Consider the following 115,343-nt stretch of genomic DNA (forward strand, 5'->3'; position numbering starts at 1 on the left):
TGACCAGCATGTTCGCCGGGTTGGATGACGATCCGGAAACGCGCAAGATGGTGGGGGCCAATATTGCGATGGATATGGTGAAAATCCTCAGCCGCGAAGGAGTAAAAGATTTCCACTTCTATACCCTGAACCGCGCCGAGATGAGCTATGCGATTTGCCATACGCTGGGCGTGCGGCCAATAGCGGCGGCCTGATAGATAGATGAACGATGCAAAAAAGCGCTGTATAAACAGCGCTTTTTTTATCTCGGAAGGAAAGACGAGGAAAGGAGGTGCCATCGCACCTCCTGCTTGCCAACTTAGCCGGTATTGCGCATCCCGGCGGCGACGCCGGCGATGGTGACCATTAATGCCTGCTCGACGCGTGCGTCTTGCTGGCCGTTTTCCTCTTGCTGACGTGAGCGGTGCAGCAGCTCCGCCTGCAGAACGTTCAGCGGATCGGTATAGACGTTGCGCAGTGCGATGGATTCGGCGATCCACGGCAGGTCTTCCATCAGGTTGTCATCGTTGGCGATGGCCAATACCACTTTGATGTCGCTTTCCAACTGCTCACGCAGCTGTTTGCCCAGCGGCCACAGTGACTCATCCACCAGGCGCTGATCGTAGTATTCCGCCAGCCACAGGTCGGCCTTGGCGAACACCATTTCCAGCATGGCGATGCGGGTGGAGAAGAACGGCCAGTCGCGGCACATCGTTGCCAGCTGCTCCTGCTTGCCGGCCTTCACCGCTTCCTGCAGACCGGCGCCGGCGCCCAGCCAGGCTGGCAGCATCAGGCGGTTCTGCGTCCAGGCGAAGATCCACGGAATGGCGCGCAGGCTTTCCACGCCGCCGTTCGGCCGGCGTTTGGCCGGGCGCGAGCCCAGCGGCAGTTTACCCAGCTCCAGTTCCGGCGTGGCAGCGCGGAAGTAGGGCACAAACTCCGGGTTTTCGCGCACGTAGCCGCGATACATCTGGCATGAAGTGTCGGATAGCTCGTCCATCAGGGTGCGCCACTCTTTCTTCGGTTCCGGCGGCGGCAGCAGGTTGGCTTCCAGAATGGCGCCGGTATACAGCGCCAGGCTGCTGATGGTGACTTCCGGCAGGCCGAACTTGAAGCGGATCATCTCCCCCTGTTCGGTGACGCGCAGCCCGCCTTTCAGGCTGCCGGGCGGCTGTGACAGCAGCGCCGCATGGGCCGGCGCGCCACCGCGGCCGATTGAGCCGCCGCGGCCGTGGAACAGCGTCAGCGCGACGCCGGCTTTTTCGCAGGTTTTGATCAGCGCATCCTGCGCACGGTACTGCGCCCAGGAGGCGGCCATCACGCCGGCGTCTTTCGCCGAATCGGAATAGCCAATCATCACCATTTGCTTGCCCTGGATAAAGCCGCGGTACCAGTCGATATTCAGCAACTGGGTCATCACGTCGTCGGCGTTGTTCAGATCGTCCAGGGTTTCGAACAGCGGCGCCACCGGCAGAGCGAACGGGCAGCCGGCCTCTTTGAGCAGCAGGTGCACCGCCAGCACGTCAGACGGCGTACGCGCCATGGAGATCACATAGGCGGCGATGGATCCCTGCGGCGCTTCGGCGATCACCCGGCAGGTTTCCAGCACTTCCTGCGTATTTTCACTCGGTTGCCACTGCAGCGGCACCAGCGGACGCTTGGAGTTCAGCTCGCGGATCAGGAACGCCTGTTTATCCGCTTCTGACCAGCTCTCATAATCGCCCAGGCCCAGATAGCGCGTCAGTTCGGCGATGGCTTCGGTGTGGCGGGTGCTCTCCTGACGTACGTCGATGCGCACCAGCGGCACGCCGAAGCAGCGCACGCGGCGCAGGGTATCGAGCAGCTGGCCGTTGGCGATGATGCCCATGCCGCAGGCGACCAACGACTGATAGCAGGCGAACAGCGGTTCCCACAGCTGCTCGTTACTTACCAGCAGGTCGTGTGGCTTCAGCATGCGTTCGCCTTTCAGGCGGCCTTCCAGATAGGTCTGCGAACCGATCAACTGGCTGCGCAGGCGCTTCATGATCTCACGGTATGGCTCCTGCACCGACTCGCCGCCGGCCAGCTCGCGCAGTTCCGGCGTACATTCGGTCATCGACAGTTCCGAGACCAGCACCTGAATATCGCGGGTGAACAGGTCGCAGGCTTTCCAGCGGCTCAACAGCAGCACGTGGCGGGTGATTTCTGCGGTGACGTTCGGGTTGCCGTCACGGTCGCCGCCCATCCAGGAGGTAAAGCGTACCGGTACGGCCTCCACCGGCAGACGGTAGTCGATGGCGTTTTCCAGCTGTTCGTTAAATTCGCGCAGGAAGGCCGGCACGCCTTCCCACAGGCTGTTCTCCACCACCGCAAAACCCCACTTGGCTTCATCGATCGGCGAAGGGCGGTTTTTACGGATTTCATCGGTGTGCCATGACTGCGCCACCAGCTGACGCAGACGGCGCATGATTTTGTTGCGCTCGTAGTCGGCCAGATCGTTGTGGTCCAGCTGGCTGAGGCAGGTATTCACTTCGACCAGTTTGTGGATCAGGGTGCGGCGGGTGATTTCCGTCGGGTGGGCGGTGAGCACCAGCTCGATGGAGAGTTGATCCACGGCATCGCACAGCTCTTTGTTACTGAGTTTTTTGCCTTTCAGGCGGCTGAACAGCTGCGCCATTGCTTCCGGATTGCTGGCGGCCTCGCCGTGCGGCGAAATGCTGTGATACTGCTCGGCCACGTTGGTTAAATTGAGGAATTGGCTGAAAGCGCGCGCTACGGGCAGCAGCTCATCGTTGGACAGGTTTTGCAGCGTAGTGAGCAGTTCCTGACGATGCGCCTCATTGCCTGCGCGTGAAGATTTGGAAAGTTTACGGATGGTTTCAACACGATCGAGAATATGCTCGCCCAGCGCTTCTTTAATGGTTTCGCCGAGCAATTTGCCGAGCATACTGACATTACTTCGCATTGCCGAATATTGTTCGTTCATATAACCCCTGACCCAATCTGTACGTATTTGCATACCTTTCATGTGCGGGATGTATCTGTTTTGGCTGTTGTCCCTGATGCCTGGATACCACCCCGGGTGCATTTAGGTATCTGTTGTAAGTAAATTTCACGTGTCAGGCAAAGGAAGCCTGTTTTATCGCACCACGTGTCTGTCCAATGGTTAATTGACACTATTTTCAGCAAAAAAACATCAAAATCATCGTTTTTTCTGAAATTTAATTACAGCCTGCGGCTTATCAGTCTGGCTAATTACGCACGGGCTTACGCCTTTCAGCAAGGGGCATGATAGGTCATTGCCCCTATGATTTCGTTGGTTTATTGATGGCAGAAGTGATCGACCAGCTGGCCGATCAGCGTGCGGGTTGGTTCAATAAAGGCGGTATCAATGTATTCATCCGGCTGGTGCGCCTGGTTGATGGAGCCGGGGCCCAGCACCAGCGTCGGGCACACTTCCTGGACGAACGGCGCTTCGGTGCAGTAGTTAACCACCTCAGTGCGTGAGCCCAGCAGCTGCTCGATCACTGCCACCAGATGGTGATCGGTCGGGCACTCGTAGCCGGGGATCGGCGGATGCAGTTCATCAATGCTCAGCCGGCCCGGCCAGCGTTCGCTGACCGGCGCCAGCGCGCTGTGCATCAGCTCATTAATATTCTCCAGCGTCATGCCCGGCAGCGGACGGATATCCAGATGCAGTTCACAACAGGCGCAAATACGGTTTGCCGCATCGCCGCCATGAATATGCCCGAAGTTCATCGTCGGATACGGCACGGCAAACGCCGGATTGTTATAGCGTTCCTGCAGGGTGTTACGCAGTTCCATCAGATGGCCGATCGATTCATGCATCAGATCGATGGCGTTAACACCGCGCGCCGGATCGCTCGAGTGGCCGGACTGGCCGGTGATGCGGATGGCGTTGGAGAGGTGGCCTTTATGCGCGCGCACCGGGCGTAACGACGTCGGTTCGCCGATGATGGCGAAATCCGGGCGGATGGCGGTTGAGGCGGCAAAATAGCGTGCGCCGGCCATCGTCGTTTCTTCATCCGCCGTGGCCAGGATATACAGCGGCTTGGTCAGTTTGCTGGCGTCGATATCGCGCACCGCATCCAGAATAAATGCAAAGAAACCTTTCATATCCGCCGTGCCGAGACCGTACAGCTTATTGTCATGTTCGGTCAGAGTGAACGGATCGCGCGTCCAGCGTCCTTCATCATAAGGTACGGTGTCGGTGTGGCCGGCAAGCAGCAGGCCGCCGCTGCCTTCACCGATGCTGGCCAGCAGGTTGAATTTGTTGCGGGTGTCCGGCACCGGTTGTACGTCGACGCGGAAGCCTAAATCGCTAAACCAGCCGGCCAGAAAATTGATTAACGCTTCATTACTCTGATCGAGAGCGCCATCGGTGGCGCTGATCGACGGGGTGGCGATCAGCGCCCGGTACAGCTCAATAAATGGAGGTAATTTCATCTTCACTGTTGACAGCCTTTGGTTAGGGTAGTATCAATATTCATGCATTTATTTTGAATAAAAATACAGTAAACTAAAGCGTAACGGAACCCGAGGACCGGATGTTTATAAAAACATCAACGCTCAATCACGTGGGTGAACGACGCAACAACGCGGTCGAGCCCTGTTACCGGGGTCGCAAGCGACCACTTGGCAAGTTTAGAAGGTGAAAGGCCACATGTTGAACACGCTGATCGTTGGTGCCAGCGGCTATGCCGGAGCGGAGCTCACGGCGTACCTGAATCGCCACCCACATATGAACATAACCGCTTTAGCGGTTTCAGCGCAAAGTGCAGATGCAGGAAAATTGCTTTCCGACCTGCATCCTCAGTTGAAAGGCATCGTTGATTTACCGCTGCAGCCGCTGACGGACGTGGCGCAAGCGGCGCAGGGCATCGACGTGGTGTTCCTCGCCACCGCCCATGAAGTCAGCCATGACATTGCGCCGGCGTTTCTGGACGCCGGCTGTGTGGTGTTTGATCTATCCGGCGCCTTCCGGGTGCAGGATGCGGCGTTTTATCAGCAGTATTACGGGTTTGAGCATCAGCATGCCGGCTGGCTGGAGCAGGTGGTGTACGGGCTGGCCGAGTGGCAGAGCGAAAAAATCAAAACGGCGCAGCTGATCGCGGTGCCGGGCTGCTACCCGACCGCCGCTCAGCTGGCGCTAAAACCGCTGATCGACGGCCAGTTGCTGAACCTGACGCAGTGGCCGGTGATTAACGCCACCAGCGGCGTCAGCGGCGCCGGACGCAAGGCCAGCGTCACCACCAGCTTTTGCGAAGTGAGCCTGCAGCCGTATGGCATTTTCACCCACCGGCATCAGCCGGAAATCGCCGCGCATCTCGGCGCACCGGTGATCTTCACCCCGCATTTGGGCAACTTCCCGCGCGGCATTCTGGAAACCATCACCTGTCGGCTGCAGCCCGGCGTGAGCGCTGAGGATATCGCCGCCGCCTATCATGCCGCCTATGACGACAAGCCGCTGGTGCGGCTGTACGAACAGGGCGTGCCAGCGCTGAAGGCGGTGGTGGGGCTGCCGTTCTGCGATATCGGCTTTGCCGTGCAGGGTGAGCACCTGATCGTCGTAGCGGTGGAAGATAACCTGTTAAAAGGCGCGGCCGCTCAGGCGGTGCAGTGCCTGAATATTCGCTTTGGGTTCCCTGAAACCCAATCATTACTTTAAGTCCGCGTGAGTAAATAACGATGAATCCGTTAATTATCAAGTTAGGTGGCGTGTTATTAGACAGTGAAGAAGCGCTGGAGCGTCTGTTTACCGCGCTGGACAGCTATCGCGCCCAGTATCAGCGTCCGCTGGTGATCGTGCACGGCGGCGGCTGCGTGGTGGATGAGCTGATGAAGCAGCTGTCTTTGCCGGTGGTGAAGAAAAACGGCCTGCGGGTCACGCCCGCTGAACAGATCGACATTATTACCGGCGCGCTGGCGGGCACGGCCAATAAAACCCTGCTGGCCTGGGCGGTTAAGCACCAAATCAACGCGGTCGGCCTGAGCCTGGCGGACGGCAACAGCGTTGCGGTTACGCAGCTCGATCCGGAGCTGGGCCACGTGGGCAACGCGCAGCCGGGGTCGCCGGCACTGCTGCAAACCCTGCTGGGCGCGGGTTATCTGCCGGTTGTCAGCTCCATCGGCATTACCGCCGGCGGCGAGCTGATGAATGTCAATGCCGACCAGGCCGCGACGGCGCTGGCCGCCACGCTGGGCGCCGACCTGATCCTGCTGTCGGACGTCAGCGGCATTCTGGACGGCAAGGGCCAGCGCATTGCCGAAATGACGGCGCAAAAAGCGGAGCAGCTTATCGAACAGGGCATCATCACCGATGGTATGGTGGTGAAGGTTAACGCGGCGTTGGACGCTGCCCGCACCCTTGGCCGCCCGGTCGATATCGCCAGCTGGCGCAATGCGGAAAAATTACCGGCGCTGTTCAACGGTGAATCAATCGGCACCCGGATTCTTGCTTAACTTCAGATTTGAAATAGGAATAAGACAATGCAAAACCAAAATATCAAAAAAATCGTGCTGGCTTACTCCGGCGGCCTGGATACTTCTGCCATCATTCCGTGGCTGAAAGAGAACTACGGCGGCTGTGAAGTGGTGGCGTTTGTGGCGGATATCGGCCAGGATCGCAGCGATCTGGAAGGGGTGGAGAAAAAGGCGCTGCAGTCCGGCGCCTCCGAGTGTCACGTGGTCGACCTGCGTGAAGAGTTCATCCGTGATTATGTCTATCCGGTGCTGCAGACCGGCGCATTGTATGAAGGCACCTACCTGCTCGGCACCTCCATGGCGCGTCCGATTATCGCCAAGGCGCAGGTTGAGCTGGCGCTGAAGGTTGGCGCCGACGCGCTGTGCCACGGCGCAACCGGTAAAGGCAACGATCAGGTGCGTTTCGAAACCACCTACACGGCGCTGGCGCCGCAGCTGAAAGTGGTGGCGCCTTGGCGTGAGTGGAACCTGCGTTCCCGTGAAGCGCTGCTGGACTACCTGAAAGAGCGTAATATTCCGACTACCGCGTCGCTGGAAAAAATCTACAGCCGTGATGAAAACGCCTGGCATATTTCCACCGAAGGCGGCGTGCTGGAAAGCCCGTGGAATGCGCCTAACAAAGATTGCTGGGTATGGACCGTCGATCCGCTGGAAGCGCCGGATCGGCCGGAGCAGGTCACCATCCGCGTAGAAAAAGGCCGGGTGGTGGCGGTGAACGGTGAAACACTGACGCCGTACCAGTGCCTGGAAAAACTGAACGAACTGGGCGCCAAGCACGGCGTGGGGCGGATCGATATCGTCGAGAACCGTCTGGTCGGCATCAAATCCCGCGGCTGCTATGAAACACCGGGAGGCACCATCATGGTTGCGGCGCTGCGCGGCGTCGAGCAGCTGGTGCTGGATCGCGACAGCTTCAAATGGCGCGAGCAGTTAGGGCTGGAAATGTCCTACGTGGTTTATGACGGCCGCTGGTTCGCACCGCTGCGTCGTTCGATCCAGGCTTCTGCCGAAGCGCTGGCGGAAGAGGTGAACGGTGAAGTGGTGCTGCAGCTGTATAAAGGCCAGGTGACGGCGGTTCAGAAAAAATCGGCCAACAGCCTGTATTCAGAAGAGTTCGCCACCTTTGGCGAAGACGAAGTTTACGACCACAGCCATGCCGGCGGCTTTATCCGCCTGTTCTCTCTGTCTTCACGTATCCGTGCGTTGAACGAACAGAAGTAAGGTCAGCGGTTGTGAGTTTGTCGGGGCGCAGCAGCATGCTGCGCCCCTGATGTTCTGAGCGAATGCATAAAAAAATTCAGGAGCAGATTATGGCACTTTGGGGCGGGCGGTTCAGTCAGGCGGCGGATCAGCGGTTCAAACACTTAAACGACTCACTGCGTTTCGATTACCGTCTGGCGGAGCAGGATATTGTCGGCTCTGTCGCCTGGTCGAAAGCGCTGGCGACCGTCAATGTACTGACGGCGCAGGAGCAGCAGCAGCTGGAACAGGCGTTGAACGCCTTGTTGACGGAAGTTCAGGCCGATCCGCTGGCGATCGTGCAGAGCGATGCGGAAGATATCCACAGTTGGGTGGAGCAAAAGCTGATTGAGAAAGTCGGCGATCTGGGTAAAAAGCTGCACACCGGGCGGAGCCGTAACGATCAGGTGGCGACCGATCTGAAGCTATGGTGCAAACAGCAGGTCGGCGATCTGCTGACGGCGATCGTCCAGCTGCAGCAGGCGCTGGTGGAAACTGCCGAAGCCAACCAGGATGCGGTGATGCCGGGGTATACCCACCTGCAGCGCGCACAGCCGGTGACATTCGCTCACTGGTGCCTGGCGTATGTAGAAATGCTGGCCCGTGACGAGAGCCGCCTGCAGGATACGCTGAAACGGCTGGATGTCAGCCCGCTTGGCTGCGGCGCACTGGCGGGGACCGCCTATCCTATCGATCGCGAACAGCTGGCCGGCTGGCTGGGTTTTGCTTCCGCCACCCGCAACAGCCTGGACAGCGTTTCCGACCGTGACCACGTGCTGGAACTGCTGTCCAACGCTTCAATCAGCATGGTGCACCTGTCGCGCTTTGCCGAAGACCTGATCTTCTTTAACAGCGGCGAAGCGGACTTTATTGAGCTTTCCGACCGTGTGACGTCCGGTTCGTCGCTGATGCCGCAGAAGAAAAACCCGGACGCGCTGGAGCTGATCCGCGGTAAATGCGGCCGTGTGCAGGGCGCATTGACCGGCATGATGATGACGTTAAAAGGCCTGCCGTTGGCGTATAACAAAGACATGCAGGAAGACAAAGAAGGGCTGTTCGACGCGCTCGACACCTGGATGGACTGCCTGCAGATGGCGGCGCTGGTGCTGGACGGTATTCAGGTGAAACGTCCGCGCTGTCAGGAAGCGGCGGAGCAGGGCTATGCCAATGCCACCGAACTGGCGGATTACCTGGTTGCCAAAGGCGTGCCTTTCCGTGAGGCGCACCATATCGTCGGTGAGGCGGTGGTCGAGGCCATTCGTCAGGGCAAGGCGCTGGAAGCGTTGCCGCTGGCCGATTTGCAGCAGTTCAGCAGCGTGATTGGCGATGACGTCTATCCGGTGCTGTCGCTGCAGTCCTGCCTTGATAAACGCGCGGCGAAAGGCGGCGTATCGCCGCAGCAGGTCGCCAGCGCCATTGCCGCCGCCAAGCAACGGCTGGCATAACGCTCAGGGCCAGTGAACAACGTAAAGGCGCGGCATGATGCTGCGCCTTTTGCGTTTTTCAGCCGGCGAGCCGGGCGCACAGGTAGCGATTCAGGCTGACGCAAATGCGTCCAGGCCCCGCAGAATAAAAAAGGCGGGCCACTTTACCGGCCCGCCCAATGTTTACCTGGGTTTGTTATTAATCGTTAATCAGACTGACAGGAATTTTTCCAGATCGTCGCTGCCGCCGATATGACGGCCGCCGATAAATACCTGCGGCACGGTGGCGCGGCCGCTGACGGCGCGCAGGCTGACGGTGGTCGCGTCCTGGCCCAGAACGATCTCTTCATACTGCATGCCGCGCTCTTGCAGCATCTGTTTGGCTTTGGCGCAGAACGGACAGCCCGGCTTGGTGAACACGGTGATGGACTCCTGCACTTTGAACTCCGGCGCCAGGTATTTCAGCATGGTGTCGGCGTCAGACACTTCAAACGGGTCGCCCGGTTTGTTGGGTTCCACGAACATTTTTTCGACCACGCCGTTGCGCACCAGCATGGAGTAGCGCCATGAACGCGGGCCGAAGCCGAGCTCGGCTTTCTCAACCAGCATATTCATGCCTTTGGTGAATTCGCCGTTGCCGTCCGGCACGAAGGTAATATTTTCGGCGTGCTGGTCCGCCTTCCAGGCGTTCATCACGAAGGTGTCGTTGACGGAAACGCACAGGATGCTGTCGACACCGTGCTGCTTAAACACGCTGAACAGCTCGTTATAGCGTGGCAGATGGCTGGAAGAGCAGGTCGGGGTAAAGGCGCCCGGCAGGGAAAACACGACCACGGTCTTGTCTTTAAACAGATCGCTGGTGGTGACGTCGACCCATTGGTCGCCTTGGCGGGTGTGGAACGTAACCTGAGGGACTTTTTTGCCTTCTTGGCTGGTAAACATAGAGTAACCCCTTCATAAGATAAAATAATTTTTCTTTGCTGACGTAATGTCGCTTCGTTGATGAACATTATTCACGTCGGGGCTTGATAGTTCTAATCACTCATTGCTATCTTATCTATCGCCACGGTCTATCGTGGCATGGAGGGAAACAATGAATATTCGTGATTTAGAGTACCTGGTCGCCTTGGCCGAGCACCGCCACTTCCGGCGCGCTGCCGATTCATGCCATGTCAGCCAGCCCACGCTTAGCGGCCAGATCCGCAAACTGGAAGATGAACTGGGCGTGATGCTGCTGGAACGCACCAGCCGCAAAGTGCTGTTTACTCAGGCGGGTTTGCTGCTGGTGGAACAGGCGCGAACCGTACTGCGTGAAGTCAAGGTGTTAAAGGAAATGGCCAGCCAGCAGGGGGAAACCATGTCCGGGCCGCTGCATATCGGTCTGATCCCGACGGTGGGGCCTTACCTGCTGCCGCAGATTATCCCGACGCTGCATAAGTCCTTCCCGAAGCTGGAAATGTATCTGCACGAAGCACAAACTCAGCAGTTGTTGGCCCAGCTCGACAGCGGCAAGCTGGACTGCGCGATTCTGGCGTTGGTCAAAGAGACCGAGGCCTTTATTGAAGTGCCGCTGTTTGACGAACCGATGAAGCTGGCGGTCTATTCCGATCATCCGTGGGCGCAGCGTGATCGCGTCGCGATGCCGGATCTGTCAGGGGAAAAGTTGCTGATGCTGGAAGACGGCCACTGCCTGCGCGATCAGGCGATGGGCTTCTGCTTCCAGGCCGGTGCGGATGAGGATACCCATTTCCGCGCCACCAGTCTGGAGACGTTGCGCAATATGGTGGCCGCCGGCAGCGGGATTACGCTGCTGCCTTCACTGGCGGTGCCGCCGGAACGCGAGCGTGACGGCGTGTGCTATCTGGATTGCTATAAACCGGAGCCGAAACGCACCATTGCGCTGGTGTATCGCCCCGGCTCCCCGCTGCGCAGTCGTTATGAACAGCTGGCCGAGGCGATTCGCGAGCATATGCAAGGTTACATCGGCTCGACGTTAAAACAGGCGGTTTAAGCCGTTGAGCGCCGCCACCCGGTAGGCTTCGGCCATGGTCGGATAGTTGAAGGTAGTATTAACGAAATACTCGATGCTATTACCTCCATTTTTCTGTTCCATGATCGCCTGACCGATGTGAATGATCTCGGCGGCGCGCTCGCCAAAGCAGTGGATCCCCAGGATCTCCAGCGTATCGCGGTGGAACAGGATCTTCAGGCTGCCGACGTTCATGCCGGCAATCTGCGCCCGCGCCAGGTGTTTGAACTGGGCGCGGCCCACTTCATACGGCACTTTCATCGCCGTCAGTTCCTGCTCGGTTTTGCCGACGGAGCTGATTTCCGGAATGGTGTAAATCCCGGTCGGGATATCGTCGACCAGATGCCCGCCCACTTCACCGCTGGAGATCGCCTGCGCGGCGATGCGCCCCTGATCGTAAGCGGCAGAAGCCAGGCTCGGATAGCCGATGACGTCGCCCACGGCATAGATATGCGGCACCGCGGTTTGGTACATGCTGTTGACTTTCAGCAGCCCGCGGCTGTCTGAATCCAGGCCGACATTCTCCAGCCCCAGCGAGTCGGTGTTACCGGTACGGCCGTTGGCGTACAGCAGGCAGTCCGCTTTCACTTTCTTGCCGGACTTCAGGTGTACGATAACCCCGTCATCCACCCCTTCGATTTTCTCGTACTCTTCGTTATGGCGGATCACTACGCCGTTGTTCCAGAAGTGGTAGGAGAGTGAATCCGACATTTCCTGATCGAGGAACGCCAGCAGACGATCGCGGGTGTTGATCAGATCGACCTTGACGTTCAGGCCGCGGAAGATCGAGGCGTACTCGCAGCCAATCACCCCGGCGCCATAAATAATGACGTGGCGCGGTTCGTGGTTCAGCTCAAGGATGGAATCGCTGTCGTAAATGCGCGAGTGGTTAAAGTCGACGCCGGCCGGATGATAAGGGCGTGAGCCGCAGGCGATGACGATATGCGTCGCGCTGACCGTGTCCTGCGTGCCGTCCGGGTAAGTGACGCTGACGGTATTAGCGTCGATAAAGTGGGCGTCGCCGGCAAACAGTTTGCACTGGTTGCGCTCATAGAACCCCTGGCGCATACGCGTTTGCTGATTGATAACGTTGTCGGCGTGGCGGAGGATGTCAGGGAAAGTGGCGCTGAGCGTACGGGAATTATTGTAGAGCGGGTTTTGGTTGAATTCGATAATGCGGCTGACGGCGTGGCGGAGGGCTTTCGAGGGGATGGTGCCCCAGTGGGTACAACCACCGCCGACGTTATTGAACCGCTCAATCACGGCCACACGGGCGCCTTGTTTCACCAATCCCATAGCGGCACCTTCGCCGCCAGGGCCCGAGCCAATAATAATGGCGTCAAATTGATAGTGCTGTTGCATGTAGGAGGGACCTATTCTTATACAAAATTACAACGGTATCTTAACATCATAGCGCTGCACACCCAATCACCATTAGGCTTTTTGAGGCAAAGTGCGACAGAGAGCGACTATCATCGCCGCTGGGCGCGTTTGTATAAATGCTGTTGCAATAAAATTTGCTATATTGCCACCCTTACGGCGTTAGACTGAGAGAATGGAAGTTATCTGGATATGCATATGGGCGTCAGAGCACAACAGAAAGAACGGACGCGTCGTTCCCTGATTGAGGCGGCTTTTAGCCAACTCAGCGCCGAACGCAGTTTCGCCAGCCTGAGCCTGCGGGAAGTTTCCCGCGAGGCAGGGATTGCGCCGACCTCGTTTTATCGTCATTTCCGCGATGTGGATGAGCTGGGGCTGACGATGGTCGATGAAAGCGGCCTGATGCTGCGCCAGCTGATGCGGCAGGCGCGTCAGCGCATCGCCAAGGGCGGCAGCGTGATCCGCACGTCGGTGTCCACCTTTATGGAATTTATCGGCAATAACCCTAATGCGTTTCGCCTGTTGCTGCGTGAACGTTCCGGCACCTCTGCGGCATTTCGCGCCGCGGTGGCGCGTGAAATCCAGCATTTTATTGCCGAACTGGCGGATTACCTCGAACTGGAAAACCATATGCCGCGCAGCTTTACCGAAGCGCAGGCCGAGGCGATGGTGACCATCGTGTTCAGCGCCGGCGCCGAAGCGCTGGATATTGATATTGAGCAGCGCTGCCAGCTGGAAGAGCGGCTGGTGCTGCAACTACGCATGATCTCTAAAGGCGCTTACTACTGGTATCGCCGCGAGCAAGAAAAAACGTCTGTGTCCCACGTATAAAAAAGAAGGTGAAAAGTAATGGAAAAACCAGGCCGTGAGAATGGCACCTTACTGCTGGCATTGGTTGCCGGCCTTTCTGTTAATGGTTCTTTTGCCGCACTGTTTAGTTCGGTCGTGCCGTTTTCGGTCTTCCCGCTGATTGCTTTGGTGCTGGCGGTGTACTGCCTGCATCAGCGTTATCTTAACCATGCGATGCCGGACGGTATGCCAAAGCTGGCGGCGGGCTGCTTTTTACTGGGGCTGCTGCTGTATAGCGCCATTGTGCGCGCGGAATATCCGCAGATCGGCTCCAACTTCCTGCCGTCGATTCTGTGCGTAGCGCTGGTGTTGTGGCTGGGCGTGAAGTTGAAGGCGCGCAAAGCGCTTAACGTTGAGAACGGCCCGCAGTCATAAGCGTGGCTGATGTCGGGCGCCGCTGAGCGCCCGACAATATAACGATCAGGCGCGTTTTTCCAACAGTACGCCGCACTCCATGTGGTGGGTATACGGGAACTGATCGAACAGCGCCAGACGTGTAACCTGATGCGTTTCCTGTAGGGTCGCCAGATTGGCGCACAGCGTTTCCGGATTGCAGGAAATATACAGAATGCGCGGGTAGGCCTGCACCATCTTCACCGTCTCGTCATCCAGCCCGCTGCGCGGCGGATCGACGAAAATCGTCTCGCAGTTATAGTCACTTAATTCAATGCCCTGCAGACGGTTGAAGCTGCGCACGCCGTTCATTGCCTGAGTAAACTCTTCCGCCGACATCCGAATGATCTGCACGTTATCGATCTGATTGGCGGCGATATTGTATTGCGCCGCCGCAACCGAAGGCTTGGCGATCTCGGTGGCCAGTACGCGCTCGAAGTTGCGCGCCAGCGCCAGCGAGAAATTGCCGTTCCCGCAGTACAGCTCCAGCAGATCGCCTTTGGCGCCGGCGGTCACGTCCAGCGCCCACTCCAGCATTTGCACATTCATCGCCGCGTTGGGCTGGGTAAAGCTGTTTTCCACCTGGCGGTAGATCATGTCGCGGCCGGCGACCGGCAGCACTTCATCGACATAATCCTGATCCAGCATCATCTTCATTTTTGACGCACGGCCGATCAGGTGCAGGTCGAAGCCTTGCGCGCGCAGCGCGTCACGCAGTTGCTCCGCATGCTGCCGCCACTCTTCGTCCAGTTTGCGGTGATACAGCAGTGAGGCGATGATTTTGCCGCTTTGGGTGGAGAGATAATCAATCTGGAACAGCTTACGCCGCAGGATGGGTTCCGGTTTGATGGCGGCGATCAGCGCTTGCATCAGGCGGTTAATCAGCTCGCTGGCGGCCGGGAAACGATCGATGCGGATGCGCTGCTTGGTCTGCTGATCGAACATGATGTGGTACATCTCGTCTTCATCATGCCAGATGCGAAACTCGGCGCGCATGCGGTAGTGCTGGACTGGCGAGCGGTACACTTCCGGTTTGGGCGCCCCGAACGGCGACATCATGGTTTTCAGGCGGCTGGTTTTTTCCGCCAGCTGCTCGTCGTAGCGTTCAATCGGCAAATTCTCGGGGGTCATGGTCTTCTCGTCAGTCAAATTGGATCAGCGGGGATTGTAGGGAATTGGGCTGTGAAGTCCAGTTTTGTCCGCTGTCATGTTGTTGCCCAGATTGGCAGTCTAGACATCCATTTACATTGATCGTAGCATTGCCGTCCGGCCTCAAGCAGCGAGTTAAAAGGGAATCCGGTGAGAATCCGGAGCTGGCGCGCAGCGGTATGGGGAAGTCACGGCGATAGCGTATTCACGCAGACACTGTCCATCTGCAGGACGGGAAGTCATCGCCCGGTGTCGGCGGTTTTCTGCCACCGGCAAATCCCAAGCCCGAAGACCTGCCGGTATTACGTCGCAACTACCCTGAACGGCGCGAATCTCGGTCAGGGATCTGCGGCATCCGCCAATTAAGTTTGGATGCTTTTCTCATGATAACGATAAAAAATACGCTGCTGGCGGTGGCTTCCTCCGTCACGGCTTTTTCCGTCTGGGCGCAAGACAACGCGGCAATCAATAACAACGGCGAGAATCTGGTGGTGTCGGCCAACCGCTTCCCGCAACCTGTTTCTTCCGTATTGGCGCCGACCTCGGTGGTCACCCGCAATGATATCGATCGCTGGCAGGCCAAAAGCCTGACCGACGTGATGCGTCGTCTGCCGGGGGTAGATATCGCGCAGAACGGCGGTATGGGGCAGAACAGTTCACTGTTTATCCGCGGCACCAACTCCAGCCATGTACTGCTGCTGATCGACGGTATTCGCCTGAACCAGGCCGGCGTCAGCGGTTCTTCCGATCTGAGCCAAATTCCTCTCTCGTTGGTGCAGAAGGTGGAATATATTCGTGGCCCGCGTTCGGCGGTGTACGGTTCCGACGCTATCGGCGGCGTGGTCAACATTATCACCACCCGCGAAAAGAACGGCACCACGCTGTCTGCCGGCGTTGGCAGCAACGGCTATCAGGCCTATGACGCTGCGACTCAGCAGCCACTGGGGGAGAATACCGTCGCCACCCTGGCCGGCAACTATACCTATACCAAAGGGTATGACGTTGTCGCCTACGGCAGTACCGGCCTGCAAAGCCAACAGGACCGCGATGGCTTTATGAGCAAGTCGCTGTATGGCTCGGTTCAGCACCAGTTTAACGAACGGCTCAGCGGCTTCTTCCGTGGCTATGGTTATGACAACCGCACGGCGTATGACGGCTATTATTCCCCCGGCGCGGCGCTGGTGGACACGCGTAAATTGTACAGCCAGACCTGGGACAGCGGTGTGCGCTATCAGCAGGGTATTTACGCCACCCAACTGGTAGGCAGTTACAGCCACAGCAAAGATTACAACTACGATCCGCGTCTTGGGCAATATGCAAGTTCAGCGCGGCTGGATGATGTTGAGCAATACAATCTGCAGTGGGGAAATACATGGCAGGTGGGGCAGGGTACGCTGAGCGCCGGCGCTGACTGGCAGAATCAAAAAATCAAACCGAACACCGCCTCGGTGACGGAAGAAAAAAGCCAGCGTAATACCGGACTGTACCTGACCGGCCAGCAGCTGCTTGGCCCGGTAACGCTGGAAGCGGCGGTACGCGGCGACGACAACAGCGAGTTTGGCTGGCATGGTACCTGGCAGACCAGTGCAGCGTGGGAGTTTGTGGAAGGCTACCGGTTTATCGCCTCTTACGGCACCGCATTTAAAGCGCCGAATATGGGGCAGCTGTACAGCGACTTTTATGGCAACGGCTCCCTGAAGCCGGAAGAGAGTAAACAGTGGGAAGGCGGCTTTGAAGGGGTGAGCGGGCCGGTGAGCTGGCATGTATCTGCTTACCGTAATGACGTTGATAACCTGATTGACAGCGATCCGGTGACTTACCGTTATTACAACATCGGCAAGGCGAGAATTAAGGGCGTTGAGGCTACCGCATCGTTTGATACCGGTCCGTTAACCCATCAGTTGGGTTACGACTATGTGGATGCGCGCAATGCCAAAACCAATGAGTTGCTGCCGCGTCGTGCCAAACAGCAGGTAAAGTATGAGCTGGACTGGCAGATATACGATTTGGACTGGGCGGTGACCTATCATTACCTGGGACAACGTTACGATAAAGACTACAGCGGTTACCCGGCGCGCAGCGTGAAGCTCGGCGGCGTCAGCCTGTGGGATCTCGCGGTGTCGTATCCGGTCACATCACATCTGACAGTTCGTGGTAGAATTGCCAACCTGTTTGATAAAGATTATGAGACGGCATATGGCTACGCTACTCCAGGGAGAGAGTACTACCTCACCGGAAGCTATACCTTCTAATTCCACCGCTGCGCCGCGCCCGACGGTGCTGGTATTTGATTCCGGCGTCGGCGGGTTGTCGGTGTATCAGGAGGTTCGGCAGCTGTTGCCGGATCTCCACTATATATACGCTTTCGATAATGTGGCCTTTCCTTATGGTGAGAAGTCCGAGGAATTTATCGTTGAACGCGTGCTGGAGATTGTCGGCGCAATACAGCAGCGACACCCTCTGGCTATTGTGATTATTGCCTGTAACACCGCCAGTACCGTTTCCTTACCCGCTTTACGTGAACGCTTCGAGTTTCCGGTGGTGGGCGTTGTTCCCGCTATCAAGCCCGCCGCCCGTTTGACGGTTAATGGCAGCGTCGGGCTGCTGGCAACGCGCGGCACCGTGCAGCGCGCCTATACCCGTGAATTGATCGCCCGCTTTGCCACCGACTGCCAAATTGAGTTGCTGGGCTCGTCCGAGTTGGTAGAGCTGGCGGAGGCGAAACTGCATGGCGAAGAGGTGCCGCTGCCGGCGCTGAAGAAAATTCTGCAGCCTTGGCTGAGCATGCGCGAACCGCCGGACACGGTGGTGTTGGGTTGCACCCACTTCCCGCTATTAGCGGACGAACTGATGCAGGTGCTGCCGGAAGGGACGCGGCTGGTGGATTCCGGTGCGGCGATTGCCCGTCGTACCGCCTGGTTGATCTCAACGCAGGAAAATTTGGTATCGACGCAGGATGACAATCTTGCCTACTGTCTGGCGCTAAATGAAGATACTGATGCTTTATTGCCCGTTTTACAGGGTTACGGCCTCAAATCGCTGAAAAAACTGCCGCTTTAACGCCATTTTGATTAAATGTTCAACGGTTGAAAAGTTTTTTGAAATTAGGGGTTGCGGCGTTCTGAGAACTCCCTATAATGCGCCTCCACTGACCGGGAACAACGACTGACAAGCCGCCGGGTCAGCGAGAAGAAAGCGAAATAAACGCTTGACTCTCCGGGCGAAAAGCGTAGTATACGCAGCCCGCGCCGATGAGAATTATCTCCGGCGATGCTCTTTAACAATTTATCAGACAATCTGTGTGGGCACTCACAAGACGATATCCAGCATCTTCGGATGCAAAAAAATATCAAGTCTTGAAGAGTGACTAACTGAAGTAAAATTCATGCAGTAAATCTTTGAGCAACAGCTATTAACTTAGCGAATCAAGCTTTTAATTGAAGAGTTTGATCATGGCTCAGATTGAACGCTGGCGGCAGGCCTAACACATGCAAGTCGAGCGGCAGCGGAAAGTAGCTTGCTACTTTGCCGGCGAGCGGCGGACGGGTGAGTAATGTCTGGGAAACTGCCCGATGGAGGGGGATAACCACTGGAAACGGTGGCTAATACCGCATAACGTCTTCGGACCAAAGTGGGGGACCTTCGGGCCTCACACCATCGGATGTGCCCAGATGGGATTAGCTAGTAGGTGGGGTAATGGCTCACCTAGGCGACGATCCCTAGCTGGTCTGAGAGGATGACCAGCCACACTGGAACTGAGACACGGTCCAGACTCCTACGGGAGGCAGCAGTGGGGAATATTGCACAATGGGCGCAAGCCTGATGCAGCCATGCCGCGTGTGTGAAGAAGGCCTTCGGGTTGTAAAGCACTTTCAGCGAGGAGGAAGGGTAGTGTCTTAATACGGCATTACATTGACGTTACTCGCAGAAGAAGCACCGGCTAACTCCGTGCCAGCAGCCGCGGTAATACGGAGGGTGCAAGCGTTAATCGGAATTACTGGGCGTAAAGCGCACGCAGGCGGTTTGTTAAGTCAGATGTGAAATCCCCGAGCTTAACTTGGGAACTGCATTTGAAACTGGCAGACTAGAGTCTCGTAGAGGGGGGTAGAATTCCAGGTGTAGCGGTGAAATGCGTAGAGATCTGGAGGAATACCGGTGGCGAAGGCGGCCCCCTGGACGAAGACTGACGCTCAGGTGCGAAAGCGTGGGGAGCAAACAGGATTAGATACCCTGGTAGTCCACGCCGTAAACGATGTCGATTTGGAGGCTGTGCCCTTGAGGCGTGGCTTCCGGAGCTAACGCGTTAAATCGACCGCCTGGGGAGTACGGCCGCAAGGTTAAAACTCAAATGAATTGACGGGGGCCCGCACAAGCGGTGGAGCATGTGGTTTAATTCGATGCAACGCGAAGAACCTTACCTACTCTTGACATCCAGAGAACTTAGCAGAGATGCTTTGGTGCCTTCGGGAACTCTGAGACAGGTGCTGCATGGCTGTCGTCAGCTCGTGTTGTGAAATGTTGGGTTAAGTCCCGCAACGAGCGCAACCCTTATCCTTTGTTGCCAGCGGTTCGGCCGGGAACTCAAAGGAGACTGCCAGTGATAAACTGGAGGAAGGTGGGGATGACGTCAAGTCATCATGGCCCTTACGAGTAGGGCTACACACGTGCTACAATGGCGTATACAAAGAGAAGCGAACCTGCGAAGGCAAGCGGACCTCATAAAGTACGTCGTAGTCCGGATTGGAGTCTGCAACTCGACTCCATGAAGTCGGAATCGCTAGTAATCGTAGATCAGAATGCTACGGTGAATACGTTCCCGGGCCTTGTACACACCGCCCGTCACACCATGGGAGTGGGTTGCAAAAGAAGTAGGTAGCTTAACCTTCGGGAGGGCGCTTACCACTTTGTGATTCATGACTGGGGTGAAGTCGTAACAAGGTAACCGTAGGGGAACCTGCGGTTGGATCACCTCCTTACCTAAAGATATCCTGACTGTGCAGTGTCCACACAGATTGTCTGATGAAAAAGTAACGAGCAGAAATACCTTTATAGGCTTGTAGCTCAGGTGGTTAGAGCGCACCCCTGATAAGGGTGAGGTCGGTGGTTCAAGTCCACTCAGGCCTACCACTTCTCTCCTATGCTGCGTTATGGCGCCGCTCGCATATTTCAATATGCGTCGCGACACCACGCCTTGCCTAGAAGAGAAGTAGTAAACCGAAGGTCTCTGTCAGTGACTGTATGGGGCTATAGCTCAGCTGGGAGAGCGCCTGCCTTGCACGCAGGAGGTCAGCGGTTCGATCCCGCTTAGCTCCACCATATAAGTCCGAAAAACACTACTTCAGAGTATATTGGCAACAGTATGCTGCGAAGTATTTTGCTCTTTAACAATCTGGAACAAGCTGAAAATTGAAACATGGCAGCTGAAACTTGTCCCCCGTAGAAGTTCGGGATGAGGAGTAACCTGTCATAGAGTCTCTCAAATGTAGCAATGCGACGATGTCGAAAGACACCTTCGGGTTGTGAGGTTAAGTGACTAAGCGTACACGGTGGATGCCTAGGCAGTCAGAGGCGATGAAGGGCGTGCTAATCTGCGAAAAGCGTCGGTAAGGTGATATGAACCGTTACAACCGACGATACCCGAATGGGGAAACCCAGTGTGTTTCGACACACTATCGTTAAGTGAATACATAGCTTAACGAGGCGAACCGGGGGAACTGAAACATCTAAGTACCCCGAGGAAAAGAAATCAACCGAGATTCCCCCAGTAGCGGCGAGCGAACGGGGAAGAGCCCAGAACCTGAATCGGCTTGTGTGTCAGTGGAAGCGTCTGGAAAGTCGCACAGTAAAGGGTGATAGTCCCGTACACGAAGATGCACAGGTCGTGAGTTCGATGAGTAGGGCGGGACACGTGTTATCCTGTCTGAATATGGGGGGACCATCCTCCAAGGCTAAATACTCCTGACTGACCGATAGTGAACCAGTACCGTGAGGGAAAGGCGAAAAGAACCCCGGCGAGGGGAGTGAAATAGAACCTGAAACCGTGTACGTACAAGCAGTGGGAGCACCTTCGTGGTGTGACTGCGTACCTTTTGTATAATGGGTCAGCGACTTATATTTTGTAGCAAGGTTAACCGAATAGGGGAGCCGTAGGGAAACCGAGTCTTAACTGGGCGTCTAGTTGCAAGGTATAGACCCGAAACCCGGTGATCTAGCCATGGGCAGGTTGAAGGTTGGGTAACACTAACTGGAGGACCGAACCGACTAATGTTGAAAAATTAGCGGATGACTTGTGGCTGGGGGTGAAAGGCCAATCAAACCGGGAGATAGCTGGTTCTCCCCGAAAGCTATTTAGGTAGCGCCTCGTGAACTCATCTTCGGGGGTAGAGCACTGTTTCGGCTAGGGGGCCATCCCGGCTTACCAAACCGATGCAAACTCCGAATACCGAAGAATGTTATCACGGGAGACACACGGCGGGTGCTAACGTCCGTCGTGAAGAGGGAAACAACCCAGACCGCCAGCTAAGGTCCCAAAGTCATGGTTAAGTGGGAAACGATGTGGGAAGGCACAGACAGCCAGGATGTTGGCTTAGAAGCAGCCATCATTTAAAGAAAGCGTAATAGCTCACTGGTCGAGTCGGCCTGCGCGGAAGATGTAACGGGGCTAAACCATGCACCGAAGCTGCGGCAGCGACGCTTATGCGTTGTTGGGTAGGGGAGCGTTCTGTAAGCCGTTGAAGGTGTGCTGCGAGGCATGCTGGAGGTATCAGAAGTGCGAATGCTGACATAAGTAACGATAATGCGGGTGAAAAACCCGCACGCCGGAAGACCAAGGGTTCCTGTCCAACGTTAATCGGGGCAGGGTGAGTCGACCCCTAAGGCGAGGCTGAAAAGCGTAGTCGATGGGAAACAGGTTAATATTCCTGTACTTGGTGTTACTGCGAAGGGGGGACGGAGAAGGCTAGGCTAGCCGAGCGACGGTTGTCTCGGTTTAAGCGTGTAGGGGGAGTGACCTGGTAAATCCGGTTACTTGTTAACCCTGAGGCGTGATGACGATGCACTACGGTGCAGAAGTAGTTGATGCCAAGCTTCCAGGAAAAGCCTCTAAGCTCCAGGTAACACGAAATCGTACCCCAAACCGACACAGGTGGTCAGGTAGAGAATACCCAGGCGCTTGAGAGAACTCGGGTGAAGGAACTAGGCAAAATGGTGCCGTAACTTCGGGAGAAGGCACGCTGGCGCGTAGGTGAAGTCCCTCGCGGATGGAGCTGAAGCCAGTCGCAGATACCAGCTGGCTGCAACTGTTTAATAAAAACACAGCACTGTGCAAACACGAAAGTGGACGTATACGGTGTGACGCCTGCCCGGTGCCGGAAGGTTAATTGATGGGGTTATGGGTAACCAGAAGCTCTTGATCGAAGCCCCGGTAAACGGCGGCCGTAACTATAACGGTCCTAAGGTAGCGAAATTCCTTGTCGGGTAAGTTCCGACCTGCACGAATGGCGTAATGATGGCCAGGCTGTCTCCACCCGAGACTCAGTGAAATTGAACTCGCTGTGAAGATGCAGTGTACCCGCGGCAAGACGGAAAGACCCCGTGAACCTTTACTATAGCTTGACACTGAACATTGAGCCTTGATGTGTAGGATAGGTGGGAGGCTTTGAAGTGTGGACGCCAGTCTGCATGGAGCCAACCTTGAAATACCACCCTTTAATGTTTGATGTTCTAACTCGGCCCCCTAATCGGGGGTGAGGACAGTGTCTGGTGGGTAGTTTGACTGGGGCGGTCTCCTCCCAAAGAGTAACGGAGGAGCACGAAGGTTAGCTAATCACGGTCGGACATCGTGAGGTTAGTGCAAAGGCATAAGCTAGCTTGACTGCGAGAGTGACGGCTCGAGCAGGTGCGAAAGCAGGTCTTAGTGATCCGGTGGTTCTGAATGGAAGGGCCATCGCTCAACGGATAAAAGGTACTCCGGGGATAACAGGCTGATACCGCCCAAGAGTTCATATCGACGGCGGTGTTTGGCACCTCGATGTCGGCTCATCACATCCTGGGGCTGAAGTAGGTCCCAAGGGTATGGCTGTTCGCCATTTAAAGTGGTACGCGAGCTGGGTTTAGAACGTCGTGAGACAGTTCGGTCCCTATCTGCCGTGGGCGTTGGAAGATTGAGAGGGGTTGCTCCTAGTACGAGAGGACCGGAGTGAACGCACCACTGGTGTTCGGGTTGTCATGCCAATGGCATTGCCCGGTAGCTAAGTGCGGAAAAGATAAGCGCTGAAAGCATCTAAGCGCGAAACTTGCCTCAAGATGAGTCTTCCCTGGGCCTTTAAGGCCCCTGAAGGAACGTTTAAGACTAAGACGTTGATAGGCTGGGTGTGTAAGTGCAGCGATGCATTGAGCTAACCAGTACTAATGAACCGTGAGGCTTAACCTTACAACACCGAAGGTGTTTTAGAGACGGATGACAAAATCGTCGGGAACGATTTTGAACAACGCGGAGCGTTGGCCCCGAAGGGGTGAGTATCAGGATGATACGAATAATTTTCAGCGAAGTTCCGAGATTGGATTGACTGGCGGCGTGAATGCGCTGCGGGTTGATTGAAACAGAATTTGCCTGGCGGCAATAGCGCGGTGGTCCCACCTGACCCCATGCCGAACTCAGAAGTGAAACGCCGTAGCGCCGATGGTAGTGTGGGGTCTCCCCATGCGAGAGTAGGACACTGCCAGGCATCAAATAAACGTTATCAGAGTGACGCCTGATAATTGCAAGGTTCAGAAGAAGCCTTGCTGCTTTGAAAAAAGCAACGTAACAGAATCGGTGGAGCGGTAGTTCAGTTGGTTAGAATACCTGCCTGTCACGCAGGGGGTCGCGGGTTCGAGCCCCGTCCGTTCCGCCACTTATTTAGATTATGCCTGCTGACAAGCGGGCATAATGGTAAGCACGATTTAGGGGCGTAGCTCAGTTGGTAGAGCACCGGTCTCCAAAACCGGGTGTCGCGAGTTCGAGTCTCTCCGCCCCTGCCATATAAAAAACCCTTTGCGCAAGCGAAGGGTTTTTTGCTTTTTACTCCCGCCATTTTTCCTTCACGTTAAATATTTCTGCGCTGATGATGCGTCTATAAATTGGCGAGTGGCTTTATTGCCGCTTAAAAGGCCATAGAGGCCTTTTTGATTGGTGCAGAGTCCACCCCTACCATTGAAAAATTAAAACGGCTGTGGCGCCTCATGCTGCGGCATTTAAAGGTATTTTTAGTAGTTGACGGATAAGCGGCTGCTGATCGCTATTTTGCAGCCAAACGGCATATAGCGGGCGCGTAATACTTGGCGCTTCTGCGTTGGCGATCAGGTTCGGATACTCCTTTTCCCATTGGCTTGGCAAAAAGGCGCAGCCGCCGGTGGTTTCCAGCAACTGGCGCGTCAGATGCGCAGATGTGGTAGTCAGAACCGGTACGGTCTCCGCGTCCAACATTCGGCTTTCCTGCTGATGGAAATCCGCACCCCATTCCAGTTTGATATAGGGCATTGGCACCTGTCGATCGCGTAGCGATGAGGAAAAGAGTCGTAACGAAAAGTTGCCCAGTAGCTGGCTGGTTAATTCATCCATTTTGGGCGGCTCGGTGGTAATCAGTAAATCGAGCTGTCTTTCGTGCAGCTGTTTTACCAGCGAATGCCGTAATGCGATGCGTGCTTCCAGCTGTAATGTCTCACGCTGTTGGTAAAGCGACTGCAGCCACGGAGTTAGATAGGCTTCCCATAATGATGCGCTAGCGCCGATCGACAGTTCGCTATGCTGAGGCGATCGTACCACCTCTTTTTTAGCCAGCTGCCAGGTGTTCATCAGGCTTTCTGCGTAGGGCAGCAGACGTTCTCCGGCCGGCGTCAGACGAATATTATTGCGGTGGCGGGTGAATAAATTCGCACCTAATTGATTTTCCAGCTGACGAATACGAAAGCTGACTGCCGACTGCGTTAAATACAGAGATTCTGCGGCTCGGCCAAAGTGACGCGTTCTACTGACCTCCAAAAAGGTTTTCAGTAATTCGGTATCCACGCCTTTCTCCAAAATTTTTTTGTCGTTAAGATTTAAATGTTTTGTTTTACACGCTGTCAAGCCTATCTAATACTCCGCGCCATAAACAGCACGGCCATAAGAGAATTAGGAGCGTGTCAGATGGCGGATAGTTTCACCACGACTAATCGTTTTTTTGATAATAAACACTACCCTCGCGGGTTCTCCCGTCACGGCGATTTCACCATTAAAGAAGCGCAATTGCTAGAGCGTTTCGGCTATGCGTTCAATGAGTTGGATGCAGGGAAACGCCAGCCAGCCACTGAAGAAGAACAGCTGTTCGTCGCAGTGTGCCGCGGTGAACGCGAGCCGGTTACCGAGCAGGAAAAAGTATGGACCAAGTATCTGGCACGCACGCGTCGCCCGAAAAAATTCCATACCCTGTCCGGCGGTAAGCCACAGGCTGACGCGGTGGAAGATTACACCGACAGCGATGATTAAAAAGAATGGGGCTTTGGCCCCATTTTTTATTCCAGGCTGCGATGTAGCTGGATCAGCAGGCGCTCCATCCTCCGGTAGCCTAACGCTTCGCTGAGATGGTGACGGGCGATATGTTTCTCTCCTGCTAAATCGGCCAGCGTACGTGCGACCTTCAGAATGCGGTGCCAGGCACGTACGGATAGCCCCAGTTTAAGCAACGTCGTTTCCAGATAGTGCGCGTCTGCATCACTCAGTGAGCAATCGCGATCCACCTCGGGCTTATCGAGAATGGCGTTAATCTTGCCGGCACGCTGTAATTGCCGCTCCCGCGCCGCCATGACCCGCTGGCGCACCTGCTGGCTGCTTTCCCCTATCTGTTGTTGTTTACTCAGCGTGCCGGGTGGCAGTAAGGGGACTTCGATCGATAAGTCGAACCGGTCGAGAAACGGCCCGGAAAGCCGCCCCAGGTAACGCAGTATCTGCTGCGGCGGGGTCCGGTTATGCATGCCCTGATAGTGGCCTGTCGGGCTGGGATTCATGGCGGCTATCAACTGAATCCGCGCCGGGAAGCAGACTTTGGCGCTGGCGCGTGAGATCACGATCTCCCCGGACTCCAGCGGTTCGCGCAGGGCGTCCAGCGTGCGTCGTTCAAACTCTGGCAGCTCGTCAAGGAACAGCACGCCGTTGTGCGCCATGGATATTTCCCCCGGGCGCGGCAGAGAACCGCCGCCGACCAGCGCAGCCATGGATGCGCTGTGATGCGGTGCCCTGAATGGCCGCTGGCGCCACGGCAGCTTGCCGGCAGACTGATGCTGCAGACTGGCCACCGCAACGCTCTCCAGCGCTTCCTGGTCGGTTAACGGCGGTAATAACCCCGGTAGGCGGCTTGCCAGCATGGTTTTGCCGGTGCCCGGCGGGCCGAGCAGCAGCAGGTTATGCCCGCCGGCGGCGGCGATCTCCAGCGCCCGCTTGGCCTGTTCCTGGCCGATAATATCCTGCAGGTCGCCCTGGCAGGCGTTGAACAGAGCGGCAGGAGGCTGGGCAAGCGCCAGCTCGCCCTGGCCCTGCAGAAAGGCGCAGACGGCCAGCAGGTGTGCCGCAACGCGTGTTCCCTCATCCGGCAGCAGACCAACTTCGCCCTCGTTTTCTTCGGGCAATATAAGCCCTCTGCCGTCTTGCTGCGCTGCAACCGCCGCAGGAATGGCGCCGCTGACGGCGCGCAGTGCGCCAGACAGCGCCAACTCGCCGAGAAATTCGTGTTTTGCCAACCGATCGGTTGGGATCTGTTCTGAAGCGGCAAGGATCGCCAGGGCGATTGGCAGATCGTAGCGCCCGCCTTCCTTGGGCAAGTCCGCCGGCGCCAGATTGACGGTAATGCGTTTTGCAGGAAAGGTAAAACCGTTGTTGAGCAACGCGCTGCGTACCCGATCTCTTGCTTCCTTGACCGTGGTTTCCGGCAGGCCGACCAACGTTAATCCGGGCAATCCGTTGCTGATATGAACTTCAACCGTCACCGACGGTGCCTGAACGCCCAGCGTAGCCCGAGTGAAAATAACCGCCAATGACATAGAGCCTCCTTACTCAGGTGGGCAGCATGCGCTTCCCTGGCCGCGAATGCAGGGCATGATTGGCGAAATTGCGTCGTTAATTCAGATTAATGTTAATTATTTCATTGAGATACATATTTTCTGCGAGTTGTGCGGCAATACTGGCTAACAATTCCATGAATGATGCAACAAATTAGCAGGCTAACCAAGTTGCAACCAGAGAGTTAATGGGTGTATTTAACAATTGATTAAAATAAAAAACACTTAATCAACACAATCCCCGACCGTCACCCGCTCCGCGGCGACTGCCGTTGAATCCCATTCACTTTGTACTCTATGGTAGGAATAACGTTATGTTTGGTTGGACGTCGTTGCAACGCAATGCAGCCATCGCCAGCTTTGCCAGCTGGACGCTAGATGCTTTTGATTTCTTTGTTCTGGTTTTTCTGCTCAGCGATATTGCCGAGGCTTTCCACGTCGGTATGGAGGAGGTCACGCTGGCGATTCTGCTGACGCTGGCCGTACGGCCGATCGGTGCGCTGCTGTTTGGCCGAGCGGCGGAAAAGTATGGACGCAAGCCAATCCTGATGCTGAACATTGTGTTCTTCTCCGTGTTTGAGCTGCTGTCTGCCGCCGCGCCTTCGCTGACCATCTTCCTGCTGCTGCGCGTGCTGTACGGCGTTGCCATGGGCGGCATCTGGGGCGTCGCCTCCTCGCTGGCGATGGAAAGCATTCCTGACCGTTCACGCGGCCTGATGTCCGGTATTTTCCAGGCGGGTTACCCGTTCGGTTATTTGCTGGCGGCGGTGGTGTACGGCACGCTGTTCGAGCTGTTGGGCTGGCGTGGTATGTTTGTGATCGGCGCGGCGCCGATCTTGCTGCTGCCGTTTATTTACTATTGCGTGCAGGAGTCGCCGGTGTGGCTGGCAGCGCGTCAGCGCAAAGAAAGCACCGCGCTGCTGCCGGTGCTGAAGCAGCATTGGAAACTGTGTATTTATCTGGTCGCGCTGATGGCGGCGTTTAATTTCTTCTCTCACGGCACGCAGGATCTGTATCCGGCGTTCTTGAAAGTTCAGCACGGTTTCGATCCAAAAACCGTCAGTATCATCGCGATTACCTACAATATCGCCTCAATTATCGGCGGCGTATTTTTCGGCGTGCTGTCGGAAAAGATCGGCCGTAAAAAAGCCATTGTCATCGCCGCATTGTTGGCATTGCCGGTGATCCCGCTGTGGGCGTTTGCCAGCGGTTCGCTGATGTTAGGCATCGGTGCGTTTCTGATGCAGTTTATGGTGCAGGGCGCCTGGGGCGTGGTGCCGACTTACCTGAATGAGCTGGTGCCTGCCAACACGCGTGCGGTACTGCCGGGGTTTGTTTATCAACTGGGTAATTTGATTGCCTCGGTGAATGCGACGCTGCAGGCGAGCATCGCGGAAAGCCATGGCCATAACTACGGTTTAGCGATGGCGATCATCGCCGGTACGGTGGCCATCGTGATTACTCTGCTGGTGATGTTTGGTAAAGACACGCGCGGCAAAGCGCTGTCCGGCGCGGCCAAATCGCCGGCTGTACATGTTAACGTTTGAAAATACAGCACTTTGTTCGAGGTATGACCAGATTGCGTAGAATAATAACGCAAAAAAAGTATTGTCATATCGAGTATGACTATGGTAACTCTGTAGACATTAGTTCGAAACGAGCACAGTGAACATACCTATTATGAAAGCGTTTGCCCAAGTGATTAGCCTAGTCGTGATTAGCGTGGTGGTGATTATTATCCCACCGTGCGGGGCTGCACTTGGACGAAGAATGGCTTAAAAAACAAGCCGGAATCGCAAGAGAACCCCCGCACCGTCAGGTCCGGGGGTTTTTTATTGGCAAGAGAAAAGTGAAGTGAGGGGCAGAGAGTGAACAACAGAACAAAATCCTGCAATTCTCGAAGTAAGGCGGGGAAATAACTATGAATGGTGCTCAGTGGGTGGTTCAAGCGTTGCGCGCACAGGGGGTTGATACTGTATTCGGCTATCCGGGCGGCGCAATCATGCCGGTGTACGATGCGTTGTATGACGGCGGGGTGGAACACCTGCTGTGCCGTCATGAACAAGGGGCGGCGATGGCGGCGATCGGCTATGCGCGCGCCACCGGTAAAACTGGCGTCTGCATCGCCACCTCCGGCCCCGGCGCCACCAACCTGATCACCGGCCTGGCGGATGCGTTGCTGGATTCCGTGCCCGTGGTGGCTATCACCGGGCAGGTCGGTTCTGCGTTGATCGGTACCGATGCCTTTCAGGAGATCGATGTTCTGGGCCTGTCGCTGGCCTGCACCAAGCACAGCTTCCTGGTGGAATCGCTGGATGCGCTGCCGGGCATCATGGCCGAGGCGTTTGCCATCGCCGCCAGCGGCCGTCCCGGCCCGGTGCTGATTGATATCCCGAAAGACATCCAACTGGCGCAGGCGGATTTACCGCCGCACCTGATGCCGGTCAACGACGAATTCGACCTGCCGATGGATGGCATCGAACAGGCCAGCGCCCTGTTGGCGCAGGCGCAAAAGCCGGTGCTGTACGTCGGCGGCGGCGTCGGTATGGCGCAGGCGGTGCCGGCGCTGCGCGCATTTATCGCCGCCACCCAGATGCCGACGGTCGCCACCCTGAAAGGGCTGGGCGCGCCGGACGCCGCACACCCGTATTATCTCGGCATGCTGGGCATGCACGGCACCAAGGCGGCGAACCTGGCGGTGCAGGAGTGTGATTTGCTGATTGCGGTCGGGGCACGTTTTGACGATCGCGTGACCGGCAAGCTGAACGCCTTTGCGCCGCACGCCAACGTTATCCATATGGATATCGACCCCGTTGAGTTGAACAAACTGCGTCAGGCGCACGTTGCGCTGCAGGGCGATCTGAAGGCGCTGCTGCCGGCGCTGCAGCAACCGCTGACGATCGGCGAGTGGCAGCAGCGCGTCGGCGAACTGAAAGCGATGCACGCCTGGCGCTACGATCACCCGGGCCAGCCGATTTACGCGCCGTTATTGCTGAAACAGCTGTCGGAGCGCATGCCGGCCGATGCGGTGGTGACCACCGATGTCGGGCAGCACCAGATGTGGAGCGCCCAGCACATGACATTCAACCGGCCGGAAAACTTCATCACCTCCAGCGGGCTGGGCACCATGGGCTTTGGCGTGCCTGCCGCGGTCGGCGCACAGATCGCCCGGCCGGAAGATACGGTGATCTGCGTGTCTGGCGACGGCTCTTTCATGATGAACGTCCAGGAGCTGGGCACTATTAAGCGTAAGCAACTGCCGGTGAAGATCGTTTTGCTGGATAACCAGCGTCTGGGCATGGTGCGCCAGTGGCAGCAGCTGTTTTTTGACGGCCGTTACAGTGAGACCAACCTGTCCGATAACCCCGACTTCCTGACGCTGGCCAGCGCGTTCGGTATCCCCGGCCAGCGCATTACCCGTAAAGACCAGGTGGCGGAGGCGCTCGACGCGCTGTTAAACAGCGACGGGCCGTATCTGCTGCAGGTGGCGATTGATGAACTCGAAAACGTCTGGCCGCTGGTGCCGCCGGGCGCCGGCAACGAAACCATGTTGGAGAAAGTATCATGATGCAGCATCAACTCTCGATCCAGGCCCGTTTTCGCCCTGAAATGTTAGAACGCGTATTGCGTGTCGTGCGTCATCGCGGCTTCCAGGTTTGTGCTATGAATATGGCGTCGGGCCTGAACAGCGACCGGGTCAATATCGAATTGACCGTTGCCAGCCAGCGTTCGGTAGATTTACTGTCATCCCAGTTAAATAAATTGATGGATGTCTCCTGCGTAGAAATCCAGCAACACAACAACACATCACAACAAATACGCGCCTAAGACGCGAGAAGGAAAGAACAATGACGAAGAAAGCCGATTATATCTGGTTCAATGGTGAGATGGTTCCTTGGGCCGAGGCTAAAGTACACGTGATGTCACATGCTTTGCATTACGGCACGTCGGTGTTTGAAGGGGTACGTTGCTATGACTCCCACAAAGGCCCGGTGGTGTTCCGCCACCGCGAGCATATGCAGCGCCTGCATGACTCGGCAAAAATCTACCGCATGCCGGTTTCCCAGAGCGTGGATGAGCTGATGGAAGCCTGCCGCGCCACGCTGCGTAAAAATAATCTGGTCAGCGCCTATATCCGTCCGCTGGTCTTCGTCGGTGATGTCGGGATGGGCGTTAACCCACCGGACGGCTACAAGACAGACGTGATTATCGCGGCGTTTCCTTGGGGCGCGTATCTGGGTGAAGAGGCGCTGGACCAAGGTATCGATGCGATGGTTTCTTCCTGGCAGCGCGTGGCGCCAAATACTATCCCGACTGCGGCCAAAGCGGGCGGCAACTACCTCTCTTCCCTGCTGGTGGGCAGCGAAGCGCGCCGTCACGGTTATCAGGAAGGCATCGCGCTGGATGTGCATGGCTACATCTCGGAAGGTGCCGGTGAAAACCTGTTTGAAGTAAAAGATGGTGTGCTGTTCACGCCGCCGTTCACCTCCTCGGCGCTGCCGGGCATTACCCGCGACGCCATTATCAAACTGGCGAAAGATCTGGGTATTGAGGTGCGTGAGCAGGTGCTGTCGCGTGAATCGCTGTACCTGGCCGACGAAGTGTTTATGTCCGGCACCGCGGCGGAAATTACGCCGGTGCGCAGCGTTGACGGCATTCAGGTCGGCATCGGCAAGTGTGGCCCGGTCACCAAGCAGATTCAGCAGGCGTTCTTCGGCCTGTTTACCGGCGCCACCGAAGACAAATACGGCTGGCTGGATCCGATCAACCCATAACAAACCACGCCAGACAGACAACACCACAGCCCCGCGCTTTGCTGTATCCGGGGAATAAACGGGCGGTTCGTTCGCCGCCCGTATAAAAACAGTATTTATTGGAGTGAAAAGAGCATGCCTAAGTTACGTTCCGCCACCACCACCCACGGCCGCAATATGGCCGGCGCCCGCGCACTGTGGCGCGCAACCGGGATGACCGAGGCCGATTTCGGCAAGCCGATTATCGCGGTGGTCAACTCCTTTACCCAGTTTGTGCCGGGCCACGTGCATCTGCGCGACCTGGGTAAACTGGTTGCCGAACAGATCGAAGCCTCCGGCGGCGTGGCGAAAGAGTTCAATACCATTGCGGTGGACGACGGCATCGCCATGGGGCACGGCGGCATGCTTTACTCTCTGCCTTCGCGCGAGCTGATCGCCGACTCGGTGGAGTATATGGTCAATGCTCACTGCGCCGACGCCATGGTGTGCATCTCCAACTGCGACAAAATCACGCCGGGCATGATGATGGCGGCGTTGCGCCTCAATATTCCGGTGATCTTCGTCTCCGGCGGGCCGATGGAGGCCGGTAAAACCAAGCTGTCCGACCAGATCATCAAACTGGATCTGGTGGACGCGATGATTCAGGGCGCGAACCCCAACGTCAGCGACGCCGAGAGCGAGCAGATTGAACGCTCCGCCTGCCCGACCTGCGGCTCCTGCTCCGGTATGTTCACCGCCAACTCGATGAACTGTCTGACCGAAGCGCTGGGGCTGTCGCAGCCGGGCAACGGCTCACTGCTGGCGACGCACGCCGATCGCAAGCAGCTGTTCCTCAATGCGGGCAAACGCATCGTCGAGCTGACCAAGCGTTACTATCAGCAGGATGACGAAAGCGCGCTGCCGCGCAATATCGCCAATAAGGCGGCATTTGAGAACGCCATGACGCTGGATATCGCCATGGGCGGCTCGACCAATACCGTCCTGCACCTGCTGGCGGCGGCGCAGGAAGGCGAGGTGGACTTCACCATGGAGGACATCGATCGCCTGTCGCGCAAGGTGCCTCACCTGTGCAAGGTGGCGCCGAGCACGCAGAAATACCATATGGAAGACGTACACCGCGCCGGCGGGGTGATCGGCATCCTCGGCGAGCTGGATCGCGCCGGTTTGCTGAACCGCGACGTCAGCAACGTCCTGGGGCTGACGCTGCCGCAAACGCTGGAAGCCTATGATGTGATGCTGACCCAGGATGAAGACGTGAAGAACATGTACGCCGCCGGGCCGGCGGGGATTCGCACCACGCAGGCATTCTCGCAGGATTGCCGTTGGGACTCGCTGGACACCGATCGCCAGGAGGGCTGTATCCGCACCCGTGAGCATGCCTACAGTCAGGACGGCGGGCTGGCGGTGCTGTACGGCAATCTGGCGGAAGACGGCTGTATCGTTAAAACCGCCGGCGTCGACAAGGAAATTCTGGTATTCAGCGGCCCGGCCAAAGTGTATGAGAGCCAGGAGGACGCGGTGGAGGCAATCCTCGGCGGTAAAGTCGAGGCCGGCGACGTGGTGGTCATCCGCTACGAAGGGCCGAAAGGCGGGCCGGGCATGCAGGAAATGCTCTATCCGACCACCTATCTGAAGTCGATGGGGCTGGGCAAGGCCTGCGCGCTGATTACCGACGGGCGCTTCTCCGGCGGCACCTCCGGTTTGTCCATCGGTCACGCCTCGCCGGAGGCGGCCAACGGCGGCCTGATCGCGCTGGTGCAGGACGGCGATACGATCGCCATTGATATCCCGAACCGCGGCATCAAACTGGACGTGGCGGACAGTGAACTGGCGGCGCGGCGCGAAGCCGAACTGGCGCGCGGCGATGCGGCCTGGACGCCGAAGTCCCGTGAACGTCAGGTGTCTTATGCGCTGCGTGCCTACGCAACGCTGGCCACCAGCGCCGACAAAGGCGCAGTACGCGATAAGAGCAAGCTGGGAGGCTAAGCGGCATGGCGGTATCACAACCCCTATCAGAGGCCCCCTGCGGGGCGGAATATTTGCGGGCGGTGCTTCGCTCGCCGGTTTACGAGGTGGCGCAGGTCACCCCGTTGCAAACCATGGAGAAACTTTCCTCGCGACTGGGCAACGTAGTGCTGGTCAAGCGTGAGGATCGCCAGCCGGTACACAGCTTCAAGCTGCGCGGCGCTTACGCGATGATCGCCGGCCTGAACGAAGAGCAGAAGGCGCGCGGCGTGATCACCGCCTCCGCCGGCAACCACGCGCAGGGCGTGGCGCTGTCCGGCAGCCGTCTGGGGATTAAAACCCTGATCGTGATGCCGGTCGCCACCGCAGATATCAAGGTGGATGCGGTGCGCGGCTTCGGCGGCGAGGTGTTGCTGCACGGCGCTAATTTTGATGAAGCGAAGGCGAAAGCGGTGGAGTTGTCCCGCCAGCAGGGCATGACCTTCGTGCCGCCGTTCGACCATCCGGCGGTGATCGCCGGTCAGGGCACGCTGGCGATGGAACTGTTGCAGCAGGACGCGCATCTGGATCGGGTATTTGTCCCGGTCGGCGGCGGCGGCCTGGCAGCCGGCGTGGCGGTGCTGATCAAACAGCTGATGCCGCAAATCAAGGTGATCGGCGTGGAAGCGGAAGATTCGGCCTGTCTGCGGGCGGCGCTGGATGCCGGTCAGCCGGTGGATTTGGCCCGCGTCGGGCTGTTTGCCGAAGGCGTGGCGGTCAAACGCATCGGCGATGAAACCTTCCGCCTGTGCCGTGAATATCTGGACGACGTGATCACCGTCGACAGCGACGCCATCTGCGCCGCGGTAAAAGACCTGTTTGAGGACGTGCGTGCGATTGCCGAACCGTCGGGCGCGCTGGCGCTGGCGGGGCTGAAAAAATACGTGCAGCAGCACGATATTCAGGGCGAACGGCTGGCGCACGTGCTGTCAGGCGCCAACCTGAATTTCCACGGGCTGCGCTACGTGTCTGAACGCTGTGAGCTGGGCGAACAGCGCGAAGCCTTACTGGCGGTGACGATCCCCGAACAGCAGGGCAGCTTCCTCAAGTTCTGCCAGCTGCTGGGCGGCCGCTCGGTCACCGAGTTCAACTATCGCTATGCCGATGCCGACAACGCCTGCATCTTCGTCGGCGTGCGCTTAACGCGCGGCCATGCGGAACGGCGGGAAATCATCAGCGAACTGACGGCCGGCGGCTATCAGGTGGTGGATCTGTCCGACGATGAAATGGCCAAGCTGCACGTGCGCTATATGGTGGGCGGCCGCCCTTCCAAGCCGCTGCGCGAACGGCTGTACAGCTTTGAGTTCCCGGAATCCCCCGGCGCGCTGCTGAAGTTCCTGAATACGCTCGGCACCCACTGGAATATTTCCCTGTTCCATTACCGCAGCCACGGCACCGACTTCGGCCGCGTGCTGGCGGCCTTCGAGCTGGCGCAAAGCGAGCCGGAGTTTGAACAGCATCTGACGGCGCTGGGCTACGACTGCCATGATGAAACGGATAACCCGGCGTTTCGTTTCTTCCTACAGGGCTAGGGCGATCGTTACCCGTCTGATTGCCCAGGGACGCGAGATGGAGCGGCAGATCGCAGCGCGCGATCCTGCCGTGTTTGCCGACATTGAACCTGAACTGGAGCAGCTTTTTCTGACGCCTGGCCAACGGCTAGCCCCGCCGGGCATTGGTAATACCATGGGGCTGATGATGGCTCTGGCATCGGGCGTAGCGGGCGTAATGGGCCTGATGGCGGATATGGCGTTTGCCCTCACGGACGTGTCGCCGGCGGCGGCGCTGTTGGGCAGCGGGGCCATATTGGCGGTGTGGATGACGTTAATCCTGCTGCAGCTGACGCAGGGTAAAAACAGCGGCGTGCTATTGCTGAAATATGATCTGCTGCTACTGCCGGTTGCGCTGCTGGCCGCGTTGTTTGCCTGGGGAATGGGTGTATCTGGTTTCTTCAGCGTGGTGTTGCTATTGGCGGGCACCGCAGGCGGTTTTATTTTCAGCCATCGAACGATTTTTTATCTGTATGTGGCTTACTTTCGCAGTCGGCGCCGGGTGTTTGTCAAACGGCGTTGGCAGATGGCGGAGATTCGTCGCGGCAGATAGTGCAAACAACAGGAGAAGCCATGACGCAGTCGTTTGCCGGATTTAGTCAGCAGGGATTGGACTTTCTGCAGCAGGTGCGGATTGAAAACGACAAAGCGTGGTTTGAGGCGCACCGTGCGCTGTACGAACAAACGCTGTTAACGCCGTTCCGCCGGCTGGTGGAGCAGCTGGCGCCGGCGATGCTGGCGATCGACCCGCAGTTTGAGACCCGGCCGGCGATCGGCAAAACGCTGTCGCGCATTCACCGCGATACGCGTTTTTCCCACGATAAATCCCGTTATCGCAGCCGCATGTGGCTGACCTTCAAACGGCCGAGCAAAGACTGGAAAGACGCGCCGGTATATTTCTTTGAGCTGGGGCCGGACATGCTGTGCTACGGGTTGGGTTACTACAGCGCCAACAAGCCGACGATGGATCTGTTCCGCCATACGCTGCAGCGGCAGCCGCAGCAGTTTCTGGCGGCGGCTACCTGCTGCCGGCCGCCGTTCGAGCTGGTGGGGGAGAGTTACAAGCGTCCGTTGGTCAAAGGCCAGGCGGCGGAGATTGCCCACTGGTATCAGCGCAAATCCTTCGCGGTGATGGCCTCGGACCATCAGGTGGAAAAGCTGTTCAGCGCCGATTTGGCGCCGATGCTGACGCAGGCTTTTCATCAGCTGGAGCCGCTCTACCACTGGCTGATGAAAGTCGAGGCGATGAAGCAGATCGATCCGGCCGACTTATAAACGTCGCGTGGCGCTACAGCAGGCGCCAGAACGCTTCGATCAGCGGGTCGCCAAGGCGTTTGCGCTGTACGCAGACCCCCAGTTCAAACGGCTCCACCATCGAGACATTGTCCAGCTGCGAGATACGGTTGCGCACCGGCTCCGGGCTGTTGTCCACCACCACGCCGGGGATCAGCGCGATGCCGCAGCCGAGCGCCACCATCGAGACGATAGCCTCGTGGCCGCCGACGGTGGCGTAAATCAGCGGGTTGCTGATGCGCTGCCGGCGGAACCACAGTTCGATGCGTTTCCGCGACGGGCCGTGTTCCGGCAGGATAAAGGGAATATTGGCCCAGTCGGGCTGCTCGGCAAAGGCCTGGGCGCGCACCGCGCACGGCAGCGCCGGCGCGATCAGCACCAGCGGAATTTCGCCGATCTTGGTGAAATCGACGCTGCCCGGCAGGCTTTCCGGCCGGCCGGCAATGCCGAGGTCCGCCTCATTGGACTGGATTTTATCCACCGCGTCGGCGGCATCGCCGGTGGTGAGTTTGATTTCAACCAGCGGATGCTGGGCGCGAAAGCGGTCAAGGATCGGCGGCAAATGGCTGTAGGCGGCGGTCACCGAGCAAAACAGGCGCAGCTCGCCGCTGAGCGACGGGCCGTGCTGGCCGAGCGCGTGCTTAAGCTGCTGGTACTGCAGCAGCGTCTGCTGGGCGAATACCTTCAGCAATTCGCCGGCGTCGGTCAGCTGTACGGTGCGGTTGTCGCGCAGAAACAGTGGTTTGCCGATGCCCTCTTCCAGCCGCTGTATCTGGCGGGAAAGGGTAGAGGGGCTGACGTGCATCGCCTTGGCGGTGCGGCCGAAATGGCGGCTCTCCGCCAGATGCAAAAACAGCTTTAAATCGCGTAAGTCCATATCAGTATGCTCGCAGCGCTGGTGTTGCATAAATTGCAACGTGATGTTCTTAATATATCAATTTAAGCAACGCAAATCCTGTTATACATTGAGTTTAACGAATCTCCGCACAGACAGGGCGGGGAATGAAAATAACATGTAATACACAACATCTAACTGGAGTAGCACCATGGCTAACTATTTCAACACATTGAACCTGCGTCAGCAGCTGGCGCAATTGGGTAAGTGTCGTTTTATGGCGCGCGACGAATTTGCCGATGAGGCGGGCTACCTGAAAGGGAAAAAAGTGGTGATTGTCGGCTGTGGCGCTCAGGGCCTGAACCAGGGTCTGAACATGCGTGACTCCGGCCTGGACGTGGCGTATGCGCTGCGTCAGGAAGCGATCGACGAAAAGCGCGCGTCATGGCGTAAAGCGACCGAGAACGGCTTTAAAGTGGGTACTTATGAAGAACTGATCCCGCAGGCCGATCTGGTGGTTAACCTGACGCCGGACAAACAGCACTCAGCCGTGGTGCGCGCGGTGCAGCCGCTGATGAAAGACGGTGCGGCGCTGGGCTACTCGCACGGTTTCAACATCGTTGAAGTGGGCGAGCAGGTGCGTAAAGACATCACCGTCGTGATGGTGGCGCCGAAGTGCCCGGGCACCGAAGTGCGTGAAGAGTACAAACGCGGTTTCGGCGTGCCGACGCTGATCGCCGTACACCCGGAAAACGATCCGAAAGGCGAAGGCATGGCGATCGCCAAGGCATGGGCGGCGGCGACCGGCGGCCACCGTGCCGGCGTGTTGGAGTCTTCCTTCGTGGCCGAAGTAAAATCCGACCTGATGGGCGAGCAGACCATTCTGTGCGGTATGCTGCAGGCGGGCTCGCTGCTGTGCTTCGATAAGCTGGTGGCGGAAGGCAGCGACCCGGCTTACGCCGAGAAACTGATTCAGTACGGCTGGGAAACCATCACCGAAGCCCTGAAGCAGGGCGGCATCACTCTGATGATGGATCGCCTGTCCAACCCGGCCAAGCTGCGTGCCTATGCGCTGTCTGAGCAGCTGAAAACCATCATGGCGCCGCTGTTCCAGAAGCACATGGACGACATCATCTCCGGCGCATTCTCCAGCGGCATGATGGCCGACTGGGCGGAAGACGACGTGAAGCTGCTGACCTGGCGTGAAGAGACCGGTAAAACCGCGTTTGAAAACGCGCCGCAGTTTGAAGGCAAAATCAGCGAGCAGGAGTACTTCGATAACGGCGTGCTGATGGTGGCGATGGTGAAAGCGGGCGTTGAGCTGGCGTTTGAAACCATGGTGGATTCCGGCATCATCGAAGAGTCGGCGTACTATGAGTCGCTGCACGAACTGCCGCTGATCGCCAATACCATTGCCCGTAAGCGTCTGTATGAAATGAACGTGGTTATCTCCGACACCGCAGAGTACGGCAACTACCTGTTCGCCAACGCCGCCGTGCCGTTGCTGAAAGAGTTTATGACCACGCTGCAGGCGGGCGATCTGGGCAAATCTGTGGCGGGAACCGCGGTTGACAACGCGCAGCTGCGCGACGTGAACGAAGCGGTGCGTAACCACCCGATCGAAGCGGTGGGTCGCAAACTGCGCGGTTATATGACCGATATGAAGCGCATTGCCGTCGCAGGCTAAGCGTCGCAGCACACATACCAGGCCGGCAGAGATTGCCGGCTTTTTTATGGGCTGACGCTTTGCGGCGGCGTAATTAAGCGCCGCTCAGTCCCCAGCCGTATTGCATGTTTGGCATTCAGTACGCCGAACTTTCTCACGGCATTGCCGACATGAAATTTCACCGTGCCGGTTTTAATTCCCAGTATCTGGCCAATTTCCTGATAGGTTTTCCCCATGCTGGCCCAGTATAGGATTTCATTCTCGCGCGGCGACAACATGACTGCGGGCGCCGGCGGCGGGGCAGCCGCCGCGTTGAGAGCTGCGCTGTGGGTATCGACCAACAGCATCTGCAGACGCTGCCGGTGATGGCGCAGCAGTTGCTGTACGCCGTGACGGTTATCCGTCGGCGTACTGAGCGACAGCAGCGTGAGGTGATCGGTGTGATCGTGCAGGACAAAGGTACAGCCGCTGATGATGTCGTAGCGCCGCGACTGGCTGAAAATATGCTCGTAATGCGGGGCTTGTGTGGTGACGCAGGTTTCCTGCCAGGAAAAGGGCGCGACCTGATGCCGGCCCGCCTGCACGACGGGATCGCATGCCGGGTAATGATGTTTCTGGTAGAAATCGAGCCAGGGTTCCGGGTAGTCAGAGGTCAGAAACCACTGCCCGGCGCGCAGCTTATCAAGCTGCAGGTAGGCGTATTTTACGCCATGAAAATGGCGCAGCTCACGTTTCAGCCTGTCTCTTATTTTCCCTTCAGCGGCGGCAGCACCGGCTAATATTCCTGACATGACGTACCTCAATACGGCGTTGGCAATCGCGCCCGTGCAAGTAAAGACCCATAACCTGTACTTTAGTCTAGCTAGGATCGCGGTCAGGAAAATATTTATACTCTGGCGCTATAGCACAATAAAAATAGTCACGTATGCTGGAAATGAGCGCCATTAGCATCAGGGAAATTTACCTGCGGGCACGCGGATGCCCGCTTTATCGGCCGGTCAGACCGGCATCGCCGCCCGTGGAATAATCGCGCCGCGGTGCTGAATCACCGTGCTGGCGGTCAGGTGGCCGCGTTCCGCCGCCTGCTGCGGCGCACCGCCGCTCAGCCGTACGGCGAGATAGCCGGCGCTGAATGAGTCGCCGGCGGCGGTGGTATCAATCACCTGCTCCTGTGCCAGCTTCACCGCCGCAACCTCCAGCGGCGTCTCATCGTTCAGATAGACCAGACAGGCGTCGGCGCCGCGTTTGATCACGATCTCCTGCACGCCGAAATCGCGGGTGCGTTTGACCACCTGCTCCACCGGCGTTTGCCCCCATAATGCATCCTCATCGTCCAGCGTCAGGAACGCCGTATCGGTGCAGGACAGTATCTCGCGATAGGCCTGCTGCGCCTCTTCTCTGTTTTGCCACAGCCGTGGGCGGTAGTTATTGTCGAAAATGACCTGGCCGCCGTTGGCGCGGCATTGATGCAGCAGCGCCATCAGTTTGCGGCGTGCCTCAGAGGAGAGGATCGCCAGGCTGATGCCGCTGAGGTACAGATAATCAAACTGCGCCAGCCGACGGCAAATGGCGTCGGCCTGCGGGCCGTCGAGCCAATAACGCGCGGCGGCGTCGTTGCGCCAGTAGTAGAAGGTACGCTCGCCGGTTTCATCGGTTTCTATCACGTACAGCCCCGGTAGTTTATTCTCCAGCTGCTGTACCAGCGTGGTGTCGATCTCTTCCTGCCGCCAGGCGCGCAGCATTTCCTGACTAAAACTGTCGTTGCCGAGTGCGGTGACATAGTGGACGTGAAGCGCCTGCCGTTCTGTCTGACGGGCGATATAGACGGCGGTATTGAGCGTATCGCCGCCAAAACCACGGCTGAGTCCGGCGCCGTTTTGCGATAGCTCAATCATGCATTCGCCGATAACGGCAATATTTTTGCAAGTCATGATAATCCCTGAATAAAGGTGTGCGGGTTTATGCCAGTCTTACGGCTGCGGGGCGTGGAGTCAATAGAAATGAAATGGTGTTTTAATTTGTTTTTTGCGCCGTTCGCCAAACGATCGGTTATTGCTGCTTAACATGCGCCATGGGCGGTGCAGGCTGAAAGGGTGAACTCTGCCGCATCCTTAACTAGGCTTAGGGAGAACGGCCGTTAATCAATCTCCGCCAAACCGGCCGTACGCAACGGATATTAGGGAACTGACGATGAGCAAAACGGGAAAAGTAATCAGCGGGATCGGCGGCGTTGTGCTGCTGGTGATTGTGGCGCTGGTGGTCTTTATCACCACCTTCGACTGGAACCGCCTTAAGCCGACGATTAATGACAAAGTCTCTGCCGAGCTGCAGCGGCCCTTCGCCATCCGCGGCGATCTTGGCGTGGATTGGCAGCGTAAAAAGGAAGAGGGCGGCTGGCGCGCCTGGGTGCCGTGGCCGTACATTCATGCGCAAGATATTGTACTGGGCAATCCGGAAAATATTCCCGGCGATCGTATGGTCAGCCTGCAACGTGTCGAACTCAGCATCGCTCCCCTGGCGCTGTTACATAAAGAGGTGCTGATCCCGCGCATCTGGCTGCAGCGGCCCGACGCACGGTTACAGCGTCTGGCCAACGGCGAGAATAACTGGACGTTCAACCTTGCCGGCGGTGGGCAGGATGACCAGAGCGCGGCGTCAGACTGGTCGGTGAATATTCACGATATCGTGTTCGATCGCGGCCAGATAGCGTTTAAGGACGCTACGCTGAAGGCGGATTTCCAGGCGACGATCGACCCGCTGGGCAAGCCGCTGCCATTTAGCCAGGTCACCGGCAAGAAGGAGGAGGGCCAGGTCATTACGCCGGACTATGTATTCGGCTGGCAGGTAAAAGGCAAATACAACGGCGAACCGCTGAGCGGCAGCGGTAAGATCGGCGGCATGTTGTCGTTACAGAATGCCGGCCTGCCGTTCCCGCTGCAGGCTGATATACGCTCCGGCGCGACCCGCGTGGCGGTAGCGGGCACCTTGACCGACCCGTTAAATCTCGGCGGGCTGGATCTACAGCTGAAGTTTTCCGGCGACAGTCTGGGCAATCTGTATGGCCTGACCGGCGTGCTGTTGCCCAATACGCCGCCGTATGCCACCGACGGACATCTGACGGCCCGTTTGCATGAAAAGGGCGGCGCGGTTTATCGCTATCAAAATTTCAGCGGCAAGATTGGCGACAGCGATATCCACGGCGATCTGCGCTATGTCGCCAGCCGGCCGCGGCCGAGCCTGAGCGGTAATGTGCTCTCTAAACAGCTGCGCTTCGCCGATCTGGCGCCGCTGATCGGCGCTGACAGCAATGCAGCCAAGGCCGGCCGCGGTGAGAAAACGCGGCAGCCGGCGGATAAGGCGTTGCCGGTCGCAACGTTTGCCACCCAAAGCTGGGGCGTGATGAACGCCGACGTCAAATTTACCGCCAAACGTATTGAGCATGGCGATGCCTTACCGTTAAGCGATCTGTACACCCATCTGCGGCTGGAGAACGGCGTGATTTTGCTGGACCCGCTGCGCTTTGGCGTGGCGGGCGGCAACCTGAATTCAACCGTGCGGCTGGATGGCAGCAAGCAGCCGATGCGTGGGCGGATGGATATGCACGCCCGCAATTTCCAGTTGAAGAAACTGCTGCCGAATGTGGAATCGATGAAGCGCAGTCTGGGAGAACTGAACGGGGATGCGAAGTTAACCGGCAGCGGCAACTCGGTGGCGGCGCTGTTGGGCAGCAGCAGCGGCGATCTGCGTCTGCTGGTTAACGACGGCATGATCAGCCGCAGCCTGATGGAAATTCTGGGCCTCAACGTTGGTAATTATCTGGTGGCGCAGATTTTCGGCGATGACGAAGTGGGCATCAACTGCGCGGCGGCGGACGTTGGCATACGCAGCGGCGTGGCTGCGCCGCGGCTGTTTGTGTTCGATACCGAGAACGCCATCATCAATATTACCGGCAACGCCAACTTCGCCAGCGAACGGCTGGATCTGTCCATCGATCCGGAGAGTAAGGGCATGCGCGTGCTGACACTGCGCTCGCCGCTGTATGTGAAAGGCACCTTTAAGCATCCGGACGCCGGCGTGAAAGCCGGGCCGCTGATTGCGCGCGGAGCGGCGGCCGTGGCGCTGGGCGTGGTGGTGACGCCGGCCGCTGCCCTGTTGGCGCTGATGTCGCCCAGCGACGGCGCCGATAGCAACCAGTGTGGGCAGGTGCTCAAGCAGATGAAGAAGAAAAAGTAACCGCGCCTCAGGGGCGCGGCTGCAGCAGCGTACAGTCGTGGTCCTGAAGCTCCTCCGCCGAGGCCAGGTTGAGGCGCAGCAGATTGCGTTCGGTGGCCAGCAGCAGAAAATCACCGTTTGGCAAGGCGGTCATCGCCAGGCCGTAGCGGCCCATCTGTTGGCTGGCTCCGGCGACGCCGCTCGCCAGCAGGCGAAACGCCCCCTGCTGTGCCAGCTCGCCCGGCGTCACCCGCCGTACCAGATAGTCGTGTTGCAACAACCCGCCGGGCAGCGGCTGCCAGCGTGGGGTGAAGGTTTGTTCTGCCTGCGCCAGACGGCTTTTCACCGTCGGCGCCAGGCAGGATATATGGATATGCAGCTGGTTTTGCGTGCGGCCATATTCGGAATTGATGGCCAGCGAAATTGCCGCGTCGTCGATAGGTTTACCGTATTTTTCCGTCATAAAGCGGCGTGCCTGCCAGGCCAGCAGAAAGAAGTTGGGCGCCGTCGGTGTCAGCAGCTCCGGGCTCTCAATGCCGGTGATTTTTGCCGTCGGCATCAGCAGGTACTGCAACGGGCCATTACGATCTTTAAACACCACGGCGCCGTGCTGCGGGTCGACCTGCGCGCAGGGCGCCGGGTTGTTGTGTTGTTGCTGATTCGGCAGACATTGTTGGCTGACGATGCGCCACAGTGCGTCGGGATGCGCGGGCTTCAGCCAGAGATAGAGCGCAAGAATAACCAGCGCCAATAGGATGAGCAGCAGTAATAGCCGGCGGCGCAGTGTCATCATCGGTATCCGAATTGGGAATATTGGGAATAAAGAAGGCAGGATAAACGCTTTTGATGACAGAAAACAGCGGCCCGCACGGTGCGGGCCGCAGAGGCGGTTACAGCGACTGGTGGCGGGTTTCTTTCATCAAAAGCAGGGCAAGCAGCGTCAGCGTCGCCATTGCTGCCAGATACATCCCGACGTAGAACAGGCCATAGTTGGCGTTCAGCCAGGTGGCGATATAGGGCGCGACCGACGCGCCAAGAATCGAGGCGACGTTGTAGGAGAAAGAAGCCCCGGTATAGCGCACTTCGGTCGGGAACAACTCCGGCAGCAGCGCGCCCATCGGGCCGAAGGTCAGCCCCATAATGCTCAGACCACACAGCAGGAAAGCCATCACCAGCGCCTGATTGCCAGAGCCGAGCATGGTCGGGAACAGAAAGGCGAAGCCGATCATCAGCAGCGTAATCACCACCATGGTTTTACGACGGCCGTAGGCGTCCGCCAGCAGGCCGGCGATAGGCACCATCACGCCAAAACCGATCACCGCCAGCATCAGCATCCACAGGAAACTTTCCCGTGAGTAGCCGAGGCCTAACGGTTGTGCGGCAGTGCCGTAGGTCATGGAGTAGACGGTCATCAGATAGAACAGCGTATAGGTCGCCAGCATAATGAAGGTGCCCAGGATGGTGACCTTCAGATGTTTGCTGAGCAGGGTGCCGAGCGGGATTTTCACCTGCTTGCCGGCCTTCACCGCTTTGGCGAACACCGGCGTTTCATGCAGGGATACGCGCACGTACAGGCCGATCAACACCAGCACCGCGGAAAGGATAAACGGCAGGCGCCAGCCCCACTCCATAAACTGTTGGTCGGTCAGCAGCCAGGAGAGCAGCAGGAAGGTGCCGTTGGCGAAGAAAAAGCCGATCGGCGCGCCCAGCTGCGGGAAGGAGCCGTACAGCGCGCGTTTGCGCGGCGGGGCGTTTTCGGTCGCCAGCAGCGCCGCGCCGCCCCATTCACCGCCGAGCCCCAACCCCTGGCCAAAACGCGCCAGCGCCAGCAGCAGCGGGGCGAAGATGCCGATAGTTTCATAGCTCGGCAGCAGCCCGATCAACACGGTGGAAATGCCCATGGTCAGCAGCGAGGCGACCAACGTAGCCTTACGCCCGACGCGATCGCCAAAGTGGCCGAAGAGCGCTGAGCCGATCGGGCGGGCGACGAAGGCGACGGCGAAGGTCGCCAGCGACTGCAGGGTGGCGGTGGTGGGATCGCCCTGCGGGAAAAAGATATGCGGAAACACCAACACCGCGGCGGTGGCATAGATGTAGAAGTCGAAGAATTCGATAGCGGTGCCGATCAGCGAAGCGACCAGCACTTTTCCCCGGGAATTGATTGGTGCGGACGCATCGTTGGCGTCGGCGGATGTTGTGATGGTGGCTTGCATAGTTATTTCTTATGTTTTCATTATGTAAAAGGCCATCTTATGCCACAGCAAAACCCCTTTTCAATGGCGTAACTTTGTACAATGCGGGAAATAAATGCTTAATAAGATTAAAGTTTTACCTTTGCGTTTATCTGTGGAGTTTAACGTCACAAAAATAAGGCAAAGCAGTGGGAATGGCTGGAAAAGGCGGAAAGAAAAGTAGATGGGTAGTGTGTTGTGCTGCTTTTGGCTGAACCGTCAGCCGTTAGTTAGATTTATATTCTGATATCTGCGCGCTTATTTGGCATAAAAAACCGGTCATAGGCTGATGACCGGTATATTCATGCGATTGGCCGACTGCCTTTATGGTTTGGTCGATGGTGATTTATCGTCCTTATACTGCGCGGTGGCGATCCAGGCAGCGCAAAACAGCGTCAGGCGGGCAAAAAAGTAGAAGAAGGCCATCAGGCCGATCACCGATCCAAATGCCGCGCCGGACGGGGATTTTGCCACCTGCGGCAGCGTCATGGTCATCACGAACTTGATCACTTCAAAGCCGATGGCGGCCATCAGCGTGCCGCGGAACAGCGCTTTCTTATTGGGTTTGTGGCGCGGCAGCATCCAGAAAATCCACAGGAACAGCAGATAGTTGGCGAAGATGGAGATGGACAGTGCAATCAGCGTCATCGCCGGGCGCAGCCAGTCGATGCCGTCCAGCCCCAGCGCGCGCACGATGGCCGCCTGCGCCGAACCGGCGATCGAGGTCAGCGACAGCGTGACGATCAGCGCCACCACCAGACCGGTCAGCGAGATAACGTCGCGGGTGTATTTAAAGTAAATTTTTTCCTGATCCTGCGGATTACGCTCCCAGACGTCGCGCGACTGGGCGCGAATCGCTTCGCGCAGGTTGCCCATCCAGCTAATGCCGGAGTAGAGCGCCAGCGCCAACCCCGTCAGGCCGACGGTGGTGCGCTGCTGGATGGCGGTATTGACGGTATTTTTCAGCGTATTGGCCAGCGTTGGGTCGCTGATGCTGCCGACAATTTTGTTGATAAGCTCGGTCAGCAGGTCCTGATTAGAGGCCAGTACAAAGCCTACCGCGGCGAACGACACCATCAGAATGGGGATCAGCGACAGGAAAGAGAAGTAGGTAATGGCGGCGCCGAACTGGCTGCCCAGCCGGTCGTTAAAGCGCTCGGCCGCGCGCAGCAGGTGGGCGATACCCGGTCTGGCCTTGATATGCTCAACCAGACGGGAAAAGCCGGAGATGCCCTTGTCAATTTTGTGGTTCCCGGTCTTGATGTCGATCAGCGGCTTGGCTGATTCTTCCGTTTGGCGCTGCTGGGGAGTGTTCTCAGATCCTGTAGGCATTACTCACGCTTTCCTTATATAAAAACCTATAACCTTCACCATTATAGCTAAACCGGCCATGGATTTGACCCCGATGCAGGGAATTGACGTATTTCCCGGCTTCACGCGTGCCAGCGCGCAAAAAAGGGATGAAAGCCGGCCGCTAATGTAAATTCGACTGCGTAATTAATCAGCGCGTGTTACCTTATTTACCATGGTTTTTTTTCGTTATGGGTTAAATCTTGTCAAAGGGCAGACGCTATCTCCATAATTTGCTCATAATTGATGAATAAATCCTTTTTTGGTTTTAAAAAGTTTACACTCCTTCGCATTAATCTATATTCCTGGGCCTATTATTATCTCCGACGACACGATGAGCCTGTTAAGTACAGCGCTCCTGATAAAGAATATTTTAAGGAAATAATTATGCGTAAACTGACTGCTTTATTTGTTGCCTCTACCCTGGCGCTGGGTTCTGCTTCTATGGCTTTTGCGGCCGATACCGCCACCACCGCGGCAGCAGATAGCGCGCCGATGAAAATGATGCACCACAAGGGGAAAGGCGGCCCGTTCGCGGGGCTGAACCTGACCGAGCAGCAGCGCCAGCAAATGCGCGACATTATGAAAGAAGCGCACCAGAATCGCGGTCATGGCATGAAAGAACAGCGTCAGGCGCTGCATACGTTAGTGGCCTCCGACAGCTTTGATGAAGCCAAAGCCAAAGCGCAAATTGACACTATCAGCAAAGCGCAGTCCGAACGCATGCTGGCGCGCGCCAAGGCTGAAAATAAAATGTATAACCTGTTAACGCCAGAACAGAAAAAACAATACAATGAGAATTATCAGAAACACGAAAAGAAAATGATGGAGCACATGAATAAAATGAAAGCGCAGCACGAGGCTGCCGAGTAATTAATAGTGTGATGTGCGAAATAACAAGGCCAGATTTTTCTGGCCTTTTTTTATATTTTTTTGCCATGCGCCATCCTGGCGAGAACAATGGCCTCAGTGCTTTTTTTTCACCGTGGTGATGTCATGAAACTGCGCCACCACAATGTCGGCAAACCGTGCGTCGTTGATGTGATAGGGCGTTTTAATCAGCCGGCGTCGCGTGGTCTGCACCAGAGTTTGTTCCAGCGCGTCGGTAAAGGCGCGCAGCGCCAGCGGATCCCAAAACGGTTGGCCGGGGGCATCCAGCGAGGAGACTCCGCCCTCCGGGATGACGAAGCGAATCTCTCCCGGGCAGGCATTCAGCTTTTTGCCAATCCAACGCCCGATATGGGCATTTTCCTCAGCGGTGGTGCGCATCAGCGTCACCTGGGTATTGTGGTTATAAAAATGTCGGTCGGCATAGCGTGCCGGAATGGTTTTGGGATGGCCGAAATTAATCATATCCATGGCGCCGCAGGACAGCACGCAGGGAATACCGGTGCGGGCAATAGCGCCAAAACGGTCTTCGTTACAGGCCAGTACGCCGTCGAACAGATAATCGCCTACCTCGGTGGTGGTCAGATCCAATACCGCATTCAATAGCTGGCTGTCGATCAGTTTTTCCATGGCCTGTCCACCGCTGCCGGTGGCGTGAAACACCAGGCAGTCCCATTGCGCCTCAATGGCGCGGGTCACGGCCTGGATACACGGCGTTGTCACGCCAAACATGGTCAAACCGGTGGCGGGCTTGCTGAGTACGTCTTCATCGGTATGGAAACGCACCGCACCGGCGATCTGGTGTGCGGCATTACCCAGCACCTTACGTGAAATGCGGTTCAGGCCGGCAATGTCGGTCACGGAATACAGCATAGCGATATCGCTGGCGCCGACGTAACCGGAAACGTCCCCGGCAGCCATACTGGAGACCATCAGCTTGGGCAGACCGATAGGCAACTGCTGCATTGCCGGCGTGATCATGGCGGTGCCGCCGGACCCGCCCATACCCAACAGAGCGGCGACATCGTTGCGCGACAGCATAAAGCGTTCGAAAGCGATAGCCATGGCGGCGATAGCCTGACCACGGTTATGACAAAAGACGGCGGTTGCGCCTTCTGGATGAAAAGCGGCTACGTCGGCCGCCGAAATGTCGGCCGGGTAGCGTGCGGGCATGTCGTGAGTGGAAAGATCGACGGTGATGGTGGGTAAACCGAGGCTGTCAATCAAACCGCGCACATACGCCAACTCTTGTCCTTTGGTATCTGCTGTGGTAGCAATATAGACAAAGGTTGGGGTATTTCTCATCGTCTGTTCCTGAAAAAAGGTCGGCTATGAGGGCCGAACTGGTTGTTTCTAATGATAACTTATAATATTAATTTGGAACCCTGGTGTTGGTACAATAAGATGCAGCCGATGAATTTGTATACATAATGAGACGGCAGTGTCATTTATGCAAGCCTTTTTTGATGATAAATGAGACTAGGGTCTCATTTTTTGTATTTATAGTTCGCTTTTGCGACGCTGGAAGGGCCAGGATCCTGCCAGTCAGGTTTTTCATTATGCCGCCTGTGAGCCGGCATGATTTGTGTGAGGTCGATGTGTCGCTATCCGCTTTTCCCGCACCGCGGGATGAACCCCTAACCCATACGCGCGCCAGAACGCGCAAATTGCTGCTTGCCAGCGCGATGGAACTGTACGATGACGGCGCGTTCCCGTCGATAACCGAACTGGCGGCCCATGCCCAGGTATCCCGCGCTACCGCCTATCGCTATTTTCCGACGCAAAGCGCCCTGATTACCGCCGTGGTGGCTGAAAGTCTGGGGCCGATTTTGCAGTGGGAACCGCATGATGATGATGCGTTGCTGCGTATCCAGCAGCTGCTGGCCTTTGCTTACCCGCAAATGGAGCAGCATGAAGGCGCGCTGCGCGCAGCGTTGCAACTCTCTTTGCAGCAGTGGGCCAATGCTACGCCGGGGGAGAAATTCGTGCGTGGTAACCGTAAACGCCTGCTGAAATTGGCGGTGGAGCCATTGCAGGATAAATTGCCTCCGGAGGCGCTACAGCGCGTGATCCACGCTTTCTCACTGATTTACGGTTCAGAGGTTTTCCTAGTGTTGAAAGATATTTGGGGATTGGAGCTGAGCGGTATTCAAGACGTTACGCAGTGGATGGCGAAGGCGATTATTCGTCAGGCCGAAGAAGATGTGCGCAACAGCAAAAAATAACCAGCAGGATAATCCATTTTTAGCGTGATGCCGGCGTTGAATGTAGAATTATTCACTAAATGAATAGGCTATGTAGTTATAGTTTTTACTGATAATTACTAACGTCATATGCTGTCTTTGCCGCGTTCCAGACAGATAATTTGTACACAAATTATTTATCAATTCATTAATAATCATATCATTAGGTTTTAATCTATTCCCGGGGAATGAGATTAATGCCATGACCTAATGAGTATCTCTCAGTTTTTACCTCTCTTTCCTCTTCCCTGCCAGCGGAATATTTTTTCGTAATGACGTTTGTCGTCGTTTTTTGCCTGCCGGGCGAAGTGACCATTGTTGTGCTTTATTTATTTGGTGTTACAGAAACGTAATACATAAAACCAATAAAACATTTGCAAACAACAATGGACGGTATCTGGGATGGACAGTAAACGTAAAGAGAATAAACCGGTGCGGGCGCCGACGGCGTATACCGCATCGGTGAAGCAGCGTATGCAATTAAGCGCCATCGCCTGTTTTTTAGCGGTGATTGGCAGCGGGGCGCAGGCCGCCTCCTATGTGGAAAATGGTCGGCCAGGCGATGCGGCCAGCTGGCGCAGTAATGAATTTAATGCCGAATGGGGGCTGGGGGCGATTCATGCCGACCAGGCTTACGCCGCCGGTTACACCGGTAAAGGCGTCAAGCTGGGAATATTCGATCAGCCGGTTTATGCCCAGCACCCGGAGTTTGCCAGCCAGGACAAGGTGATCAACCTGGTGACCCAAGGGGTGCGTGAATATACCGACCCTTATATTCCGGTCAAGAAAGGGGACGATTTCCGCTATGACGGGACGCCGAGCGTAGGGTCGGACGGCGAGTTAGGTTCACACGGTACGCACGTCGGCGGTATTGCCGCCGGTAACCGTGACGGCGGAGAAATGCACGGCGTGGCCTTCAATGCGCAAATCATCAGCGCGGAGAACGGCGACCCTGGCCCGGAAGACGGCATTATTCTCGGCAATGACGGGGCGGTATACAAGGCCGGCTGGGATGCGTTGATCGCCAGCGGCGCAAGGATTATCAATAACAGCTGGGGGATCGGCATCACCGATAAGTTTGCCGAGGGCGGATCCGATCCGGCCTATCCGCATTTTACCGTCGACGATGCGCGTAAACAGTTCGAGCAGATCAAACAGATTCTGGGCACCAAACCGGGCGGCGCCTATCAGGGGGCGATTGACGCGGCGCGCAGCGGTATCGTCACCATCTTTGCCGCCGGCAATGACGATAACCTGAATAACCCCGATGCCATGGCCGGACTGGCCTATTTTGTACCGGATATCGCGCCGAACTGGCTGTCGGTCGCCAGCCTGCAGGATCCTGACGGCACGGGCGATTATGCTATCAGCACCTTCTCTTCCCGCTGCGGTTACACCGCCAGTTTCTGCGTTTCGGCACCAGGGACGAAGGTATACAGTTCGGTCATTGAGGGTACGACCCCGGACAATCTGACCACCGGTTACGCCAAGTTCAGCGGCACCTCAATGGCCGCGCCGCACGTTGCCGGCAGCATCGCGGTGCTGATGGAGCGCTTCCCGTATATGACCGGCGCGCAGGTGGCATCGGTGCTGAAAACCACCGCCACCGATATGGGCGATCCCGGTATTGATGCGCTGTACGGCTGGGGGATGATTAACCTCGGCAAGGCGATTAACGGGCCGGGGATGTTCTACACCGAGCAGGATATTCCGGAAGCATTTCGCGTGCCGGATGAAAAAGGCGTGGCCTATGGTTCAGGTCAGTTCGTCGTCGACCTGCCCGGCGTCGGCGCGGTGCTCGATCGGGGCAAACCGACTGAACGGGTGTGTGATGACGTCCACTGCGGCCTGGATATCTGGAGCAATGATATCTCCGGCCACGGCGGCCTGACCAAGCAGGGCATCGGCACGCTGGTGCTGACCGGCGACAACAGCTACAGCGGGCCGACGCTGGTCAATCAGGGGCTGCTGGCGGTGAACGGCACGCTGGTGTCGGACGTGACGGTAGGGAACGGCGGGGCGCTCGGCGGCTCGGGCCGTATCGGTTCACTCACCGCCAACACCGGTGCCGTCGTGGCGCCGGGCAACTCGATCGGCACGCTGAACGTCACCCACGACGTGACCTTTGCCGCCGGCTCGCGCTACGCGGTGGAAGCAGCGGCGGACGGCAGCAGCGATCGGATCGTCAGCGGCGGATCGGCGCAGATAGACGGCGGCGAAGTGGCGATGCTGCTGGATCAGCAGAACGTACTGAACGGCGACGCCGGCGGCAGCGCCATCGGCCAGTATGACATTTTACAGGCGCAGCAGGGTATCAGCGGCCAGTTTGACGGCGCGACAACCACTTCGCCGTTCCTGGCGGCCACGCTGTCCACGCAGGGCAACCGGCTGACGGCGGACGTGGCGCGTAACGACACCGCGTTCGCCAGCGTGGCGGCCACGCAGAATGAGCGAGCGGTGGCGACGGCGGCGGATGCGCTGGCGGCGGGCAACCCGGTGTATGAAAGCATTCTGGCCTCCGGCAGCGCCGGGCAGGCGCGGCAGGCGTTCCGCCAGCTGTCGGGGCAGATCCACGCGGATATCGCCTCGGCGCAGGTGAACGACAGCCGCTACCTGCGTGATGCGCTGAACAGCCGCCTGCGTCAGGCGGAAGGGCTGGCGACGTCGCAGGACATCAAGGCGGATGACGGCGGCGCGTGGGCGCAGTTTGTCGGGGCATGGGACCATGCGTCGGGCGACGTGAACGCCACCGGCTATCAGGCCTCGACCTACGGGGTGCTGCTGGGTCTGGATTCGGCCTACGACGACTGGCGGCTGGGGGTGGCGACCGGCTATACCCGCACCTCGCTGGACGGCGGCTACGGCTCGAATGCGGACAGCGACAACTACCACCTGGCGGTATACGGCAGCAAACAGTACGGCGATTTGGCGCTGCGTGCCGGTGGGTCTTACACCTGGCACCGGTTTGATACGGCGCGCTCGGTGAACTACGGGCTGCAGTCGGACCGCGCGACGGCGAAATACAGCGCGCGTACCGAGCAGCTGTTCGCGGAAGCGGGCTACAGCGTGCAGGGCGAGTGGGTGAACCTAGAGCCGTTCGCCAACTTGGCGTACATCAACTTCCAGAACAACGGCATCAGCGAAGACGGCGGCGCAGCGGCGCTGCACGGCGACAAGCAGCACACGGACGCCACGGTGTCGACGCTGGGCCTGCGTGCGGACCATCAGTGGCAGCTGAGCCGTGAAACGGCGGTGACGCTGCGCGGCGAGGCGGGCTGGCAGCATCAGTACGGCGAGCTGGAGCGCGGCACCGGGCTGAAGTTCCGCGGCGGTGATGCGGCGTTCGTCAGCAACAGCGTGCCGGTATCGCGCGACGGCCTGCTGCTGAAGGCCAGCGCGGACGTGGCGGTGAGCCAGAATGCGTCGCTGTCGCTGGGCTACGGCGGGTTGCTGTCGGACCGTCATCAGGACAACAGCGTCAACGCCGGTTTCACCTGGCGTTTCTGATCTCATGCCTATCCATCCTTAAACTCAGGGCCGCCCGTTCGGGCGGCCCGATTTCCCATGTGACGTGCAGAACAAATATCAAAGGTAACGGGAATGAAAGCATTTACAGGAAAGAAAAAGCCGACATGGAAACTGAATGCCTTACTGTGTTCACTGTTGGCGGCAGGCAGCGTACAGGCAAACGAGGGGAAAGTCGGTGACCCGGGCGGCTGGCGCAGCGCCGAGTTTAACGCCGACTGGGGGCTGGGGGCGATTCATGCCGACCAGGCCTACGCTGCCGGCTACACCGGCAAAGGACAAAAAGTGGGAATTCTGGATACGCCGGTGTATAACCAGCATCCCGAGTTTGCCGGCGACGGCAAGTTGATCAATGTGGTAACGCAGGGCATTCGCGCCTATACCGATCCCCACCGGCCGGGCATTAACGCCGGCGATCCGTTCTATTTCGACGGCAGTTTCCATTTCTACAACGGCGAGACGCTGAGCAATCACGGTGTGCATGTGGCGGGGATCGCTGCCGCCAACCGCGACGGTGCGGGGATGCACGGCGTGGCGTTTGATTCGCAGATTATCAGCGTGGACAACGACAATGACGGTCCGGCTTACGGCGAGTTTCTGGGGCTGGACGGCGCGGTAACCAACGCCGGCTGGCAGGCGATGATTGAAAGCGGCGTACGGGTGATTAATAACAGCTGGGGCGTCAGCATTCCGGATTTCCTGTCCGACGGCGGTAAGGATCCGGATGCGCTGCATTTTGAATTCCATGATGCGCAAGAGCAGTTCAATCAGGTGAAGCCGCTGCTGGGCAGCTTGGCCGGCGCGGGCTATCAGGGGGCGATCGATGCCGCACGCCACAATATTCTGGTGCTGTTTGCCGCGGGCAACGACGGTAACTACAACCAGCCGGACGTCATCAGCGGGTTGGGCTATTTTGTGCCGGATATTGCGCCGAACTGGCTGACCGTCGCCAGCGTGGCGCAGGATGATGCCTCGGCCAATAGCGTGCCTTACACCCTCAGTTCCTTCTCATCCCGCTGTGGTTACACCGCCAGCTTCTGCGTTGCGTCTCCGGGCAGCAAAATTTACAGCGCGGTGGCCAACGGTTCCGATCCACAGCAGCTGACGTCGGACTACGGCAATAAAAACGGTACCTCGATGGCGACGCCGCACGTGACCGGCGCGGTTGCCGTATTGCTGCAGCGTTTCCCCTACCTGTCGACGGCGCAAATTGCCGATGTGTTGAAAACCACTGCCACCGATATGGGAGCACCCGGTATTGACGCGCTGTACGGCTGGGGGATGATTAACCTCGGCAAGGCGATTAACGGGCCGGGGATGTTCTACACCGAGCAGGATATCCCGGAAGCGTTCCGCATTCCCGATGCCGATGGCGTCGCCTATGGCCCGACGCAGTTTGTCGCCAACATTCCGGGCGTGGGGGCGGAAGTGGATAGCGGCACGCGCTATCAGCGTATCTGCGACGATGTACATTGTGGTCTGGAAGTCTATTCGAACGATATTTCCGGCCATGGCGGCCTGACCAAAGAAGGCGCCGGTTCGTTATACCTGACCGGTAATAACAGCTACAGCGGGCCGACGCTGGTCAATCAGGGGCTGCTGGCGGTGAACGGCACGCTGGTGTCGGACGTGACGGTAGGGAACGGCGGGGCGCTCGGCGGCTCGGGCCGTATCGGTTCACTCACCGCCAACACCGGTGCCGTCGTGGCGCCGGGCAACTCGATCGGCACGCTGAACGTCACTAGCGACGTGACCTTTGCCGCCGGCTCGCGCTACGCGGTGGAAGCGGCGGCGGACGGCAGCAGCGATCGGATCGTCAGCGGCGGATCGGCACAGATCGACGGTGGCGAAGTGGCGATGCTGCTGGATCAGCAGAACGTACTGAACGGCGACGCCGGCGGTAGCGCCATCGGCCAGTATGACATTTTACAGGCGCAGCAGGGTATCAGCGGTCAGTTTGACGGCGCGACAACCACTTCGCCGTTCCTGGCGGCCACGCTGTCCACGCAGGGCAACCGGCTGACGGCGGACGTGGCGCGTAACGACACCGCGTTCGCCAGCGTGGCGGCCACGCAGAATGAGCGAGCGGTGGCGACGGCGGCGGATGCGCTGGCGGCGGGCAACCCGGTGTATGAAAGCATTCTGGCCTCCGGCAGCGCCGGGCAGGCGCAGCGGGCATTCCGCCAGCTGTCGGGGCAGATCCACGCGGATATCGCCTCGGCGCAGGTGAACGACAGCCGCTACCTGCGCGATGCGCTGAACAGCCGCCTGCGTCAGGCGGAAGGGCTGGCGACGTCGCAGGACATCAAGGCGGATGACGGCGGCGCGTGGGCGCAGTTTGTCGGGGCATGGGACCATGCGTCGGGCGACGTGAACGCCACCGGCTATCAGGCCTCGACCTACGGGGTGCTGCTGGGTCTGGATTCGGCCTACGACGACTGGCGGCTGGGGGTGGCGACCGGCTATACCCGCACCTCGCTGGACGGCGGCTACGGCTCGAATGCGGACAGCGACAACTACCACCTGGCGGTATACGGCAGCAAACAGTACGGCGATTTGGCGCTGCGTGCCGGTGGGTCTTACACCTGGCACCGGTTCGATACGGCGCGCTCGGTGAACTACGGGCTGCAGTCGGACCGCGCGACGGCGAAATACAGCGCGCGCACCGAGCAGCTGTTCGCGGAAGCGGGCTATAGCGTGCAGGGTGAGTGGGTGAACCTGGAGCCGTTCGCCAATCTGGCGTACATCAACTTCCAGAACAACGGCATCAGCGAAGACGGCGGCGCAGCGGCACTGCACGGCGACAAGCAGCACACGGACGCCACGGTGTCGACGCTGGGCCTGCGTGCGGACCATCAGTGGCAGCTGAGCCGTGAAACGGCGGTGACGCTGCGCGGCGAGGCGGGCTGGCAGCATCAGTACGGCGAGCTGGAGCGCGGCACCGGGCTGAAGTTCCGCGGCGGTGATGCGGCGTTCGTCAGCAACAGCGTGCCGGTATCGCGCGACGGTCTGCTGCTGAAGGCCAGCGCGGACGTGGCGGTGAGCCAGAATGCGTCGCTGTCGCTGGGCTACGGCGGGTTGCTGTCGGACCGTCATCAGGACAACAGCGTCAACGCCGGTTTCACCTGGCGCTTCTGATCCCAGGCATATCCATCCTTAAAAACAGGGTCGCCAACGGCGATCCTGTTTTTTTTCCGCAGAAAAGTTGCCCGAATCTCCTCTCCTACCGGTAAAATCCCATAAAAAAACGGCCCCCTGATGGGAGCCGGTTCAATGGGGGGTACATCTTTATTATTAGCGATAAAGGCTTTTACTCTGAACGGTGTGCCGTTGTCCTAATGCATACTGTATTTTAGAACCGGCAACCTGAACGAGTTTCCCTGGTGTCGTTATGGTTATAAGTACTGGTGTTTTATTTTTATAGTGTGTTGCTGTGTGTAGCTTTTGATACCATGTTTGACTATAAAACATGGTGTGTCAAGCAATGTTTGAGATTAATCTTGCATATGATGCTAATATTGAATGATGTTCGAACACGATAACATGTCAAAGCGACTGAAAAATTAGAAAAAATCGAAGGAAAAAATGGATAACAATCATCAAAAATTCGATTCGCAGTCGATTGCAAACCGGGTCAGAGAACTCTTTCTTCATCACGGGATCGGTAAACGTCAGCAAGCAAAGGAGCTTAGCCGCATTCTGGCGCTAAGTTTTTCCCATGCCCACCGCAAGCTGAAAGGGCAGAGTCCCTGGACGCTGGAACAGATCAACAGCGTCGCGGCGGCGCTGGACGAAACGCCGGCGGCCATTGTGGATATCAACGTGGAGAATGAGCCTCCCGCGCAAACTATTGCACGAGATGCCATCTTTTCACCGGCCGGGATGACGATTCCTTGCGTGGCATACATCGGCAGCGAAGTCAGCGGCGGGCGTTTTTCTGAATATGTCGCGCTGCAGGAAGACGATAAGTGGGTGATTTACCGGGCCGATGAGGCGCCGGCTGGCAGCCGCTATTGCGTGGAGCTGATCGAGATTCGTCCGACGAATGTCGACGATGAGCGGTTAAGCATCGCGGTGCTGGATGATTCGCATCAGGCGGCGGATGAACTGGCCAAATACCTGAACAGCCGCGGTTTTAACGCCGTTGCTTTTTACGATGTTCAGACGTTCAAACAGGCGCTGAGCCGCAGCCTGTTCGACGGTTACGTGGTTGACTGGCTGATCGGGCAGGAAACCTCCGAGCAATGCATCGAAGCGATTCGCGCCTCTGATAACCCGGATGCGCCGGTATTGGTATTGACCGGCCAACTGGGCACCGGGCTGCGCGAGTCAGAAATCGCCAAGGCGATGCGCGATTATGACGTGCTTGGCCCGTATGAAAAACCGGTGCGGCTGCATGTGATTGAAGCCGCGCTGCAGCGCTGTTTTAACCTTTAAGGAACAGGGCGGACAGTGCGGTGGACAGCGCTTCCAGCCGCACGGGTTTTATCAGGTAATCATCAAACAGCGCACGTTGCTCCAGCGTCAGCAGCTCCGGCGTCTGGGCGCTGATGCCGATAATCGGAATATGGCGGTTGGGGCCGCGTTGGCCGCGCAGCTTTTTCGCCAGCGCCGCGCCGTCGATGCCCGGCATTTGTAAATCCAGCAACAGCACATCGTAAGGCCGGCGCAGCAGCTTTTGCAGCGCGCGTTCTGATGAATCGCACAGCTCGTGCTGATAGCCCAGTTTATCCAGCAGGGCGGCGAAGGCTTCTCCCACCGATCTGTTGTCGTCCACTACCAGCACCTGCTGTTCTTTCATCGCCATATCGGACAGCGCCTGCGGCTGCGCCTCTTCTTCCGTCTGATCTTCGCTGACTTCCACCGGAATGCTGACGATAAAGGTGCTGCCTTTTCCCTGTTCGCTGTAAACGGTAACGGTGCCCTGCAGCAGCGCGACCAGGCCGCGTACGATCGCCAGCCCCATGCCGACGCCGCCGTACTGTTTGGTATTCGACTGATCCAACTGGGTAAACGGCTGGAATATCTGCCCCAGCTTTTCCTCTTCCATCCCGATACCGGTATCGGTCACTTCCAACATCAGCGCATTGCCGCCGGTTTGGCGACGCAGGCAGCCGTGCACGGTGATGGTGCCGCTTTCGGTGTATTTGAAGGCGTTGGTCAGCAGATTGACCAGAATCTGGCGGATGCGCAGCGGATCGGAATACATTTGCGCGTGGCTGAAGTCGACCTCGCACAACAATGTGATCTGCTCTTTGCTCATCAGCATGCCGACTTCATCGGTGGTTTGCTGAATCAGTTGCTCAGCATTGAACGGCATAATGCGCAGTTCCATCATGCCGCTGTCCAGATGCGCGTAGTCGGTCAAATCCTTCATCTGGGTTTCAATCTGCTGCGCGGCGGTTTCCAGCCGCTGGAAGGTATCAACGTGCTCGGTGGACACATTGGTATTCATCAATACGTCAATGGCGGACATAATGCTCTGCAGCGAGGTACGCAGCTCATGGCCGATGGCGCCGAGGAAGGCGTTTTTCGAGTGCGTGGCTTTTTCCGCCTCGATGGCCTTGGCCTGCTGCTGAATGGTAATGCGCTGCTGGCGCAGGACAATCAGCGTAATAGCGACCAGCGCAATCACCGAGAACATGATGATCACCAGGCCGTAGAAAATAATATGGCGCTTCTCGATATAGTCGTTGTAGGCGACGGTGCGCTGCTTCACTTCCGCATGGTCGGCCAGGTTGGCCATCTCGACCGCAAACGGCTTCATCTGCTGCATGGACTGGGTAATTTCCTGCAGATTCGGCGGAGAGGCGCTGATCAGATGGTCGAGCTGATTCATTTGCGCCACCATCTGCTTAATCACCTCGGGATAGCCGGCCTCGCGGTACAGCGGCTGGGTGGATTCCGATACGGTCTCCAGCACGTAAAAGCGCGAATAGAGAATTTCGAACCTGAGCCTTAACGCGTCGATATCCACCTTGGGCGTATTTTTTAGCTGTTCCACATAGGTTTCAAATTCCGCCAGCTTGATGGAGAACTTTGCGATCGACCACGAGTAGTTTTCCTGCGTACCGGCGATGGCGTACAACCCCTTTTTCGACAGCGTGGCGCTGTAGTAATACAGGGTGATGGTGGAAGCCACAATGAACAGGGCGGCGAAAATGGCCGGAATCGCCAGCCGGCTGCCGTTCTTGAACTGGGTCAGCTTCATTTAATCACGATCCTGTTGACCTGCCAGATAAAGCGCGAGTTATACAGCGGCGAATTTAACTCCGGGCCGCTTTCATCGCGTGGATAAACCAGAAACAGCGGGCCGAAGTTGCGGATCTTCAACATTTCCCCGTCCATTTTATAGGCCAGAATGATGTTGTAGTGCTCCACGTCGGACAGCGGAATATCAATGTAATAGTCGTTCAGCGCATGCATCGACAGTGTCTGCCCCTTGGCGCCCACTTTTTTCAGGATATCCGCCACCGCCACGCCGTCGAATTTGCGCCGCGGGGTCCACGAGGTGGAGGTGGAAATCGAGTTGACCGGCATGGCGAACAGATCCTGGTCGCTAAAGACATAGCGCTTGTTGGCCGCATCGGTGAAATGGCTGATGTTGCCAGAAACTTCCAGAGTAAAGCTGAATGCGGAGGTTTGGGCGGCGATCAGGGCGAAGAGCGCCAGGGTAAGGGTTCTGATCAGGGTCGATAGCATCGGGAATTTCTCCGCAATGAAGGGCAAGGGGCCAAGCAATAAATTTAGCCGGCTAAACAGTGAAAGAAAACAGCGAATTATGCAGGCAGCGGCTGCAAAAAAGACAAAGGCCAGCAAAGCCGGCCTTGGGGCGGTTCCACCGTACCTGGTTCTTATAATAGCACTTTTTTAGCGACGATAAGAGTCAGCACGGGGACGATCTAGAGCATACCGGCAATTTCACCCATCAGTTTGAGCTCATCTTTGGAGATGTAGGTAGGGCGATCGCTGTCGTCGGTTAAAGAAACGTAGTGCTCATTGCTGATCAACAGAATCTTCCCCTTCACGGGGGAGGTATCGGTCAGCAGAACATGAGAAAACAGGTGTTCCATGCGCCCCCTGATATCTCCACCGCCAGCCAGATTAACCGGGCGGCGGCTCATATAGGTCATGGCGCTACTTTTCGCCTTATTTTCATCTTTAAGGATCTTGACGCGAGTTTCGTTGAAAAAGGTGGTGAGCTTGTTACGGGCCTTCGACATCTTTTTCATGGCGTCCACCAGCTTTTTATTCTCTCCCACCAGGCGGTCAGACAGAAGGTTGCGTACTGCAAGCACGCAGCCGCTGGAGATACCCAGCGCGCCGACGGCGCCCAGGGCGAAGCGGGCGTAAGCGTTGTTCATCAAGGTCTCACCGGCCTGAGCGGCGGCAGTCGCAGCAAAATAGGCGCCGGAACCCGACAGTGTGCCAATGACCCCTACCGCCGCCGCGGCCATGTTGTAATTGCTTTTTTGTGTATCGTCATACACGTTGCCGCCATAGCCTCTGAGCGAGGTGCCGTACTTCTTGAAAACGTCGGATCGTCGGTTCAGCATGTTGCCGGTCATATCCTGCAGTCCGATGCTTTCTTCCTCATCGCGGGCACCGTAGTCTGCCAGCGAGTTTCTGCGGTCGCTGGCGCGCTGTAACTCGGCAAAGGTATTCATGATGCCGGAGTCGGTGTCATTTTCGAACTGCGCCAGCGTTGCTTCATCCAGCTCATTAATAAAGGCAAGAATCACCCGCAGGTCATCTTGGCCGATCAGGCTGCCCTTTAAAACGGATTCGACATCCTGTGTTGGATCTGCCATAGAACCCCCCTGTGGTCAGGTTATATTTCTTTGTTCTGTTTAATATCCCAACCAGATTTGGTTTCTGCCCCTTTGGTGCCTTTATCCGTCTGTTCCCAATAGTGCAGATTGACTTTCGACGCCTGGAAGCGGTATTTCACCAGAATATTATCGGTGTGGCCGACACCGGTAAAATCAGCCAGTGTAACCAGTACGTCTTCCAGCACGATGCGGGCATATTCCACCTGGCTACCGCCGGCTTTACAAATGGACACTTCGACTTTGTTGACATGCTTGCCGCTGGAGCAGAATTTTAAAATCGCCGGGGTGGCTTTATCGATCAGCGCCTGAACTTCCAGATCGCGGTAATTCACTTTACCGGTGCCGCCGCCGCCACCTACCGCCATATTGCCGGATTGGGATGCACCCCAGGTAAACGACAGGACGTCGATCCAATCTTTATGATTGGAATCATTGGATTCGCCGGTTACGCCTTCGACTTTCAAAAAGGTATCGATAGCCATTTTTTTCCTCGTTGGTAAATGGTGATATTGGTTACCAAATTAACTGACGACCCTGTGTTGTCAACGCGCGATCTCTCGTTATCAAGTTATTAAGATTTCCCTTACATAATTTAGTTTGGTGATAATCAGGATGGGAATATTAACCGGTTAAAAATTAAAGGATTATGTTTATTTTTTTATTTATTAAATTTATTTAAACGCGGCAGGATAAATTGATGACGCTTTGATGACGTGATTATTTATGGGGATTTTAGCGTGCAGCATTTAGCGGCAAGAAAAAGGGCCGGCTGCGTTAACAGTCGGCCCGAATCACGCGGATAGCCTGCGGTTAAACCGGTCAGGACTTAGCGCATGGTGACGAACTCTTCCGCCGCCGTTGGGTGGATGGCCACCGTATTGTCGAAGTCCTGCTTGGTGGCGCCCATCTTCACGGCGACCGCAAAGCCCTGCAGGATCTCGTCCATACCGAAGCCGATGCCGTGCACGCCGACGATTTTCTCATTCTCGCCTACGCAGACCAGCTTCATACGGCAAGGCTGGCGGTGCTGGGTCACGGCGCTGTACATGGCGGTAAAGGAGGATTTGTACACCTTCACGCTGTCTTCGCCATATTTTTCCTTCGCTTCCGGCTCGCTCAGGCCGATGGTGCCGATCGGCGGGTGGCTGAACACCACTGTCGGGATATTGCTGTAGTCCAGGTGCTCGTTCGGCTTGTTGTTGAACAGGCGCTCGGACAGGCGGCGGCCGGCGGCCACGGCGACCGGCGTCAGTTCAACCGCTCCGGTGTTGTCGCCGACGGCGTAGATGCCCGGTACGTTGGTGTTCTGGAACTGGTCGACGTTGATGTAGCCTCGGTCATTGGTCTGCACGCCGGTCGCTGCCAGGTTCAGGTTATCGGTCGCCGGTTCGCGGCCGATCGCCCAGACCAGGCTGTCGACGGTAAATTCGCTGCCGTTTTCCAGCTGCAGGGTCAGGCTGCCGTCGGCATTTTTTACTACCGCTTTTGGCACTGATTCGGTGTGCAGGCTTGGCCCTTCGGTGTTCATCACCTCCACCAGCGTCTCGACGATCAGCGGATCGAAGCTGCGCAGCGGCGCGTGCTTACGCACGAACAGGTGAGTTTCCGCGCCCAGCGCGTTCATCACGCCGGCGATCTCAACGGCGATATAGCCGGCGCCCACCACGGCGACGCGTTTTGGCATCTCGTCGAGTTCGAAGAAGCCGTCGGAGTCGATACCGTATTCCGCGCCCGGAATATCAGGGTGGCTCGGGCGGCCGCCGGTAGCGATCAGAATATGGTCGGCGGTGATTTGCTCGCCGTTGACTTCCACGGTATGCGCGTCGATAAAGCGGGCGAAGCCCTTGATCACGTCAACCTTGTTTTTGCCCAGCACGTTGTCGTACGAGTTGTGGATGCGGTCGATATAGGCGGTACGGTTGGCGACCAGCTTTTTCCAGTCAAACGCGTTGACCGTGGTGTCAAAGCCGTAGTCCGGGCCGTACTGGTGAATCGCCTCGGCGATCTGCGCCGCATGCCACATCACTTTTTTCGGTACACAACCCACGTTGACGCAGGTGCCGCCAAGTTCTTTGGCCTCAATCAGCGCACATTTCTGGCCATACATGGCTGCCCGGTTGATCGATGCGATACCGCCGCTGCCGCCGCCAATTGCTAGATAATCGTAATGTTTCGTCATCTGGGTTTTCCATGAGTTGTGTAAATTGAAGAGGATAGAGTTTAACGCCTGAGGTGGGTTTGTCGCAAAGATTGCGTCGATGGCTGTGATAGGCGTGGACGCAGGCGCGGCGTGCGCGCCTGCGGCGACCGGTTACTCCGGCACCACCCAATTGACCAGATGGTGGCCGATGCCGGACGGCACCAGCGTTTTGTGCAGCCACGGCAGTACGTTCTGCATCTGCTGCTCCAGCTTCCACGGCGGGTTGATCACAATCATGCCGGAGGCGGTCATGCCGCGCTGATCGCTGTCCGGTTTCACCGCCAGCTCGATTTGCAGAATGCGGCGGATGCCGGTGGCCTCCAACTCTTTCAGCAGGCGTTTGATCTGCTGGCGCAGCACTACCGGATACCACAGCGCATAGGTGCCGGTAGCGAAGCGTTTATAGCCTTCCTGGATGCCTTTCACCACGTCCTGATAGTCGGTTTTCATTTCATACGGTGGGTCCATCAGGATCAGACCACGGCGCGACGGCGGCGGCAGCTGCGATTTCAGCTGCTGATAGCCGTCTGCGCGCTGCACCTTGGCGCGTTCGTCTTTCTGGAATTCGCCGCGCAGCAGCGGGAAATCGCTCGGGTGCAGCTCGGTCAGGTGGATCTTGTCCTGCGGACGCAGCAGCTGACGGGCGATCAGCGGCGATCCCGGATAATAACGCAGCGATCCGCTGCGGTTCAGGTGCTGCACCACGCCCATATAGGCCTCCAGCTCTGCCGGCAGGTCGTCGCGTTGCCACAGCAGGCCGATGCCTTCCAGATATTCACCGGTGCGTTCGGCGTGTTCGCCGCTCAGCTGATAGCGCCCCGCACCGGAGTGGGTATCCAGATACAGGAACGGTTTCTCTTTTTCTTTCAGCGACTCAATGATCAGGCTCTGAACGGTGTGCTTCAGCACGTCGGCGTGGTTGCCGGCGTGAAAACTGTGGCGGTAACTTAGCATGGCGTTTGGTAATTCCTTGTGCTCCGTCTGCGGAGCGTGCTCGATAAGGCAGTCATCTGCACACAGTATAAACTGTTCGTAGGGGAAAAAGTGAAATGCATTGTCAGCCAATGAGGGAAGCCAGGAATGACGAGTAAACAGAACATATTGGAGCAATATCCTGACGCATTGCGCTGGGCGTTCGGCGACAGCCCGCAGCTGGCGGATGAACTGCTGCAGCTGGTAATCGTGGGAGAGAAAACGGCAACCTGCAGTTCTTACGTTGCCTACCGGCAGGAGAAAGCGCCGCTGGTCGGCGACTACAGCGTGATTCTGGACGGCAGGGGCGAGGCGCGCTGCGTGATCCGCACGCGTGCGCTGCTGCTTATCCGCTTCTGCGACGTCAGCGCCGAGCTGGCGGCGAAAGAGGGAGAAGGGGATAAAAGCCTGGCCTGCTGGCGCCGGGGGCATCAGGCGTTTTTCACCCGTGAAGGCACCTTTGCGCCGGATATGTGGCTGGTGTTTGAGGAGTTTGAACGGGTGGCGGTTCTTGAGGGGGAATGAACAAGGCTGTACTCGGGCGGCGTGTGCATCGCGAGGCTGACATGTGTCGCCAGCCTTATCGACGGCAAATGTATTAGCGTTTTTTCGCTTTAAACTCAAACGTGGCGATGATATGTATGATCGCAAATGCTAATGCGGAGTAGCGCAGAAGCCAGTTATCACTGATCCATTGAGTTGAATCTGTAATAAATAAAGCTCTGCCATTGGCAAATATTATGAATTGCCAGGTGGCCAATACCCAGCCCACTATCATGAGTATTGTCGCGGGTAATTTGTTGTCCGTGGGCCTGTATTTCAGCTTTATGCTAAGAAAAAACAAGGCGACTAATGCTGAAAGAATGTAGTAAAACCACATTAATGACCCCCTGAGCCTTTATGATAAATTGTTTCTATTGTGGCGCCATCAGCTGCGATTTCTAAACCCATGGCACCTTTTCCCATGTTTCGCCATGCTCTAACATAATCTGTATTTATATAGTTAAATAAACGCCAAGCTTCCGGCTTCAGAGACATTCTCAATGCTCCATACCCAGAAAGGAGCAAATCTACTCCACCATATACAATATCTGCTTTATCCTCATCATACCCAAAGAAAGATGCGGAAGCCCGGTAAGCTATTCGGGCAGGACCTATGACATTTTTTCCTAAAAACAATATGTGAGCATTTTCATAAACATTGTTGATACCATTGACCATCAATAATGTGCCAGGAACAACGGCGACGCCGGTCCAATCTAGTCCTATTCCTAGAATTATCTGCCCTATACCTGATAGAAGACCAATCCCTGCTAAGACATATTTTGATGAATTGCCATCAAATTTCTTTTTCATCACAGCGTAGGGCGTAACTTTATTAGCCCTAAGCATGTTTTCCTGTTGTTGTAACGCGTGATACTCTTGCTTCAACTCTTGTATGGCAAGAGTTGAAGCTTTACCTGATTCTTGACACTTTTCAATTTTATTATTCACAAAGCATAATATTTCGTGTCTGAATTTATTTGCTAACGTATTATCTTTTATGAAGTCACGACTCACCCTATTAGATAATTCGAGTAATGAACGGCCGTGTTGGCGTGCCATTACTTGTGAATAACTATTGAGCCTTTGATTAAAACCTAGTGGATTATCCATAATTTTCCCTAAGTGGTCCTCTATAACATTGTGAGCAACATAACTAATCATAACATGGTGAGCAATGTATAAAATACCTGATGAAGTCTCGGTTAGGGGGGGAACCAAGCTGTGGCAGAGGATATTGGCATATGAAAGTTAAAAAATGGGTGAATAAATCGTCTCACTATTGGCCCTGCCATTGATTTTCCTGCCGTCTGGCACCATGTTAATCCTTACACACGCATTTTCAGGCCGGCCAGGCGTGGCCGGCCCCAACGATAATCAGGACTGCCCTATGACAAATCCGTTGCTGACACCGTTTTCCCTGCCGCCGTTCTCCGCTATCCGTCCGGAAGATATTGTGCCGGCGGTGCAATCCGCACTGGCCGATTGCCGCGCCGAAGTTGAGCGGGTGGTGGCGCAGCCGGGGCCGTTCACCTGGGACAACCTGGTGCAACCGCTGGCGGAAGTGGACGATCGCCTGTCGCGCATCTGGTCGCCGATCGGCCATCTGAACTCGGTGAAAAACAGTCCGGAGCTGCGTGAAGCTTACGAACAGGCGCTGCCGCTGCTGTCTGAGTACGGCACCTGGGTCGGCCAGCACGAAGGGCTGTATCAGGCCTATCGCAACCTGAAAGAGGGCGACGGCTTTGCGCAGCTGAGCGTACCGCAGCGTAAAGCGGTGGAAAACGCGCTGCGCGACTTTGAGTTGTCAGGCATCGGCCTGCCGGCGGAAAAACAGCAGCGCTACGGTGAAATAGTCGCGCGCCTGTCCGAGCTGGGCTCGACCTACAGCAACAACGTGCTCGACGCCACCATGGGCTGGAGCAAGCTGATTACTGATGAAGCCGAATTAAGCGGCCTGCCGGAAAGCGCGCTGGCGCAGGCGCAGGCGATGGCGCAGGCCAAAGAGCAGCAGGGCTGGCTGCTGACGCTGGACATGCCGAGCTACCTGCCGGTAATGACCTATGCTGACAGTCAGGCGCTGCGTGAAGAGATGTACCGCGCCTTTACCACCCGCGCCTCCGATCAGGGGCCGAACGCCGGGAAATGGGATAACAGCGCGGTGATGGCGGAAACGCTGGCGCTGCGCCATGAGCTGGCGCAGCTGCTGGGCTTTGACACCTACGCCGATAAATCTCTGGCGACCAAAATGGCGGAAAACCCGCAGCAGGTGATCGACTTCCTGAGCGATCTTGCCAAGCGCGCCCGCCCGCAGGCGGAGCAGGAGCTGGCGCAGCTGCGCGCCTTCGCCAAGCAGCACTACGGCGTCGATGAACTGCAGGCCTGGGATATCACCTACTACGGCGAAAAACAGAAACAGCACCTGTTCTCCATCAGCGATGAGCAGCTGCGTCCTTACTTCCCGGAGCAACGCGTGGTGGACGGGCTGTTCGAGGTGGTGAAGCGTATCTACGGCATCACCGCCAAAGAGCGTCAGGGCGTTGATACCTGGCATCCGGAAGTGCGTTTCTTTGACCTGTTTGACGCCGACGGCTCGCTGCGCGGCAGCTTCTATCTGGATCTGTATGCGCGCGAGCACAAGCGCGGCGGCGCCTGGATGGATGACTGCGTCGGCAAACTGCGTAAGGCGGACGGCGAGCTGCAAAAGCCGGTCGCCTACCTGACCTGTAACTTCAACCGTCCGCTGGGCGACAAGCCGGCGCTGTTTACCCATAACGAAGTGACCACGCTGTTCCATGAGTTCGGCCACGGCCTGCACCATATGCTGACGGAGATCGACACCGCTGGCGTCGCCGGCATCAACGGGGTGCCGTGGGATGCGGTCGAGCTGCCGAGCCAGTTTATGGAAAACTGGTGCTGGGAGCCGGAAGCGCTGGCGTTTATCTCCGGCCACTATGAAACCGGCGAGCCGCTGCCGAAAGCGCTGCTCGACAAGCTGCTGGAAGCCAAAAACTACCAGGCGGCGCTGTTTATCCTGCGCCAGTTGGAGTTCGGCCTGTTCGACTTCCGTATGCACTACGAATATGACCCGGCAACCGGCGCGCAGATCCTGCCGCTGCTGGCCGAAGTGAAGAAAATGGTCGCCGTGGTGCCGTCGCCGAGCTGGGGCCGCTTCCCACATGCCTTCAGCCATATCTTTGCCGGCGGCTATGCGGCGGGCTACTACAGCTATCTGTGGGCGGAAGTGCTGTCGGCGGATGCCTATTCGCGCTTCGAGGAAGAGGGGATCTTCAACGCCGAAACCGGCAGCGCCTTCCTGGATAACATCCTGTCGCGCGGCGGTTCGGAAGAGCCGATGGAACTGTTCAAGCGCTTCCGTGGCCGCGAGCCGCAGCTGGATGCTATGCTGCGCCATTACGGCATTAAAGGATAACCAGACACGTGAGCGTGTGTTTATTGTGTGAAGCAGGCGCCGATCCCGGCGCCTTGTCTGTTTTGGCCGAGCGTTGGCAGCTGACCTCGGACGACGAGGCGCAGATGGCGCTGGTGCTGACTCCGGAACGGCTGGAGTTGCGCAAGCGCGACGAGCCGAAACTGGGGGCGATCTACGTGGACTTTGTCTCCGGCCCGATGGCGCACCGTCGCCGCTTCGGCGGCGGGCGCGGCGAGGCGGTGGCCAAGGCGGTCGGCATCAAGGGCAGCTACCTGCCGAGCGTGGTGGACGCCACCGCCGGGCTGGGACGCGACGCCTTTGTGTTGGCGGCGCTCGGCTGCCGGGTGCGGATGCTGGAGCGCAATCCGGTGGTGGCGGCACTGCTGGATGACGGCCTGCAGCGCGGCTATCAGGATGCGGAAATCGGCCCGTGGCTGCGGGAGCGGCTGACGCTGCTGCATGCCTCCAGCCTGACGGCGTTGTCCGATCTCAGCCCGCGGCCGGAAGTGGTGTATCTCGATCCGATGTACCCGCACAAGCAGAAGAGCGCGTTGGTGAAAAAAGAGATGCGGGTGTTTCAGTCGCTGGTGGGCAGCGATGATGACGCTGACGGCCTGCTGGAGCCGGCGCGGCGTCTGGCGACCAAACGCATTGTGGTGAAACGCCCCGACTACGCGCCGCCGCTGGCGGCGGTGCCGGCGCATGCTGCGACGGTAACTAAAAACCACCGTTTCGATATCTATATGCCGCTGTAGCGGTTTTTGCCGTCAGTAAACGGCCCGGTGAACCGGGCCTTTCCTACTCGATCTACCTCTCATTTCTTTGCATCAATCTGAAAACCTGCTGGAAAAAGCACAAACCCGATCGCATGCTGCCAGCTAATGTCATCCCACTCGCAGTAAATGGAATTATGAAAAAGACGCTCCTTTCCCTGTTGCTTTGCCTGGGCAGCACCGCGATGGCCGCCGAGCCGGTCAATATCACCATTCTGGGCACCTCCGATCTGCACGGCACCTTTGTGCCCTGGGACTACGCCACCGACAGCGAAAACCTGGCCGGCAGCCTGAGCCAAATCGCCACCCAGGTGCGCAACGTGCGTGCGCAGCAGCCGAACGTGATTCTGGTGGATGCAGGCGACACCATTCAGGGCAATTTTGTCGAAACGTTTAAGAACGACAAAACCAGCCCGATGATCCTGGGTTTTAACGCGCTGGACTATGACGTCTGGGTAATGGGCAACCATGAATTTGATTTCGGCCTGCAGCCGCTGTCCACCTCGCTTAACCAGTTCAAAGGCACGGCGCTGGCGGGCAATATCCTGTGGGACAGCGGCAAGCCCTATTTACCGGCCTACAAGATCGTTGAGCGGCAGGGGGTGAAGATCGGCATTATCGGCATGGATACGCCGATGACCGCCGAGTTTGCCAAGGGTACCGATCGCCTTAAGGGGGTGAATTTTACCGATCCGGTACAGGCGGTAAAACAGGTGATCCAACAGATCCAGGGTGAGGTTGACGCCATGGTGTTGGTGGCGCACATGGGCATCGATAATGAAAACCAGCGGCCGGGCACCGGCGTGGGTGATATTGCGCGCGCCAATCCGGAACTGGCGGCGATCGTCGCCGGGCATATGCATGTGAAGGTCGATAAGGCGGTGATCAACGGCGTGATCGTGACCGAACCGGATAAATATGGCCGCGCGCTGTCGCGGATCGATCTGCAGTTTGAACGGCATAACGGCAAGTTTGTGCTGATCAATAAAGACAGCTACACCTATCCTATTCAGGGCACGGCGTCAGACGAACAGCTGGAAGATATCTATCAGCCGTACCACAAGATCCTGCGCGCCAACGCCAACCGGCCGATAGCTCAGCTGACGGGGCAGGATCTGGTGCCGCCGGACGCGGTCAAGGGCATTCCGCAGGTGCACGTGCAGGATACCGGCATCAGCAAGCTGTATCAGGAGGCCAGCCGTTACTATGCGCCGCAGGCTGAGGTGATTGCGCTGCAGATTGATAACGACCGGCCGAAACTGAACGTCGGCACCATCGCCGCCAAAGATATCGCCTTCAACTATCAATATGCCGGCGGTGAAATCACCGTCTACCAGATGACCGGCAAAGAGCTGAAGAAATATATGGAATGGTCCGCCGGCTATTTCAACCAGCTGCACGACGGCGATGTCACCTACAGCTTTAACCCGCAGCGCCGGGCGTCCAAGTATTCCACCAATGATTTCTTTGACGGCGTGACCTACAAGATAGATCTGCGTCAGCCGGCGGGGCAGCGCATTGTCGACCTGAAAATGGCCGACGGCACGCCGGTGACCGACAGTACGCCGATTCGTCTGGGGATGAACAGCTACCGCATGGGGCACCTGACGCAGCAGGGCGGTGCGCTGGAGGGTATGCGCTTCCCGGTGCTGTCGGACAGCAAGCAGGAGTACGGCGAGGAGGCGGGGACGATCCGTAATCTCACCATCCGCTATCTGACCGAAGTGAAAAAAGGGCGGTATCAGGGGCAAGCGGTGCAGCGCTGGCAGCTTCTTGGGCTGAATGGCTACGAAAAGCAGCGTAAAATCGTCGAAAAATTGCTGAATGACGGCAGGATCAGCGTGCCGACCACGGCGGACGGGCGTTACAGCAATGTGGCGTCGATTAACGTGAAAGGGCTGACGTTCAGCGACCCGCAGGCGCGTTTACGCAAAGAGGCCGAGCTGAAAGCGCAACTGAAGACGGCCGGCGATCCGGCGCTGCAAAAACAGCTGCAGGACCAGCTGGTGATTATTGCCGCGCTGAATCAGGCCTGACGCGGGGTAAAAAAATGCCGGCGGTAGCGCCGGCATCAATGAGCGGGATGTTACGTTACAGCACCCCTTGCGCCAGCATCGCCTCCGCCACTTTGACAAAGCCGGCGATATTCGCGCCGCGCACGTAATGGGTCTGTTTGCCTTCGCCACCATACTCCACGCAGGCGTGATGAATATCCGCCATGATGTGCTGCAGGCGTATGTCGACTTTTTCCGCTCGCCAGCCGAGGCGTGCGGCGTTTTGCGCCATCTCCAGCCCGGAGGTGGCGACGCCGCCGGCATTGGCCGCCTTGCCCGGCGCGAACAGCACGCCGGCGTCCAGGAAGGCGTCGGTGGCCTGAATGGTGGTCGGCATATTGGCGCCCTCGGCGACCGCTTGCACGCCGTTATGGATCAGCATCTTGGCGGCGCTCAGGTCCAGTTCGTTCTGGGTGGCGCACGGCAGCGCGATATCTACCGGGACGCTCCACGGCTGCTCGCCGGGCAGATAGGTCAGGCCGCGTTCGCGGGCGTAGTCCTCCACCCGGCCGTAACGCTGGTTCTTGATTTCCGCCAGATGCGCCAGCTTCTCGGTGGTAAAGCCGGCGTCGTCCACCACGGTGCCGCCGGAGTCGGAGGCGGTCACTACACGGGCGCCGAAGGCCAGCGCCTTCTCGATGGTGTACTGCGCCACGTTGCCGGAGCCGGATACCGCAACGCGCATCCCCTCAAAGCTCAGCCCGTGGCGTTTCAGCATTGCATCGGTGAAGTACACCAGACCGTAACCGGTGGCCTCCGGCCGGATCAGGCTGCCGCCGAAGGAAAGCCCCTTGCCGGTAAACACGCAGGCGGTGTTGTTGGACAACTTTTTCATCATGCCGGTCATAAAGCCGACTTCGCGTCCGCCAACGCCAATGTCACCGGCCGGTACGTCGGTATCCGGCCCCAGGTGACGGTATAGCTCGCTCATCAGCGCCTGGCAGAAACGCATGATCTCGCCCTGACTTTTGCCTTTGGGGTCGAAGTCCGATCCCCCTTTGCCGCCGCCCATCGGCAGCGTGGTCAGTGCGTTCTTGAAGGTCTGTTCAAAGCCGAGGAACTTCAGAATCGACAGGTTCACCGACGGATGAAAACGCATGCCGCCCTTGTACGGCCCGATGGCCGAGTTGAACTGCACGCGCCAGGCGCGGTTGACCTGCACGCGGCCGGCGTCGTCCATCCAGCTGACGCGGAACTGAATCACGCGTTCCGGTTCGACCAGGCGTTCCAGCAGTGCATATTCCCGATAACGCGGGTTGCGTTCGATAAACGGCCACAGCGAAGTAAACACTTCGCGTACCGCCTGCAGATATTCGTCCTGATAAGGGTTTTGCTGCTGTAATGCGGCAAGAAAGGATTCGAGCGATGCGCCCTGTTCCATAGATAGCTCCTTCTAAATTAATGCCCCCGGTTATTGCTATTGATTTAACGTCATGGGGGAAGATGTTGTGTCTGACTTGACTATATCACCGGGTGGCGCTTGTTTATCAAGCGATTAATTCCTGCAGAAACGAAAAAGCCCACAATTTGTGGGCTTTTTGACCGGTGTGAGGCGTTGAGCTTAGGCGTCTTCATCCTCTTCATCGCGCAACGGCACAATCAGCATATCGATATGTACGGTATTGATCAGCTGGCGGGCGGAAGACATCAGCTTGCTCCAGAAGTCCTGATGGTGGCCGCACAGCACCAGATCCATATCGTATTTCTTGATGGCGTCCACCAGCACCTGCGCCAGATCGCCGCTGCCGCTCAGGGTTTCGGTGATGGGGTAGCCGGCGTTTTGTGACAGCTCGGTCAGCGCATTGTGGGTTTCTTCGGAGATGCGCTTTTGCATATCGCCCAGATTAACGTCGATCAGGCCGGTATACAGATCGGAATAGTTAACATCGACGTGGATCAAGGAGACTTTGGCATTGTACGGCCGCGCCATGGAAACTGCTTTTTCGACCAGAATTTTACTTTCCGGGGAGAGGTCTACCGCGATAAGAATGTGTTTGTAAGCCATGAGAATACTCCTTCCATATAATGCCGATTAAAGGGTAGCAGGCATTCCGCGCGCCAGCCTGGCGCCGTTGTTTTCTCCGCCATGGTTTGGCGTCTGCCTGCATCATATCATTACGCTAACGCAATGATATGTCGGGCCGATCACAGCGCAATGCTTCACTCAGTCTTGCTATTTTCACCCTGTTAGTTTTACACCTATCGGGCTAAAAATCCTATTTATTCAGGGGGTATTTCGCCCTTGAGCGTTTGAATTATAAGCGTTCTTAGAGCAAGTATAGTCCCGAATGGCGTTTTGAGCGTCGGCGACATGGCCGGCGGTGGCGGGTAACGCGCCGGCCGCGCTAAATTTTCCCTGTCTGTCCGGCTACGTTTACGTTTCGTTATCCTACAATAATGTTATAGGCCTCACCCTTCCTCTGTGCGCCGTACCTTGTCTCAATATGCGTTTGCGTATCGATGGGGCGTCGCCGATGGAGGGCGATGCCTGAGCGGTATCACTATCGGTCATCAGTCGTATTGGATATGAAGTAGGGTCGTTGGCTCCGGCGGGTTGCCGTGGATCGCAACGCCTTGAGGGGGAATCATGATCAGTACCGTCGCGCTGTTCTGGGCTTTGTGTGTGGTATGTGTGGTAAACATGGTGCGCTATTACTCTTCCCTGCGCGCGCTGCTGGTGGTGCTGCGCGGTTGCGACCCCTTGTTGTACCAGTATGTTGACGGCGGCGGTTTCTTTACCGCCCATGGCCAGCCGAGCAAGCAGCTGCGCCTGGTGCGCTATATCTATGCGCAGCGCTATAGCGATCATCACGACCCGGAGTTTATCCGCCGCTGCGAGCGGGTGCGCCGGCAGTTTATGCTGACCTCCGCCCTGTGCGGGCTGGTGGTGATCAGCCTGATCGCCATGGCTATCTGGTACTGATGCCAATAAAAAAGGCGGCCCTGAGGCCGCCTTGTATTCTGGGTTCGCTGACTCAGATCAGCTTCAGCGCCAGCCAGTAGAGAGAACCGGACAGCAGAATCGAAATCGGCAGGGTTAACACCCAGGCCAGAGCGATGCTCTTCACGGTTTTGCTCTGCACGCCGCCGCCATCCACGATCATGGTCCCGGCTACCGCCGAGGAGAGCACGTGGGTGGTGGAAACCGGCATGCCGGTGTAGCTGGCGACGCCGATCGACAGTGCGGCGGTCATCTGAGCCGATACGCCTTGCGCGTAGGTCATGCCCTTCTTACCGATTTTCTCGCCGATGGTGGTCGCGACGCGTTTCCAGCCCACCATGGTGCCGAGAGACAGCGCCAGCGCAACGGCGACAATGATCCACAGCGGCGCATATTCCACGGTCTGCAGCAGATCCTGACGCAGGTTGTTCAGGAAGCGTTTGTCTTCCGCTGAGGTTTCCGGCAGCTTGGCGACCTTATCTGCGGTATCCGTCACGCACATCAGCAGGCGACGCAGCTGGCTGCGTTGCTCCACGTTCAGCTGGTCATAACTTTGCAGGTCTTTCAGCAGGCCGGACGCATGGTTGATGGCCGGCATGGCGCGTGACGTGTCGCAGTGGAACTCTTGCGGCGCGTTGCTGGCCGGCGTTTCTTCCGGCGTCGGCACCAGCGGCGTGATGGCGACGACATGCGCCAGCGACGCCTGATGCTGCTGGTAATACTGCTGCAGATGGCTGACGGCATCACGGGTACGGGTGATGTCATAGCCGGTTGCATTCATATTGAGCACAAAGCCGGCCGGCGCTACGCCGATCAGCACCAGCATGATCAAACCGATGCCTTTCTGACCGTCATTGGCGCCGTGTGAGAAGCTTACGCCGACGGCGGACAGAATCAGCGCGATACGCGTCCAGAACGGCGGCTTGCGCTTACCGTCAACTTTTTCGCGTTCGGCCGGCGTCATATGAATACGCTTGCGTTTTTTGGTTCCGCTCCAGTAACGGCGCAGCATAAACACCATCAGCCCGGCGACCATCATCCCCACCAGCGGGGAGAAGATCAATGACAGGAAAATACTGATCATTTTCGGGACGTTAAGCGCATCCACCATGGAGGTGTTGGTAACCAGAGCGTTGGTCAGGCCGACACCGATAATGGCGCCAATCAACGTATGGGAGCTGGAGGCCGGCAGACCGAAATACCAGGTGCCGAGGTTCCAGACGATTGCCGCCAATAGCATGGAGAACACCATAGCTAATCCGTGCGCGGAACTGACGTTCAGCAACAGATCGGTTGGCAGCAGGTGGACAATGGCGTAGGCAACACTCAAACCGCCGAGTATTACGCCAAGGAAGTTAAACACGCCCGCCATTACGACCGCAAGTTGCGAGCGCATAGCACGGGTATAGATCACGGTAGCAACCGCATTGGCCGTATCATGAAAGCCGTTGATGGCTTCGTACATCAATACGAACAGCAGTGCGAGTATTAACATCAGGCCGGTATGGAAATCCAGGCCAGCGAACAAATGCAACATAAGCGTTACGCCAGGTTTGTGGACATGAACGCCGCGCATTATCCGTGACAACAGGGGGCGGGGAAAAGAAAAATATGACGTTTTTTTGATTTCCTTGTGCCCGAACAGGCACTATCTCTCTGCAAATCAAATAAATATCATGATGTTACATGGATTTACCGATTATAACATTTCCTTACGGCGGCGCTGGCGCAGGCCGTGATTTACAGATAACTACGATGAATTTAGCGGTGAGCGGCGGCGAAATAGCGTAAAATGGCGCGCTTTTGTCGTGATTGTGGTTTAACTCAGAGGGGCTTAGGTGGAACAGTTTGATGTAGTCGTTATCGGCGCGGGCGCGGCGGGAATGTTTTGTGCGGCGCAGGCAGGGCAGCAGGGTTGCCGGGTGCTGCTGCTCGACAACGGCAAAAAGCCGGGGCGTAAAATTCTGATGTCGGGCGGCGGACGCTGTAACTTCACCAATATGTACGCCGAACCGGCGGCCTACCTGTCCAATAATCCCCACTTCTGCAAATCCGCGCTGGCGCGCTACACCCAGTGGGATTTTATCGACCTGATTAACCGCTACGGCGTGGCTTACCATGAGAAAACGTTGGGGCAGTTGTTTTGCGACGACTCGGCGCAACAGGTGGTCGATCTGCTGGTGAAAGAGTGCGAGCTGGGCCAGGTCACGCTACGCCTGCGCAGTGAAGTGCTGCAGGTGGAAAAACACGACGACGGCTTTGAACTGACGCTGAATGGCGAGAAAGTAAGCGCACGCTCACTTGTGGTGGCCAGCGGTGGACTTTCCATGCCGGGGCTGGGTGCTTCACCGTTCGGCTATAAGCTGGCTGAACAGTTCGGTCTTAATGTGTTGCCTACCCGCGCCGGTCTGGTGCCCTTTACCCTGCATAAGCCGCTGCTGGAGCAATCACAAACGTTGTCCGGCGTTTCGGTGCCGGCCAGCGTGACGGCGGCGGACGGTACGCTGTTCCGGGAAGCCATCTTGTTTACCCATCGCGGCCTGTCCGGCCCGGCGGTGTTGCAGATTTCCAGCTACTGGCAGCCTGGTGAGTATGTGAGTGTTAACTTACTTCCTGACCTCGATCTGGCAGGCTTCCTGGATCAGCAGAGTCAGGCTCACCCTAACCAGAGCTTGAAAAATACGCTGGCGCTGCATCTGCCGAAGCGTCTGGTTGAGTTTTTGCAAACCCTGGGACAGTTGCCAGAAGCGACCCTGAAGCAACTGACCCCGGCTCAGCAGGCCGAGCTGGTGAACAGCCTGCAGCAATGGCGGGTGCAACCCAATGGTACGGAAGGTTACCGCACGGCTGAAGTGACGCTGGGCGGCGTAGATACCCGCGAGCTGTCCTCCAAGACCATGGAGGCGCGCAAGGTGCCGGGGCTGTACTTTATCGGCGAAGTAGTGGACGTGAGCGGGTGGCTGGGCGGTTACAATTTCCAGTGGGCATGGAGCTCCGCCTGGGCCTGTGCGCAAGCGCTTGCGGCGGCACAGGGGCAATAAACAGGTAATATCGGGGTTAAGCATCTCCTGAGTCTGGAGATGTTTAGCCTTTGGCATTTGTCGTCACCACGCGGTTTTGCGGCGGAGTTGTGCGTTGGCAAACGGCTAATAACCCTAGCTTATTTAATTTAATTCTAAAAATACATTGCTAATAATTTATGGTTATGTGTAAATAGCGCCATCGGTTTGTGGTACAGACATTATGCAAGCAGTTTTATTAAAGTAGTTCTCAGTATTAGCGATATCCTCCCAGATACTTCTTTTCCCGTGAATTCTCTTATTTAGCGCCCATAAGATAACACCAAACACAAGCCACTATCGCCTTATGGCGGCCCAATAAATAAAGAAGGAAGTTTCTATGTCTAATAAAATGACTGGTTTAGTAAAATGGTTTGATGCGGGTAAAGGTTTTGGCTTCATTTCACCGGCAGACGGCAGCAAAGATGTTTTTGTACATTTCTCTGCAATCCAGAGTAATGACTTCAAAACGTTAGATGAAGGCCAAAAGGTTGAATTCACCATCGAAAATGGCCAGAAAGGCCCGTCTGCAGGCAATGTGGTTGCTCTGTAAGCGTTAAAGTCGGGCTGAGGGGCTTGCAATAGCGAAGATGGCGTAAGCCTGAGCAGACAAGACATCCATGGCTTCACTTTGTTAATCCCGGTTTCAGGCCGGGGTTATGCCAGCTCTTCCACGAATTTTCTTTTCTATGACCAACAGTAAAGCGTATTGCCGTCATTTTTACACGCCGAATTCTTTCCTGTTGTGCCATGGTCGTGCTTAGGCCGCGTAATGTTGGAGTGTTTGATGAACGCTTACGCCACAATTATGACGGTCGGGAAAGTCACCGGCGACATACTAACCCTGGCCTCACCGTCGGGGTTTTTTGTATGCGGCACGGGCTGTAGCGTGTTCGGATCTGCCGGCGGGTAGGCGTTCACGAGTTCTCTGCTTCGGAGGGATTGTGTGGGGCTATCATAGCCTTCGTTGATCGCGATTTGCCTGGCGGATTTCCGGCACCCTATACTGACCATTCATCGTGCGCAATGAATGGAGTCATAATGAAGGAAGATAATAACGTACTGGTATTGGATGATATCCATTATCAAATAGATGACTCGGTCATTCTGGATTCGGTCTCTTTGACGCTCAAATCCGGTGAGTTCAAGCTGATCACCGGCCCCTCCGGCTGCGGGAAAAGTACGCTGCTGAAAATAATTTCCTCACTGATTAGCCCAACCCGCGGCGCTATTATTTTTGACGGCAAGAATATTAACGAACTGTCGCCCGAGCATTATCGCCAGCAGGTTTCCTACTGCTTCCAAACGCCGGCGTTGTTTGGTAGCTCGGTGTTTGACAACCTGGCACTGCCTTACCAGATTCGCCGCATCAAACCGGATGAGGAAAAAATGAAGCAGGATCTGCAGCGCTTTATGCTGCCGGAGAGCCTGCTGCAAAAGAGCATTAACGAACTGTCCGGCGGTGAGAAACAGCGGATCTCGCTGATCCGCAACCTGCAGTTTGTGCCTAAAGTCCTGCTGTTGGATGAAATCACCAGCGCGCTGGATGAAGAAAATAAGCATAACGTTAACGAAATAATCCGCCAGCTGGTCGAGCAGCAGGATATGGCCGTGCTGTGGGTAACGCACGACCGGGATGAAATTGCGCATGCCGACGATATTATTGAGCTGCAGGCGCATCGGACACGGGAGACGGCCAGTGAACCAGCATAACATCACGAATGAATCACTGGGATTGTCGATGATTCTGGTGCTGGTGGCGATTTTAATCAGCCATAAAGAAAAGCTGGCGTTGGAAAAGGATATTATCTGGAGCATCTGCCGGGCGGTGGTGCAGCTGATTATTGTCGGCTACGTGCTGAAGTATATTTTCGCCTTGAATAACGAAGCGCTGACGGTGCTGATGGTGCTGTTTATCTGCTTCAATGCGGCTTACAACGCCAAAAAACGCAGCAAGTATATTGAGCATGCTTTTGTCACTTCGTTTATCGCTATAACCACCGGCGCGGCGCTGACGCTGATCGTGCTGGTGTTGACCGGCTCGATAGAGTTTACGCCGATGCAGGTGATTCCGATTTCCGGCATGATCGCCGGCAACGCCATGGTGGCGGTCGGGCTGTGTTACAACAATCTGGGGCAGCGTTTCAAAAGCGAGCAGCAGAAGATCCAGGAAATGCTCAGCCTGGGCGCCTCGCCGAAGTTTGCGTCCGCTGCGCTGATTCGCGACAGCATTCGCGCATCGCTGATCCCAACGATTGATTCGGCAAAAACGGTGGGGCTGGTCAGCCTGCCCGGCATGATGTCCGGTTTGATCTTTGCCGGTATCGATCCGGTGAAGGCGATCAAATACCAGATTATGGTGACGTTTATGCTGCTGTCTACCGCCAGCCTGTCGACCATTATCGCCTGCTATCTGGCATACCGTAAGTTTTATAATCAGCGCCATCAGTTGGTGGTGACCACGCTGAAGTAAAACAGCGTACGGCCTCTGGCAAGAGGCCGTTACTTTATCGGTTACGGTGCTGCCTGCAGCAGGGCGATGCTTTGACGAACTTCCCGTTCAATATCCGCTTCCGTCCAGCCGTTCAGCTGCGAAGAGAAGGGCTCGAAGGCGTAAATGCCCCGGTAGCCCAGGCGCTCCAGATTCTGCACCTGTTTTTTACTCTCCAGACGATCCCGTTCGCTCAGCATAATGCGCTCCTCATCGCCCAGCGTCTCTTTGGCGCGAGGATCCTCGACGCCGGAAAGGTGCACCAGACCGATCCGATCGATTTGGATCTGCGCATCGAATTCTTGCTGAGCAGGCGCGCTCAGGTAATGGTGGAAAGTGTCCAGTACGATCTTATAGGGTGCGCCGGCATCGCGGATAATCGCCTGGCTCAGCAGGGACGAACGCAGGGAACTGATGCCGAAGCCGAGCGGCTCCACATAGCCCTCAACGCCGTAGCGCTGGAACAGCGGCGCCAGTAGTTGCAGCGCAGCCAGCGTATCCTGCTGCTTTTGCTCATCGCTGCGGCGATCGTCCTTACTGCAGTGCGGGCAGAGCACCAGCGCCTTGCTGTGAATGGCCTGCGCCTGCGTCAGCAGCGCTTGCGCATTGCCAAGCAGCGTCTCTTGGTTATCCAGCAGGTTAAACATGCCGAGAGCATTGATGGTGATAATTTCAATGCCGTATTTCGCCGCCAGCGCATTGAGCTGCTCATTGCTTAAATCATCGGTCACTTTGCCGCTGGGCATATCGTTGCGCAACTCAACCTTGTTAAGGCCGCATTTTTTTACCAGTTGGAAAAAACGCTCCAGATCGAGATTCGGGGCTATTTTTCGATTGATACAGAAGCGATCCAGCGCAATGGCCATGGTGTCTGACTCCCAAAAGTGAAGGTTAGGATTTTTCATTGGGTAACGATAAGGATTTGGCCGTGGCTACAGGCTGGCGGTAGCGTTTGGCCATCACCACCTGTTCCATTTTTTCCAGCGAGACGCCTTTGGTTTCCGGTACGAAGCGGCAGATAAACCAGTAGCTGAACACGCAGCAGGCGGCGAATACCCACATCGGGAAGGCGCCGTGGAAGGTGGAGAACAGGTAAGGGTTGTCGTTGATCATCGGGAAGGTTTGCGAGACGGCGAAGTTGGCGACCCACATACAGCCGACGGCGATGCTCATGCCCTCTGAACGCATCCGGTTCGGGAATATTTCGGAGATCAGCACCCAACAGCCGACACCCCAAGAGAGCGCGTAGAACAGCATAAAGAACAGCATGCCGAACAGGGCGAAGTAACCGGTGGTTTCACTATAGAGCGCGTAGGAGGTGATCAACAGGCCAATAATGGCGCCCAGAGTGCCGAAGCGCATCAGCGGCAGGCGGCCGATGCGGTCCATCAGCAGCGCGCCGATCACCGAGCCGACCAGCTGCAGCACGCCGATCCAGATGGTCTGGAACAGGGCTTCCTGCGCGTTGCTAGTGACGGTTTTCAGCACCACGGGGGCGTAGTACATCATTACGTTGACGCCGGTGACCTGCTGCAGCATGGCGACCATGCAGCCGACGAACAGGATGAAACGCACGCGTTTGTCACGGTAACTCAGCTTTTGCTTGGCCTGTTGCAGGTCTTGCTGCAGGGATTCCTTGATTTCTTTCAGCACGTTGCGCGCGTGGGCTTCGTTGGAGACGCGGGTCAGCATTGCCAGGGCTTTGTCCTCCTGGCCGACCATGACATTCCAGCGCGGCGATTCAGGGATGATAAACACCAGAATGCAGAACAGAATGCAGGGCACCACTTCCGAACCAATCATCCAACGCCAGCCCATATCGATCAGCCAGGCTTCCGAGGCATAGCCGGCGATTTTAAAGTTGACGTAAAAGATCAGGATCTGGCCAAACACGATGGCAAACTGCTGCATGCTCAGCGCCCGCCCGCGCATGTCTTTTGGGGAGACCTCCGACATATACATGGGGGAGACGGTGGCGGCGATGCCTACCGCCAGACCACCGATCATGCGGTAGATGACAAACCAGGTGAAAGTCTCGGCCAGCGCGGCGCCGACGGCGGAAATGGTGAACAGCAGCGCCGCCAGCACCAGCGCTTTCTTACGTCCGTAGCGGCCGGCCAGCGGACCGGCGCCGAATGCGCCCAGCACGCAGCCGAGCACCACGTTGGACACCGCCCAGCCGGTTTCTGCCGGGGTGAGGTGGAAGTAGGCTTTCAGCGCCTCGATGGCGCCGGAGATCACGGCGGTGTCATAGCCGAACAAAATACCGCCGAGCGCCGCAATGCCGCATATCCGCAGTACGTACCCTGTATTATGTTTTCGCTGATGTGACATATGTTGCTCCGATTTTTATCCATATTTCCGCTCGCAATGCGCGTTGTAGGGGGAAGGCGGGCGGAAGGTGTGAACCGTGCCTGTCATCAAGGCGTGTTTATTCGGGTAATTCAGGTTTGAGAAGAACATTTATTTCATATTTGTGGAATAATGAAATATTGATTTTTAGACGCAGTTCAAAAAAATCGTTGGAAAAGAAAAGTCGCATATCCATTTATTGCGAGGCAAAAGGCAAGAAAGCCGACATCCCCAGCGGGCGTTAGCGGGTGTTGTTAAGGGTTTTTAGGCCGTTTGTCGGGAAAGAGCGCTTCCCCCCAGTTGCACATCGCGGCGTAGCGTTACCTGAAAAATTGCGATCGGCCACGCTAAAAATAAAATTTCCAAAACGTTTTATTTGAAACTTTTTTTTCAATGGAATAAGGTTTACTTCATTCGATCAGGGCTTAGCCTGTCTGCGGGCGCCGCAAGACATCGCGTTATCTGAAGGCTCTCCTGGTCATCGCGGCATGTTGAAAAGAGGGTGGAACATGAAAATCGTGGGTAACTTTATCGACGGGCAGGTTTGTCCGAGCAGCAGCAATCAAAGCGTAGACGTGCATAACCCGGCGACCGGACAGGTTGAGTGTCAGGTGACGCAAAGCACCGCCGCCGAGGTCAAACAGGCGATTGATGTCGCGCACCGGGCATTTGCCGGCTGGTCGCAAACCACCCCGCTGCGTCGCGCACGCATCATGTTCAATTTCAAAGCGCTGTTGGAACAGCACCGGGAAGAGCTGGCGCAGCTGATCGTCAGCGAGCACGGTAAAGTGTATTCGGACGCGCTGGGTGAACTGACGCGCGGCATGGAAGTGGTGGAGTTCGCCTGCGGCATTCCGCATCTGATGAAAGGGGAATATTCCGCCGACGTCGGCACCGGCGTCGACAGCTTTTCCCTGATGCAGCCGCTGGGCGTGGTGGCCGGCATTACCCCGTTCAACTTCCCGGCGATGGTGCCGATGTGGATGTTCCCGATTGCGCTGGCCTGCGGCAACACCTTCGTGCTGAAGCCGCCGGCGTTGGCGCCGTCGGCATCGGTGCGTATGGCGGAGCTGCTGAAAGAGGCCGGACTGCCGGACGGCGTCTTTAACGTAGTGCACTGCGGCAATGAAAACGCCGCGCAGCTGTGCACCGACCCGCTTATCCAGGCGGTAAGCTTTGTTGGCTCCTCCACCGTCGCCGAGCATATCTACACCACCGCCAGCGCCCACGGCAAGCGCGTACAGGCCTTCGGCGCCGCGAAAAATCAGGCGATTATCATGCCGGATGCCGATCTGGACGCCACGGTGAATGCCCTGATGGGCGGGGCATTCGGTTCCGCCGGCGAACGTTGCATGGCGCTGCCGATCGCGGTGGTGGTTGGTGACGACACCGCGGATAAGCTGATCGCCAAATTGAAACCGCTGATCGCTCAGCTGCGCGTCGGGCCTGGCCTGCAGCAGGGCGGCGAAGAAAACGAAATGGGGCCGCTGGTCTCTTCTGCGCACCAGCAGAAAGTTCTGGGCTATATTGATGTGGGCGTCGAGGAGGGTGCAACGCTGGTGGCGGACGGCCGCAACTACAGCGTGCCAGGGCATCCGGACGGTTATTATGTGGGAGGCACGCTGTTTGACCACGTCACACCGCAGATGCGTATCTACCGTGAAGAGATCTTCGGGCCGGTGCTGGGGATTGTACGCGTGGCCAGCTATCAGGAAGCGATCGACACGGTGAACGGCCATGAGTTCGGCAACGGCAGCGCCATCTTTACCAGCAACGGCCACTATGCGCGCCAGTTTGTACATGAGGTGCAGGCCGGTATGGTCGGGGTCAACGTGCCGGTACCGGTGCCGATGGCGTTCCATAGCTTTGGCGGCTGGAAGCGTTCGGTATTCGGCGCGCTCAACGTACACGGCGCCGACGGGGTGCGTTTCTATACGCGTATGAAGACGGCGACGGCGCGCTGGCCTTCCGGCCAGCAGACGGTGTCTGAATACAGCATGCCGACCTTAGGCTGATCAATGATGCGCGGGTGCGGCTGAGGCAGATAAGGCCGCACCTGTTGCGATAACAACGGTCATGCGCGCCACCGGTATTGCACCTGGCGGGTATGTCTTGACGGTAACAGGAGGGTTTCATGTCTTCATTGCTTGCGAAATGCCAGCCGCCCAATAGCCAGGGGCGTATTCAGCATGTTACGCCGGAAAACGCCGACTGGCGTTTTGTCGGTTTTGACGTCTATCGCCTTGAGGCGGGGAAAACGCTGACGCTGAGCAGCGACGATAAAGAGCTGTGCCTGGTATTGGTGGCCGGCATTGCCTCCGTTGCGACGCAGCATGCCGAATATCCCCATATCGGCAAACGTATGAGTCCGTTTGAGCGGACGCCGCCCTATGCGGTTTATGTGCCGCATCACGACCAGGTTATCGTGCGGGCCGAAAGCGAGCTGGAACTGGCGGTATGCAGCGCGCCGGGAAGCGGGCATCTGCCTTCGCGCCTGATTACGCCGGCGGACGTGGGTGTTGAACGGCGTGGCAAAGGGCGCAACCAGCGGCTGGTGCACAATATCTTGCCGGACGATAAGCCGGCGGACAGCCTGCTGGTGGTGGAGGTATACACCGACGAGGGCAATACCAGCTCCTACCCCAGCCATAAGCACGATCAGGAAGACTCTGCGGATGAAACCTATCTGGAAGAGACTTATTACCACCGCATTGAGCCGGAACAGGGGTTCTGCATGCAGCGCGTGTACACGGACGACCGCTCACTGGACGAGTGTATGCCGGTGTATAACCGCGATGTGGTGAAGGTGCCGCGCGGCTATCATCCGGTCGCGACCCTGGCCGGTTACGATAACTACTACCTTAACGTGATGGCCGGTCCAAAGCGCCTGTGGAAATTTACCTGGGAAAAAGATCACGCCTGGATTAACGGTGATGACTACCCGCAGAAATAGCCGCATCGCCACAAAGGTGACGACGATGGCAAAAGGGGGCGAACCAGGTGTTCGCCCTTTACGCATTTATGCGTCTTTAGCGTTATTCAGCGCCAGCGAAACGGCCAGCGTCTGCGCCAGACACATTGACGCGACCTGCGAACGGAAACCATCCACCTGCGCTTCCCGGACCACAAAACACACGTCGCTAAAGGCCGCTAACGGACTGACCTGGCTGTCGGTAATGGCGATTTGCTGCGCGCCCTGTTTGGCGCCCAGCTCCACCAGCTCCAGCGCTTCTCTGGCGTAGGGCGAATAGCTGATGGCGATCACCACGTCTTTTGGCTTCACCATGCCGAGCTGCTCGGTAAACATGCCGCCCAGGCCGTCAATCAGGAAGGCGCGGCGCTCCAGGTGGCGCAGGGCATAGGTCAGGTAGGAGGCGACGCTGAACGAGCGGCGCAGGCCAATCACGTAAATATTCTCTGCGTTTTTCAGCAGTTCTACCGCCTTCTCCAGTTGCGCGGTGTCGATTTGCGCCGGCAGTTGCTGCAACGCCTGCGCATTCACCATGGTGAACACGTTGAGAATTTCAGCCGGGTTTTCCGGCGCGGCGTTGTCGTCTGTAGAGGTCTGGCGGAACAGGCGGGCGCGCTCGGTATAGTTAACCGTCTCTTCCATCAGGTGCTGACGAAAAACCTGTTTCATTTCATTGAAGCCGCTGAAGCCAAAGGCGTTGGCAAAGCGGATCAGGGTTGACGGCGGAACGCTGGCTTGTGCGGCGATGGAGGCCACGGTGTCGAACGCAATGCTGTTGCTGTTATCCAGAATATAACGCGCGACCTGTTTCAGACGTTTGCTGAGCGTTTCGTAACGGTGGCGGATTTCGTCTTGTAATAGCGAAAGTTGAGTTGGGTTATTCATCCATTCGGCTCACAATATTGGCTAAAGCGCTAAGAGGCCTGCGCCTGGAGTATTTATTCGTCATTCTAACAGACGGAGCGGAAGTTTCATTTCATCAAAAAGCGATTTATTTCAACGCAGGTTGCGTTAGTTCACAGAAAATGGGCAAAAAAAGCCCCCTAAAGTCGTAAACATGCTTTAAGGGGCCAGAGGATGGCGTTTTAAGGATGGTGGGTTACACCATCGCGTTGTGGACGATATAACCGCCAGAAACCGATCAGCGTAAGATATTTCTGTTTAACCTGCGCAATTAAAGAAGAATCATCTAGCTCACCCTGCAGCCAGAGGCGTGACGGCTGGCCGAAAATGGTACGGCCTACCGCAAACCCTTTCACCCAACGTTCATCGGCGGCGGCGGCAAAGCCGGCCTTCAGCGCATCTTCCGGGGCATCCAGACCCAGAATGACTACGCCGCGGCAGTCGGGATCGGCGGCATCGATCAGCTCGCCGACCTGGCGCCAGCTCGCTGCTCTCAGCGGCGGCAGTTTCCACCAGTCGGGTTTTATCCCTAATTGATAGAAATGCGACATGATTTCCAGGTAGTAACTTTCATCTTTATCGCTGCTGTCCTCGGGTAAAATGACTTCCAGCAGCAGTTCATGGCCGGTTTTGCAACATCCCTGATAGACGTCATTAATCAGCGCGTCCTGCTCGTTGCGCAGTTCGACGGGATCGTGGGGATGATAAAACACCAGGCATTTCACCACGTGTTCCAGCGGCCAGTCGACCAGTTGAGAGCCGATGTTGCCATGTTCCAGACGCAGCGGACGTGAACTGGGCTGCTCGATCGGACGGCCAATCCACCATCCTTCACCGGTGATTTTATTCAGCGCGGCCTGGCCGTAAGTGGTGTCGGCCAGAATACCGCTGTTGCCCTGCAGGCCCGCCTCGTCTGCCGCCTCTTTGGCGGCGGTCAGCAGCAGGGATTTCAGCTGTGGAATGCGTTCTTCACCTACGCCGGCTTCGCGCGCCATATCCGCCAGCTGTTTACGGTGGTCAAAGGCAAAGACGCACAGTTCCGGCCACTGCTGCTTACGCGTGGTGACGCGGTGCAGGTGGTTTAGGCGCGCATCGCGATCGGGGCGTGGCACCTGCAGCTCGCGCGCCAGGTAATCGTCCAGTTCGCGCCTGGTCGGCATTGCCGGGGCGCAGCCATGGCGTGAGACCACCAGCGCGCCGCAGGCGTTGGCGTAGCGGCACGCCTGATCCCAGCCCTCGTCATTCAGGTAGCCGCGCAGCAGGCCGGACATAAAGGCATCGCCGGCGCCGAGCACGTTTAGCACCTCAACCCGCACGCCGCTGTGCAGTTTCACTGCCTGCCAGTCGTCCGGGATCGCCCCTTCAAAGACCGAGCACCCTTGTGCACCGCGTTTGCATACCAGCGTCGCCTGGCTGACTTTACGGACGTTGGCCAGTGCGGTCAGCGTATCGGTGCTGCCGCCGGCAATATGAAACTCTTCTTCCGTGCCGACGATCAGATCAAAGTGGTGCAATACCTCCTGCAGTTCGCGCGTGACCTTGTCCGATTCGACAAAGCGCGTTTCGCCGTCGCCCAGCGATGTCAGTCCCCACAGCACCGGACGGTAATCAATGTCCAGCGCCTTGCGCAGCCCGTGGCGATGCGCGTACTCCAGCGCCTGCAGCACGGCGGCGCGCGTGTTGGGGTGGGACAGATGGGTGCCGGTGATGGCCAGCGCACGTGACGAGGCGATGTAGGACTCATCAATGTCGTCGGGCGTTAATGCCATATCCGCGCAGTTATCGCGGTAGAAAATCAGCGGAAAGGTTTCCTGATCCTTGATGCCGAGGATCACCAGCCCGGTCAGCCGCTGCTTGTCGGTGATCAGGCAGCGGGTGTCCGCCCCCACACGCTGAAGCTCTTCGCGTAAGAAACGCCCCATATGTTCATCGCCGACGCGGGCCAGCATGCCGGACTTCAGCCCCTGAATCGCCGTGCCGTAGGCAACGTTGCCGGAAGATCCGCCGAGGTATTTGGCAAACGTGCTGGCGTCTTCTAGGCGCGCGCCGATTTGCTGCGCATAAAAATCGACGGCGATGCGGCCGAGACAGATGACATCAAGCTGTTTTTGTTGTGAAACCATAGCCCTTTCCTTCTGTATTAAGCAAAAGCCGACTGCGACCCGATAAGCGGAGGTTAGCAGGAATCATTGCGTTGAGTATGAGGAATAAATATTCCAATTTCAATATTAAATGAAATTTACCACCCGAATCGCGACGCGCTGCGGCGGCGGGCCGCATGTCTGCCGCTATCAGGCGGCGGCATTGCGGGCTTGCGCGCAGGTTTTGCCGTATTGATGCTTGCCTTTCATCGCCATGGGCTACGCTTGGTGAAGACGGCGACAGGTTGCGCTAACCAGCCTGCAAGCGTTGATGGTATGGGGAAAACGCGCTTTGAGTCGGCAGTGAAATAAGGTTTTCATTAGAATGCGATCTTTATCGCAAAATGAAATGTTTTTTCTGATGTGTGATTTTATGAAAAATATATTTGTTTATAATCGCTGCATGTTTCAGGTTGCCGAAGGTGTACGCAATCTGTCTGAACCCGGCCCAAGATATCAGCGAATTCAGGGCAGGAAAACCGTTCCGTAATCTCAGCGGTGATGCCGACCAGGGCTAAGTCGGGCATCAGGCCATCATTAGGGGGAGAGAATGAGTAAGATCAGATTGACCATGGCGCAGGCGCTCGTCAAGTTCCTCGATAATCAGTATTTGCTGGTGGATGGCGTCGAAATCAAATTCGTGAAGGGCATATTTGCGATTTTCGGCCATGGCAATGTGCTGGGCCTTGGGCAGGCGCTGGAGCAGGATCGCGGGCAGTTAACCGTGCTTCAGGGGCGCAATGAGCAGGGGATGGCCCATGCGGCGACCGGCTTTGCCAAGCAGAAGCTGCGCCAGCAGATTTACGCCTGCACCTCTTCCGTCGGCCCCGGCGCGGCCAACATGGTGACCGCCGCCGCTACGGCGAGTGCCAACCGCATTCCTTTATTGTTGCTGCCCGGCGACGTCTTTGCCTCGCGCCAGCCGGACCCGGTGCTGCAGCAGATCGAACAATCCTACGACCTGAGCATCAGCACCAATGATGCGTTTCGCGCGGTCAGCAAATATTGGGATCGCATTACGCGTCCGGAGCAACTGATGAGCGCCTGCATCAACGCCATGCGCGTGTTGACCGATCCGGCAGAAACCGGCGCGGTAACGCTGTGTCTGCCGCAGGATGTGCAGGGCGAAGCCTACGACTATCCAGAGTACTTCTTTCAGAAACGGTTGCATCGGCTGGAACGCCGGCCGGCGACGGCCGGAGCGCTCGCTGATGCGCTGACGCTGCTGGCCGGCAAGAAAAAGCCGTTGCTGGTATGCGGCGGTGGGGTGAAGTATTCCCAGGCAGGCAAGGCGCTGCAGCAGTTTGCCGAGCGTTTTCGCATTCCCTTTGCGGAAACCCAGGCCGGCAAAGGGGCGGTCGTTTCCGACCATCCTTATAACGTCGGCGGTATCGGCGAGACCGGTTGCCTGGCCGCCAATACGCTGGCGAAGCAGGCCGATCTGGTGATTGGCGTTGGCACCCGTTATACCGATTTCACCACCTCCTCCAAATGGCTGTTCCAAAACCCGGACGTCGAATTCCTGAACATTAACGTCAGCGCGTTTGATGCCGGCAAGCTGGACGGCGTGCAGCTGCTGGCCGACGCGCGTGAAGCCTTGCAGGCGTTGGGTGAACTGGCAACGCAGCAGGATTATCGCGCCGATTGGGGCGATGTCGTTGAACAGGCCAAGGCAGCGCAGCAGAAAGAAACCGAGCGGGTTTACTCCGTTGCTTATACCGGCGCCGATTTCGTGCCGGAAATCGACGATCATCTCAACCGTGAGCAGGTCTTTGCCGAGTTTATTGCCCAGACGGGCTCCTCGCTGACTCAAAGCCGCGTGCTGGGGGTGCTGAATCAGCAGTTGCCGCAGGACAGCGTGATCGTGGCGGCGGCCGGCAGCCTGCCGGGGGATTTACAGCGGGTGTGGCGCAATCGCGGTGAGCATGGCTACCACGTGGAGTATGGCTACTCCTGCATGGGGTATGAAGTGAACGCCGCGCTGGGCGTCAAACTGGCCGAGCCGCAGCGGGAAGTGTACGTCATGGTGGGCGACGGCGCATTTATGATGCTGCATTCCGAACTGGTCACCTCCATTCAGGAAGGGTGCAAAATCAACGTGGTGCTGTTCGACAACATGACCAATGGTTGCATCAACAACCTGCAGATGGAGCACGGCATGGACAGCTACACCACGGAGTTCCGTTTCCGTCAGGACGGGGAACTTAACGGCGGGCTGGTGCCGGTGAATTTCGCCATGCTGGCGGCGGCTTACGGCTGCAAGACCTACAGCATTACCACCGAACAGCAACTGATTGAAGCGCTGGCCGATGCGCGCCAGCAGACGGTTTCCACGCTGCTGGATATCAAGGTGCTGCCGAAAACCATGGTGCATAAGTATCTCAGCTGGTGGCGCGTGGGCGGAGCCCAGGTGGCGGACAGCGACAAGATCGTTGCGGTGGCCCGGCAGCTGCAGGAAAACATCGACAAGGCCCGTGATTACTGATGATTACGGCTTTTATCCAGTTTTAAATCCAGAGGATAGCGAAAATGACATTAAACATTGGGGTTATCGGTGCCGGTGCGATTGGTCGCGATCATATTCGTCGTTGCAGCCAGGTGTTGCAGGGGGCCAGGGTGGTTGCCGTCAACGATATCAACCGTGATAACGCGACAGGCATAGTGGAGCAGCTGCGTCTGGATGCACGCGTTTATGATGATGGGCACGAGCTGATTAAGGCGTCGGACGTGCAGGCGGTGCTGGTGACCTCCTGGGGGCCAAGCCACGAGGAATTTGTGCTGGCAGCGGTGGCCGCCGGCAAGCCGGTATTTTGTGAAAAGCCGCTGGCGGTGACCGCACAGGGCTGTAAAAACATCGTCGAGGCGGAGGCGAAACACGGCAAACGCCTGGTGCAGGTTGGCTTTATGCGTCCGTACGATCAGGGATACCGCGCGCTGAAACAGGTGCTGACCAGCGGCCAGATCGGCGAGCCGCTGATGCTGCACTGCGCGCACCGTAATCCGACGGTGGGCGAGGCCTACACCACGGATATGGCGATTACCGACACCCTGATTCACGAAATCGACGTGCTGCGTTGGCTGCTGGATGACGACTATGTGTCGGTGCAGGTGGTGTTCCCGCGTAAGAGCAGCAAGGCGCTTTCTCACCTGCGCGATCCGCAAATCGTGCTGTTTGAAACGGCGAAGGGCACGCGCATTGACGTGGAGATCTTCGTTAACTGTCAGTACGGCTATGACATCCAGTGCGAAGTCGTCGGGGAGACCGGCATCGCCAAGCTGCCGGAGCCGTCGTCTGTGCAGATGCGCAGCAACGCCAGGCTGTCCAATGAGATCCTGATGGATTGGAAAGAACGTTTCATTGACGCCTATGACGTTGAACTGCAAGGCTTTATCAATGACGTGCAGGCCGGGCAGCTGCAAGGGCCATCGGCCTGGGATGGTTATGCCGCTGCGGTTACGGCTGATGCCTGTGTCGCCGCGCAGCTGAGCGGTGAAGTCGTGCCGGTATCGCTGCCGCCGCGTCCTTCTTTTTACGGCAAATGATCGCCTGATTCATTTTTTTATATATCCGGGCCGTCGGCGTCTGCTCAACGCGTGAAAAAGGATAGTTAACATGTCGGCAGGGAGGCCGTGGGTTTGGCGGCCCGGGTATAGCTGTTTAACGGGGAACAAAGATGAAGATCGCGTTTGATGTGGATGTCATTAAAGATTTAGGCGTCACCCAGATGGTGCAGCAGGTGGCCGACTGGGGATATAAATATATCGAACAGTCGCCGCATCCGCAGATCAATCCATTCTATAAACATCCGAAGGCCGGCCGTGAAATCATGGCGGAATACAAAAATGCGCTGAAGGCCACCGGGGTGGAGATCTCCTCGTTTATCGTGGTTTATCGCTGGTCCGGCCCGGGTGAGGATCGTCGTCAGGCGGCGGTGAAAAATTGGCGCCGGATGATCGAGATTGCGGTGGAGATGGGCGTGCAGGTGATTAATACCGAGCTGGCGGGCGATCCCAATGAACCGGAGATCTGTGAAGAGCTGTGGTACAAATCCATGGAAGAACTGCTGCCTATCATTGAGCGTGAAGGCATCCGCATGGAAATTCAGTCCCACCCTTGGGATTTCTGCGAGCTGAATAATGAAACCGTCGATATGGTGAAGTCGCTGCGCAGCGATCATGTGAAGTATCTGTACAGCGTGCCGCACTCGTTCTACTACGACAAAGGCAAGGGCGACGTGGCGAATATGCTGAAATATGCCGGGGATGACCTTTCTCACGTGCTGATCGCCGATACTATGAATCATACCCGCCACTGTCGTTATATCGTCAACCCGCCCGGCGTTGACGCCGCGGTGCATCAGCACGTCGGCATCGGCGAAGGAGAGATCGACTTCGATGCGCTGTTCCAGGCCCTGCGCGATATGGAATTCGCCAACCGCAACTTTAAGGTTGGCGGTGAATCGATTATTTGCACCTCCCTGTTCGGTTATCCGGAAAAGATGAAGATCCAGGCGGTTGAAACCCGGGAACGCATCGAAAGAGAACTGTTAGGTAAATAACGCCGCCGGCGATGCCCCTGACATGGCTTGTCGCGTTTCTGCGCGGGTTGCGTGATGCGGGATGGGAACAGGGTGAAGCGCCGATCTAATGACTGAGGCCCAAAAAAATGAATAAAGACTATGTGAAGCTGGCGATCGCCCCGATTGGCTGGACCAATGACGACATGCCGGAACTTGGCAAAGAGAACACCTTCCAACAGTGCGTCAGCGAAATGGCGCTGGCGGGATTCAGCGGCAGCGAAGTGGGCAGTAAGTACCCGCGCGATCCGCAGGTTTTAAAGCCAATGCTGGATATTCGCGGCATTCAGATCTGCAACGCCTGGTTCAGCACCTTTTTTGCCGACGGGCAGAAAGAAAAAACCATCGATGAGTTCGTTAACCATATGAACTTTCTGCATGATATGGGCGCCAAGGTGATTGGCTGCTCAGAGCAGAGCAAAAGCATTCAGGGTACCGACAAGGCGGTATTGGAAGAAAAACCCTACTTTACCGATGAAGAGTGGCAGCGCGTCGCCGACGGCTATAACGAACTGGCGAAAATCGCCGCTGGCAAGGGCATGCAGGTTTGCCTCCATCACCATATGGGGACGGGGATTCAAACCACGGCGGAGATCGACCGCTATATGAGCATGGTAAACGACGATGTATACCTGCTGTTTGATACCGGCCATGCCTACTACTCTGAAGGCAGCCAACAGGCGATGCTGGCTATTTTGGAAAAATATCTGCCGCGCATTAATCATGTCCATCTGAAAGACGTGCGCGATGAAGTGGTCGCCGAGGTGCGGGTTAACCACTTAAGCTTCCTGGATGGGGTGAAAAAGGGGACGTTTACCGTGCCGGGAGATGGCGTCATTGATTTTCGTCCGGTCTTCAAACTGCTGGACGAGCATGGCTATAAAGGATGGATGGTGGTGGAGGCTGAGCAGGATCCGGCCATTGCCAACCCCTTTGAATACGCGGTTAAGGCGCGCCGCTATATCAAAGAGACGGCCGGTATTTAATGGCACTCACTTCCCGTGGCTATGCCGCGGGAAGTGTTACTCTTCTTTACCAGCGCTTTTCAGACGCCATGAAAGCGCGCCATATGATAGGCATCGACCAGTTTGCCGTCGCGCATGGCAAAGTGTCGGCTGGTGCCTTCTATCTCGAAACCAAACTTCTTGTATAGCGCAATGGCGCCCTGATTGTCGGTGAACACCGTCAATTCAATACGCTGAATTGCCGCCCAGTTATCGCAAAGTTCGATCATGGCGCTCATCAGCGCTCCGCCAATGCCTTTTCCCTGTTGTGCAGGATCGACGCCGATACCAAAGGTAGCGACGTGACGCCGACGTAACGACTGATTAAGTTCAATCACAATCTGACCAACAACTTGTTCGTCTATGCAGGCGACCAGATTGTGCAACCCTGGCTTGGCATCAGCCAGACGTTGTTGCCAGTGCGTGAGTGAGGGCAGCGGAAGCTGCAGCGTATCGCGGTAGACTTCTGGGTGGGCATACAGCCGTTGCAGCGCCGGTGCATCGGAGGTTTCAACGTGGCGGACGATGATTTCACCCATTCTCTTATCCCTATGATTATTAGCAATATTACTCTGTAAGTTATCGGGGCTGCTTCTTTAGTCAACAATATTTAAGATTGGTCAAAAAAACGCTTTACAGATGCGAATGATAATGATTATTATTGTCATGCGTTCTCGGCAGACGGTGGCCTCACCGCTCTGACTTGAAGGCACGACATTGCTCACATTGCTTCCAGTGTTTATTTAGCCAGCTCGGGTGCTGGCTCTTTTTTTGCCCTCAATCATCTACCTTTGCGCTCAACAAATCTTCTGCGGCTCCTCTGTTTATTTCATCGAAATTTTTGAACAGAGGGGTGAGTTTTTTACGCTTTCTTATTCTGCTGTCAGGTCTAGACTGTAAAAAACATTGAGGAGAGTTGAACATGATTTATTTACGTAAAGCGAAAGACCGCGGCCACGCTAACCATGGCTGGCTGGACAGCTGGCATACCTTCTCCTTTGCCAATTATTACGATCCGAACTTTATGGGGTTCTCCGCGCTGCGGGTCATCAATGAAGACCGGATTGACGGCGGGCAAGGGTTCGGTACCCATCCGCATAAAGATATGGAAATTCTGACCTACGTGCTGGACGGTACCGTAGAGCATCAGGACAGCATGGGTAATAAAGAGCAAATCCAGGCTGGGGAATTTCAGATTATGAGCGCCGGCACCGGGGTACGCCACTCCGAGTACAATGCCAACAGCGACAAGCTGCTGCATCTGTACCAGATCTGGATTATTCCGGATACCAACGGCCTGCCGCCGCGCTATGAGCAGCGTATGTTTGATGCACCGCAGGGGCGTCAGCTGGTGTTGTCGCCGGATGCCCGCGAAGGTTCGCTGAAGGTATTCCAGGATATGACGCTGTCGCGCTGGGCGCTGAATAAAGGCGAACAGGCGGAGTATACGCTCGAAGCCGGCCGTCGCGTCTGGGTACAGGTGGTGCGCGGTTCCATTACCATTAATGACAACCGGGCAGGCGCCAGCGATGCGCTCGCTATCTGGGATGAAACGGCGCTGTCACTCCACGCCGATGAAGACAGTGAAATTCTGCTGTTTGATTTGCCACCGGTTTAATTTGCTCAGCGTTATCGGGCTCAATCTGACGATTGGGCCCTTTTTACGCCCGTTTGATATCAGCCTGCCGTTTTTTTTGCTAAAATAACCGCCCATTCACGGTTTGTCAGCTCATTGATAATGAAGAAAAAGCGGCCGGTACTTCAAGATGTTGCAGATAGGGTTGGCGTCACCAAGATGACGGTGAGCCGCTATTTGCGCAATCCTGATCAGGTTTCCGCCGCCCTGCGGCAGAAAATCGCGGTCGCGCTGGATGAGCTGGGCTACATTCCCAACCGCGCGCCGGATATTCTTTCCAACGCGACCAGCCGCGCTATCGGCGTACTGTTGCCATCGCTGACCAACCAGGTGTTTGCCGAAGTGTTGCGCGGTATTGAAAGCGTGACCGACGCGCACAATTATCAAACCATGCTGGCGCACTATGGTTATCTGCCGGAACGTGAAGAAGAGCGCCTGACCTCGTTGCTCTCGTACAATATTGACGGCCTGATCCTGTCCGAACGCACCCACACCGCCCGCACCCGTAAAATGATTGAGGTTGCCGGCATTCCGGTGGTGGAACTGATGGACTGCGTATCGCCCTGTATTGATATGGCGGTAGGGTTTGATAACCATCAGGCTGCCCGCCAGATGACGCAGCGGATTATCGCCCAGGGTTATCGTCATGTGGTGTACCTTGGTGCGCGTCTTGATGAGCGTACGCTGATTAAGCAGCAAGGCTATGAGCAGGCAATGCGCGAGGCTGGGTTACAGCCATGCAGCATTATGACCAACCGTGCGTCGTCTTACTCCGGCGGTGGTGAAATGCTGCGCCAGGCGCAGCGTGACTACCCGCAAATCGACAGCGTATTTTGCACCAACGATGACCTGGCGATCGGCGCTGCCTTTGAGTGCCAGCGTCAGGGGCTATCCATTCCGCAAGATATGGCAATTGCCGGTTTCCACGGCCATGATATTGGCCAGGTGATGATGCCAAAACTGGCCAGCGTGCTGACGCCGCGTGAAACCATGGGGCAGATAGGCGCAGAGCGGTTACTGGCGCGCCTGCGTGGCGAAACCGTCAGCCCGTCGATGGTTGACGTTGGTTTCACTATTATTCCTGGCGGTAGTATTTAAGCGGTATTGCGCCGTGCCGTTTTTTGATGCCGTACCGATCCTCTCCTTTTTCCTCCCTTGAGTTAAAACGCTGACTATAATTGCTTGCTGGTTGAGATTTGACCGCAGTTAGTTTGACCGCCTTCACAGTTACGGGATGTCATTTCGCCGGTTTGTTGCTTAATTCCAGCGCGACAAAGACAATGTTACCGATAACCTGTTACCAGTAACATTTGGCACCTGGGACCCTTGAGAGCACAAAAATTATGAATAATTCACAACACCACGTTTTCATCCTGATGGGCGTCTCCGGCAGCGGGAAATCTGCCGTAGCAAGCGCCGTAGCGCATGAACTCAATGCCGCCATGCTGGATGGCGATTATCTGCACCCCCGCAGCAACATCAATAAAATGGCCGGCGGTGATGCGCTGAACGATGACGATCGGGCGCCGTGGCTGGCGGCACTGAACGACGCGATTTTTGCTATGCAGCGTACCAATGACGTTGCGCTGCTGGTGTGTTCCGCGCTGAAAAAGCGCTATCGCGATCGCTTGCGCGCAGGCAACAACAACCTGCACTTTATCTATCTGGAAGGTGAAAAAGACGTGATTGAAGCGCGTCTGAAGCAGCGTAAAGGGCATTTCTTCAAGCCTCAGATGCTGGTTTCCCAATTTGAAGCGTTGGAAGTGCCGCAGGCGGATGAGTCCGACGTGCAGGCGATTGACATCGACCAGCCGCTGGATAACGTGGTGGCCGACGTCGTCTCCTATATTCAATCCGTAACGAACCAAGGGTAAAACGATAATGGATACATTAACGCTGGTATTGACCGCCGTAGGTTCGGTACTGCTGCTGTTGTTCCTGGTGATGAAAGCGCGGATGCACGCGTTTATCGCCCTGATGCTGGTGTCGATGGGCGCCGGCCTGTTCTCCGGCATGTCGCTGGAGAAAATCACCGATACCATGCAAAAAGGCATGGGCGGCACGCTGGGCTTCCTGGCGATCGTGGTGGCGCTGGGCGCGATGTTCGGCAAAATTCTGCATGAAACGGGCGCGCTGGATCAGATCGCCGTCAAAATGCTGAAAGGCTTTGGCGAAAAGCGCGCGCACTACGCGCTGGGGATTGCCGGCCTGGTTTGCGCCTTGCCGCTGTTCTTTGATGTGGCGATCGTGCTGCTGATTGGCGTGGCCTTCGCCGTGGCGCGTCGCACCGGCGGTAATCTGGTGAAGCAGGTGATCCCGCTGTTTGCCGGCGTAGCCGCGGCGGCGGCCTTCCTGCTGCCGGGGCCGACCCCGATGCTGCTGGCGTCGCAGATGAATGCAGATTTTGGCTGGATGATCCTGATCGGCCTGGCGGCGGCGATTCCGGGCATGCTGCTGGCCGGCCCGCTGTTCGGTTCGTTTATCAGCAAGCACGTCACGCTGGAACTGCCGAAAGATATCGAAGAGCCAAGCATCGATAAGAGCAAGCTGCCTTCGTTCGGCTTTAGCCTGGCGCTGGTGCTGTTCCCGTTAGTGCTGGTGGGGCTGAAAACCATCGGCGCGCGCTTTACCGAGGAAGGCAGCTCGCTGTATCAGTGGCTGCAGTTTATCGGCCATCCGTTCACCGCGATTCTGATTGCCTGCCTGGTGGCGATTTATGGTCTGGCTATCCGCCGTGGGATGAGTAAAGACAAGGTGATGGAAGTCTGTTCGGCGGCGATCCAGCCGGCGGGGATTATCTTGCTGGTAACCGGCGCAGGCGGCGTATTCAAGCAGGTGCTGGTCGATTCCGGCGTTGGCCCGGCGTTGGGTAACGCGCTGATCGGCGCCGGCCTGCCGATTGCTGTCGCCTGTTTTGTGCTGTCGGCGGCGGTGCGGGTGATTCAGGGTTCGGCGACCGTGGCCTGTCTGACCGCCGTCGGCCTGGTGATGCCGGTGATTGGCGAGCTGGGCTACTCCGGCGCGCAGATGGCGGCGCTGTCGGTATGTATTGCCGGCGGTTCCATCGTACTGAGCCACGTCAACGACTCCGGCTTCTGGCTGTTCGGTAAATTTACCGGCGCCACCGAAGCGCAGACGCTGAAAACCTGGTCGATAATGGAAACCATCCTCGGCACCACCGGTGCGGTGGTGGGGATGATCGCCTTTACGCTGCTGTAATCATTTTGAGCTTATTAAGGCGCCTACGGGCGCCTTTTTTTATCGCGTCCGGCAGCAGCAAGCGCCGCGTGATCCGCCTTTATAAGCAGGACTGCTAACAATTGCGCTGGCATCGAATAAATTCACTTTTCGCCCGCGCTGACATTTTGTAAGGTGTGAGGATAATTGCTCATCAATGACTCAATAAGTCGTATCCTCCAAGGCAGGACAGTTTTATGAAAAACGTTGGTTTAGTCGGTTGGCGCGGTATGGTCGGCTCGGTGCTCATGCAACGCATGACGGAAGAGCGCGATTTCGACGCCATTCGTCCGGTATTCTTCTCCACCTCACAGCACGGTGCGCCTGCGCCGGCTATCGGCGGTCAGCAGCAGGGGACGCTGCAGGACGCCTACGATATTGACGCGCTGAGCGCGCTGGATATCATTATCACCTGTCAGGGCGGCGATTATACCAATGAGGTTTACCCGAAGCTGCGTGCCAGCGGCTGGCAGGGCTACTGGATTGATGCCGCGTCCTCCCTGCGGATGGACGATGAGGCGATCATCATTCTGGATCCGGTCAACCGCGCGGTCATTCAGCAGGGACTGGATAAAGGCATCAAAACCTTTGTCGGCGGTAACTGCACCGTCAGCCTGATGCTGATGTCGCTGGGCGGCCTGTTCGCCAACGATCTGGTGGAGTGGGCGTCTGTGGCTACCTATCAGGCCGCTTCCGGCGGCGGCGCGCGGCATATGCGCGAACTGCTGACGCAGATGGGCATGCTGCACGCCGATGTGGCGAAAGAGCTGCAGGACCCGGCGTCCGCCATTCTGGATATTGAACGCAAGGTGACCGAGGCGACCCGCTCCGGCAAACTGCCGACCGATAACTTTGGCGTACCGCTGGCCGGCAGCCTGATTCCGTGGATTGACAAGCAGCTTGATAACGGCCAGAGCCGTGAAGAGTGGAAAGGCCAGGCGGAAACCAACAAGATTCTGGCCAGCTCCAGCCTGATTCCGGTCGACGGCCTGTGCGTGCGCGTTGGCGCGCTGCGTTGCCACAGCCAGGCGTTTACCCTGAAGCTGAAAAAAGACGTGTCGCTGCCGGAGATCGAACAGATGCTGGCGACGCACAACGACTGGGTGCGGGTGATCCCGAACGACCGCGAGCTGACCATGCGCGAGCTGACGCCGGCGGCGGTGACCGGCACGCTGAATACGCCGGTCGGGCGTCTGCGCAAGCTGAACATGGGGCCGGAATACCTGTCCGCGTTTACCGTCGGCGATCAGCTGCTGTGGGGCGCCGCAGAGCCGCTGCGCCGTATGCTGCGGATTCTGCTGTAATACGTTAGCGCCCTATTTCATGGCGTAATTATTTAAGCCCGCTAATTAGCGGGCTTTTTTATTTTAGCCGTTTATATTAATCACTCATGTTATTTAAATAAATAAGTCGTTATTTTTTATAGGAAATAATACTACGCCAGTGTTTACATTTTATTCGCCACGGGATTATTATGCCGGCGGAAAGATCATAATGGACGATCGCACAAGGAATGTATCACTATGTCGGCATTACAATTCCCCTGCACTATATTTAAAACAAAAAATATAATGGATGATTATGGTGCATATGATATGCGCTGCGGAGATTTATCCGCAGCGCAATTAAAAACACACTTTCATTTAGGCGATGTCTCCACGCGGGTTAATCCCTATACCCTGACGCAGCTCACGCCGTTTAACCAGCCGCATTCGCGCTTTTATGGCATGCGTGGGCAGGGGACTACGCTCACCCGGCAGGAGTGCGCCAGAATTCTCTTTGATGAATTCCGCCAGTTATCCCGCCTCTTTGCACTCTATGGCCCCTATAAACATCTGATTGAACAGATGATCAGCCATATGCAGCACGGCAACGGCACGCCGTTTAGCAGCCCACATCTGAATGTCGCGTTAAAGGAGCAGATTTTGGGGGATAAAGATGAGAAAAATAGTACGCGTTTACTATTAGAGCTGTTTTTTAATAAAAACATAGATTGGGTGAATAAATATTATCCGGAAAAACTTAAAGATGAGCTTAGGGAAGTCATCATGCTTGGAAAACTGCCTAAGTTTGACCGGTTTCAGGATAATTTTAACGGTATGGGGATTACCGTACATGATACCTGGGCTACGCATATCACGGTAAAATCACTGCAGGTTGATAACGCAAGCTATCGTGCGTTGGTGCACTATCGGGTGCAGGACCACTTTGGATTGGATGATGACGATATCAGAAAGGTTAGGTTTAACCAGTTTCGTTTCTTCCGTATCTGGTTTGTACTTCAGCGCTACAATCAGCTTGGTTTTAAGCCGTTTATGACTAATATGGAAGCTACAGTAGAGATATCCGGGAGACATAATGAGAAAAAGTAAAAAGATCATATGTATTTTGGCATTAGCAGGCTTAGTACTACTAGGCTATTTTTTCTGGCGTTCTCTACAACCGGTGGAGATCGTTGCCGTTCATCAAAGGAACAACTTCAGCGATGTGCTGGTGAATAATTTCCCCTTTACGGATAAAGGAAAGGTTAATTGGTGGTTGGATAATAAAGACAAATTAAAAGAAAAATATGATATCCCTAAACCTGCTTCCTATGGACTTTTTACTATTGTTATCTGGAAATTTGGCGAGGGCTATAAATATGCGGGGAAGTATGACCGGATGTGTTTTGAAGATATGAAAGAAAAGAGAAATTGTATTGATAAAAATGTGTTGTTCATCATTTCTAATGACAAAGATGATGATATGTTCTTTGTTGGAGATAATGGAACCTACCGTATGGGAAAAGATGGTGAAATCGTTAAGATTAGGCGTGAATGAAAATTAATGAACGGCTCATCTGAGAAGAAATAGGGAAATAATTATGAGGGTAAATAGATTATCTCTACCACTGATGTTATTGATTGCTTTACTGTCAATGTTAGCTTTTTGGTGGAGCCTACGTTCGGTAGAAATTATTGCTGTTCATCATAAAAATGAGTTTAGTGCTGTTCTGGTTAACCATTTCCCCATTACGGATAAAGGTAAAATAGACTGGTGGATAAAAAATAAAGATAGATTAAAGAATGAGTATAAGATACCTAACCCTGCATCAGATGGTTTCTTTTCTATTACCTTTTGGGATTTTAGTGATGGTTATAAAGAAGCTGGAAAGTATGATCGGCGTTGCTTTGACGATATGCCAACCAAGAAAAAATGTATAGAAAAAAACAAGGAATTTATTGTGTCAAATGAAAGAAGTGGTGATATATCATTTATAACTAATGGTGATGAGTATCACATGAAGAGTAATGGTGATATTATAAAAGTCGGAATTGATTGATAAAGTAATGAAAAATATTTTTATTGATTGGCTTTATATTCGTGATAAGGTTTATTGCGGGCGGGGTAGTCATTTTATACGCGTTATGATATATACTGCCATGGCACTTTTTGGCTTTTTCCTTTGGTGCTCGCTGCAACCGGTAGAGATTATTGCCATTCACCAGAGGGAGAACTATAGCGATGTGTTGGTGAAAAATTTTCCTTTTACAGATAAAGGAAAAATAAATTGGTGGTTAGATAATAAAAATAACCTAAAAGAAAAATATGGCATCCCTAAACCAGATTCGGATGGATTCTTTACTATTATATTTTGGGACTTTGGTGAGGGTTACAAAGAGGCGGGGAAGTATGACCGAATGTGTTTTGAAGATATGAAAGAAAAGAGAAGTTGTATTGATAAAAATGTGTTGTTCATCATTTCTAATGACAGGAATAACGATATGTTATTTGTAGGGGATAATGGAACCTATCGCCTAAACAAAAACGGTGAAATAACCAAACTCAAACGCGAGTCGGATTAATTCACCGTTGATATCAGCGAGACGGCTATTGGCCGCGTATCACGGCCAATCTTGCCCCCGGCCTTTACCGGCTTAGGAAGCCAGCGACAGCGCTTTGGCTTTTGCGCGTTCCGCCAGCCACTCGCTGACGCGCGCCTGTTGCGCTTCGTCCAGCCACATGCCGAGTTTGGTGCGGCGCCAGATGGCGTCTTTCAGCTCCACCACCCACTCTTTCTCCACCAGGTAGCGCAGCTCCGCCTCGTACAGGCCATGGCCGAAGTCTTCGCCCAGATCCGCCAGGCTGTTGGCGCCGGACAGAATCAGTTCGCTGTGGCTGCCGTAGGTACGGGCATAGCGGCGCGCCAGCGCTTCCGGCAACCAGCCGTGTTCACGGCGCAGTTTGGCTGCGTAGCTGTCGCGGTCGCCGCCGATGTCGCCACCCGGCAGGGTGCCGTTCTTGGTCCAGGCCGGGCCGGCTTCCGGATAATAGTGCGCCAGTTTTTCCATCGCGTGTTCTGCCAGCTTGCGATAGGTGGTCAGCTTACCGCCGAAGACCGACAGCAGCGGCGCCTGGCCGTTATCGTCATGCACGTCTAGCGTGTAATCACGGGTGATGGCCTGCGGTGAATCGGACTCATCGTCGCACAGCGGACGTACGCCGGAGTAGGTCCAGACGATATCGTCACGGCCGTACTGTTTCTTAAAGTGGTCGTTATACACTTTCAGCAGGTAGTTGATTTCGTTATCGTCAATCTTCACGTCTTTCGGATCGCCGTGATATTCCACATCGGTGGTGCCGATAATCGAGAACTCATCCATCCACGGGATCACAAAGACGATACGGTTGTCTTCGTTCTGCAGAATGTAGGACTGCGGCTGGTTATGCGCCTTCGGCACCACGATATGGCTGCCTTTGATCAGGCGGATGCCATAGGGTGATTTCAGCTTGAGGCCGTCGTCGAAGAAGTTTTTCACCCACGGGCCGGTAGCGTTAACCAGGCCTTTGGCGCGCCAGGTGAAGGTTTTACCGCTGTCGATATCGGTCGCTTCCACCATCCACATGCCGTTCTCACGCCATGCGCGGGTCACTTTGGTGCGGGTGCGCACTTCGCCGCCGCGTTCCACCACTTCCTGCGCGTTCAATACCACCAGACGCGCATCGTCGACCCAGCAGTCGGAATATTCGAAACCGCGCTTCAGTTCCGGCTTCAGTACGGATTCTGGGCCAAAACGCAAACTCTTGCTGCCCGGCAGGCTGGTGCGTTTACCCAGGTGATCGTACAGGAACAGGCCGGTACGGATCATCCAGGCCGGACGCAGGTGTGGCTGATGCGGCAGGCGGAAGCGCATTGGGAAGGCGATATGCGGCGCCAGTTTCAGCAGCACCTCACGTTCAGCCAGCGCTTCGCTCACCAGACGGAATTCATAGTGTTCCAGGTAGCGCAGGCCGCCGTGGATCAGTTTGGAACTGGCGGAAGACGTAGCACAGGCCAAGTCTTGCGCTTCCAGTAGCAGTACGGACAGGCCGCGCCCGGCAGCATCCGCCGCGATGCCGGCACCGTTGATGCCGCCACCGATAACGATCAAGTCTTTGGTTTCCACGTCATCTTCCTCCAGATGTTCGAAATAGCTCTTTTATGTTCGTTTTCGCTCATCATTGTAATCAAAAACCAACAAACAAGCCAAGAGTTAACCAAACAAAAACATTCACGCGTGATAAAGATAACAGTTTAGCGACTATAGTCACACAAAGTGAGTGGATTTAACCCACAGGATAAGGCGCCGGCAAACGGGCGACGGGAGGATAACGGGAGGGCGTTGTTCAGCCCCCTTCCGGGCGGAAGGGGGAATCAGAGCTGAGTGAGGAGACTCAGCACAGTTCCAGCTGTACGTCGTACTGCTCAATGATTTTCATGACGCCGGGCGGCGGCAGCTGGTCGGTAAACAGATAGTCGATCAGATTCATATTGCCCAGGTTGACCATCGCGTTGCGGCCGAACTTGGAGTGGTCGGTAACCAGCATGACGCAGCGCGAGTTTTCAATAATGGCGCGCTTGGTGCGCACTTCATGGTAGTCGAATTCGAGCAGTGAGCCGTCCATATCAATGCCGCTGATGCCGAGGATGCCGTAATCGAGGCGGAACTGTGAGATAAAGTCCAGCGTCGCTTCACCCATAATGCCGCCGTCGCGGGTACGCACTTCGCCGCCGGCCAGGATCAGGCGAAAATCCTCTTTGGCGGTGAGCAGGGTGGCGACGTTCAGGTTGTTGGTGACGACGCGCAGGTTCTTGTGGTTCATCAGCGCGTGAGCCACGGCTTCCGGCGTGGTGCCGATATCGATAAACAGAGTGGCGCCGTCCGGGATCTGGCTGGCGACGCGCTGGGCGATGCGGTCTTTTTCCTCTGACCACATCACCTTACGGTCATGGTAGGCGGTGTTCACGGAGCTGGACGGCAGTGCGGCGCCGCCGTGGTGGCGCTGAATTTTATTTTGATCGGCCAGGTCGTTCAGATCGCGGCGAATCGTCTGCGGACTGACGTCAAAATGCTCCACCAGTTCTTCAGTGCTGACGTAACCTTGCAGACGGACCAGCTCGATAATTGCGTCGTGACGCTGTGTTTGTTTCACGGTAATCCCCTAATACGCCGATATACCCGTCGGGTGAAGTTTGCCGAATTTTTTACCCGTAATCTTTTGATAGGTAAAGGTATAGTGTTATTGAGCGTTATTGTTCGTTGTGCGCGCGATGACGCGTGTCCCAAAATGCCATCAGCAACCCTAACACTAAACCGGCCACGTGTGCCGCGTTGGCGATCGACATTCCTAAAATATCGAAGTAGCCGGCGACCAGCCACAGTACGGAAAATATCATCAGGCCGCGCGGCAGCATCAGCCCGCGCTCCGGCGCCCGTTCGCCGCTGAGCCAGCTGTAGCCCATCAGCGCATAGACTACGCCGGACAGGCCGCCAAACAGCGCCCCGCTGAACAGCGATTGCGCCCAGCCGCTGAAGAAGGCCGACACCACGGCCAGCACAAACAGTTTACCGGCGCCGAGGCGTTTTTCCATCGGCCCGCCGAGGTACCACCACCAGAGCAGGTTAAAGGCGATGTGCAGCAGTGAGAAGTGCAGAAACGCATGGCTGATCCAGCGCCACAGCTGCGTATATTGCTCGCTGTTCTGCGGCCAGGAGAGCCAGTACATCACGCTGTCGTCGCCCACTACCTGCATCAGCACATACACCAGAATACACAGCGCCATCACGCTTAGGGTCAGCGGGCCGGCCTTGCTGCGGATAATCTGCAGGTAGGAGTCGTGCGGATAGTGCAGCTCGGCGGCGGTGCCGCCGGTTTGCCAGCTGGCGGCCTGATAGCGGCGGTTGAGCGGGTCGCGCATAAACTGCTGCAGTTCGTGTTGTACCTGTTCCAGCCGCGGTTCATCCGCCAGCCAGATCTCTGCGCTGTCCTGGCCGTGGCGCAGTTCCAGCGTAATGCCCTGCGTTGCCATATAGTCGACAAACGCCAGTGCCAGGCGGGGATTGGATACGGCGATCACTCTAATCATAAGTAGGGAATTTCCGTCTTGCGTCGATGCGTTGTGGCCGTTGCAGATACCGGCGATGGCTGATTATAACGTTGAAACCCGATGTCGCAGCACCGACCTGTGGAAAATCGTGCAGGCAGGGGGAAGAACAGGGCGCTGGCGCGCCCTGATAATTATTCGGCGGAGGTTTCCACATCCTGCGGGTATTGACGCAGCCAGGCCTCAAAGCCGCCGTCGATGCTGTACACCGCATCAAAACCCTGATTCAGCAGATACTGCGCAGCGCCGCGGCTGCTGTTGCCGTGGTAGCACATCACCATCACCGGACGATCGAAATCGTTTTGCTGCATAAAGGTTTGCAGCGTGGCGTTGGTGAGATGAAATGCGCCCGGCGTATGCCCGGCGGCGAAACTCTGCGGATCGCGGATATCGACCAACGCCGCGCTGCCGTCTTGCCAGCGGTCGTGCGCCTGCTCAACATTGATCGCTTCAAACTGTTCCATGACTTCCAATTGCCTCGTAATTAGGGGACGCCGGCATTGTAACCAATTCCGCGCGCATAAAGACCAGACTAATATTGTGACTTTATGCGCCGTAGCCCATCATCTGCAGCAGCCGCTGCGCCTGCTGCACCGCTTCCTGCCGGTGGGCGACCCCCAGTTTCTGATACAGATTGCGGATATGCGTTTTGATGGTGGTGGCCGCCACCGCCAGCTCGCCGGCGATTTGGTCGTTGCTGTAACCGGAATAAATCAGCCCGAGCACCTGCCATTCGCGCTGGGTGAGCGGGCTGGTGCGGATAAGCTCAGGCACCTGCGGGTGCGTCAGCAGCTTATCGACGAAATTCTCGTCAAAATGCGCGAATTTATGCCGGTGATGCTGGTTGATATCGCGCAGAATGCGCTGGGCGCGGTGCTGTTCCAGCTCCGGCAGCGTATTGAGCTGGATCAGCTGGCGCAGCTGCTGCGCCATGGCTTCGCCCTCAATCACAAAGTGGCTGATAAAGCCGGTGCGGTTGGCCAGCGTCAGCGCTTCGATCAGGGCGCGCTGGGCGTCGCTTTTACGCTCGGTCTGCCAGTAAAGCTGGTTGCTCAGCAGCAGGTTACGGTTGAGATCGCTGATCAGCCGCAGCCGGCGGGCGTTATCGTTCAGCTCGTCCAGCACCACTTCGGCCTCCTGATAGCGGCCAAGCAGAATCTGCACCCGGGCGATATTGCGCCACTGTCCCTGGGTGAAATGGTTGTCCGCCATGGCGGGCTTTTCGCACTGGCTCAGCCAGCGCGCGGCGGCGGCGGTGTCGCCGGTCATCTGCCAGTGGATGATGCGCGGTTTATCGGCATTGGTCAGCCAGTCGCGGTGATACTGCGCGCCGTGCTGCAGGGTTTCGCAGCGCTGCAGATAGGCATGGGCGTTATCCAGATCGCCGCGCGCCAGCGAGCATTTCGCCAGCATGGCAAGGCACTGCAGCTGTTGCTGGGGCTGGTAGTTGGCCAGCACCGTCAGGCCCAGCCGGGCGGTGTCCTCCGCCTCATCCAGCCGCGACCATGACCACAGGATCTGCGCGCGGATGCGCAGCAGAAACTCATGCATCGGCAGCTGTTCCAGATGCTGCTCGCGGATCAGTTCGAACGCTTTATCCTGAGTTTCGTATGCCGCCTGCAGGAACCCCTGGGCGATAAGAATTTCGCTCTGCTGCAGCAGCGCCCACAGCGCGTAGTGATAGGTCTGATGGCGGCGGGCCATCTGCTCGGTCTGCTGCATCATCGGCAGGGCGCGCGTCAGCTCGCCTTTGCAGTGGTGAATCTCGCCGGTGACCGAAGTGGCGACGATGCGGCTGTAGTAACTGGATAGCGGCAGGTGCTTCAGCGCCTGCGTCGCTAACCGTTCCGCTTCTTCCGGCTTGCCGGCGTTGATCGCCACCTGCGCCCGCAGCGCGTCGAATTCGGCGCGCAGCGTTGCGTCGACGGCGATCTGCTGCTCGCGCATTGCCTGCTCGGCCCGCTCCAACTGGGTGTTGACCTCAATATAGCGGTGCTGGCTCTGCGCCAGCCAGGCCTGCAGCAACGCCAGTTTGGGGTTCTGGATCAGGCGCTCGTAAGGCAGGGCGTTCAGGCACTCCTCCAGCAGCGCCAGTTCGCTGTGGTGGAACAGCGACCAGGCGTGCTGCAGCAGAATATCGCGCAGCATGCTGACGTCGTTGGCCGCCAGCGCATGGTGAATGGCTTCGGCCGGGTAGCCGAGCGCCAGCCAGCCTTCGGCGGCGGCACGGTGCAGCCCCGGCAGCTCCAGTGCCAGCTCCCACTGGCAGCGTTGGCGCAGGAAGGAGGCAAACAGCGGGTGGAAGTTAAACCATTCGCCGGTATCGTCCATGCGGTGGATAAACATGCCCTGCCGCTCCAGCTCCTCCAGCCGCTGCTGACCGTTGTCCTCGCCGGTCAGACGTACAATCAGCGCGTCGTTCATCGAACGCAGCACCGAACAGCGCAGCAGGAAGGTGCGCGCGCTGGCGTCGACGTGGTCCAGCACCTCATCTACCAGATAATCGGCCAGATGGCTGGCGTTCAGCCCGGCCAGTCGTTTCGCCGACTGCTGCGCCGAGGCGCTGGACTGCCGGGCCGACAGGGCAATCAGCTGCAGTGCGGTGGCCCAGCCGGCGACCTCATCGCACAGGCGGCTGCTGTCCTGCTGCGCCAGCGGCGCGGGCAGCCGGCAGTCGAAAAACTGTTTGGCCTCCAGATGGTTAAACGCCAGTTGCTGGCTGCCCAACTCCAGCAGCTGATCGCGTACCCGCAGGTTGGCGATCCCCAGCGGGGGCAGCGTGCGGGACAGCAGAATCAGGGTCAGATTTTCAGGCTGATGGCGCAGGAAAAAGCGCATGGCTTCATGAATGACGTCGTTGGTGATCAGGTGGTAATCATCAATCACCAGATACAGCGGCTGATGCCAGTCCGCCAGTTCGATAAACAGCTGGCCAAACAGCGCGGACAGGCTGGCGTACTGATGCTTTTGGCTGAGGGCCTCGCTTTTGACGCATTGCCCGCCGGTCGCCTGCTGCAGCGCGGCGATCAGGTAGCTGGCGAAGCGCTCCGGCTGGTTATCGCTCTCATCCAGCGAATACCAGCCCAGCTCGCCCTTGGCCGCCGCCCACTGGGCGATCAGGGTGGTTTTCCCGTAGCCGGCCGGGCTGTTGACCAGCGTCAGGCGATAGTTTGCCGCGCCGGCCAGTTTCGCCAGCAGGCGATCGCGTACCACGGTATTTTGCAGCCGTACCGGGCGGCTCAGTTTTGATGGGATCAGCATAGTCGTCCAGATATAAAGCGCGGTTCCTGCCGCCGAAATCTGCCCGCAGGGGTCGTTGAAACGCGTTTTGCCCGCAGGGGTTGGAGAGACGATTAATTATTTTATAGCGCGTAATTAATCATCTTGTTTAACTTCTGCCAACGTTAAGCGTAATGCAACAAGCTTCCGTTTTGGCTTGGCGGGAAGTTGCAGTCGATCACACTTTTTTACATCTCGGCGTCAGCGTTTTTCCTCGCGCCCGGCGGCAGGCAAAGTGCCGCAGATCACACTTTCAGCTACGCCCCAATCCTCCTCCCCAGCTAATCCCCGGGCGGGAGGATGTTCCGTTTTTCTCCGCCCGGCAGGATAGCCGACATTGACTTACTTATCGGATAGAGAGCCTCCTATGTCACAGCCTACGCTTAAAAAGGACGTTTTTCTGGCGGCACTGACCCGCCAGTGGCAACATCTCGGACTGCGTTCCGCCCAGCAGATGACGCCGCACCAGTGGTGGCAGGCGGTCAGCGGCGCGCTGGCCGAACAGCTGGCGGCGCAGCCTGCCCCCGTGCGGCAGGACAGCGCGCAGCGCCATGTGAACTATATTTCGATGGAATTTCTGATTGGCCGCCTGACGGCCAATAACCTGATCAATCTGGGCTGGTATGACACGGTGGCGGCGGCGCTGGAGGAGCAGGGGATTCAACTGGCGGACGTGCTGGAGCAGGAAACCGATCCGGCGCTGGGCAACGGCGGGCTGGGGCGGCTGGCCGCCTGTTTCCTCGATTCGATGGCGACGGTAGGGCAGCCGGCGACCGGCTACGGGCTGAACTACCAGTACGGGCTGTTCCGCCAGTCGTTCAGCGGCGGGCAACAGCAGGAAGCGCCGGACGACTGGCAGCGCGAGAGTTATCCGTGGTTCCGTCACAATGCCGCGCTGGCGGTGGATGTCGGCATCGGCGGTGAGCTGGAAACCCTGACGGACGGCCGCGAACTGTGGCGGCCGGCGCAGGTGCTGCGCGGCGAAGCCTGGGATCTGCCGGTGGTGGGCTACCGCAACGGCGTCAGCCAGCCGCTGCGCCTGTGGCAGGCCACGCATGCGCAGCCGTTTGATCTGGGCGCGTTTAACGACGGTGACTTCCTGCTGGCGGAGCAACAGGGCGTTGACGCCGCCAGCCTGACCAAGGTGCTGTACCCGAATGATAACCATCAGGCGGGCAAACGCCTGCGCCTGATGCAGCAGTACTTCCAGTGCGCCTGCTCGGTGGCGGACATTCTGCGTAAACACCATCAGGCCGGGCGACGCATTGAAGAGCTGGCGGACTATGAGGTGATTCAGCTCAATGACACTCACCCGACCATCGCCATTCCGGAAATGCTGCGCATTCTGCTGGATGAACACCAGCTGGCCTGGGATGACGCCTGGCGCATCACCAGCCGCACTTTCGCCTATACCAACCATACGCTGATGCCGGAGGCGCTGGAGTGCTGGGATGAAGAGCTGGTGCGCAGCCTGCTGCCGCGCCACTTCTCGATAATCAAACAGATTAACGCCAACTTCCGCCAACGGGTGGAGCAGCAGTGGCCACAGAACGAGGCGGTATGGGCCAAACTGGCGGTGCACTATGACAAGCAGGTGCGCATGGCCAACCTGTGCGTGGTCAGCGGCTTTGCGGTCAACGGCGTGGCGCAGCTGCATTCGGATCTGGTAGTCAAGGATCTGTTCCCGGAGTATCACCAGCTGTGGCCGCAGAAATTCCATAACGTCACCAACGGCATTACGCCGCGCCGCTGGCTGAAGCAGTGTAATCCGGCGCTGTCGGCGCTGATCGACAGCCGGCTGCAGAGAGAGTGGGCGAGCGATCTCGACGCGCTGCAGGGGCTGGAGCAGTACGCCGACGATGCCTCCTTCCGCCAGCAGTACCGGCAGATAAAGCGCGACAACAAGGTGGCGCTGGCCAACTATGTGCACGGCGTGATGGGGCTGAAACTGGATCCGGACGCAATTTTCGACGTACAGATCAAGCGCCTGCATGAATATAAGCGCCAGCATCTGAACCTGCTGCATATTCTGTCGCTGTATCGCCAGCTGCGCGATAACCCGAACCTGGAAATGGCGCCGCGGGTGTTCCTGTTCGGCGCCAAGGCCGCGCCGGGCTACTACCTGGCGAAGAACATCATCTATGCGATCAATCAGGCGGCGGAGAAGATCAATAACGATCCGCAGGTGAAGGATCGTTTGAAAGTGGCGTTTATCCCGGACTATCGCGTCTCCGTGGCGGAGCTGATGATCCCGGCGGCGGATCTGTCCGAACAGATCTCCACCGCGGGCAAAGAGGCCTCCGGCACCGGCAATATGAAGCTGGCGCTGAACGGCGCGCTGACCATCGGCACGCTGGACGGCGCCAACGTGGAGATTGCCGAGCAGGTCGGCGCGGACAATATCTTTATCTTCGGTAACACCGTGGAACAGGTGAAGGCGTTGCAGGCCAGCGGTTACGATCCGCTGCGTTACCGGCAGCAAGATGCGCAGCTGGATGCGATTCTCTCCGAGCTGGAAAGCGGCGCATTGAGCCACGGTGATAAGCAGGCGTTTGAAATGATGCTGCACAGCCTGCAGGCCGGCGGCGATCCTTATCTGGTGCTGGCGGACTTTGCCGACTATTGCCAGGCGCAGCAGCGGGCCGACCGGCTGTATCGCGATACGCAGGCGTGGACGCGCAGCGCCATTCTCAATACGGCGCGCGTCGGTATGTTCAGTTCGGATCGGTCGATTCGCGATTATCAGCAGCGCATCTGGCAAACCCGGCGTTAAGGAGAGTGAATGGATCGTAACAGCATCGACCGGGCGGCGGCGCAGGCGGGCATTATGGCCGACTATGTCAATGCCCACGGCCAGCAGCAGGCCATCACGCCGGAAAGCAAGCGTGCCTTGCTGGCGGCGATGAACAGCAAAGCGGCGTTGGCCGGCGAAGCGCCGCTGCCGCCGGTAAAAGTGTTTTTCCAGCGTCAGCCGATCGTGCTGCCGCTGGCGGGCAGCGGCGAATATGGCTGGGAGCTGATCCGCGAAGACGGCGTCCGGCTGCAGGGGCGCGCCGGCGCTGGCAAGACGTTTACCCTGCCTGCCGGGGAACTGCCGCTCGGCTATCATCAGCTGCGTTTAACGCAACAGCAGCAGAGCTGGCAGTGCCGGCTGATTATCGCCCCCAGACGCTGTTATGAACCGGACGCGCTGCTGACCGGTAAAAAACTGTGGGGCGCCTGTGTGCAGCTGTATACGCTGCGTTCCGACAGCAACTGGGGCATCGGCGATTTCGGCGACCTGCGGCGGATGGTGACGGAGGTGGGCGAGCGCGGCGGCGCGTTCGTCGGGCTGAACCCGATTCATGCCCTCTATCCGGCAGATCCAAACAGCGCCAGCCCGTACAGTCCGTCATCGCGGCGTTGGCTGAACGTAGTGTATATCGACGTCAACGCGGTGGAGGACTTCCAGCTCAGCGCTGCGGCGCAACGCTGGTGGCGTCAGGCGGCGACCCGTAAACAGCTGGCGGCGGCGCGTGAGCGCGAATGGGTCGACTATGCGGCGGTGACCGCGCTGAAGCTGACGGCGCTGCGGCTGGCCTTCAGCCAGTTCCAGACGCGGGCGGCCGATGACCCACAGCGCCAGGCGCTGCGCCTGTTTATCGCCGAGGGCGGCGACAGCCTTTATCAGCAGGCGGTATTCGACGCTCTGCATGCCCACCTGTGCGCACAGGATCCAACGCTGTGGGGCTGGCCGGTGTGGCCGTCGGCGTACCGTCAGAGCAACGGCGAGGCGACGGCGGCGTTTTGCCGCGACAATCAGGAGGAGGTGGCGTTCTATCTGTGGCTGCAGTGGCTGGCCGCGGCGCAGTTTGCCGACTGTTTCGCCTGCTGCCGGCAGCAGCAGATGCCGATCGGCCTGTATCGCGACCTGGCGGTCGGCGTGGCGCAGGGCGGAGCGGAAACCTGGTGCGACCGCGAGCTGTATTGCCTGCAGGCGTCGGTGGGGGCGCCGCCGGATATTCTCGGCCCGCTGGGGCAAAACTGGGGTCTGCCGCCGATGGATCCGCACGTGATGGCGGCGCGCGGCTATCAGCCGTTTATCGACCTGCTGCGCGCCAACATGGCCGACTGCGGCGCGTTGCGCATCGACCACGTCATGGCGCTGCTGCGCCTGTGGTGGATACCCGCTGGCGCCACCGCCGACCAGGGCGCCTATGTCAAATATCCGCTGGACGATTTACTGGCGGTGCTGGCGTTGGAGAGCCAGCGTCAGCGCTGTATGGTGATCGGCGAAGATTTGGGGACGGTGCCGGTGGAAATTGTCGGCAAGCTGCGCGACAGCGGCGTCTATTCCTACAAGGTGCTGTATTTCGAGCGGGACGACGAAAACCGCTTCCGCGCGCCGCAGGCCTATCCGGTGCAGGCGATGGCGACCGTCACCACCCATGATTTACCGACGCTGCGCGGCTACTGGCAGGGCGATGACCTGCGGCTGGGCGCTTCGCTCGGCCTGTACCCGGACGCTGGGGTGCTGGCGGGGCTGTACGCCGACCGCGAACGGGCCAAACAAGGATTGCTGGACGGCTTGCACCACTATGGCTGCGTGCCGCAGAAGGTGGGCGGCAAGGCGGCGCGGCTGGCGATGAGCCCGTTGCTGAACCGGGGGCTGCAGCGCTATGTGGCGGACAGCGCCAGCGCGTTGCTCGGCCTGCAGCCGGAAGACTGGCTGGATATGGCGGCGCCGGTGAATGTGCCGGGCACCAGTACGGAGTATCCTAACTGGCGGCGTAAGCTGTCGCAGACGCTGGAAGCGATGTTTGCCGATCGGCGGATTGCGTTGCTGCTGAAAGATGTAGACCGCCGGCGGCGCAACGGTTCGGTGGGGTAGGCAGTCGGCACCATGCCGCCGTGACGGCATGGTGTCCGTGGCGGCACGCTTAGTAGTAAGAGTGCTCACCGCGCTGGTGTTCGGTCAGATCGCGCACGCCCTTCAGTTCCGGGAACTTCTGCAGCAGCTCTTTTTCGATCCCTTCTTTCAGCGTGACGTCGACCATGGAGCAGCCGTTGCAGCCGCCGCCGAACTGCAGAATGGCGAAGCCTTCATCGGTGATCTCCATCAGCGTCACGCGGCCGCCGTGGCCGGCCAGCTGCGGGTTGATTTGCGACTGCAGGACGTACTCGACGCGCTCCAGCAGCGGCGCATCGTCGTCTACTTTACGCATTTTGGCGTTCGGCGCCTTCAGCGTTAACTGCGAGCCCAGCTGGTCAGTAACGAAGTCGATTTCGGCGTCTTCCAGAAACGGCGCGCTGATCTCATCAACGTAGGCCGACAGTTTGTCGAACTTCAGTTCGGTGTCCGTCGCTTCTACCGCGTCAGGCGGGCAATAAGACACGCCGCACTCGGCCGTCGGCGTACCCGGATTGATCACGAACACGCGGATCTGGGTGCCTTCCTCTTGATTTGCCAGCAGTTTGGTAAAATGTTCCTGTGCAGCATCTGTTATACGAATCATAGCATTAGCTCAATAGTTGACTTCTATAGTAGGTTATAATACGCCCATTATTCCGGCACTACAATGTGCGGCAAATACACCATATCTGTAATGAGGCGACGCCCTGCGCCTGCAGCAGCGCGGCGATTTCCGCCGCCGTACTGCCGGTGGTCACCACATCATCCAGCAGGACGACGTGCCGCCCGGCCAGATTATCCTCACAGCGAAAGGCGCCGCGCAGATTGCGTTTGCGCTGTCGTGCCGTCAGGCGCTGCTGTGCGGCGGTGGCGCGTATGCGCCGCAGCGCCTGCGGGCGATATTCACAGCCCAGCCAGCGGGCCAGCGGCGCCGCCAACAGTTCGCTCTGATTATAGCCGCGTCGCCAGCGGCGCATTTTCTGTAAGGGTACCGTTAAAATCATCTCGGGTCTGTTCAGATATTGCTCTCGGCGCAGGTGCAGCCAGCGCAGCAGCAACAGCCTGGCCAGCAGCGGCGCAAGCTCCGGACGGCGTTGAAAC

The 115,343-nt window shown here is 57.1% G+C and carries 90 protein-coding genes, 4 tRNA genes, 3 rRNA genes and 1 riboswitch (2 of these 98 running past the window's edge); of the genes, 60 read left to right on the top strand and 37 right to left on the bottom strand.

Annotated features, from left to right (window positions below; genetic code table 11):
- Positions 1–194: the final stretch of a methylenetetrahydrofolate reductase gene (metF, locus tag FO014_RS10655; protein WP_160029491.1), read on the top strand. It extends 703 nt beyond the left edge of the window; only the last 194 of its 897 coding nucleotides appear in the window; the start codon falls outside the window, past its left edge; the stop codon is at positions 192–194.
- Positions 195–298: 104 nt separating this feature from the next.
- On the opposite strand, the gene ppc is transcribed toward metF, so the two are convergent.
- Positions 299–2,944, bottom strand: a complete 2,646-nt coding sequence (gene ppc / locus FO014_RS10660) for a phosphoenolpyruvate carboxylase (RefSeq protein ID WP_160029493.1) — start codon at positions 2,942–2,944, stop codon at positions 299–301.
- A gap of 335 nt (positions 2,945–3,279) precedes the next feature.
- Entirely contained in the window at positions 3,280–4,425 is a 1,146-nt protein-coding gene (gene argE / locus FO014_RS10665) for an acetylornithine deacetylase (protein WP_160029495.1), read from the bottom strand.
- 217 nt (positions 4,426–4,642) lie between these two features.
- On the opposite strand from argE, the gene argC reads away from it, so the two are divergent.
- The 4 genes from argC (at position 4,643) to argH (ending at position 9,146) form a co-directional block, all read left to right on the top strand.
- The gene (argC, locus tag FO014_RS10670) at positions 4,643–5,647 is read left to right on the top strand and encodes an N-acetyl-gamma-glutamyl-phosphate reductase (protein WP_160029497.1); all 1,005 of its coding nucleotides are present in this window, start codon (positions 4,643–4,645) and stop codon (positions 5,645–5,647) included.
- A gap of 20 nt (positions 5,648–5,667) precedes the next feature.
- Positions 5,668–6,441 (top strand): acetylglutamate kinase, encoded by a 774-nt coding sequence (gene argB / locus FO014_RS10675; protein WP_105233039.1) that lies wholly within the window; start codon positions 5,668–5,670, stop codon positions 6,439–6,441.
- 27 nt (positions 6,442–6,468) lie between these two features.
- Complete coding sequence (locus FO014_RS10680) at positions 6,469–7,683, top strand: argininosuccinate synthase (RefSeq protein ID WP_105233038.1); 1,215 nt, start codon at positions 6,469–6,471, stop codon at positions 7,681–7,683.
- Between the two features lie 89 nt (positions 7,684–7,772).
- A complete protein-coding gene (argH, locus tag FO014_RS10685) occupies positions 7,773–9,146 on the top strand; it encodes an argininosuccinate lyase (protein WP_105233037.1) in 1,374 nt (457 codons plus the stop codon).
- Positions 9,147–9,335: 189 nt separating this feature from the next.
- Here argH and FO014_RS10690 read toward each other — a convergent pair whose 3' ends face one another.
- Positions 9,336–10,067, bottom strand: coding sequence for a glutathione peroxidase (locus tag FO014_RS10690; RefSeq protein WP_105233036.1), 732 nt, complete (start codon positions 10,065–10,067; stop codon positions 9,336–9,338).
- Positions 10,068–10,218: 151 nt separating this feature from the next.
- Between FO014_RS10690 and oxyR the strand changes: the two genes are divergently transcribed.
- The gene (gene oxyR, locus FO014_RS10695) at positions 10,219–11,136 is read left to right on the top strand and encodes a DNA-binding transcriptional regulator OxyR (protein WP_160029499.1); all 918 of its coding nucleotides are present in this window, start codon (positions 10,219–10,221) and stop codon (positions 11,134–11,136) included.
- On the opposite strand, the gene sthA is transcribed toward oxyR, so the two are convergent.
- Entirely contained in the window at positions 11,119–12,516 is a 1,398-nt protein-coding gene (gene sthA / locus FO014_RS10700) for a Si-specific NAD(P)(+) transhydrogenase (RefSeq protein ID WP_160029501.1), read from the bottom strand. The two genes, oxyR and sthA, sit on opposite strands and share 18 nt — an antisense overlap.
- 216 nt (positions 12,517–12,732) lie before the next feature.
- On the opposite strand from sthA, the gene fabR reads away from it, so the two are divergent.
- Both fabR and FO014_RS10710 read left to right on the top strand, forming a co-directional pair.
- Positions 12,733–13,365: an HTH-type transcriptional repressor FabR gene (fabR, locus tag FO014_RS10705; protein ID WP_015962297.1), complete on the top strand. Its 633-nt coding sequence runs from the start codon at positions 12,733–12,735 to the stop codon at positions 13,363–13,365.
- A gap of 18 nt (positions 13,366–13,383) precedes the next feature.
- Entirely contained in the window at positions 13,384–13,758 is a 375-nt protein-coding gene (locus FO014_RS10710; protein ID WP_105233033.1) for a YijD family membrane protein, read from the top strand.
- 45 nt (positions 13,759–13,803) lie between these two features.
- Here the strand turns inward: FO014_RS10710 and trmA are convergent, their stop codons facing one another.
- Positions 13,804–14,907: a tRNA (uridine(54)-C5)-methyltransferase TrmA gene (trmA, locus tag FO014_RS10715; protein WP_160029503.1), complete on the bottom strand. Its 1,104-nt coding sequence runs from the start codon at positions 14,905–14,907 to the stop codon at positions 13,804–13,806.
- A gap of 119 nt (positions 14,908–15,026) precedes the next feature.
- Positions 15,027–15,240, top strand: a riboswitch (cobalamin riboswitch).
- Between the two features lie 68 nt (positions 15,241–15,308).
- On the opposite strand from trmA, the gene btuB reads away from it, so the two are divergent.
- From btuB to FO014_RS10760, 9 genes are all read left to right on the top strand, one after another.
- Positions 15,309–17,177, top strand: a complete 1,869-nt coding sequence (gene btuB / locus FO014_RS10720) for a TonB-dependent vitamin B12 receptor BtuB (protein ID WP_160029505.1) — start codon at positions 15,309–15,311, stop codon at positions 17,175–17,177.
- A complete protein-coding gene (murI, locus tag FO014_RS10725; protein ID WP_160029507.1) occupies positions 17,122–17,985 on the top strand; it encodes a glutamate racemase in 864 nt (287 codons plus the stop codon). Before btuB ends, murI begins: the two co-directional genes overlap by 56 nt.
- 374 nt (positions 17,986–18,359) lie before the next feature.
- A 16S ribosomal RNA gene (locus FO014_RS10730) occupies positions 18,360–19,901 on the top strand.
- Between the two features lie 74 nt (positions 19,902–19,975).
- A tRNA-Ile gene (locus FO014_RS10735) sits at positions 19,976–20,052 on the top strand.
- 113 nt (positions 20,053–20,165) lie between these two features.
- Positions 20,166–20,241: transfer RNA gene (locus tag FO014_RS10740), tRNA-Ala, on the top strand.
- A gap of 207 nt (positions 20,242–20,448) precedes the next feature.
- Positions 20,449–23,356, top strand: a 23S ribosomal RNA gene (locus tag FO014_RS10745).
- Positions 23,357–23,535: 179 nt separating this feature from the next.
- Positions 23,536–23,651: ribosomal RNA gene (gene rrf, locus FO014_RS10750) — 5S ribosomal RNA — on the top strand.
- Together the 16S, 23S and 5S rRNA genes with 4 tRNA genes alongside form the textbook arrangement of a ribosomal RNA operon.
- 91 nt (positions 23,652–23,742) lie before the next feature.
- Positions 23,743–23,819, top strand: a tRNA-Asp gene (locus FO014_RS10755).
- A gap of 51 nt (positions 23,820–23,870) precedes the next feature.
- Positions 23,871–23,946 (top strand) — tRNA-Trp (locus FO014_RS10760).
- A 199-nt stretch (positions 23,947–24,145) separates the two neighbouring features.
- On the opposite strand, the gene hdfR is transcribed toward FO014_RS10760, so the two are convergent.
- Entirely contained in the window at positions 24,146–24,973 is an 828-nt protein-coding gene (gene hdfR, locus FO014_RS10765; protein WP_160029509.1) for an HTH-type transcriptional regulator HdfR, read from the bottom strand.
- A gap of 120 nt (positions 24,974–25,093) precedes the next feature.
- On the opposite strand from hdfR, the gene FO014_RS10770 reads away from it, so the two are divergent.
- Positions 25,094–25,432 carry a MaoP family protein gene (locus FO014_RS10770; RefSeq protein WP_105233028.1) on the top strand — a complete coding sequence of 113 codons (339 nt, stop codon included), beginning with the start codon at positions 25,094–25,096 and terminating at the stop codon, positions 25,430–25,432.
- A gap of 26 nt (positions 25,433–25,458) precedes the next feature.
- Here the strand turns inward: FO014_RS10770 and FO014_RS10775 are convergent, their stop codons facing one another.
- Positions 25,459–26,979, bottom strand: a complete 1,521-nt coding sequence (locus FO014_RS10775; protein WP_160029511.1) for a YifB family Mg chelatase-like AAA ATPase — start codon at positions 26,977–26,979, stop codon at positions 25,459–25,461.
- Between the two features lie 332 nt (positions 26,980–27,311).
- Between FO014_RS10775 and FO014_RS10780 the strand changes: the two genes are divergently transcribed.
- From FO014_RS10780 to FO014_RS10820, 9 genes are all read left to right on the top strand, one after another.
- Positions 27,312–28,544: an MFS transporter gene (locus FO014_RS10780; protein ID WP_160029513.1), complete on the top strand. Its 1,233-nt coding sequence runs from the start codon at positions 27,312–27,314 to the stop codon at positions 28,542–28,544.
- Between the two features lie 133 nt (positions 28,545–28,677).
- Positions 28,678–28,776, top strand: coding sequence for an ilv operon leader peptide (ilvL, locus tag FO014_RS10785; protein WP_015962288.1), 99 nt, complete (start codon positions 28,678–28,680; stop codon positions 28,774–28,776).
- Positions 28,777–28,918: 142 nt separating this feature from the next.
- On the top strand, positions 28,919–30,565 hold the full coding sequence (gene ilvG / locus FO014_RS10790; RefSeq protein WP_160029515.1) for an acetolactate synthase 2 catalytic subunit: 1,647 nt from the start codon (positions 28,919–28,921) through the stop codon (positions 30,563–30,565).
- On the top strand, positions 30,562–30,825 hold the full coding sequence (ilvM, locus tag FO014_RS10795) for an acetolactate synthase 2 small subunit (protein WP_105233024.1): 264 nt from the start codon (positions 30,562–30,564) through the stop codon (positions 30,823–30,825). Before ilvG ends, ilvM begins: the two co-directional genes overlap by 4 nt.
- Before the next feature lie 20 nt (positions 30,826–30,845).
- A complete protein-coding gene (locus tag FO014_RS10800) occupies positions 30,846–31,772 on the top strand; it encodes a branched-chain amino acid transaminase (protein ID WP_105233023.1) in 927 nt (308 codons plus the stop codon).
- 114 nt (positions 31,773–31,886) lie between these two features.
- A complete protein-coding gene (gene ilvD, locus FO014_RS10805; protein ID WP_105233022.1) occupies positions 31,887–33,737 on the top strand; it encodes a dihydroxy-acid dehydratase in 1,851 nt (616 codons plus the stop codon).
- 5 nt (positions 33,738–33,742) lie between these two features.
- Positions 33,743–35,287, top strand: coding sequence for a threonine ammonia-lyase, biosynthetic (ilvA, locus tag FO014_RS10810; RefSeq protein ID WP_111737942.1), 1,545 nt, complete (start codon positions 33,743–33,745; stop codon positions 35,285–35,287).
- Complete coding sequence (ssi4, locus tag FO014_RS10815; protein ID WP_246168118.1) at positions 35,241–35,858, top strand: immunity protein Sip4; 618 nt, start codon at positions 35,241–35,243, stop codon at positions 35,856–35,858. Before ilvA ends, ssi4 begins: the two co-directional genes overlap by 47 nt.
- Before the next feature lie 20 nt (positions 35,859–35,878).
- Positions 35,879–36,580: a DUF2461 domain-containing protein gene (locus tag FO014_RS10820; RefSeq protein ID WP_160029519.1), complete on the top strand. Its 702-nt coding sequence runs from the start codon at positions 35,879–35,881 to the stop codon at positions 36,578–36,580.
- Positions 36,581–36,593: 13 nt separating this feature from the next.
- Here the strand turns inward: FO014_RS10820 and ilvY are convergent, their stop codons facing one another.
- On the bottom strand, positions 36,594–37,475 hold the full coding sequence (ilvY, locus tag FO014_RS10825; RefSeq protein ID WP_160029521.1) for an HTH-type transcriptional activator IlvY: 882 nt from the start codon (positions 37,473–37,475) through the stop codon (positions 36,594–36,596).
- Positions 37,476–37,644: 169 nt separating this feature from the next.
- On the opposite strand from ilvY, the gene ilvC reads away from it, so the two are divergent.
- A complete protein-coding gene (gene ilvC / locus FO014_RS10830; RefSeq protein ID WP_105233018.1) occupies positions 37,645–39,120 on the top strand; it encodes a ketol-acid reductoisomerase in 1,476 nt (491 codons plus the stop codon).
- Positions 39,121–39,164: 44 nt separating this feature from the next.
- Here ilvC and FO014_RS10835 read toward each other — a convergent pair whose 3' ends face one another.
- Positions 39,165–39,890: a helix-turn-helix transcriptional regulator gene (locus tag FO014_RS10835; protein ID WP_160029523.1), complete on the bottom strand. Its 726-nt coding sequence runs from the start codon at positions 39,888–39,890 to the stop codon at positions 39,165–39,167.
- Between the two features lie 207 nt (positions 39,891–40,097).
- Positions 40,098–41,030, bottom strand: a complete 933-nt coding sequence (gene kdgK, locus FO014_RS10840) for a 2-dehydro-3-deoxygluconokinase (RefSeq protein WP_160029525.1) — start codon at positions 41,028–41,030, stop codon at positions 40,098–40,100.
- 259 nt (positions 41,031–41,289) lie between these two features.
- Here kdgK and FO014_RS10845 point away from each other — a divergent pair, with 259 nt between their 5' ends.
- Positions 41,290–43,332: an AsmA family protein gene (locus tag FO014_RS10845; protein ID WP_160029527.1), complete on the top strand. Its 2,043-nt coding sequence runs from the start codon at positions 41,290–41,292 to the stop codon at positions 43,330–43,332.
- Positions 43,333–43,339: 7 nt separating this feature from the next.
- Here FO014_RS10845 and FO014_RS10850 read toward each other — a convergent pair whose 3' ends face one another.
- The 3 genes from FO014_RS10850 to yhjD all read right to left on the bottom strand — a co-directional run bounded on the left by FO014_RS10850 (position 43,340) and on the right by yhjD (position 46,874).
- Complete coding sequence (locus FO014_RS10850; protein ID WP_160029529.1) at positions 43,340–44,104, bottom strand: CDP-diacylglycerol diphosphatase; 765 nt, start codon at positions 44,102–44,104, stop codon at positions 43,340–43,342.
- 97 nt (positions 44,105–44,201) lie between these two features.
- Positions 44,202–45,524 (bottom strand): MFS transporter, encoded by a 1,323-nt coding sequence (locus FO014_RS10855; protein WP_105233013.1) that lies wholly within the window; start codon positions 45,522–45,524, stop codon positions 44,202–44,204.
- Between the two features lie 342 nt (positions 45,525–45,866).
- On the bottom strand, positions 45,867–46,874 hold the full coding sequence (gene yhjD, locus FO014_RS10860; protein ID WP_160029531.1) for an inner membrane protein YhjD: 1,008 nt from the start codon (positions 46,872–46,874) through the stop codon (positions 45,867–45,869).
- 405 nt (positions 46,875–47,279) lie between these two features.
- Between yhjD and spy the strand changes: the two genes are divergently transcribed.
- The gene (gene spy / locus FO014_RS10865) at positions 47,280–47,765 is read left to right on the top strand and encodes an ATP-independent periplasmic protein-refolding chaperone Spy (protein WP_105233011.1); all 486 of its coding nucleotides are present in this window, start codon (positions 47,280–47,282) and stop codon (positions 47,763–47,765) included.
- Positions 47,766–47,858: 93 nt separating this feature from the next.
- Here spy and FO014_RS10870 read toward each other — a convergent pair whose 3' ends face one another.
- Positions 47,859–49,085 carry a Tm-1-like ATP-binding domain-containing protein gene (locus FO014_RS10870; protein WP_160029533.1) on the bottom strand — a complete coding sequence of 409 codons (1,227 nt, stop codon included), beginning with the start codon at positions 49,083–49,085 and terminating at the stop codon, positions 47,859–47,861.
- Between the two features lie 254 nt (positions 49,086–49,339).
- Here FO014_RS10870 and FO014_RS10875 point away from each other — a divergent pair, with 254 nt between their 5' ends.
- The 4 genes from FO014_RS10875 (at position 49,340) to FO014_RS10890 (ending at position 57,985) form a co-directional block, all read left to right on the top strand.
- Positions 49,340–50,005 (top strand): TetR/AcrR family transcriptional regulator, encoded by a 666-nt coding sequence (locus FO014_RS10875; RefSeq protein ID WP_325965254.1) that lies wholly within the window; start codon positions 49,340–49,342, stop codon positions 50,003–50,005.
- Between the two features lie 420 nt (positions 50,006–50,425).
- Positions 50,426–53,530: an autotransporter outer membrane beta-barrel domain-containing protein gene (locus tag FO014_RS10880; RefSeq protein ID WP_160029535.1), complete on the top strand. Its 3,105-nt coding sequence runs from the start codon at positions 50,426–50,428 to the stop codon at positions 53,528–53,530.
- Between the two features lie 93 nt (positions 53,531–53,623).
- Positions 53,624–56,686: an autotransporter outer membrane beta-barrel domain-containing protein gene (locus tag FO014_RS10885; RefSeq protein ID WP_160029537.1), complete on the top strand. Its 3,063-nt coding sequence runs from the start codon at positions 53,624–53,626 to the stop codon at positions 56,684–56,686.
- Between the two features lie 447 nt (positions 56,687–57,133).
- Positions 57,134–57,985, top strand: a complete 852-nt coding sequence (locus FO014_RS10890; RefSeq protein ID WP_160029539.1) for a helix-turn-helix domain-containing protein — start codon at positions 57,134–57,136, stop codon at positions 57,983–57,985.
- Here the strand turns inward: FO014_RS10890 and FO014_RS10895 are convergent.
- The 6 genes from FO014_RS10895 to FO014_RS10920 all read right to left on the bottom strand — a co-directional run bounded on the left by FO014_RS10895 (position 57,975) and on the right by FO014_RS10920 (position 64,534).
- Positions 57,975–59,759, bottom strand: coding sequence for an ATP-binding response regulator (locus FO014_RS10895; RefSeq protein ID WP_160029541.1), 1,785 nt, complete (start codon positions 59,757–59,759; stop codon positions 57,975–57,977). The genes FO014_RS10890 and FO014_RS10895 overlap by 11 nt on opposite strands.
- The gene (locus tag FO014_RS10900; RefSeq protein WP_160029543.1) at positions 59,756–60,250 is read right to left on the bottom strand and encodes a putative pterin-binding protein; all 495 of its coding nucleotides are present in this window, start codon (positions 60,248–60,250) and stop codon (positions 59,756–59,758) included. The genes FO014_RS10895 and FO014_RS10900 overlap by 4 nt, the downstream gene beginning before the upstream one ends.
- Positions 60,251–60,450: 200 nt before the next feature.
- Positions 60,451–61,359 (bottom strand): hypothetical protein, encoded by a 909-nt coding sequence (locus FO014_RS10905; RefSeq protein ID WP_160029545.1) that lies wholly within the window; start codon positions 61,357–61,359, stop codon positions 60,451–60,453.
- 20 nt (positions 61,360–61,379) lie between these two features.
- Complete coding sequence (locus tag FO014_RS10910; protein WP_160029547.1) at positions 61,380–61,862, bottom strand: Hcp family type VI secretion system effector; 483 nt, start codon at positions 61,860–61,862, stop codon at positions 61,380–61,382.
- Between the two features lie 344 nt (positions 61,863–62,206).
- Complete coding sequence (gene gorA, locus FO014_RS10915) at positions 62,207–63,559, bottom strand: glutathione-disulfide reductase (RefSeq protein ID WP_160029549.1); 1,353 nt, start codon at positions 63,557–63,559, stop codon at positions 62,207–62,209.
- A 132-nt stretch (positions 63,560–63,691) separates the two neighbouring features.
- Complete coding sequence (locus tag FO014_RS10920; RefSeq protein WP_105233003.1) at positions 63,692–64,534, bottom strand: 23S rRNA (adenine(2030)-N(6))-methyltransferase RlmJ; 843 nt, start codon at positions 64,532–64,534, stop codon at positions 63,692–63,694.
- A gap of 126 nt (positions 64,535–64,660) precedes the next feature.
- Between FO014_RS10920 and FO014_RS10925 the strand changes: the two genes are divergently transcribed.
- Positions 64,661–65,077 carry an ASCH domain-containing protein gene (locus FO014_RS10925; protein ID WP_160029551.1) on the top strand — a complete coding sequence of 139 codons (417 nt, stop codon included), beginning with the start codon at positions 64,661–64,663 and terminating at the stop codon, positions 65,075–65,077.
- 73 nt (positions 65,078–65,150) lie between these two features.
- Here the strand turns inward: FO014_RS10925 and FO014_RS10930 are convergent, their stop codons facing one another.
- Both FO014_RS10930 and FO014_RS10935 read right to left on the bottom strand, forming a co-directional pair.
- Positions 65,151–65,432, bottom strand: a complete 282-nt coding sequence (locus FO014_RS10930; RefSeq protein ID WP_105233001.1) for a hypothetical protein — start codon at positions 65,430–65,432, stop codon at positions 65,151–65,153.
- The gene (locus FO014_RS10935) at positions 65,432–66,208 is read right to left on the bottom strand and encodes a DUF4225 domain-containing protein (protein WP_160029554.1); all 777 of its coding nucleotides are present in this window, start codon (positions 66,206–66,208) and stop codon (positions 65,432–65,434) included. Before FO014_RS10935 ends, FO014_RS10930 begins: the two co-directional genes overlap by 1 nt.
- Before the next feature lie 277 nt (positions 66,209–66,485).
- On the opposite strand from FO014_RS10935, the gene prlC reads away from it, so the two are divergent.
- The 3 genes from prlC to FO014_RS10950 all read left to right on the top strand — a co-directional run bounded on the left by prlC (position 66,486) and on the right by FO014_RS10950 (position 71,337).
- The gene (gene prlC / locus FO014_RS10940; RefSeq protein WP_160029556.1) at positions 66,486–68,528 is read left to right on the top strand and encodes an oligopeptidase A; all 2,043 of its coding nucleotides are present in this window, start codon (positions 66,486–66,488) and stop codon (positions 68,526–68,528) included.
- Between the two features lie 8 nt (positions 68,529–68,536).
- A complete protein-coding gene (gene rsmJ, locus FO014_RS10945; RefSeq protein WP_105232997.1) occupies positions 68,537–69,283 on the top strand; it encodes a 16S rRNA (guanine(1516)-N(2))-methyltransferase RsmJ in 747 nt (248 codons plus the stop codon).
- A 155-nt stretch (positions 69,284–69,438) separates the two neighbouring features.
- Positions 69,439–71,337 (top strand): bifunctional metallophosphatase/5'-nucleotidase, encoded by a 1,899-nt coding sequence (locus tag FO014_RS10950; RefSeq protein WP_160029558.1) that lies wholly within the window; start codon positions 69,439–69,441, stop codon positions 71,335–71,337.
- Positions 71,338–71,392: 55 nt separating this feature from the next.
- Here FO014_RS10950 and gdhA read toward each other — a convergent pair whose 3' ends face one another.
- Both gdhA and uspA read right to left on the bottom strand, forming a co-directional pair.
- On the bottom strand, positions 71,393–72,736 hold the full coding sequence (gdhA, locus tag FO014_RS10955) for an NADP-specific glutamate dehydrogenase (RefSeq protein ID WP_111737928.1): 1,344 nt from the start codon (positions 72,734–72,736) through the stop codon (positions 71,393–71,395).
- A gap of 180 nt (positions 72,737–72,916) precedes the next feature.
- Positions 72,917–73,360: a universal stress protein UspA gene (gene uspA, locus FO014_RS10960; protein WP_015962256.1), complete on the bottom strand. Its 444-nt coding sequence runs from the start codon at positions 73,358–73,360 to the stop codon at positions 72,917–72,919.
- A 582-nt stretch (positions 73,361–73,942) separates the two neighbouring features.
- Between uspA and uspB the strand changes: the two genes are divergently transcribed.
- The gene (gene uspB / locus FO014_RS10965) at positions 73,943–74,278 is read left to right on the top strand and encodes a universal stress protein UspB (RefSeq protein WP_105232994.1); all 336 of its coding nucleotides are present in this window, start codon (positions 73,943–73,945) and stop codon (positions 74,276–74,278) included.
- A gap of 52 nt (positions 74,279–74,330) precedes the next feature.
- Here uspB and pitA read toward each other — a convergent pair whose 3' ends face one another.
- Positions 74,331–75,833 carry an inorganic phosphate transporter PitA gene (gene pitA / locus FO014_RS10970; RefSeq protein WP_105232993.1) on the bottom strand — a complete coding sequence of 501 codons (1,503 nt, stop codon included), beginning with the start codon at positions 75,831–75,833 and terminating at the stop codon, positions 74,331–74,333.
- A gap of 301 nt (positions 75,834–76,134) precedes the next feature.
- On the opposite strand from pitA, the gene FO014_RS10975 reads away from it, so the two are divergent.
- The 4 genes from FO014_RS10975 to fetB all read left to right on the top strand — a co-directional run bounded on the left by FO014_RS10975 (position 76,135) and on the right by fetB (position 79,828).
- Positions 76,135–77,337: a BaiN/RdsA family NAD(P)/FAD-dependent oxidoreductase gene (locus tag FO014_RS10975; protein WP_160029561.1), complete on the top strand. Its 1,203-nt coding sequence runs from the start codon at positions 76,135–76,137 to the stop codon at positions 77,335–77,337.
- Between the two features lie 358 nt (positions 77,338–77,695).
- Positions 77,696–77,908, top strand: a complete 213-nt coding sequence (gene cspE / locus FO014_RS10980; RefSeq protein ID WP_160029563.1) for a transcription antiterminator/RNA stability regulator CspE — start codon at positions 77,696–77,698, stop codon at positions 77,906–77,908.
- A gap of 488 nt (positions 77,909–78,396) precedes the next feature.
- Positions 78,397–79,068 (top strand): iron efflux ABC transporter ATP-binding subunit FetA, encoded by a 672-nt coding sequence (fetA, locus tag FO014_RS10985; RefSeq protein WP_160029565.1) that lies wholly within the window; start codon positions 78,397–78,399, stop codon positions 79,066–79,068.
- A complete protein-coding gene (fetB, locus tag FO014_RS10990) occupies positions 79,055–79,828 on the top strand; it encodes an iron efflux ABC transporter permease subunit FetB (protein ID WP_015962249.1) in 774 nt (257 codons plus the stop codon). The genes fetA and fetB overlap by 14 nt, the downstream gene beginning before the upstream one ends.
- A 41-nt stretch (positions 79,829–79,869) precedes the next feature.
- Here the strand turns inward: fetB and FO014_RS10995 are convergent, their stop codons facing one another.
- On the bottom strand, positions 79,870–80,712 hold the full coding sequence (locus FO014_RS10995; RefSeq protein ID WP_160029567.1) for a TIM barrel protein: 843 nt from the start codon (positions 80,710–80,712) through the stop codon (positions 79,870–79,872).
- A 25-nt stretch (positions 80,713–80,737) separates the two neighbouring features.
- A complete protein-coding gene (locus FO014_RS11000; RefSeq protein WP_160029569.1) occupies positions 80,738–82,180 on the bottom strand; it encodes a sugar porter family MFS transporter in 1,443 nt (480 codons plus the stop codon).
- Between the two features lie 527 nt (positions 82,181–82,707).
- Between FO014_RS11000 and FO014_RS11005 the strand changes: the two genes are divergently transcribed.
- Both FO014_RS11005 and iolB read left to right on the top strand, forming a co-directional pair.
- A complete protein-coding gene (locus FO014_RS11005) occupies positions 82,708–84,213 on the top strand; it encodes a CoA-acylating methylmalonate-semialdehyde dehydrogenase (RefSeq protein ID WP_160029579.1) in 1,506 nt (501 codons plus the stop codon).
- Between the two features lie 119 nt (positions 84,214–84,332).
- On the top strand, positions 84,333–85,151 hold the full coding sequence (gene iolB / locus FO014_RS11010; RefSeq protein ID WP_160029580.1) for a 5-deoxy-glucuronate isomerase: 819 nt from the start codon (positions 84,333–84,335) through the stop codon (positions 85,149–85,151).
- A 66-nt stretch (positions 85,152–85,217) separates the two neighbouring features.
- On the opposite strand, the gene FO014_RS11015 is transcribed toward iolB, so the two are convergent.
- Together FO014_RS11015 and FO014_RS11020 are read right to left on the bottom strand one after the other, a co-directional pair.
- On the bottom strand, positions 85,218–86,054 hold the full coding sequence (locus tag FO014_RS11015) for a MurR/RpiR family transcriptional regulator (RefSeq protein WP_160029581.1): 837 nt from the start codon (positions 86,052–86,054) through the stop codon (positions 85,218–85,220).
- Positions 86,055–86,254: 200 nt separating this feature from the next.
- Positions 86,255–88,195 carry a bifunctional 5-dehydro-2-deoxygluconokinase/5-dehydro-2-deoxyphosphogluconate aldolase gene (locus tag FO014_RS11020; protein WP_160029582.1) on the bottom strand — a complete coding sequence of 647 codons (1,941 nt, stop codon included), beginning with the start codon at positions 88,193–88,195 and terminating at the stop codon, positions 86,255–86,257.
- A gap of 568 nt (positions 88,196–88,763) precedes the next feature.
- Between FO014_RS11020 and iolD the strand changes: the two genes are divergently transcribed.
- The 4 genes from iolD (at position 88,764) to iolE (ending at position 93,776) form a co-directional block, all read left to right on the top strand.
- On the top strand, positions 88,764–90,698 hold the full coding sequence (gene iolD / locus FO014_RS11025; RefSeq protein WP_160029583.1) for a 3D-(3,5/4)-trihydroxycyclohexane-1,2-dione acylhydrolase (decyclizing): 1,935 nt from the start codon (positions 88,764–88,766) through the stop codon (positions 90,696–90,698).
- A gap of 44 nt (positions 90,699–90,742) precedes the next feature.
- On the top strand, positions 90,743–91,756 hold the full coding sequence (gene iolG / locus FO014_RS11030; RefSeq protein WP_160029584.1) for a bifunctional inositol 2-dehydrogenase/D-chiro-inositol 1-dehydrogenase: 1,014 nt from the start codon (positions 90,743–90,745) through the stop codon (positions 91,754–91,756).
- A 131-nt stretch (positions 91,757–91,887) separates the two neighbouring features.
- Positions 91,888–92,772 carry a sugar phosphate isomerase/epimerase family protein gene (locus tag FO014_RS11035; protein WP_160029585.1) on the top strand — a complete coding sequence of 295 codons (885 nt, stop codon included), beginning with the start codon at positions 91,888–91,890 and terminating at the stop codon, positions 92,770–92,772.
- Positions 92,773–92,879: 107 nt separating this feature from the next.
- Positions 92,880–93,776, top strand: coding sequence for a myo-inosose-2 dehydratase (iolE, locus tag FO014_RS11040; RefSeq protein ID WP_160029586.1), 897 nt, complete (start codon positions 92,880–92,882; stop codon positions 93,774–93,776).
- A 59-nt stretch (positions 93,777–93,835) separates the two neighbouring features.
- Here the strand turns inward: iolE and FO014_RS11045 are convergent, their stop codons facing one another.
- Positions 93,836–94,333 carry a GNAT family N-acetyltransferase gene (locus FO014_RS11045; RefSeq protein WP_160029587.1) on the bottom strand — a complete coding sequence of 166 codons (498 nt, stop codon included), beginning with the start codon at positions 94,331–94,333 and terminating at the stop codon, positions 93,836–93,838.
- Positions 94,334–94,716: 383 nt separating this feature from the next.
- Between FO014_RS11045 and FO014_RS11050 the strand changes: the two genes are divergently transcribed.
- The 9 genes from FO014_RS11050 (at position 94,717) to FO014_RS11090 (ending at position 102,512) form a co-directional block, all read left to right on the top strand.
- Entirely contained in the window at positions 94,717–95,412 is a 696-nt protein-coding gene (locus tag FO014_RS11050) for a pirin family protein (RefSeq protein WP_160029588.1), read from the top strand.
- A 120-nt stretch (positions 95,413–95,532) separates the two neighbouring features.
- Complete coding sequence (gene gntR, locus FO014_RS11055; RefSeq protein ID WP_160029589.1) at positions 95,533–96,528, top strand: gluconate operon transcriptional repressor GntR; 996 nt, start codon at positions 95,533–95,535, stop codon at positions 96,526–96,528.
- 245 nt (positions 96,529–96,773) lie between these two features.
- Positions 96,774–97,304 (top strand): gluconokinase, encoded by a 531-nt coding sequence (gntK, locus tag FO014_RS11060; RefSeq protein ID WP_105232961.1) that lies wholly within the window; start codon positions 96,774–96,776, stop codon positions 97,302–97,304.
- Positions 97,305–97,311: 7 nt separating this feature from the next.
- Positions 97,312–98,649, top strand: coding sequence for a gluconate transporter (gene gntU, locus FO014_RS11065; protein ID WP_105232960.1), 1,338 nt, complete (start codon positions 97,312–97,314; stop codon positions 98,647–98,649).
- A gap of 215 nt (positions 98,650–98,864) precedes the next feature.
- Positions 98,865–99,971, top strand: coding sequence for an aspartate-semialdehyde dehydrogenase (asd, locus tag FO014_RS11070; protein ID WP_105232959.1), 1,107 nt, complete (start codon positions 98,865–98,867; stop codon positions 99,969–99,971).
- Between the two features lie 219 nt (positions 99,972–100,190).
- Positions 100,191–101,039: a YPO3983 family protein gene (locus FO014_RS11075; RefSeq protein WP_160029590.1), complete on the top strand. Its 849-nt coding sequence runs from the start codon at positions 100,191–100,193 to the stop codon at positions 101,037–101,039.
- The gene (locus tag FO014_RS11080) at positions 101,023–101,487 is read left to right on the top strand and encodes a DUF943 family protein (RefSeq protein WP_199776420.1); all 465 of its coding nucleotides are present in this window, start codon (positions 101,023–101,025) and stop codon (positions 101,485–101,487) included. The genes FO014_RS11075 and FO014_RS11080 overlap by 17 nt, the downstream gene beginning before the upstream one ends.
- 43 nt (positions 101,488–101,530) lie before the next feature.
- Complete coding sequence (locus FO014_RS11085) at positions 101,531–101,989, top strand: DUF943 family protein (RefSeq protein ID WP_160029591.1); 459 nt, start codon at positions 101,531–101,533, stop codon at positions 101,987–101,989.
- An 85-nt stretch (positions 101,990–102,074) separates the two neighbouring features.
- Positions 102,075–102,512 carry a DUF943 family protein gene (locus tag FO014_RS11090; RefSeq protein WP_160031399.1) on the top strand — a complete coding sequence of 146 codons (438 nt, stop codon included), beginning with the start codon at positions 102,075–102,077 and terminating at the stop codon, positions 102,510–102,512.
- 72 nt (positions 102,513–102,584) lie between these two features.
- On the opposite strand, the gene glpD is transcribed toward FO014_RS11090, so the two are convergent.
- The 5 genes from glpD to malT all read right to left on the bottom strand — a co-directional run bounded on the left by glpD (position 102,585) and on the right by malT (position 109,333).
- Entirely contained in the window at positions 102,585–104,093 is a 1,509-nt protein-coding gene (gene glpD, locus FO014_RS11095) for a glycerol-3-phosphate dehydrogenase (protein ID WP_105232955.1), read from the bottom strand.
- A gap of 268 nt (positions 104,094–104,361) precedes the next feature.
- On the bottom strand, positions 104,362–105,120 hold the full coding sequence (locus tag FO014_RS11100; protein ID WP_015962228.1) for a DeoR/GlpR family transcriptional regulator: 759 nt from the start codon (positions 105,118–105,120) through the stop codon (positions 104,362–104,364).
- Between the two features lie 97 nt (positions 105,121–105,217).
- The gene (gene glpG, locus FO014_RS11105) at positions 105,218–106,054 is read right to left on the bottom strand and encodes a rhomboid family intramembrane serine protease GlpG (protein WP_105232954.1); all 837 of its coding nucleotides are present in this window, start codon (positions 106,052–106,054) and stop codon (positions 105,218–105,220) included.
- Positions 106,055–106,206: 152 nt separating this feature from the next.
- Positions 106,207–106,536, bottom strand: coding sequence for a thiosulfate sulfurtransferase GlpE (gene glpE / locus FO014_RS11110; RefSeq protein ID WP_160029592.1), 330 nt, complete (start codon positions 106,534–106,536; stop codon positions 106,207–106,209).
- Between the two features lie 82 nt (positions 106,537–106,618).
- Positions 106,619–109,333 (bottom strand): HTH-type transcriptional regulator MalT, encoded by a 2,715-nt coding sequence (malT, locus tag FO014_RS11115; protein WP_160029593.1) that lies wholly within the window; start codon positions 109,331–109,333, stop codon positions 106,619–106,621.
- Between the two features lie 385 nt (positions 109,334–109,718).
- Between malT and malP the strand changes: the two genes are divergently transcribed.
- Positions 109,719–112,124 carry a maltodextrin phosphorylase gene (gene malP / locus FO014_RS11120; protein ID WP_160029594.1) on the top strand — a complete coding sequence of 802 codons (2,406 nt, stop codon included), beginning with the start codon at positions 109,719–109,721 and terminating at the stop codon, positions 112,122–112,124.
- 9 nt (positions 112,125–112,133) lie between these two features.
- Positions 112,134–114,221, top strand: coding sequence for a 4-alpha-glucanotransferase (gene malQ / locus FO014_RS11125; protein ID WP_160029595.1), 2,088 nt, complete (start codon positions 112,134–112,136; stop codon positions 114,219–114,221).
- Positions 114,222–114,270: 49 nt separating this feature from the next.
- Here malQ and nfuA read toward each other — a convergent pair whose 3' ends face one another.
- Together nfuA and gntX are read right to left on the bottom strand one after the other, a co-directional pair.
- On the bottom strand, positions 114,271–114,846 hold the full coding sequence (gene nfuA / locus FO014_RS11130) for a Fe-S biogenesis protein NfuA (RefSeq protein ID WP_015962222.1): 576 nt from the start codon (positions 114,844–114,846) through the stop codon (positions 114,271–114,273).
- A gap of 58 nt (positions 114,847–114,904) precedes the next feature.
- Positions 114,905–115,343: the 3' portion of a DNA utilization protein GntX gene (gntX, locus tag FO014_RS11135; RefSeq protein ID WP_111737909.1), read on the bottom strand. It continues 245 nt past the right edge of the window; only the last 439 of its 684 coding nucleotides appear in the window; its start codon lies off the right edge, out of view — the gene reads right to left on this strand; the stop codon is at positions 114,905–114,907.

The organism is Serratia rhizosphaerae (assembly GCF_009817885.1).
Taxonomy (GTDB): Bacteria; Pseudomonadota; Gammaproteobacteria; order Enterobacterales; family Enterobacteriaceae; genus Serratia_B; species Serratia_B rhizosphaerae.

Coding starts and splice junctions, on each gene's coding strand:
- ppc (WP_160029493.1), bottom strand. CDS start 2,944: ATGAACGAACAATATTCGGCAATGCGAAGTAATGTCAGTATGCTCGGC.
- argE (WP_160029495.1), bottom strand. CDS start 4,425: ATGAAATTACCTCCATTTATTGAGCTGTACCGGGCGCTGATCGCCACC.
- argC (WP_160029497.1), top strand. CDS start 4,643: ATGTTGAACACGCTGATCGTTGGTGCCAGCGGCTATGCCGGAGCGGAG.
- argB (WP_105233039.1), top strand. CDS start 5,668: ATGAATCCGTTAATTATCAAGTTAGGTGGCGTGTTATTAGACAGTGAA.
- FO014_RS10680 (WP_105233038.1), top strand. CDS start 6,469: ATGCAAAACCAAAATATCAAAAAAATCGTGCTGGCTTACTCCGGCGGC.
- argH (WP_105233037.1), top strand. CDS start 7,773: ATGGCACTTTGGGGCGGGCGGTTCAGTCAGGCGGCGGATCAGCGGTTC.
- FO014_RS10690 (WP_105233036.1), bottom strand. CDS start 10,067: ATGTTTACCAGCCAAGAAGGCAAAAAAGTCCCTCAGGTTACGTTCCAC.
- oxyR (WP_160029499.1), top strand. CDS start 10,219: ATGAATATTCGTGATTTAGAGTACCTGGTCGCCTTGGCCGAGCACCGC.
- sthA (WP_160029501.1), bottom strand. CDS start 12,516: ATGCAACAGCACTATCAATTTGACGCCATTATTATTGGCTCGGGCCCT.
- fabR (WP_015962297.1), top strand. CDS start 12,733: ATGGGCGTCAGAGCACAACAGAAAGAACGGACGCGTCGTTCCCTGATT.
- FO014_RS10710 (WP_105233033.1), top strand. CDS start 13,384: ATGGAAAAACCAGGCCGTGAGAATGGCACCTTACTGCTGGCATTGGTT.
- trmA (WP_160029503.1), bottom strand. CDS start 14,907: ATGACCCCCGAGAATTTGCCGATTGAACGCTACGACGAGCAGCTGGCG.
- btuB (WP_160029505.1), top strand. CDS start 15,309: ATGATAACGATAAAAAATACGCTGCTGGCGGTGGCTTCCTCCGTCACG.
- murI (WP_160029507.1), top strand. CDS start 17,122: ATGGCTACGCTACTCCAGGGAGAGAGTACTACCTCACCGGAAGCTATA.
- FO014_RS10770 (WP_105233028.1), top strand. CDS start 25,094: ATGGCGGATAGTTTCACCACGACTAATCGTTTTTTTGATAATAAACAC.
- FO014_RS10775 (WP_160029511.1), bottom strand. CDS start 26,979: ATGTCATTGGCGGTTATTTTCACTCGGGCTACGCTGGGCGTTCAGGCA.
- FO014_RS10780 (WP_160029513.1), top strand. CDS start 27,312: ATGTTTGGTTGGACGTCGTTGCAACGCAATGCAGCCATCGCCAGCTTT.
- ilvL (WP_015962288.1), top strand. CDS start 28,678: ATGAAAGCGTTTGCCCAAGTGATTAGCCTAGTCGTGATTAGCGTGGTG.
- ilvG (WP_160029515.1), top strand. CDS start 28,919: ATGAATGGTGCTCAGTGGGTGGTTCAAGCGTTGCGCGCACAGGGGGTT.
- ilvM (WP_105233024.1), top strand. CDS start 30,562: ATGATGCAGCATCAACTCTCGATCCAGGCCCGTTTTCGCCCTGAAATG.
- FO014_RS10800 (WP_105233023.1), top strand. CDS start 30,846: ATGACGAAGAAAGCCGATTATATCTGGTTCAATGGTGAGATGGTTCCT.
- ilvD (WP_105233022.1), top strand. CDS start 31,887: ATGCCTAAGTTACGTTCCGCCACCACCACCCACGGCCGCAATATGGCC.
- ilvA (WP_111737942.1), top strand. CDS start 33,743: ATGGCGGTATCACAACCCCTATCAGAGGCCCCCTGCGGGGCGGAATAT.
- ssi4 (WP_246168118.1), top strand. CDS start 35,241: ATGATGAAACGGATAACCCGGCGTTTCGTTTCTTCCTACAGGGCTAGG.
- FO014_RS10820 (WP_160029519.1), top strand. CDS start 35,879: ATGACGCAGTCGTTTGCCGGATTTAGTCAGCAGGGATTGGACTTTCTG.
- ilvY (WP_160029521.1), bottom strand. CDS start 37,475: ATGGACTTACGCGATTTAAAGCTGTTTTTGCATCTGGCGGAGAGCCGC.
- ilvC (WP_105233018.1), top strand. CDS start 37,645: ATGGCTAACTATTTCAACACATTGAACCTGCGTCAGCAGCTGGCGCAA.
- FO014_RS10835 (WP_160029523.1), bottom strand. CDS start 39,890: ATGTCAGGAATATTAGCCGGTGCTGCCGCCGCTGAAGGGAAAATAAGA.
- kdgK (WP_160029525.1), bottom strand. CDS start 41,030: ATGACTTGCAAAAATATTGCCGTTATCGGCGAATGCATGATTGAGCTA.
- FO014_RS10845 (WP_160029527.1), top strand. CDS start 41,290: ATGAGCAAAACGGGAAAAGTAATCAGCGGGATCGGCGGCGTTGTGCTG.
- FO014_RS10850 (WP_160029529.1), bottom strand. CDS start 44,104: ATGATGACACTGCGCCGCCGGCTATTACTGCTGCTCATCCTATTGGCG.
- FO014_RS10855 (WP_105233013.1), bottom strand. CDS start 45,524: ATGCAAGCCACCATCACAACATCCGCCGACGCCAACGATGCGTCCGCA.
- yhjD (WP_160029531.1), bottom strand. CDS start 46,874: ATGCCTACAGGATCTGAGAACACTCCCCAGCAGCGCCAAACGGAAGAA.
- spy (WP_105233011.1), top strand. CDS start 47,280: ATGCGTAAACTGACTGCTTTATTTGTTGCCTCTACCCTGGCGCTGGGT.
- FO014_RS10870 (WP_160029533.1), bottom strand. CDS start 49,085: ATGAGAAATACCCCAACCTTTGTCTATATTGCTACCACAGCAGATACC.
- FO014_RS10875 (WP_325965254.1), top strand. CDS start 49,340: ATGCCGCCTGTGAGCCGGCATGATTTGTGTGAGGTCGATGTGTCGCTA.
- FO014_RS10880 (WP_160029535.1), top strand. CDS start 50,426: ATGGACAGTAAACGTAAAGAGAATAAACCGGTGCGGGCGCCGACGGCG.
- FO014_RS10885 (WP_160029537.1), top strand. CDS start 53,624: ATGAAAGCATTTACAGGAAAGAAAAAGCCGACATGGAAACTGAATGCC.
- FO014_RS10890 (WP_160029539.1), top strand. CDS start 57,134: ATGGATAACAATCATCAAAAATTCGATTCGCAGTCGATTGCAAACCGG.
- FO014_RS10895 (WP_160029541.1), bottom strand. CDS start 59,759: ATGAAGCTGACCCAGTTCAAGAACGGCAGCCGGCTGGCGATTCCGGCC.
- FO014_RS10900 (WP_160029543.1), bottom strand. CDS start 60,250: ATGCTATCGACCCTGATCAGAACCCTTACCCTGGCGCTCTTCGCCCTG.
- FO014_RS10905 (WP_160029545.1), bottom strand. CDS start 61,359: ATGGCAGATCCAACACAGGATGTCGAATCCGTTTTAAAGGGCAGCCTG.
- FO014_RS10910 (WP_160029547.1), bottom strand. CDS start 61,862: ATGGCTATCGATACCTTTTTGAAAGTCGAAGGCGTAACCGGCGAATCC.
- gorA (WP_160029549.1), bottom strand. CDS start 63,559: ATGACGAAACATTACGATTATCTAGCAATTGGCGGCGGCAGCGGCGGT.
- FO014_RS10920 (WP_105233003.1), bottom strand. CDS start 64,534: ATGCTAAGTTACCGCCACAGTTTTCACGCCGGCAACCACGCCGACGTG.
- FO014_RS10925 (WP_160029551.1), top strand. CDS start 64,661: ATGACGAGTAAACAGAACATATTGGAGCAATATCCTGACGCATTGCGC.
- FO014_RS10930 (WP_105233001.1), bottom strand. CDS start 65,432: ATGTGGTTTTACTACATTCTTTCAGCATTAGTCGCCTTGTTTTTTCTT.
- FO014_RS10935 (WP_160029554.1), bottom strand. CDS start 66,208: ATGGATAATCCACTAGGTTTTAATCAAAGGCTCAATAGTTATTCACAA.
- prlC (WP_160029556.1), top strand. CDS start 66,486: ATGACAAATCCGTTGCTGACACCGTTTTCCCTGCCGCCGTTCTCCGCT.
- FO014_RS10950 (WP_160029558.1), top strand. CDS start 69,439: ATGAAAAAGACGCTCCTTTCCCTGTTGCTTTGCCTGGGCAGCACCGCG.
- gdhA (WP_111737928.1), bottom strand. CDS start 72,736: ATGGAACAGGGCGCATCGCTCGAATCCTTTCTTGCCGCATTACAGCAG.
- uspA (WP_015962256.1), bottom strand. CDS start 73,360: ATGGCTTACAAACACATTCTTATCGCGGTAGACCTCTCCCCGGAAAGT.
- uspB (WP_105232994.1), top strand. CDS start 73,943: ATGATCAGTACCGTCGCGCTGTTCTGGGCTTTGTGTGTGGTATGTGTG.
- pitA (WP_105232993.1), bottom strand. CDS start 75,833: ATGTTGCATTTGTTCGCTGGCCTGGATTTCCATACCGGCCTGATGTTA.
- cspE (WP_160029563.1), top strand. CDS start 77,696: ATGTCTAATAAAATGACTGGTTTAGTAAAATGGTTTGATGCGGGTAAA.
- fetA (WP_160029565.1), top strand. CDS start 78,397: ATGAAGGAAGATAATAACGTACTGGTATTGGATGATATCCATTATCAA.
- FO014_RS10995 (WP_160029567.1), bottom strand. CDS start 80,712: ATGGCCATTGCGCTGGATCGCTTCTGTATCAATCGAAAAATAGCCCCG.
- FO014_RS11000 (WP_160029569.1), bottom strand. CDS start 82,180: ATGTCACATCAGCGAAAACATAATACAGGGTACGTACTGCGGATATGC.
- FO014_RS11005 (WP_160029579.1), top strand. CDS start 82,708: ATGAAAATCGTGGGTAACTTTATCGACGGGCAGGTTTGTCCGAGCAGC.
- iolB (WP_160029580.1), top strand. CDS start 84,333: ATGTCTTCATTGCTTGCGAAATGCCAGCCGCCCAATAGCCAGGGGCGT.
- FO014_RS11015 (WP_160029581.1), bottom strand. CDS start 86,054: ATGAATAACCCAACTCAACTTTCGCTATTACAAGACGAAATCCGCCAC.
- FO014_RS11020 (WP_160029582.1), bottom strand. CDS start 88,195: ATGGTTTCACAACAAAAACAGCTTGATGTCATCTGTCTCGGCCGCATC.
- iolD (WP_160029583.1), top strand. CDS start 88,764: ATGAGTAAGATCAGATTGACCATGGCGCAGGCGCTCGTCAAGTTCCTC.
- iolG (WP_160029584.1), top strand. CDS start 90,743: ATGACATTAAACATTGGGGTTATCGGTGCCGGTGCGATTGGTCGCGAT.
- FO014_RS11035 (WP_160029585.1), top strand. CDS start 91,888: ATGAAGATCGCGTTTGATGTGGATGTCATTAAAGATTTAGGCGTCACC.
- iolE (WP_160029586.1), top strand. CDS start 92,880: ATGAATAAAGACTATGTGAAGCTGGCGATCGCCCCGATTGGCTGGACC.
- FO014_RS11045 (WP_160029587.1), bottom strand. CDS start 94,333: ATGGGTGAAATCATCGTCCGCCACGTTGAAACCTCCGATGCACCGGCG.
- FO014_RS11050 (WP_160029588.1), top strand. CDS start 94,717: ATGATTTATTTACGTAAAGCGAAAGACCGCGGCCACGCTAACCATGGC.
- gntR (WP_160029589.1), top strand. CDS start 95,533: ATGAAGAAAAAGCGGCCGGTACTTCAAGATGTTGCAGATAGGGTTGGC.
- gntK (WP_105232961.1), top strand. CDS start 96,774: ATGAATAATTCACAACACCACGTTTTCATCCTGATGGGCGTCTCCGGC.
- gntU (WP_105232960.1), top strand. CDS start 97,312: ATGGATACATTAACGCTGGTATTGACCGCCGTAGGTTCGGTACTGCTG.
- asd (WP_105232959.1), top strand. CDS start 98,865: ATGAAAAACGTTGGTTTAGTCGGTTGGCGCGGTATGGTCGGCTCGGTG.
- FO014_RS11075 (WP_160029590.1), top strand. CDS start 100,191: ATGTCGGCATTACAATTCCCCTGCACTATATTTAAAACAAAAAATATA.
- FO014_RS11085 (WP_160029591.1), top strand. CDS start 101,531: ATGAGGGTAAATAGATTATCTCTACCACTGATGTTATTGATTGCTTTA.
- FO014_RS11090 (WP_160031399.1), top strand. CDS start 102,075: ATGATATATACTGCCATGGCACTTTTTGGCTTTTTCCTTTGGTGCTCG.
- glpG (WP_105232954.1), bottom strand. CDS start 106,054: ATGATTAGAGTGATCGCCGTATCCAATCCCCGCCTGGCACTGGCGTTT.
- glpE (WP_160029592.1), bottom strand. CDS start 106,536: ATGGAACAGTTTGAAGCGATCAATGTTGAGCAGGCGCACGACCGCTGG.
- malT (WP_160029593.1), bottom strand. CDS start 109,333: ATGCTGATCCCATCAAAACTGAGCCGCCCGGTACGGCTGCAAAATACC.
- malP (WP_160029594.1), top strand. CDS start 109,719: ATGTCACAGCCTACGCTTAAAAAGGACGTTTTTCTGGCGGCACTGACC.
- malQ (WP_160029595.1), top strand. CDS start 112,134: ATGGATCGTAACAGCATCGACCGGGCGGCGGCGCAGGCGGGCATTATG.
- nfuA (WP_015962222.1), bottom strand. CDS start 114,846: ATGATTCGTATAACAGATGCTGCACAGGAACATTTTACCAAACTGCTG.